Below are 115,343 nucleotides of genomic sequence, written 5' to 3' on the forward strand. Positions count from 1 at the left end.
TTTTTTTAGAACGATGAGTTTACAACAAAATATCATGACGGCTTTAAAAACAGCTATGAAAGCCAAAGATCAAACGGCTTTAACTGCTTTACGTGCGGTTAAATCGGCTATATTATTGGCCAAGACAGAAAGTGGTGCTGGCGATGATTTAACTGAAGATCAAGAGCTTAAGATATTGCAAAAACAGGTAAAGCAACGTAAAGATAGCGCAGCTGTATTTTTAGAGCAGGGTAGAGAGGATCTAGCTGCTCCAGAATTAGCTGAGGCTGAAATAATAAGTCAGTTTTTACCAGAGGCTTTATCTGAAGCCGAAATAGAAAAGACTGTTGTAGCTGTAATTGAGCAAGTAGGTGCAGAGGGTATGAAAGATATGGGTAAGGTCATGGGGATTGTTAGTAAGCAATTGGCTGGACAGGCTGATGGTAAAACCATTTCGGGAATTGTAAAAGCTAAATTAGTTTAAAATAATGGCCACGTAGCTCAGCTGAATAGAGCACTGGATTTCGGCTCCAGCGGTCGGGGGTTTGAATCCCTCCGTGGTCACGAATTAATAGAAAAACTCGGCGTCAAATCAAGCTAGCTTGAATTTGTAAGCCGAGTTTTTTTATTTTCAAAGCGGAGCTTTGAGGGATATCTAATCCCCAACTAATCAGATAAGAGGAATAGTATCAAATAGACTCGCTTGAATTTGTAAGCCGAGTTTTTCTATTTTCAAAGCGGAGCTTTGAGGGATATGTAATCCAAAATATCCATAAAACATTTATTTGTAAATTGAAAATGCTCACCTGAATTTGTGTGCTCATATTTTTAGATGAGAGTATTTTTGAGTTAGAATGTACAGAGGTAGTTTAAACTATTTGTTCATTCTGCCTATGGCGCAACTCACAAAAGATTTTGCTTTTGTTGTGAGCGCGTTTTTATCTCCAACTTCTGGATAGCCCAATTTATTAAGCAAGCTTTTTACAATATCTATTGTTTTTTCATTGTCGTGAGAAAATGAGATGGTGTTGTCCTCGTTATTGACCATGATGTCGTTAACTAATCCTATTTCAGATAATTTTGCGGTAATTGTATTTGCACAACCACCACATTTTAAGTTTTGAATTTCTAGGGTCGTTTTCATTTTTTTATTCTACAGGAGTTAATGCCTATTATTCTGTATAATGGGCAGAAATTAATTAGGCTGGTTACTAATAAAATTATACCTACCGTCATTAAAATGTAAGCAAGAGTCCCTTCAATTATATTATAATAATAGAGTATGGCTACGGCTACAGCTATTAATACTCTTACGCCTTTGTCTAGATTTCCTAAGTTTTTTTTCATATTTATTTAAATTGAGTTGACTATAATTTTGAAGGACATACGTAGTCCGTTTTTGGTAGGTCTGTGTTTTTTAGTGCGGCATATCCTCCAGCAATATCAATCACATCATAACCTCGGGCTTTTAAAATAGATGCAGCTATAACCGACCTGTAACCTCCAGCACAATGAATGTGGTAGCTTTGCTTCTGGTCTATGGTGTTCATATTGTCATTTAGATAATCTAAAGCAAAATGAACTACATTATCGCCTTCTAGGTGTTCCGATCTATATTCGCCATCTTTTCTAACATCAAGTACTGTAATAGTATCGTTTTTAAATCGGTTTGCTAATTCTTCCGCAGATATGGATTCGATAGATTCAATATCTTTACCTACACTTTTCCAAGATTCGATACCGCCTTCTAAATAACCTAAGGTATTATCGTAACCAACCCTTGACAGTCTGGTAACGGTTTCTTGAGCTTTCCCTTCAGGAACAACCAAAAGTATGGGTTGTTGTAAATCGGTGATTAGAGCCCCAACCCAAGGAGCAAAACCACCATGGATACCTATAAATATAGAATTAGGAATATGACCCTTTACGAATTCTTGTTCGGTTCTAACATCCAATACTAAAGCGCCTTCTTGATTAGCAATACGCTCAAAATCTTCAGGGGTTAAAGCGATATTACCTTTTTTAAGAACGGTGTCGAACTCTGTATATCCAAATTTGTTCATTTGGGCATTCTTTGCAAAATATTGAGGTGGGGGAGCAATACCATCAAGTACTTCCTTAATGAATTCAGCTTTGGTCATATCTGCTCTAAGCGCATAATTAGTTCGCTTTTGATCCCCTAAAACACCAACAGTTTCTTTACTTAAATTTTTTCCACAAGCAGAACCAGCTCCATGAGCAGGGTATACTATAACATCATCTGCTAAAGGCATAATCTTATTTCTTAAGGAGTCATAGAGCTTACCAGCTAAATCTTCTTTGGTTAAATCAGATTTGATAGCTAAATCTGGTCTGCCTACGTCGCCCAGAAATAATGTGTCTCCAGAAAAAATAGCATGGTCTTTGCCGTTTTCGTCAATTAAAAGGTATGTAGAAGACTCTAAAGTGTGGCCTGGAGTGTGAAGAACTTTGATAACAATGTCTCCAAGGTTAAATTCTTCACCATCAGTTGCAATATGAGCTTCATAACTGGTTTGCGCTCCTGGTCCAAAAATAATAGACGCCCCGGTTTTCTTTGCTAAATCTACATGGCCTGAAACAAAATCGGCATGAAAATGCGTTTCAAAAATATACTTGATTTTAGCATTTTCATTTTTAGCTTTATCAACATATTGTTGCGTTTCCCGAAGAGGGTCGATAATGGCAACTTCGCCTTTAGATTCTATATAATAAGCGCCGTGAGCAAGACATCCTGTATATATTTGTTCTATTTTCATAATTGTTTTGTTTTTTCAAATTTACCAAACCAAAGCGTGTTTCTTTGTGACCTAGGTAACATAACCAATCATAGGTTTATTTCCCTATAAACAATATAAATCGCCATGATTAAAGTAAAAACTCCGAAGCTCTTTTTTAATTTATTGCCGTCTATAAATTTAGAAAGGTAAACACCAACTAGTATTCCTAAGATAGATATGAAAGAGAAAGAAAGGAGGAATACCCAATCAATATCTATGGTTTGCATGTCGCCTGTAAATCCAATTAATGAATTGATGGTGACTATGATTAATGATGTGCCTACCGCTTTTTTCATAGGAATTTTAGCCCAAAGTACTAAGGCTGGAACGTAAAGGAATCCACCGCCAGCACCTATTATTCCTGTTATAGTTCCTATGATTAAACCCTGAATGAATGTTTTGTAATAAGCTTGCTTATAATCGGGAGCATTGCCATTTTTCTTGTTTTTAATCATGGAGATGGAAGAAATAAGCATGATGATTGAAAAGAAAATCATGATTCCCATTTCTTTGGTGAATGATAAGCTTCCTAAAGTAAGTAATGTGTCTGGTATATTAGGAACTAAATAGCGTCTTGAAAGATAGACCGCAACAAACGAGGGGAACGAAAAGGCTAGCCCTGTTGTTATGTCTAACAGTCCTTTTTTGTATTTCTGGAATGTACCTATTAACGAAGTGATGCCGACAACAAACAACGAATATGCTGTTGCGATAATAGGGTTATAACCTAAAAGGTAAACTAAAAGCGGTACAGTTAAAATAGAACCACCACCACCAATAAGCCCCAGAACTAAGCCAACAACCAGTGCTCCTAAATAGCCTAAGATTTGGGTGTTGTCCATTTAGTGAGGTAGCTTGTTTTTTAAAATACCATATATAAAAGTGCCAATTAATGCTGCAGCGATGACAATTAGCATGCTGTAAACACCAGTGCCCAATAAAATATACATAGGACCTGGACATGCACCTATTAAAGCCCATCCAAATCCAAAAATGGTACCTCCAATAATATATCTTAAAAACCCTTTGTCTTTTTTAGGTACAACGATTTCTTTGCCTTGTATCGTTTTTATATAACCCTTTTTGGATAAGCTCAGGAAAAGAATGCCTGCAGCTATTGCTGTACCTATAATACCATACATGTGAAAGGATTGAAATCTGAACATTTCGTAAATCCTATACCATGAAACGGCTTCAGACTTTACTAAAATGATTCCGAAGATGACGCCAACTAATAAAAACTTTAAAAATTTCAACATAACTAAAAAATTAAGGGTAAAAGGATATTGGTCATAATTAGGCCTCCGATAAAAAAGCCAATTACAGCTATTAAAGAAGGTCTTTGTAAACTGCTTAAACCTGTAATAGCGTGACCTGAAGTACAGCCTCCGGCGTACCTAGTGCCAAATCCAACCAGTAATCCGCCAATAATTAACAACAATAAACCTTTAATAGACATAACGGCTTCTAAGTTGTAAAGTTCGTTTGGAACCAATGTCTTGCCAGCATTTTCAAACCCCATGGATTGAAGTTCTGCAACCGTTATTGGATTCAAAGCTGTAATAGAATCATTGGATAAATAATTAATGGCAATAAAACCACCAAATATAGCACCTGCTACCACGGTAAGATTCCAAATTTGAGCTTTCCAGTCAAACCTAAAGAAATCAGCAAATCTATCGGCACCAAATGCAGAACACATAGTTCTCAAGTTTGATGACATACCAAATGTCTTTCCAAAGAAAAGTAGTAAAGCCATAATCAAGGCTATCAATGGGCCTGACACATACCAAGGCCATGGATTTAAAATTGTTTCCATTTTTAATACGTTTAGAGTGTAAAATTAATTAGTAAAGTGTAAGAAAGGTGTAACCTAGGTTACTTAAAGTTTAAAACTTCAATTTTATTTCTTCCCAGAATAATTCTGTTTTCTTTTTCTAATTGTTTGAGCAGTCTAGATATAACGACTCTACTCGTGTGCAAATCTTCTGCTATTTCTTGATGTTTAATAGAGATTGTGTTAGAATTGTTCAAGATGGTTTTATTAGCTAAATATTTAATCAAGCGTTCATCCATCTTCAAGAAGGCTAAACTATCTATTGCCTCGAGCATTTCGTCAAATCTGGTTTGATAGCTCTCCAAAATAAAATTCCGCCAAGTTTCATTGCTGTGAAACCATTCATGCATTTTTTGGGCAGGAATCATGATTAAGGAGGAGTCCTGCTCTGCAACAGCCCTAATTTTACTTTTTGAAGTGCCCATGCAACACGTTAAAGACATTGTGCAGGTTTCACCAGCTTCAAGGAAATATATAAGCAAGTCATTACCTTCGTTGTCTTCTCTTAAGATTTTGATATTTCCGCTTAAGAGTAATGGGATAAATCTTATGGGCTGATTTATATCAATGATAATATCATCTTTAATAAAAGACTTAAAAACGCCTACAGATAAAATCTCATTAATGATTTTATTGTCTAGTGTATAACCAAATTTTTGCTTTACTATTTCCTCTGTCATGACTCAAAAATACGGATTTATAAAATTGAAATAAATTGTTTGGTATAGTTTTAATAAATAGTATATTTGCACGCACAAAATCGGCCGCGTGGCGCAACTGAATAGCGCACTTGATTACGGCTCAAGAGGTTGCAGGTTTGAATCCTGCCGCGGTCACAAAAAGCAAGTTCTAAATATGAGAGCTTGCTTTTTTTTCTTATTATAAGTTTCTTTTTTAATTAAAACAGTCATTTTTTTTTCATGAACTTGTTTGTTTTAGAACAAGGATAGTGCAGGATAGGTTATTTTCAATATTTCCTTTTATTTGGTAAATTCACGATACATTCTTTGAGAGGTGTTTTTTTAATGTCGTGAGTTTTACTCTTAAAGTTGTTTTTGCATTATATTTAACATGGTCGAGACTCGAATAAAAATTAAGAATTTAAACAATAACGATTCACCTAAATACATTAAAATAGTTAACGCCATTAAGGAAGCTATAGATGTTAATGAATTAAGGATAGGGGACCGTATTCCCTCTATAAACGAATTTAGCAAAGACTACAAGGTTTCTAGAGACACCGTATACAAGGCTTATGTTTTATTGAAGGAGGAAGGCTATGTTAATTCTACACCAAATAAGGGGTATTATATTACGGAGAGCAGAAAAAAAGTACTGTTGTTAATAAGTACATTTAAGGCTTACAAAGAGGTTTTTTACCATTCCTTTATGAGTTGTTTGCCAAACAATGTTATTGTGGATTTACAGTTTCATCACTACAACATCAAGAACTTCAAGTCGATGTTAAATGCGGATAATGGTAAGTACTTTAAGTATATTGTTATGGGATTTGATCATCCCGAAGTTAAATCATCATTATCTAAAATAGACAATAATAAACTGCTTCTTATAGATTGGAAAGCTAACCTGGGAGTTTCAGGAAACTATGTGTTTCAGGACTTTGGTGAGTCATTTTATTCCTGTTTAAAAGACGCCAAAGAAGCCTTTAGTAAGTATACTAAACTTGTTTTTATTTACCCAGAATTCACATATCATCCTTATGAAAGTGTTAGGTATTTCGAGAAGTTTTGTGAATCAAACAATTTTGAATATAGTATTTGCAAGAAATCCTCTAAGCTGAAGGTTGAGAAAGGAACAGCATATATTAGTGTGAACGATCGTATCCTTTACGAGTTGTTAAGTCAATCAAGCACTGCTGGTTTAGAAGTTGGAAAGGAAGTTGGTATATTGTCATATAACGACACCCCGTTAAAGAAATTTACATATAAGGGGATATCGGTAATTTCAATTGATTTTAAGGAATTTGGAGCAGAAGTTGCCGAGTTTATTTCTTCTACACAGCCACTACAAAGATACTTAACAACAAGACTTATTCTCAGAGATTCTTTGTAGTAACTGGGTTGCTGTAAGTTGTTTTTTTAAAAGTTGCCCCTACACATCTTATCAGGACAGAGCAGGACACTTTAGAGGAGTGTGTTATTTAGCTTTGTTAGGACTTCAATCACAGTGTTGGTTTTTTAAAATAGTGAAGTTGAGAGATCAGTAAATCGACCTTTTGAAGTACAATTTAGGTGTGTTTATAGTACAAAGCATCTGTTTTTCTTTGCACCGCCTAAGCTAAATGCATTGTTTTGTAAAGTCGAAGAGTCTTCTTTAGGAAGACTGATTTGAGAAAACTTCGTAAAAACAGGTTTTAAGTAAAAACTAAAAATTAAACAATTATAAGAGAATGAGTAAAACTATTGTAATAACAGGAGCAGGAGGCGTGCTATGTAGTACTTTGGCAGAGGCTTTGGCCAAACAAGGTCATAATATAGCCTTATTGGATTTAAATAAAGAAGCCGCTACAGCAGCAGCTGAAAAAATTAACAAAGAAGGAGGTTCGGCAATTGGTGTCGAAGCTAATGTTTTAGAAAAAGACTCATTAATATCCGCAAAAAAAGAGGTTAATGATGCTTATGGTGAATGTGATATTTTAATTAACGGTGCTGGAGGGAACCATCCTCTAGGGACAACAAGTAATCCTTTTTTAGAAATGGAGGATTTAAAAAATACCACAGAAGGTTTTAAAACGTTTTTTGATTTAGACCCAAAAGGTATCCAATTTGTATTCAACCTAAATTTTATTGGGACCTTATTACCAACTCAAATTTTTGCTGAGGATATGGTTGGAAGAGAAGGATGTAGTATCTTAAACATTTCTTCAATGAATGCATTTACGCCATTGACCAAGATTCCGGCTTATAGTGGAGCTAAGGCAGCTGTTTCCAATTTCACTCAATGGTTAGCAGTTCATTTTTCTAAAGTTGGAATAAGGGTAAATGCGCTTGCGCCTGGATTCTTCTTAACAGAACAAAACAGAACCTTGTTAACTAATCCTGATGGAAGTTTAACACCAAGAGGAAACCAAATTATTGAACAAACACCTATGGGGAAATTTGGAGAGCCAGAGCATTTGGTGGGTACCACCTTATGGTTATGTGGAGAAGGATCCTCATTTGTAACTGGTGTTGTAGTGCCTATCGATGGTGGGTTTAGTGCTTATAGCGGTGTTTAAAATAAAATAGTTAACCGAATGGCCTGATGTATTGATTTCAATAAATACTCTGATCATGCTAATATTAACTGTAGAAAACAAAAAATTAAAATAATAATTATATAAATGGAGCAAACATGGAGATGGTACGGACCAAACGATCCAGTATCTTTATCAGATGTTAAACAAGCAGGAGCTACAGGAGTAGTTTCGGCATTACATCACATTCCTAATGGAGAAGTGTGGACCGTAGAAGAAATACAAAAGCGAAAAGATATTATAGAAAATGCAGGATTGACTTGGAGTGTTGTAGAAAGTATACCTGTTCATGAAAACATAAAAACGCGCTCAGGGAATTTTAAAGCTTATATAGAAACCTATAAGCAAAGCATAGAAAACTTGGCCAAATGCGGAATACATATTGTGTGTTACAACTTTATGCCTGTACTGGATTGGACAAGGACCGATTTAGCGTTTAAGGTAGAAGATGGGTCTGAAGCACTACGTTTTGATGTTACTGCATTTGCAGCTTTCGAATTATATCTCCTTAAACGACCGGGTGCAGAGAGCGCATATACCAAAGCTCAAAAAGAGTCTGCAAAGACTTATCTTGAAGGACTTTCTGAAGATGAAAAGAGTAAACTCGTAAATAATATAATTGCTGGTTTACCAGGTGCAGAAGAAGGATACACCCTTGAGCAATTTCAAGGTATTTTAGATACTTATAAAGATATTGATGCCCAAACTTTGCGGGATAATTTGGTTGAATTTTTAAAAGAGATCATACCAGTGGCCTCTCAAAATAATGTGCTAATGTGTATACATCCAGATGATCCACCGTATCCAATTTTAGGCTTGCCTAGGGTCGTTAGTACAGAGTCCGATTATGCATACCTGTTCGATAATGTTCCAGATAGAGCCAATGGTATAACATTTTGTACAGGTTCACTGGGAGTTAGGGAGGACAACGATCTAGTGAATATATTTAGACGATTTGCGGATCGCGCTCATTTTTTACACTTACGTAGTACAAAGCGAGATGAAGCTGGTAATTTTTATGAGGCTAATCATTTAGATGGCGATGTTGATATGTATGCTGTGGTAAAAGAAATTTTAGTTGAAGAAAAAAGACGTAAAGCAGAGGGTAGAGCAGATGCTGCAATACCAGTTCGACCAGATCACGGACATCAAATGCTAGATGATTTAAATAAAAAAACAAATCCAGGGTATTCGGGGATTGGTAGATTACGAGGTCTTGCGGAATTACGCGGACTAGAATACGGTTTAAAACAAACAATATAAAACAAACATAACTTTTTGCCATGAGCACACATTACGAAACAAGATATGCGTCAAGTCCACAAGCAGTGAAGGCTTACGACACTAAGCAATTAAGAGACGAGTTTTTAATTGATAATCTAATGCAAGAAGATCAATTAATTTTGGTGTACACACACTATGATAGATATATGGCTGGTTCTGCAGTGCCTGTTGCTGGACCTGTTGTTCTTGAAACCATAGATCCATTAAAATCCAGTTATTTCCTAGAAAGAAGAGAGTTGGGAATAATAAATGTAGGGGGAGATGGAACTGTTGAGGTAGATGGAGATGTTTATGAACTAACCTTAAAGGATGCGCTTTATGTTGGTAGTGGAAATGAAAGTGTTGTGTTTAAAAGCAATGATGCCAGTAACCCAGCTAAATTTTACTTAAACTCTGCACCAGCTCACCAAAGCTTCCCAACAAAGAAGGTAAGTAAGGCAGAAGCTAATAAAATTGAGTTAGGGTCTTTAGAAACAGCAAATCACCGCACGGTAAATCAGCAGATTATTGGTGGGATAGTTGAGACATGCCAATTGCAAATGGGAATGACAGAGCTTAAAACAGGAAGTGTTTGGAATACCATGCCTGCTCATGTTCACGATCGTAGAATGGAAATCTATTATTACTTAGACCTTCCTGAAGATCAAGCAGTTTGTCACTTTATGGGGCAGCCACAAGAGACCAGACATATATGGATGCAAAACCACCAAGCTGTGATTTCACCACCATGGTCTATTCACTCTGGTTCGGGAACTTCAAATTATACCTTTATCTGGGGAATGGCAGGTGAGAATTTAGATTACGGCGATATGGATGTTGCTAAAATTACAGAATTGAGATAGGTTATGAGTACTACGTTATTCGATATAAAAGGAAAAATTGCCTTGGTTACGGGTAGTACCCATGGTCTTGGTATGGCTATGGCCAGAGGTTTAGGTTTAGCAGGAGCAACTATAGTTGTTAATGGGAACTCTTCTCAAGAAAAGATAGATAAAGCAGTAGCAGAATACAAAAGCGAAGGCATTAATGCTGTTGGTTATAAGTTTAATGTTACAGATGAAGCTGAAGTAATTTCGGCAATTGCAAAAATTCAAGAAGAAGTAGGGCATATTGATATATTAATCAATAATGCTGGTATCATCAAACGAACACCTCTTATTGAAATGGAAGTGGCCGACTTCAAACAAGTTATAGATGTAGATTTGGTAAGCCCTTTTATTGTGTCAAAACACGTGGTACCGGCAATGATAGAACGAAAAGAAGGCAAGGTTATAAATATATGCTCTATGATGAGTGAATTGGGGCGCAATAGTGTGGGTGCATATGCAGCAGCAAAAGGCGGCTTAAAAATGCTTACGCAAAATATGGCTACAGAGTGGGCAAAACACAATATCCAAGTAAATGGTATAGGACCAGGGTATTTTGCAACATCTCAAACAGCGCCTATTCGTGTAGATGGACATCCTTTTAACGATTTTATTGTAAATAGAACACCTGCAGCCAAATGGGGAGACCCAGACGATTTAGCGGGTGCTGCTATATTCTTATCCTCTAAAGCCAGTGACTTTGTAAACGGTCAAGTGGTTTATGTCGATGGTGGTATTTTAGCAACAATTGGAAAACCTTCAAACGAAGATTAGGTATGAAGACCACTTCAATATTTATCTTGATATCAAGTGTATCTATATTCTTAGGTTGCGGAGGTAAGGCATCACAAATTATTACCGTTAAAAACCCCTTGGATATTTCGAGAAGTCATGAGACAATTGAAATAAATGTAGCTGATATTCTCTTGGAGAAAGATAAGAATATTAACGATGTAGGTGTTATTGATGCCGAAACGGGCAAAGTTTTAATTACACAACTTGTCGATGAAAACCAAGATGGTAAATACGATATTTTATTATTTCAAGCAGAGGTTAATGCAAATTCTGAAAAGCAATACAAATTAACTGTAGTTAATTCTGATGAAAAGAAAACATCTATAGATTATTGTTTTTCTCGATTTGTTCCTGAGAGAACCGATGATTACGCTTGGGAAAATAATAGAGTAGCCTTTAGAACGTTTGGGCCTGTTGCTCAAAAAATGGTAGAAGATGGCGTTAAGGGAGGTACATTATCTAGTGGAATAGATGCTTGGTTAAAACGAGTAGAATTTCCCATAATAGACCTATGGTACAAAAGAAATGACGCTAAGAAAGGTGCTTACCATAAAGACCACGGTGAAGGTTTAGATAATTTTCACGTTGGTATTAGTAGAGGCGTTGGAGGTGTAGCGGTTAAGATAGATACTGCGTTCTATGTGTCTCGAAACTTTACTAAATGGAAAACCATTACTACCGGACCTATTAGAACAAGTTTTGTCCTAGAGTATGCCAATTGGAATGCTGGAGAAAATTCAATTTCAGAAGTAAAACATGTTTCCTTAGATTATGGAAGTAATTTATCTAGATATGAAGTAGAAATAACTGGTACCGATAATATTTATTCAGGGTTAACGCTTCATGAAAAAGATGGGAAAGATAGCCAGAATAAGGAGTTTGGTTATGTTTCTTACTGGGAGCCTCATGGTGATTCCGAATTGGGTACGGGTATAGTTGTGCCAAATGGTAATATGTTGTCTAGCGAATTATTCGATACACCCGTAAAGGACTGGAGTAATTTATATGCTCAAATTAAATTGGATGAAGGTAAGGCGCTGTATTATGCAGGATTTGGTTGGAAGAAATCCAATCAGTTTTCTTCGCAGGAGGAATGGGAGAACTATCTTAAAACATTTTCATTAAAAGTAAACAATCCACTTATTGTTTCAGTTAATTGATTTCGAATATGAAAATTAGTAATTTTATTACAGATAATTTTGTGTTACAGACTGAAGTTGCCCAAACTTTATATCATGATTACGCAAAAGATTTACCAATAATAGATTATCACAACCACTTATCACCTAAAGAGATTGCCGAAAACCAACCCATGAAAAATATCACTGAGGCTTGGTTAAAAGGGGATCATTATAAGTGGAGGGCTATGAGAGCTAACGGTATCGATGAGCTTTATATCACTGGTTCGGCCATATCACACAAAGAGAAATTTTTAAAATGGGCTGAAACGGTTCCGTACACGTTAAGGAACCCTTTATTTCACTGGACACAGTTGGAGCTTAAAAGGTATTTTGACATTGATGTTATTTTACAGCCGGATACAGCTGAGGAAATATATAAAAAAGCCAATGCAATACTCTTCGATAAAACCCCTGCTCAGTTGTTGGAGCACATGAAGGTAGAGGTTGTTTGTACCACAGATGATCCTACCGATAACTTAGCTTATCATAAAGAAATTGCACAGCAAGACTTTTACACAAAGGTATTTCCAACCTTCAGGCCAGATGAACTGTTCTTTATTGGAGAAGATAAATTCTCTAAATATCTAAAAAAATTAGGTTCTAGTGTAGGTTATGAAGTTAATAACTATGAGCACTTAATAAAGGCCATAGACGAACGCATAGAATATTTTCATGATACAGGCTGTCGTTTGTCAGATTACGGTATAAGTGGCGCATTTACATATGTAGAACATACCCAAGACGAAGTAGCGGGTATCTTTAACAATTACCTTAAAGGTAACAGCCTTTCTGAAGATGATATAAAAAAATACCGTTCTAGCTTGCTTCTGCATTTAGGTAAAAAATACCATGAAAAGGGTTGGGCCCAGCAATATCATCTAGGGGTTATTAGAAACAATAACAGCAGACTCAATGAAATGGTAGGAGCAGATGCAGGTTGTGATTCTATTGCAGATTATCCGATTATTGAAGGTCTTTCCAAATTCTTTAATGAACTAAGTAGAACTAACCAATTGGCCAAAACTATTGCTTACAATTTAAATCCTGCACAAAATGAAACCTTTGCAACAATGATGGGGAACTTTCAAAGTTCAGACTGTCCTGGGAAGATGCAGTGGGGTTCTGCTTGGTGGTTCTTAGACCAAAAAGATGGTATGGAAAAGCAAATAAATTGTCTGTCCAATATGGGATTACTTAGCCGATTTGTAGGTATGTTGACCGACAGTAGAAGCTTTTTGTCATTCCCAAGACACGAGTACTTCAGGCGTGTTTTATGTAATATCATTGGAGAGGATGTTAAGCAGGGTTTAATTCCTAACGACATTGAATTTTTAGGTAAGATGGTACAGGATATTTGTTATTACAACGCCAAGAACTATTTCAATTTTGAATAGCCTCGAATCAAAAAAAATTAATAAACACTTAAACTAAAATAAGTATGACTGAAACAAAAAAAATCGGGAATTATCGCTACAGGATATTAGCCTTGCTGATGTTTGCAACCACCATCAACTATTTTGATAGGAGTTTGATGGGGATTATGTCTCCGGATCTCATCGAGTGGTTTGGTTGGACCAAAAAAGACTACGCTTACATAGTTATGATATTCCAGGCCTTTTATGCCATTGGATTAATTTCTATGGGAGGTATAATTGACAAATTGGGAACCAAAAAAGGATATATTCTTGCCATTGGTACTTGGAGTGTTTTCGGTATGCTTCATGCCGCAGTTGGAAGAGGATTCAGTTTTATTGGTTTTGCAATAGCTAGAGCTGGTCTAGGTTTTGGTGAAGCAGGAAACTTTCCTGCTGCGATTAAAACTACAGCAGAATGGTTTCCTAAAAAGGATAGGGCATTTGCTACTGGGCTGTTTAATGCTGCCACAAGTCTTGGTGCCATTGCTGCGCCTTTCGTAATAGGGGGCATTGTGTTTTGGACTGGAGGAGACAAAGGTATGGGAGAACTTAAAAACTGGCAAATTCCTTTTCTTATCACTGGTGGATTAAGTGCTTTATGGGTTTTCCTTTGGTTGAGAACTTACAAAAAACCGGAAAAACATCCCAAACTATCCAAAGAGGAGTTAGAGTATATCAATAGCGATTCTACAGAAGAATCTGACGCTAAGCTTTCTTGGGCTAAAGTATTTCCAAAAAGACAAACTTGGGCCTTTTCTCTTGCTAAGATAACAGATGCGGTTTGGTGGTTTTACCTATTCTGGGGAGCTATATTCCTTTCAGAGAATTTCGGTGTAAAAATTAAAGAAATGGGATTACCATTTTTGGTTATTTACCTTATAGCGGATGCGGGAAGTATTTTTGGAGGTTGGTTGTCGGGTAGCTTTATGAGAAAGGGTTGGCCTGTTAATAAAGCAAGGAAACTAACCTTATTAATCTGTGCTATCATCATATTACCAGTTTGTTTTGTTGCGTTTACAGAGAGTAAATGGGTAGCGATAGTACTAATTTCACTTGGAGCAGCAGGACATCAAGCATGGTCGGCTAATATTTTCACCTTGGTTTCAGATGTATTTCCTAAAAAAGCAACAGCATCGGTTGTGGGTATTGGAGGAATGGTTGGAGCTTTAGCAGGTTTAGTCAGTAACCTAATTTTAGGTTCTGTTCTTGATGAAGCCAGTAAAACAGGTTTTTTCTGGGCTTTCTTGGTGGCAGGGTCACTATACATCATAATACTAGGTTTGGTTCATTTATTGATGCCTAAAATGACACCTATGGATGAAAACCTAAACCTGATTAAAGAGTAAATCTTAATTTTAAAATAATAATTAAAAGCTGCAGTTGTTTAGAACTGCGGCTTTTTCTATTTAAACTTGCTTTTACTTCAGTTTTTAATGTTGCTAGTTTTTCATTTCTCAATGCATTAAATTTATCAACTGTATTCAGTTACTTTTGAGCATTAAAATATTCATCTTGATATTTAATTATTGCTTTTTTTAATCTTAAAGTCCTTATATTTCAGAATGCGGAAGATTTTTATATTCCTTTTAATTTTTTGCTCAGGTTTTGTTGGAAGTGGACAAAATGGCGTTTCCTATCAATTTAATCATTTATCTACAGCTGATGGGCTTTCGCAAAGCTCAGCAATTGCCATTCATCAAGACAGATTAGGACAAATGTGGATTGGAACTCGTGACGGTCTTAATAAATACGACGGTACTAAGTTTTCTATTTACAGAAATCAAGAAAATAATCCATACTCCATAAGCAATAACGATATTTTATCTATTCAAGAAGATGATAGCGGAAACCTGTGGGTTGGTACATATAATGGTTTAAATAGATACAACCCTAAAACAGATCAGTTTGAAAGCTATTTTCACGATGAATTTAACAGTTCCCTATCAAACAACACGGTATGGTCCATAAGAAAACTTTCTAATGGTGCTATTTGGGTTGGTACATGGAGGGGGTTGTCTGTATATGATGAAAAAACGAATAGTTTTCATAATTATTTAGATAACCAAGGCAGGCCTGCAAAGATGAAAGTAATGGCCATTTTAGAAACTAAATCTGGTCGAATTTTTATAGGTACAGGCGCCGGTGTTTTCGAGGCAAATTATGAAGAGGGTAAGCTACTTGGGTTAGAGATTCTTCCCGGAAGTGAAAGTTATCATGTTCAAGATTTAGCTGAAGATGAAAGTGCTAATTTATTGTTAGGTACCAAAGATGACGGGCTTATAAGGTACAGTCTCAAGAGTAAAGCCTACAGTCCTTTTTTTAAAAAAGAGACAACGTTAAAGAGTATAAAAAGTATTAGAAAGCTTCTTTTTGATAATCAAGGCGTACTTTGGATTGGGACTTATGAAGGGCTCATAACAGTTAATAAGAATGGGGCAATCGAGTTGTTACAAGCCGATTTAGATAACAAAAAGGGATTAAGTAAAAATTCGATTAAATCCCTATTTAAGGATAACAAAGGTTCTGTATGGATAGGTACTTATTACGGAGGTGTTAATATTTGGGATACTTCAAATAGTAACTTTGAAAACATCATACAAAATCAAAAGGGCAAAGGGCTGAATTACACTGTGGTAAGTTCTATAGAGTCTTACGGTGATTATGTGTTTTTTGGAACAGAAGGTGGTGGTTTAAATATTTGGAATAAAACAAATAATTCCTATAAATATCTCACAGAGACTAATTCTCGTTTAATAGATAACAATATAAAAGCATTAGAAATATTAGATTCTACCAAACTGTGGATAGGTACCTTTAAAACAGGCTTGCAAATTTATGATGCTGATAAAAGAAGATTTGAGTCTATAACACTGCCAAAAGAACTAGCTGATTTATTAAAAAATGCTGGAGTATATACCATAAAAAAAGATACAGAAAACAATCTATGGATAGGAACTTTTGGTAAGGGTTTGATAAAATATAATCATGGTTTACAGGAATTTAGTCATTTTCAGTCCTCAAATGAAGGAGTAAATGACCTGTCGAACAACCTAATAAGAACAATTCTAATCGACAAAAAAAGTAACGTTTGGGTAGGAACAGAAAATGGATTGAATAAAATTACTGAATCAAGTCAAATTACAAATTTCTTTTACGATAAGACCTTGCAATATGGTGATGATATCCTGTCAATTCACCAGGATTTAAACGAGACTATTTGGGTTGGAACAAAGTCGAAAGGCTTATTTAAATACAATGGAGAAGGATTCGATGCTGTTTCATTCAATTTAGAAGACACTAAAATATCTGCAATTCGAAGTATACAAGAAGATAACCAGAAGCAGCTTTGGATTGGGACCAATCAAGGTATTCTTAAATACAACCCTAAGATAGGAGATGTTAAGATTTATAATGAGACAGACGGCGTTATTAGTAACGAGTTTAACGACAATGCTATTTTAAAGTTGAATGATACCGAGTTTTATTTTGGTGGTCCCAATGGAGTAACACGCCTTAATACGGAAAGAATTACTATAAACGAACATGCGCCACAAGTTATTCTAACCGATTTTCTCATAAGGGAAAGTGATTCTAAAAAAAACAGCTCTATTGATGTGCTAAAATACACATTACCTTTTACAGAGAGTGTAGAGCTCGATTATGATCAAGGAAACTTTAGTATATCGTTTTCTATTCCAAGTTTTGTAAACTCTAGTAACAATAGTTACAGGTATAGATTAAGAGGTTTAGAGAAGGAATGGAATTCTACAAGTAATAATTCGGCATCATACACTATTCAAAATCCTGGCGATTACGTTTTTGAAGTTATGGGTGCTAATAATGATAAAGTATGGAACGGTACCACTACAAGTTTAAGGATATGTGTAGCACCAGCACCTTGGAGAACATGGTGGGCATTCACTATTTATGGCCTATTAATACTGGTATCACTATTTTTTCTATTTCGAATTCTTAAATCGAGAACACGATTACTGCATGAATTGGAATTAGAGCACTTGGAGACAGAAAGAACTAAAGAAGTTAACCAAACCAAATTGGAGTTTTTCACCAATATTTCTCATGAATTTCGAACACCATTGGCCTTGATTTTGGGACCTTTAGGACAAATAATAGAAGATTACCGAGGTAGTAGCAAAATGTACAAAAAGCTCTTGGTCATTGAAAATAGTGCAAATCACCTCTTACAGCTCATAAATAGGTTAATGGATTTTAGAAAGTTTGAAAAGAAGCTTTTCACTCTTGAGGCCGCAGAAGGTAATATTGTCAAGTTTTTAAGGGAAATTTATCTTTCTTTTACCGAGCATGCTAAAACCGGTGGCTATAATTTCAATTTCATCACCGATGAAGATGAAATTTTAGTGTATTACGACAGGAATAAATTAGAACGTGTATTTTATAATCTTATTTCTAATGCATTTAGATATACTCCAAAAGGTGGGGATATTAATATTCGGATTCTTCGTAAAGAACATCAAATTATAATAAACGTAGAGGATAGCGGGGTTGGTATTGCCGAAGAATTTCAAGATAAAATCTTCGAAAGATTTTTTGAGGTAGCTGTTAATAACAAGCCAGACCAAAGTTACAATAAGGGTACGGGTATTGGTCTGTCTATTGCTAAGAATATTGTGGAGTTACATAAAGGGGAAATAGCATTAAATAAAAATGAAAATAATATTGGCTCTGTTTTTTCGGTTATGCTTAAATTAGGGAAGAGCCATTTAACTGAAGACGAAATTTTACAGGACTATAAGTTTAGCGATGATCTTTCTCAATACGTTAAGCAACTAGAGGAATCTCCCGAAGTCGTTCTAAACGATGATTTAGACTCGGTTGATGAGACCGATAAAAGTACAATTCTGTTAGTAGAGGACAACAAGCCCCTTAGAAAGTTCATTAAAAGTACACTGTTGCCTTACTATAAAGTTTTGGAGGCAGAAAATGGAAAAGTTGCGTTCAAGGTAGCTAAAAAAGAATCTCCCGATCTTATAGTTAGTGATGTTATCATGCCCGAAATGACCGGTACAGAGCTTTGTGCCGCTGTAAAAGGCGATTTAAAAACAAGTCATATTCCAATAATACTGTTAACTTCCAGAACGTCTTTAATCTATAAGTTAAATGGTCTAGAAAGTGGAGCTGATGACTACATTAATAAACCGTTCGATGTAAAAGAATTTAAGTTAAGAATTAAAAATATACTTCATAATAGGGAAAAGTTAAAGCAGAAGTTTGCTAACAGCGAAGGTGTATTGCCAGATGAGGTTTTGGTATCATCATTTGACGAGAAACTGTATCAAAAGGCGCTCAACATTGTAAAAGAAAATGTGGGCAATGAAGACTTTGATATAGCTATGTTTTGTTCAGAGCTGGGGGTAAGTAGAACAATGCTATTCACAAAAATAAAAGCTTGGTCTAATTTTACACCAAACGAGTTCATTTTGCATTTTAGGATGAAACGTGCCGCACAGTATTTAGAACAAGGAAAACTTAATATTTCACAAATTTGTTATAAAGTAGGGTATAAAAACCCTAAATACTTCAGTAAAACTTTTCAAAAGAAGTTTGGAGAGACACCATCTCAGTACGCTTCTAAATTTTCAGATTAGCATTTTTTTGTAATGTAAACATCTGTTTACTAGTTGATTGTATTATTTTATACCCTATTCTGTATTTTGGTTTTTATGATTTCATTTAGTTTTAAGCGATGAAAAAAAATAAACCAAAATACGGCTATGTGGAAATTATCCTTGTCTTGATAATACTAGGCTGTAGTTTAATGATTATTTATCTCATCTAAACTTAAATATTTGCTAAAACTAATTTAACAATGAAAAAAATGAAACAATTAAAAGGAACACTTTTTCTGGTTTTTTGCTTTTGTTTTATTCTTGGCGCAAGCGCCCAGGAAAAAACAATTTCAGGAAAAGTAACATCCAGTTCGGATGGCATGACACTACCGGGTGTTAATGTTGTAGTAAAAGGTACCACTACTGGAGCTGCAACAGATTTTGATGGTAATTATTCCATTAATGTACCCGATGCAAATGCTACCCTTGTATTTAGTTACGTAGGGTACGTAACTCAAGAAATTCCGGTAGGTTCTAAATCGGAAATCGATGTGGCTCTTGTTGAGGATGCTGCTAGTCTTGATGAAGTAGTAGTGGTGGGTTACGGTGCTAGGAAAAAGAGTGATATCACCGGTTCGGTATCTTCAGTTAAATCTGAAGAAGTAACCGCCTTTCCTGTTTTAGATGCACAACAAGCTTTACAGGGGCGTGCAGCAGGTGTGGCTGTACAGTCAAATAATGGTGGTGAACCTGGAACACCAATTAATGTAACCATTCGTGGTAATACTTCAATCAATGCAAGTAGTGCTGCTCTAGTAGTAGTCGATGGTTTTGTAGGAGCTACATACCCGCAACCAGGAGATATTGAGTCTGTAGAAGTGTTAAAAGATGCTTCTGCAACCGCTATTTATGGTTCAAGAGGTGCCAATGGTGTTATATTGGTAACCACAAAAAAAGGTAAAAAAGGGAAAATGACCATAGAACTTAACAGCAACTATGCTGTACAAAGTACTTCTAATCGTTTAGATCTTTTAAATGCAGATCAATTTGCCACATATACAAGAGCAATTAATCCTTCTTATACACAAGCAGATGCTAATACAGATTGGCAGGATTTAATTTATACATCAGGACATACAACAAATCACCAATTATCTTTTTCTGGTGGGTCTGATAATATGAATTATTACGTTTCTGGAAACTATTTTGATCAGAAGGGTGTGGTTATTAACTCAGGGTTCGAACGTTTTTCTTTCCTGAGTAATATTGATGCACAAATTAACGATAAATTAAAGTTAGGCTTTAATGCATTTGGTAGCAGAAGTAACAAAGAAGGAGTTTCTACGCAAGCTAACAGTGGAGGTAGAGGTAGTGGAGATGTTATTTCTATTGCTTATCGTTTTGCACCAGACTTAGGTATTTTAGATGCTAATGGGAATAATACATTTAATTCAGTTGGAGATGATATTGATAACCCATTTGCGGTTGCCACAGAGAATGTTGATGAAACAACAGAGGATATCTACAGAGCGAATTTTTATGGTCAATATGAAATCATTGAAGGTTTGAGTTTTAAATCTACATTTGGATTTAGCTCTAGAAATCGAACAAGAGGTCGTTTTACACCATCTACACTCATTACATCAGCAGGTGACCAAGGAGGAATTGCAGGAATATCTAACTTAAAAAATACAAATATTTTAAGTGAGAATTACTTGACCTATACTAAAGAATTAGGTAAAGGAAATTTAACAGTGTTAGCGGGTTATTCTTATCAGAAAGACAGAACTGTAAGCAATGCTTCAGGAGCTGAAGGGTTTGTAACAAACAGTGTGTCCTATTTCAACTTGGGTACAGCTTCAACACCACTGTTCCCATCATCATTTTTAAATGAGTTTGAAATCCAGTCTCAATATGGACGTATTAATTACGATTATGACGATAAATACCTGTTAACATTAACAGCAAGGCGAGATGGAGCTTCAAACTTTGCAAAAAACAACAAGTATGCTTTTTTCCCATCGGGAGCTTTTGGATGGAAAATCTCAAACGAAGATTTTTTACAGGATAATAATACTATCTCAAATTTAAAATTAAGAGTAAGTTATGGTGTTACTGGTAATCCTTCTATAGCACCATACCAGTCGTTAGCTACTTTAGAGTCAATTTATGCAGTAACTGGAGACCAAACCGTAAATGCTGTAGTTTCCGGAAGACCTGCTAACCCAAATTTAAAATGGGAATCTTCTTATCAAACAAACTTTGGTATCGATTTAGGCTTATGGCAGAACAGGGTTTCTCTTAGTTTAGACATTTACAATATTGACACTAAAGATCTAATTGTTGGTAACAGTAACACACCAGAGTATACAGGTTTCTTAAGACCTAATTTCTTGGATAACATTGGGGAGATAAATAACAGAGGTGTTGAGATTACTTTAGCAACACGTAACGTGAGAACAGATAACTTTTCTTGGTCTACAGATATTAACTGGTCTAGAAATAGAAACACTGTAGAAAAACTATTTGGTAGTGATGTTGATTTCTTCTTACCATCCGCAGCACCAGGACATTTTTTACAAGATGAAACTCATATTTTAAGAGAAGGTGAGCCTTTAGGACAGTTTTTCGGTTATGAATACCGAGGAGTGTATCAAGGTGGAGCTTTACCTGCCGGTACTGCCACATTTAGTGGTGCTGTAGCTGGAGATGAATTGTTTACCGATGTTGATGGCAGTGGAGAAATAAACTCTGCAGATAGACAAATTATTGGAGATCCGACACAGGATTGGACCTTTGGTTTCAATAACAGATTCGAATACAAAGATTTCGATTTAGGGATATTCTTCCAAGGTGCTATGGGTGGAGATATTTATAGTTTTACGTTATCTGAATTAGCCTCGGGAGGTTCTAATGCAACTACAGAAGCAGTTAATGCATGGACACCTAGTAACACCGATACAAATGTGCCTTCTCCGGCAACTCGTGAGAAACGTATGAATTCAAGATTTATTTACGATGGTAGTTATGTGCGTCTAAAAAACATAGTGTTAGGATATACATTACCAAGTGATGTAGCAGAAAAATTAGGAATGGATAATGTTAGACTATCCTTAAGTGGACAAAACCTGTTAACAATTACAGATTATCCTGGAACAGACCCAGAGGTGAGCTACCGTGCATCGGGATCTCAAAACGGGAATGTTAATCAAGGGTTCGATTATGGTAACTACCCTAATATAGAATCGGTAACCTTTAGTTTAAACCTTAAGTTCTAAAAAAATAAAATGATGAAAAATTTAAAATATTTATTTCTATTGTTGGTATTACCAATTATAGGCTGTTCTGACCTAGAAGAAGAACCGGTTTCGGTTTTATCTCCTGATGGATTTTTCAAGTCCATAAACGATGTACAAACTGCAATAAATGGTAGTTATGGTAACATGGCTACCGAGGCGTTTTGGGGCAGAAAGTTCTCCCTGCCATTATTGTTAAGAAGTGATATGGTAGGTATAGGTGATCAAGGTACTGCTGGAAGACGTAAAGATCATGACAACTTTGCTGTGGCAGATGATAACGGCATGATTACCGCGTTTTGGCCAAGAGTTTATCAAATCATTGCAGGAGCTAATGAAGCTATTGCTGGTGGAAACGGACTGGGTCTTCCAGAGGAAACATTAAACCCAGTTGTTGCACAAGCACATTTTGTTAGAGCATATACCTACTTTCATATGGTGAGGCTTTTTGGGGATATACCTTATTTTGATAGTCCTGTACAGGATATTGCATCGGCTTCTGAGATATCTAAGACATCTGAAGCTCAGGTATACGCCAATATCATAGCAGATTTAGAGTTTGCTAAGCAATGGTTGCCAGAAACACAGTCTTCTTCGGCATTACCCACTAAAGCTACAGCGGCAGGATATTTGGCCTTAGTGCACTTAACGCTTCAGGATTTTCAAAATGCTTATAACGAAGCCAAATTTGTAATTGATAACGAAGCTACATTTGGTTTAGAACTGGCTGCAGATTTTCAAGATCTTTTCGATGGAACTAAGCAAGGTGGTTTAAAAGAAGCTTTATTTAGCATAGATCATAACGGATTCAGAAACGGTAACTATGGGCAAGATTATATGCCAGCACTTACAGGGATTCGCGGAAACCAGTTTGGAGATATTGGTGGCGGATGGTCTGTTGCCGTACCAAGTATAGAAGTATATAACCGTTGGGATGGTAGAGATTACCGTAAAGCAGTGAGTTTAGATACTACAGGTGTTTTTAACGGCTCTGTCGATAATTTTATGAATTTCCCAACGTATGATGCCAGAAACATTCAAAGTGCTTACATCGCTAAGTATGCGAGGTTTACAGGGCAAACATCAAATGGTAACGGTCGTGGTTCTGAACACAACTATGCACAGTTGCGTTATGCAGAAGTATTGCTAATCGCTGCTGAGGCGCTTAATGAAGTATCTCCTGGAAGTACCGAAGCTGATGGTTATGTAAATAGAGTAAGAGCTCGTGCTAGAAATGGAAATGGTTCTAGTTTTCCTGCAGATGTTACACCAGGAATGTCTCAAGCAGATTTTAGAAACATGGTTATGGAAGAACGTAGATGGGAGTTAGCTTTCGAATTTAAGCGTTGGTACGATATTAAGAGACGTGATTTAGGAGCTACAGCATTTGGTACTGGTGGCTTTGAAGAAAGACCAAACTTCTCAGCTGCAAGAGATTATCTGTATCCGCTACCTAACGATGAGTTACAGAGAAATCCAAACTTAGAACCACAGAATCCAGGATACTAATATTATAGTTTTTATATGATTAGAGTTAGTTTTTTCATTATGGGGTTTACATTGCTTTTTATAGCGTGTAAGCCCGGTGATGAAAAGAAGAAAGATAGTGTTTCAAATGAAGATGAGATAAACAATCTAATTAAAAAGAGGTATTCTAAATTTTTGGATTATGAACTTGATTCCACAGCATTTGCTAGAAGTTACAATCCAAAGACCAATACCATTAAAAAAGTACCCTCAAGTAATTGGACCAGTGGTTTTTTTGCGGGTAATTTTTGGCAGATTTATAGGCTTACTGGTGATGACTCTTTCAAGGAAAGCGCCAAAGCATGGACTGCCTTTGTTGAAAGAGAGAAGTACAATGACAGAACACATGATATGGGATTCAAGATATTCTGTAGTTATGGTAATGGTTTAAAAGTTGAAGCTAACAAAGCGTACGAAGATATCATAGTTAAAAGCGCTAAAACTTTAGCAACTCGATTCGATGAGAATATAGGTAGTATTCGATCTTGGGATTGGAATGAAGATGTTTGGCAATTTCCTGTCATTATCGACAATATGATGAACTTAGAGTTGTTGTTTGAAGCTACTAAAATATCAGGAGACAGTACCTTTCATAAAATAGCAGAACGACATGCCGTTACAACATTAAAAAATCATTTTAGAGAGGATGGAAGCACGTGGCACGTATTGGATTATGATACTATCTCAGGAAATGTTAGAGCACGAGTAACCCATCAGGGCATTCATGATGATTCTGCTTGGGCTAGAGGACAGGCTTGGGCCATAAACGGCTTTACAACAACGTACAGATATACAAAGGATAAGAGATTTTTAAATCGTGCAGTAGCTACGGCAAATTACTTTATAAATCATAAGAATTTACCAGAAGATGGTATTCCATATTGGGATTTTGATCATCCAGATATTCCAAACACCTCAAGAGATGTTTCGGCTGCTGCCATAGTTGCTTCAGGATTAACTGAGCTCTATCAATATACTAAAGATGATACTTTTATAAATTACAGTAAAAAAGTAGCTGAAAGTCTAAAATCAACAGGCTATATATTGCCTGAAGATTTGGATGTACCTTTTATTTTGGATCACAGCTTTGGAGATTGGTCACATAAGGTAGAGATGGATGAACCTATAGTTTATGGAGACTATTATTTTCTAGAGCTCCTTATTAGGTTGAAAGCGTTGGGTTTTTAACAGGACGGAGCAGGACATTTAGCCTTGCGCACTTTAATACATTTACAACTAAGATTAACAATTAAAGGTTTCCAGAAAATCAGTTTTGGAACCCTTTGGTTGTTTCAATAATAGAACACTTTAAAATGAGGTTAATAAAATCAGTTTATCAGTTTATTACTGCTATTGCTATTGTTTTGGTAACGTCGTGTGTCTCAAATTCTAATGAGCAGGCGGTACGAAGTAAAACTAACATCAATGATAATTGGTTTTATTTAGAGAATAATACGGAGTCTATAAACGATGCGCTTAAGTATGAAAATTGGGAAACTATTAATTTGCCTCATAGCTGGAATGCATTAGATGCCACTGATGTAACACCTGGTTACAGAAGAAGTGCAAGTTGGTACAAAAAAGAATTAGAGCTATCAAGCATAGTTTCAGGGCAGTTGTATGAATTGTATTTTGAAGGTGTAAATATTGAAAGTGAGGTTTATGTAAACGGCACAAAAGTAGGAGGACACACCGGAGGATATATCGGTTTCCATGTTGATATAACTGATGCGATTTCTTCAGGAAAAAATGAAATATTAGTTAGGGTAGATAATAGTTTCAATCCCGAGGTTATACCTTCACAAAAAAGTGACTTTGTTATTTTTGGAGGCATTACTAGAGATGTATGGTTGGAAACGGTTCCAAAAAAGCACTTATATGATTTAAAAATCACAACACCCAATCTTTCAGAAGACCAAGCTAATCTAATAGCTACTTTTAACATAAACAACGTTGGTGCCAATAGCAAAGTTAAGGCTACACTATTAAGTAAGGAGGGTGAAGAGATAAAAACCCAAACTATAAATGCGTCAGATTCAGAACTTGCTTTCAGTTTCAATGCGCTAAAGGATATAAAGTTGTGGGATACCGAAAATCCAAACCTATATACATTTAATTTACAGCTTTTAGAAAACGGGGAAATTCAGGATGAAATATCAGAACAGATAGGTTTTAGATGGTTCGAATTTAAAGATCACGGGGCCTTCTATTTAAATGGTAAACGCTTGTTATTAAGAGGTACGCACCGTCACGAAGAACACGCAGGTGTTGGAGCTGCAATGAGTAATGCCCAACATCGAGCCGATATGGAGCTTATTAAAGATATGGGAGCCAACTTCGTGAGATTAGCTCATTATCCTCAAGACCCTGAAATCTATAAAACTTGTAATGAACTAGGCTTACTGGTTTGGGACGAGTTGCCCTGGTGTAGAGGTGGTTTAGGAAACGATGCATGGCAAAAGAATACCAAAACCATGCTAAAGGAAATTATCGAACAAAATTACAACCACCCAAGTATTATATTATGGTCGTTAGGTAATGAGATATATTGGTTACCAGATTTTGAAAATGGTGATGATACTTCAAAAATTAATCAGTTCTTAAAAGAGCTACATGTTTACGCACATGAATTAGATCCTTCAAGAAAGACAGCCATTAGAAAATATTACGAAGGCGCAGATATTGTAGATGTGTTCTCCCCGTCAATATGGTCTGGATGGTATTCGGGGAGCTATAAAAGCTATCAAAAAGCAATAGATCAGTACAAGGCACAATATCCGCATTTCCTTCATGCAGAGTATGGTGGTTCTAGTCATGTGGGAAGACACACCGAGAACCCTATAACTGGAGAAGGCAAAATACAATCAGACGGATGGGAAGAGGCTATTGTGCAAACAGATGTTGCCAATATAGCCCAAATAGGAGATTGGAGTGAAAATTATATAGTTGATTTATTCGATTGGCATTTAAGGATTTCAGAAAACGATTCCACTTTTGTAGGGAACATTCAGTGGGCGTTCAAAGATTTTGCTACGCCTCTGAGACCAGAAAATGCCATACCTTATATGAATCAAAAAGGATTAGTTGACCGAACCGGTAACCCTAAAGATGCGTTTTATGTATTTAAGAGTTATTGGGGCGATAAACCTTTTACATATATAGAGTCTCATACCTGGACCGAAAGACAGGGACCTAAAGGAAAATCAAGAACAGTAAGTGTCTATAGTAATTGTCCTGAGGTAGAACTGTTCCTAAATGGTAAAAGTCTTGGGGTAAAGAAAAGGAATACCCTAGAATTTCCGGCGTCTGGTTTAAATTGGGAGTTGAATTTTTCTGAAGGTGAAAATAAATTGGTTTCTAAAGGAAAGTCTAAGTTAGGAAAAGAAGTTCAGGACGAACTAACTGTAAACTATAGATTTGAAAAGAATAAAAAGGCAAGGTCTTTAAAATTAAACTACACAAAACTCGATAATGGAAATTATCTGGTTACTGCAACTGCACTAGATAAAAAAGGGCTTCGCTGTTTGGATTACGAGGAGTGTGTCTATTTTCAATGTTTAAATGGAGGAAAGGCACTTGTAAGTCAAGGTACACCTACTGGTAGTGAAATCATTGAGATGGCCAACGGAAGCGCATCCATAGAAGTCATTAAACACTCAGAAAACTCACCTCTAGAGGTTATGGTACTTAATCAAAGTTTTAAAGGGACTTATTTAACTATAGAGTAATTACAAAAGAACTCATTACTCTTACCAAAAACCACCTAGAGTAGAAAATCATAAATAATAAATCTACAAGGTTTTACAGAGTGAACTGAATAATAGTTTGCCCAGGAGATTAAAATATAATTAGATTAGTTTTTTAGTTGTGATAAAAAGGGTTAGTTCAAAACTCAAAGTTTATCTCCGAGGTTACACTTGTATTCTGAGAAATAAGCTCTGTTTGCCTTTCTATTTTGCAATATCTATTATTGCCAATTAAATATTTTGTCCTAACATTATTTTCTGTCCATATTCAACTGAGTAAACAATTTCTTCATAATTGTCCTCTTCCATAATATACTTATCATAAGTCTAATTGGTTGAAAAATCAATTTTTCAACGACATTAACTAGCTTAAAAAAGATTTTATACTTCTAAAAAAACTGATTTAATTATCATTGAGTTTATAATAGTAATGGATTTCAAGGTATTATAAAAAAAGAAATAGCTTTTTTGTTAAAACAGGACAGTCGACAGGATAGAGCAGGATACGAACTTTAACAGTTATTAGTAAAATTGTTACTTAATTATTATGTCATTAAGTTAAACTTACGTTAAATTGGGCTTACTTAATGCATTCTAAACTAAGTAAAACTATAATTTATGTTAAAACTAAAACTCAAAATGAAACAAAATTTAACAAGAAAATTTCCTGTTTCTTTCTTGACGTTGCTATTGGTATTGATACTTTGCGGTTTCTCTACGGGTAGCCTACAGGCTCAAGAAAAAGTCTCTGGTGTTGTAAAAGATGTTAGTGGGGTCCCATTGCCGGGTGTAAGTGTTCTGCAAAAAGGAACCACTCGAGGAGCTTCTACAGATTTTGACGGGAACTATTCGCTTGAATTAACCTCGGGCGAAAAAACTTTAGTGTTTTCTTACCTTGGATTTCAAAATGTGGAAATCAAAGTAAATGGTAGAACAACCATCAATGTAACTTTAGAAGAAGACGTTGAGAGTCTCGATGAAGTGGTTATTGTTGGTTATGGTACTCAGAAGAAAGAAAGTGTAGTTGGGGCGATTTCCCAAATTAAGGGTGATGAATTACAAGAGTTAAACTCAGGTATTACTAACGTAGAGCAAGCCTTACAAGGTAATTTACCAGGTGTGGTTGCTATACAAGGTAGTGGTGTTCCTGGTAGAAATGATATGCAGATCTTTATTCGTGGTCAAGCATCATGGAATGGTTCAGGGCAGCCTTTAATACTTGTTGATGGTGCGCCAAGGGATATTGATAATATCGATTTTAACGATATTGAAAACCTATCTGTACTTAAAGATGCCTCTGCTACAGCGGTTTATGGTGTTCAGGGTGCTAATGGTGTTATTTTAATTACTACTAAAAGAGGACAAAAAGGAAAGGCACAACTGTCCTTACAGACCAACCTTACTACAAAATTTGTTTCTAAGTTACCAGAAAAACTAGATGTTTTCGATGCTATTATGGAAGCGAATTCATCTATCCTGCGTGAGCTTCCTCATAGTGAAGATTCTTGGAATAATTACCGACCTATAGCCATTGCAGATAGATTTCGTAATCCGGCAAGTCCAGAAGAAGCTTTGGTTTTTCCTAATGTAGATTGGCGTGATGTACTTGTAAAAGATTTTGCTCAAGACTATCGTGTTAATTTATCTGTACGTGGTGGTGGAAACAACGCTAGGTATTTTGGAAGTTTAGCTTACCAAAAGGTGTCCGATATTTTTGATGGTAATAGTTATGATACAGGTAAAAGCTATGAGAGTGGTTTTGCTTATGATAGATTTAACTACCGAAGTAATATTGACTTTGATATCACTAAAACGACTCAGTTTTCTGTAAGACTTGGTGGGTTTTATGGTATTCAAAAAACGCCTGGAAATATAAACTTGGTAACCAATTCGATTTACGAGTTGGCTCCAAATGCTTACACACCGCTTTTTCCTGATGGTGCATTTGGTAGAGACGACAGAGATATTTTTGCAAATTCTAACCCTTTAGTTGTTTTAACAAATACAGGATACACTACTACCAATACCTTTAGTATAAATACAGACTTTGTTTTAAAACAGAAATTAGACTTTATAACTAAGGGCTTATCGTTTCAAGGACGTCTTTCTTTAGATAACCAATCTCAAAGTAGACAGGTTTTGAGTGATCCAGGAGGAGATGGTCAAGAAAATGTTAGGTATCGTGTATATAACGAAGATTTTGAAGAGCGTATTGAATCGCCAAATGGTGTGAATGATTTTGGTTTTGTACCATTTCCATGGACATTGGGCGCTACAAACATTCAAGATGGTACTATTAGACGTAACTTACTATACGATTTTTCATTTAACTATAACAAAACCTTTGCAGATAAACATGCTGTAACAGGATTGGTTTTATTAAGACGTCAACAACGTGCTACTGGTAATGGTTTCCCTGTTTTTCGTGAAGACTGGGTTAGTAGGGTAACTTACGATTACGATAAAAGATATTTCTTAGATATTAGTGGTGCTTACAACGGGTCTGAAAAATATGGTCCAGGCTTCCGTTTTGAGCTCTTCCCTGCCGTAGCTGCTGGTTGGACAGTATCTAATGAGGCATTCATGGAAGACGTAGATTGGATAAATCTATTAAAATTTAGAGGGTCTTATGGTTTAATTGGTGATGATAGTGGTGGAGGTAGATTTGAATACCAAAAAACTTGGAACATTGGTGGTGGAGCTTTTATAAATCCAAATGCTTCCAACACACGTTCAGATTATGAGTTTTATAGAGAAGCTAATGTTGGTAACCCTAACCTACAATGGGAAACAGCTGTAAAATATAACATTGCTGCAGAGCTAGGGTTATTTAATAACGCAATAAAAGCAGAAGTAGACTTTTTTGGTGAAGATCGTAGTGATATCTTAATACCAAGTAGTCAAAGAGCTGTTCCAGAATGGTTTGGAGCTAACCCACCTGCATTTAATAGAGGTAAAGTTGAAGTGCGTGGTTATGAAATTGTGTTAAGAGCTAACCATACCTTTGCTAATGGACTTAACATTTTTAGTAATTTTAACTTCACACAAGCCAAAGATGTAGTAATCGACAGAGAAGATCCAGAATTACGTCCGTTTTACCAAAAAGCGGCAGGCTATCCTATTGGTCAGCAAAGAGGCGCTATTCCTGGAGAGATTTTGGGAAGTTTAGATGATTTATATAGTTCAACGCCTTTAGTAAATGGGCAAGAATTTCTTCGTACAGGGTATTATAACGTAGTTGATTATGATGGAGATGGTGTATACAATGGGGCTTTCGATAATGTGCCATTTGGTTTTCCAACGCGTCCACAAAGAACTTGGGCTGCTACTGTTGGGGCGAAATACAAAGGATTGAGTCTTACGTTACAATTCTATGGTACACAAAATGCTAGTAGACAATATACTAGTAGAACGTTCTCAAATCGAATAGATACATTTTTTGAGCACGAAAGAAATTATTGGACAAAAGATAATCCTACGGCAACAAGAACACAACCGCAGTTTGCTTTTGGTCAAGGAGCAAACGATCCAAGAGAGCAGTGGTTTGACGGTTCTTTAACAAGATTAAGAGCTATAGCATTAAACTACAGAGTTCCAAAAAAGACTTGTGAAAAATTAGGAGTTAAAGCACTAAGTATCTTTGCTAATGGTAATAACTTGTTCTTATGGACAGATTTACCAGACGATAGGGAGTTTAACAGTAGTCAAACTCAAGATTCGAGATTTAGAGGAGATTATCCTACTATGGCACAATTTAATGTCGGTTTTAATTTAGATTTTTAAAAAAAGAGATATGAAAAATTTTAAGATAAAAATAGTATTGCTTCTAGGTTTGCTTTTTGCATTTTCCTGTGAAGAATATTTAGATATCGCACCGGAAGCAGAGATAGATATAACAGATGTATTTGCGACTTTCCGTACCTCTCAAGGTTTTGTAGAGGAGATGTACAACTTGGTAGTGGAGTACGGTACTTCCGGACATTCATTCCAGGACTATACCTTTGGTGATGACACCTTCAGGACTGGCCAGTTCAGTGGTGCCGTGGACCGTGGACAGCTCAACAATTGGGTAACCCAGCGATTTGCTTATTTTGGTAAGAATACGCACCAAAACAGACCTGGAGATTCCAATAACAACCAGGCCAGACGTAGACCAAGGATATGGAGAGGTAGTATGACAGGTATCCGTAAGGCCAATATCGTGCTTGCCAACCAAGATTTAATGGAAGGCCTTAGCACCGAGGAAAAGAACGTAATATTAGGACAGGCCTACTTTTTCAGGGCTTTCTTCCACAACGAGATCATGAAGTTCTGGGGGCGTTTCCCACACATCACAGAAGTATTCGAGGGTGCGATCACCATACAACGTCCGGAGACCTATAAAGAGGTTGCATTATCCGTTAACGAGGATTACAAAAAGGCCATCGAGCTATTGCCCGTAAACTGGGACAACGAGACTTACGGACAGGCAACATTGGGCAACAATGCCGGTAGGGTGACAAAAGGAGCTGCTTACGCATTTCAGGGGAAGAACCTGTTATGGGCTGCCAGCCCGCTGATGTTCTTTAACAACCAGCCGGGAATCGACACCTATACCTATGATACGGAACTGGCCTCAATGGCCGCCGAGGCTTTTGCAGAAGTGCTCAAGTTGGCACAGGCCGGCGAATATTCACTGGCACAGAACATGGAAGATTACAAGAAAGTATTATGGGAAGTACCGAGAAACAGGTGGCCCGGTCTTGCTCCAGAAGCTAGGGAGCTTATCTTTGCAGGTTCGGGAGGTTCATCCGTTGGGCAGACGATAGCCTTCATGGCAGCCGGTATCCCAAGACCTATCGGTCAATCTGCATCAGGGAACGATGCGGCCACGCATAATTTTATATACAACAATTTTGGAATGGCCAATGGGCTATCCATAGAGGACGATTTGAGCGGTGCCTATGGCCCTACGCTATACGACCCGACCAAGCCGTTCGATAACCGTGACCCACGTTTCGATGCATGGATTTTTTCCGATAGGGACGTTATCTCTACCAGAGGGGGCGTACAACCACAGAATAGAGTTGCCCAGTTATGGGACGACGGAAGCGGTAATTCCGGTTCACACCGTGGTGCTGGTAATGTATCACGAACAGGGTATATGTTCAAGAAGTTCTATCCGGAGATCAATGGCCAGTACCATGTACAGCGCGGGAACAATATCATTAGAAGGTTTACGGGAATGCGCATCCACATGAGGTTGACCGATGTTTACCTAATGTATGCAGAGGCCCTTCATGTAGCCAAGGGAGCAACTACACCGTCCAATGGTTTTGCATTGACTGCGGAACAGGCGATAAACACGCTAAGGGACAGAGCGGGGATACCCAATGTACACCCTGCAATTGTTGCAGACAACATCAAGTTCATGGACGAGCTGAGACGAGAGAGAGCAGTAGAGCTGTCTTATGAGGCACACAGATGGATGGATATCCGTCGTTGGGGAGTTGCCCATGAGGACAAGTACAAAATGAAGACGGGATTAAACTTTGATAAGGACTGGACATTCTTTGAAGAATTCCTGCTTGTAGAGAGAGTTTGTGAGTATCCAAAACATTACTGGTTACCGTTCGAAGCTAACCAAACACAGTTTTATGAAGGTTTCCCTCAAAATCCGGGTTGGTAATAAATTTGTACAAACTAAATACTAAAATACTAAAGAAAATAAAATGAAGATAAATAAAATATATAGGTTGTTTGCCCTCGTATGCTTCACCATGTTGAGCTTTGGTGGTATTGCCACTGCTCAATCGGCGGGCGTAGAAATATCGGCAACCGTGGTTGATGAACAAGGGAATCCTTTAGGTGATGTCAACGTTTACGGTCCCAACGGTATTAAAACGTCTACCGATGCCAACGGGGTATTCAGTATAGCATTACCTAATGACGAAACTGTTGTTATACAGAAAAAAGGTTATGAATCAGAGCTTGTTAGCTTAACTACTATAGCTGGTAAGGTAACTCTAGAAAAATCTGATTTCCTTGCTTCAGAAGACGATGAGGTTAATATGGGAGTTGTTAAAAAAGACAGACGCGAGATAGTTGGTTCTGTAACGTCAATTAATACTAAGGATCGTTTAACATACGATAATACCCAGTTTGTTAGAGATTACATAGCTGGTTTAGTGGTAGGTGTTAGAGCTACTAATAATACAGGTCTTGGTGTATCATCCAACATTAGAGGTATTGGAAATGCACTTTTTGTAATTGATGGAGTTTTTGGTCGTGACCCCAATGTATTGAACATGGAAGAGGTAGAGCAAATAACGGTATTAAAAGATGCCAATGCTGTGGCCTTATATGGTAGCCAAGGTAGAAATGGTGTTATAATAATAAACACAAAGCGCGGTAAAATAAATAAAAAAGAAGTCAATGTTAACGTACGTTCAGGTATTAGATCACCTTTAGCTTTGCCTAATTATTTAGATGCTGCTACTTTTATGGAAATGCGTAACGAGGCTTTTGCAAATGATGGTCAAGATGTTTCAGTTGTTGGATTTCCGCAAGAACAAATTCAAAACACACGAAGTGGTTTAAACCCAATTGAGTATCCAGATGCTAATTTATTGGATTTCATGCAGCCATTTATTTCTACTCATAATGTTATTGCTGAATTTTCAGGAGGTAATGATAAATCGCAGTATTACGTAAATACTGGTTGGCTTTATAATGAAGATTGGATCAATATAAATGAAGATGTTAACGCTGGTACTAACCGCTTTAATGTTAGAGGGAATATTGATTTTAAGGTAAACGACTGGATTACAAGTAGTATTGATGGTGTGGCAATTATAAGTAGCGATAAAAGTTCTAGATCAAACTTACTTAATGCCTCTACTACATTCATACCATTTGATTATGCACCTTTAATTCCTGTAAGTGCCTTAGATACAGAAAATAACCCAGATTTAGCTACGCTATTATCTGGAGCTAATATTTTTGAGGGTAATTTACTTGGTACGGCTCAGCAAATCGGAGTTAATGCTCCTGTTGCACGAGCTATTGCTGGTGGTTATCAAAATAGGGTGTTTCGTGTAACGCAGTTGAATAATGCTATTAATTTTGATTTGTCTAAGGTTACAGATGGACTATCAGCTAAAACCTATATAAGTTTCGATTTCTTTGATACTTATACCACTTCTATAGCGAATCAGTATAGAACGTATGCTATTACTGGCTGGGAAGATGGAAAAATAACAGGTTTACAAGATTTTGGTCAAGATAGAAGAGATTTATCTGAGAATGTAGCTTCTAATGGATTTGTTACTAGAATAGGTATGTATGCATTAGTTAATTATGACAAAACTTTTGCTACAGACCACTCAATAAACACAACGATATTGGGGTATTACAATTCGCAAAGGAGAGACGGAGCCAGACAAACTGATAGAGATTCTCATTTAGGGTTCCAGTTAACTTACGATTTCAAGAAAAAATTATTTGTTGATTTTTCTGGAGCTTATGCGCACTCAATTAAATTACCTGAAGGTAACAGAGGTGGGTTTTCACCAACAGTTGGTTTAGGCTATATCGTAAGTGAGGAATCATTTTTAAAGGATAGTGATTTTGTGAATTACTTGAAATTAAAAGCTTCTGGAGGAATCATTAGTTCAGATACTGGAATTAATGGGTACTACTTGTACGATGAGAATTATACAGATGGAGCTTCTTTTGGATGGGCAGATGGTTTATTTTCTAATAGAAGACAGAACATTACTCAAGGGGCTAATCCCAATTTAGGATATGAAGAGCGTATAGATTTAAACGTTGGTTTTGAAGCGTATTTAATGAACTCACTTTGGATTGAAGGTAATTATTTCAGAACAGAGTTAGATAAACAATTAGTATTCTTAGCCGATCAATATCCTTCTTATTATGGAACCTTTAGACCAAGAGATAATTTCAACGCCAATTTATATACAGGTTTTGACTTAGGAATTAATTTTAATAAAACATTTAATGACTTTTCAATAGGGTTAGGAGCGAATGTTTTATACAGCCAAACTGAAGCTTCAAAAAGATCTGAAACGAATGAGTTTGAATATCAGAACAGACAAGGCCTAGAGTTGTCAGAAGTTTTTGGTTTTGAAGATTTAGGATTCTATACACCAGCAGACTTTACTACAGATAACGAAGGTAACTTAGTTTTAAATGGTAATTTACCTGTGCCTGACTTCGGAGCAGTACAACCAGGAGATTTAAGATATGCCGATCAAAATGGTGATGGTATTATCGATCAAGACGACCGGGTTGCAATTGGTCAGACGGCTAGTCCATGGACTTATGGTGTTAACCTTAACTTAAAATACAAGAGATTTAATTTATTTGTTTTAGGTACCGGTCAAACAGGAGGTCAAGATAGTAGATTAAACAACAGGTTTAATAATTATTATGCTCCTGATGGTACGGATAAATACTCTGAGGAAGTGTTAGGTCGTTGGACTCCACAAACAGCGAATACGGCTACTTTTCCTAGGTTATCAGCTCAGGAAAATCAAAATAACTTCAGAACATCAACGTTCTGGTTATATGATAATGCATTCTTTAGAATTAATAGAGCTCAGTTAACTTATGAGTTTACTGATACCTTGTGTGATAAAATTGGTGTTGAAGATTTCAGTTTAAATTTCCAAGGAACCAATATATTCGAAGTAGCTGAAAATAAAGATATTAGACAGCTTAATATAGGTAGTGGACCTCAGTCTAGTACATATACGCTTGGTGTAAGAGTGTCATTTTAATAAAATAAAAATTAGATATATAAAATGAAAAATTTAACAAAATATATAATAATTATATCTGTCTTTACAGCTATAGTTAGTTGTGATACCATCTTCGAGCCTATTGATGAAAATAGATTGGACTTTGAGTTTGTTAGTACCGATCCAGCATCTGCAGAAGGTATATTATTAAATGGGTACTCCCGTTTAGTAGACCAGTTTGGTTTTACTGAAGTAGCAACAGATGATGCTGTTCACAACCAATTAAATAATGACTTAAAAAATATAGCTCAAGGAGGTTTAAACGCTCAGTCTAATCCTGCTGCTACTTCACGTTGGAATAATTTTGAAAGTATATTGTGGATAAATAAATTTTTAGAAATTATCAACGCTGGTGAGATTGCATGGTCTCCTAACGAAGAAATAAACGAAATGTTTTACATGCGTATGGAAGGTGAAGCCCTAGCGTTAAGAGCGTTGCATCACTATTACATATTACAGGCTCATGCAGGTATTGGTACTTCAGGACAATTATTGGGAGTTCCTTATTTAACTGAGTTTATTGAGTCTTCCGGTAATTTTAACACACCACGTTTATCTTTTGAGGCCACTGTTCAAGCAATCATGGCTGATTTTGATGCAGCGTTAGCGTTATTACCAACCGATTATTCTGATGACCCAGGAGCTGTTGATCCAGTATACCAACAGTATGATTTTGATAACTATCAGGTAGTTAACGGTTCTTTTTACAACCTAAGAATTTCTGGTAGAATAGTAAGAGCATTAAAAGCGCGTGTAGCGCTTTTCGCAGCCAGCCCATCATTTTTAAATGATCAAGGGTATTACAATATGGCGGCAACTGATGCCAGTGAATTATTAAATACTATAGGAGGTGTTTCTGGTTTAGTTGCTAATGGTGCAGAATATTACAAAACCTATAATGAAGATGATGATGCAGAAATGATTTGGAGAGGTAACATACAAGGTAGCCCAAGTTCAGCTGTAGAGAGACGTCAATTCCCTCCCTCTGTAAATGGTGATGGTGATGTTAATCCTACACAGAATTTCGTAGATGCTTTCCCAATGCAAAGCGGATTCCCTGCAACTACAGCTAATGGTTACGATCCACAAGACCCTTACAGTAATAGAGATCCTAGACTGACTGAATATGTGGTAGTAAATGGAAGCTCTTATGGAGGAGGAACTATCAACACTGGTGTTGGTGGAGGAATTGATAGATTAGATTCTATTCCTGAATTTTCTACAACAACAGGGTATTACCTTAAAAAGACATTACACCCTGGTGTAAGGTTAAATGATGATGGTTCTAGTGTTGGTCAAAGACATTATGATGTTTATTTTAGATATACAGAATTATTCTTGATATTTGCTGAAGCTGCTAATGAAGTTGGTGGACCAGATCAGGCCATTAATGGGATGTCTGCTCGTGATGTTATAGCTGCTATAAGAGAAAGAGCAGGTCTTGACCAGCCAGATAGTTATTTAGCATCTATTACAACAAAAGAGGCAATGCGTGAATTAATTAGAAATGAGCGTAGATTAGAGCTTAGTTTTGAAGGACATAGATTCTGGGATTTAAGACGTTGGGGGGTATCTTTAAATGAAACTGCCTCTGGTTATTTCTTTAATGGAACCGAATACATAGATATACCATCTGTGGAGTCCAGAAGTTTTCCAACATTGTATATGCCAATTCCTAATAATGAGGTTTTGAGATTTGACATAGAACAAAATGCAGGCTATTAAGGCTAAATTTTAAAAGAATTAAAACATATTTAAACATGAAAATAAAATTAATTATAATTTTCGCAGTGCTTCTAAGTATCATGGCTTGTGAAAATCAAGATAATATAGTTGCAGATTTCGGCTCAACTTCAGTCTTTTTTCCATTCCAAAGACCTGCTAGAACTTTAGTTCAAGGTAACTACGATCTGGGATTTAATGACAACGATAACAATGGTAGATTTGAAATTGGTGTTGTAATGTCTGGAGTTGTTGAAAATGGTATGGACAGAAGAGTGTTTTTTGAACTGGCTCCAGACTTAATAGATGCAAATACATTGGGAGTAGATTCTGTTAATGTGCAATTATTACCAGCTTCTTACTATACTATAGAACAGTCAAGTCCAGTTACTATTCCTGCAGGTTCTATAAATGGACGTATTCCTGTTCAGTTAGAAGATGCATTCTTTGATGACCCTTTAGCTTTTGCAGCAGAAAATGAAACACATTATGTAATTCCTTTAAGAATAACTGATTTTGAAGGACTAGACTCTTTATTAACAGGAGTTCCTCTTGTAGACAACCCTGTTAAAGTAGTAGATGAAGATTGGAATCCTGCTCCAAAAGATTACACGCTTTTTGGTATAAAGTTCATGAACAAATACCAAGGTATATATTTACGTCGTGGAGCTGATGTTATGACAAATGGTCTTGGCGAGGTAACTACCTCTGAATATAGAGCTGAGTTTGTTGTAGACGATGAGTTGACCGATTTAATGACTAGTGGAAGGTCTAGTGTAAATTACGATAATCGTGTACGTAGAGGAGAACTTACAAGTCCAGGAAATGTTAATATCCAATTACTATTCAATAGTGATGAAACATGTACTATAACTAGTGCTGAAGACGATCCTTATAATGTATCTGGATCTGGAAGATTTGTTGAAGATGGTGATGCTTTTGGAGGAGAACAACGTGATGTTATTTATTTAGATTATTCTTATACCGATGCAGTAAATAATGAAACGCATGCAGTAAAGGATACTCTTGTTATTAGAAACAGAAATGTGAAATTTGAGCAGTTTGTTTTAGAACTTACTGAATCTGATGATTAATAGTTTCAGTTTCTCTAACAAAATCCGTTAGATATATAAAAAAGCGAGACATTTAAGTCTCGCTTTTTTTATTGAATTTTAGGTTTTGTTTAATATTCAGGATACAACAGGATAGATAATATTTTTTATCATAATATATTAGAACAATATTCAAGTTTTTAGTTTAGAGTAAGTTATAATTATTTGAGTTAGTCACTACTCTCCATTGTATGTGTTGTTTACGATGGAGAGTTTTTTTATGTGATATGCATAAAATATTCAGGACAGTGCAGGATAAAGTAAGGCAATAAATAAGTTAGTTTTATACACTATTATAATATTTAACAGTTAACTAAACTTTAATGTCTAAAATCAAAATTTTATTCGGACTTACATTGGCAATTGGATGTTTCAATTTCGCAATTGCTCAGGAAAAGCCAAATATCATTTTCATTCTAACAGATGACCAACGTTTCGATGCGATTGGGTATGCTGGTAATGAATTTGTTGAAACACCAGAAATGGATAATTTGGCTAAATCAGGAACTTATTTCAATACAGCAATTGTTACAACGCCCATATGTGCGGCAAGTAGAGCTAGTATTTTTACTGGATTACACGAACGTGCACATAACTACAACTTTCAAACAGGTAATGTTAGAGATGAGTACATGGAGAATTCTTATCCAACACTTTTAAAAAACAATGGGTATTATACAGGGTTCTTTGGTAAATATGGTGTACGCTACAATCATCTAAATAAACAATTTGATGAATACGACTCTTACGATAGAAATAATCGTTTTAAAGATAAAAGAGGTTACTATTACAAAACTATCGACAAGGATACAGTCCATCTAACAAGATATACAGGGCAACAAGCATTAGATTTTATTGATAAAAATGCAACTAATAATAAGCCGTTTTGTTTATCATTAAGTTTTAGTGCTCCCCATGCACACGATGGTGCGCTAGAACAATATTTCTGGCAAGATACTACAGATAACCTTTTACAGGATACAACCATTCCAGAACCAGCTTTAGGAGATGATAAGTACTTCATGGCTCAGCCAAAAATAGTTAGAGATGGTTTCAATAGATTACGTTGGACATGGCGTTATGATACCCCAGAAAAGTATCAGCATAGTCTTAAAGGGTATTACAGAATGATTTCTGGAATAGATTTAGAAATCAAGAAAATCCGTGAAAAACTTAAAGAGAAAGGCATTGATAAAAATACCGTTATCATACTCATGGGTGATAATGGGTATTTCCTAGGTGAGCGTCAATTTGCAGGCAAATGGCTTATGTATGATAACTCGGTTAGAGTGCCACTAATCATTTTTGATCCAAGAGAAGGTAAACATCAAGATATTGATGAAATGGTATTGAATATTGACGTACCACAAACCATAGCTGATATTGCAGGTGTAAAGGCTCCAGAAACTTGGCAGGGAAAAAGTTTGTTACCTATAGTAAAGCAGGAATCAAGTAGTATTGAAAGAGATACCATTTTAATAGAACATATTTGGAATTTTAGTGAAATACCACCAAGTGAAGGTGTTAGGACTAAAAAATGGAAATATTTTAGATATGTAAACGATCAAACCATAGAGGAACTATATAATCTTGAAAAAGATCCTTTAGAAACTAAAAACCTTATTGGTAAGAAAAAATATAGAGAAACGGCCAATAAGTTAAGAGCTAAGCTAAATGAGTTAATTAAGAAGAACAGCAATGCATATCGTGCTGCTCCAACTGATCTAACAGTAGAACTCATTAGAGAACCACAAACTGAAGTTGAAATATTCGATTTAAAACCAGAATTCGGTTGGACCGTGCCTTTAGGTTCTAAATTCCAAAGTGCATATCAAGTCTTGGTTGCTTCTAGTAAAGCAATTATAGATGCTAATAATGGAGATGTATGGGACAGTGGTAGAGTAGCATCATTACAATCTACTGATGTTGAGTATATGGGAGACGCGCTAGAACTCAACAAAACGTATTACTGGAAAGTTAGAATTTGGGATGAAGAAAATAGATTGGTAGATTATTCTGAAGCTCAAAAGTTTACTACTGGAAAAAGCGATAGCTATATTATTTCAACAGAGAATAAATACCTTATAGATAAAGTAAAACCTGTAAAATTTGAAAATAGAGGCGATTTCTATTTCATGGATTTTGGTAAGGCTGCTTTTGCAACCATTGATTTTAATTATGAAGCTAAAGAACCACATACATTAACCGTAAGAATTGGTGAAATGGTGGATGATAATGGTAATGTGAATAGAACACCGCCTGCAAGAAGTAACATTCGCTATCAAGAAATTAAAGTTAATGTAACCCCAGGAAAGACTAAATATCAGATAGAGATTGATCCAGTTCCAGACAAACGTATGAAGGGGCCTAGTAAAGCTATTCCATTACAAGAAGGATGGCCTGTTTTACAACCGTTTAGATATGCTGAAGTTGAAGGCGCCAAAACAACTTTAAAAGCTGAAGATTTTGAACAATTACGATATACTAGTTATTGGGATGATGAAGCGAGCAGCTTTAAAAGTAATAACGATATTTTAAATCAAGTTTGGGATTTTTGTAAATACTCTATTAAAGCAACCACTTTTGCTGGTTTATATGTTGATGGAGACAGAGAGCGTATTCCTTACGAGGCAGACGCTTATCTAAATCAATTAAGTCATTATACTACAGATAGAGAGTATGCCATAGCGAGACGTACTATAGAGTACTTTATGCAAAATCCTACATGGCCAACCGAATGGCAACAGCACGTAGCATTATTGATTTATGCGGATTACATGTACACAGGTAACACCGAATTAATTGAGCGTTATTATGAACAATTAAAGTACAAGACGCTTTACGATTTATCTAACGAAGATGGGTTAATAACCTCTACAAAAGTTACTCAAGACTTTATGTATAAGCTCGGATTTGAAAAGGGTTATAAAAAACTGTTAACTGATATTGTAGACTGGCCAGGAGCTAATTTCGCTAGAAGTAAGACAAAAGGAGAACGTGATGGTTTTGTTTTTCAGCCTTACAATACGGTAATTAACTCTTTCTTCTATGAGAACATGAAAATCATGGCGGAGTTCGCTGGAATTTTAGGTAAAACTCAAGAGGCATTAGATTTTGAATATAGAGCTGCCAAAGCTAAGAAAGCTGTAAATGAGCAGATGTTCGATAAAGAACGTGGTGTTTATGTAGACGGTATTGGTACAGACCATGCTTCTTTACACGCCAACATGATGCCTTTAGCATTTGGTTTGGTACCAGAAGAGCATTTCCAATCTGTTGTTGATTATGTGAAGTCTAGAGGGTTAGCTTGTAGCGTTTACGGCGCACAGTTTTTAATGGATGGTTTGTATAATGCTGGTGAGGCAGATTATGCTTTAGAATTACTGGCAAGTAAGGCCAAAAGAAGCTGGTATAACATGATAAGAGTCGGCTCTACAATTAGTTTGGAAGCATGGGATTACGAATACAAAATTAATTTAGACTGGAACCACGCTTGGGGAGCTGCGCCTGCGAATGTAATTCCAAGAGGACTTTGGGGTATAAAGCCAAAGACACCAGGTTTTGGTATTGCAACAATAAAACCCCAAATGGGTAAGCTTAGGTCTAGTGAAATTACGGTGCCAACTGTAAGAGGCCCAATTAAAGCTAAGTATACATACAAAGGAGCCCGTTTACAGGAGTATGAAATTGAGATTCCTGGAAATATGGTTGCCGAATTTTCATTAAATGACTTAGATGGTAAAGATTTAAGGCATAACGGTGATAAAGTACCATCTGCTTTTAATTACATAAGATTATCTCCAGGTAAACATACCATTCAATTAAAAATAAATTCTTTTTAACGAACGTTGAAGAGTTAGTACAAAAAAAGGAACTTGAATACAAGTTCCTTTTTTTGTCTAAAATATCTTTTTTCTATAAATAGTGTAGTATATTACCGAATCAACTAACTAAATTAAATACATTCATCATGTTCAAGACAATTTATATTTTTTTAGCACTCATACTTTTTATATCATGTTCTCAACAAAAGGAAGTTAAAATTGAAGGTGAACTAAAAAAGTGGCATAAGGTCACTTTAAACTTTGAGGGACCAGAAACTTCGGAGTTAGCAGAAGAGAATCCATTTCTTGATTACAGATTAGATGTTGTTTTTAGTAATAGTGAAGAAAGTTTTAAAATCCCTGGCTTTTTTGCGGCGGATGGTAATGCTGCAGATACGAGCAGTGATTCAGGTAATATTTGGCAAGTAAGATTTACGCCAAATACTACCGGAGAATGGACTTATACGGTTTCTTTTAAAGAAGGTGATAACGTAGCCATTGCTGAAGATATTACAAGTGCCTCAAGCGCTGGTTTTATGGATGGGCAAACAGGAACTTTCGTGATTACAGAATCAGATAAAACAGGTATTGATAATAGAGCTAAAGGTAAGTTGGAATATATAGGCGAATCGTATTTGAAATTTGCAGATAGCCAAAAGTATTTTATAAAATTAGGAGTGGACGCTCCAGAGAATTTATTGGCTTACACTGATATAGATGTGTCTACAAATGCGCTCGGATTTCAAAAAACCTGGGGACCACATGAAAAGGATTTTGATGAAAGTGCAGCACCTTATCTATGGCAAGAAACAAAAGGTAAGAACCTTTTGGGAGCTATTAATTACTTAGCTAGCGAAGAATTAAACGTATTTTCATTCCTGACCTTTAATGTAGATGGAGATGATAGAAATATTTTTCCTCATCTTTTAAAGGTGCCTGTTGAAGAATATGAAACTTATGCCAGCGTGAAGAAAAATAAAGAGGCCTGGGAAACTATGTTTCATAAAACACGTTTTGATGTATCGAAATTAGATCAATGGGAGCGTATTTTTGAATATGGCGAAACCAAAGGCATGTTTTTACACTTTAAAACCCACGAAACCGAAACAGATCATTTAATGGACAAGAGTGTTTTTGGTACAGAGGGTAAATTATACTATCGTGAACTTATTGCGCGTTTCGGACATCATTTATCTATGAACTGGAATTTAGGTGAAGAAAATAATCAGCCCACAGAAGAGGTGTTAAAAGTAGCTGATTATGTTTCAAAATTAGATGCGTATAAGAGTCATTTGGTATTGCATACGTTTCCGAATAAAGATGATAGATACCACGATTTTGTTGGAGATAAATCTCCTTTAACTGGTGCATCATTACAATTGAGTCATCCAGATTTTAACGATGTGCACCCAAGGGTTTTAAAATGGAGAAAAATATCAGATGCCACTGGAAAAGAATGGGCATTGGCTGTTGATGAGCCAGGGAAAGCAAATATTGCGTTATTACCAGACGATGAAGACCCAGAACATAATTATGCCAGAGGTAGAGCTATGTATGGTACTTTATTTGCTGGAGGATTTGGTGTTGAGTGGTATTTTGGTTATGCCAGTCCAAATTCAGATTTAACCTGTCAGGATTTTAGAAGTCGGGATTTATTTTGGGATCAAAACCGTTATGCCTTGAATTTTTTTAATAACCATATCCCATTTTGGGAGATGGAACCTCAAGATGCGTTAGTAGCTTCAGAAGACATAGCTTATTGTTTAGCCAAAGAAGGAGAGGTTTACGCAATTTATGTAGAAGCTAATGCGGATAAAATAAAGTTGGATTTAGGAGATTCAGGAAAGGTGTTTAATGTAAAATGGTTTGATCCAAGGAATGGAGGTAGCCTTCAGGATGGAGAAACTACTTTAGTTAAAGCCAATGGAATTGTGGGATTAGGTACTCCTCCATCTTCATACAAGAAAGATTGGATTATTCTTTTAAAGAACAATTCGTTATAGTTTCAATACTATTTTTTTAATACGGTAGTTTATTCAAATCACTTTTATTACTTAGATTTTTACCGCACAGTACAGGACAGGTCTAATCATTACATAATTTATATTTATGCACCAGAAAATCGCTGGTTTTCTATTGGTGATAAAATAAATCATTCGACAAATTATGCATAAAAAAAAGATAAAGTTTTTTAGGATTACGTTATCTATTATAATGATAAGTTTTTTATTTATCTCATGTTCCAATTCTAGTGAAAGCGATCCCATAGAAGAGGAAATCCAGGTAGAAGAAGAAAAAGAGGAGACTACACCAAGTGGTAATACCTGTTCCTCTAGTGAATTGTTCGTTGAAAAAGATGGATTTGTTCGTGTAGATATCAAAAACCCTAGCAAGACTTCAAACGGATGGTCAACTGCCAAAAATTTATCTGGTTTTGAAGGTGAAGACTATATTATTTGGACAGGCTCAGATAATTTTAATAATCCAGGCCAAGGGGTAATGAAGTTCACCATTAAAATAAGCAATGCGGGAACCTATCAATTTGTATGGCGGTCTAGAATTGGTAAGGGTACCAGTAAGTCTGAACATAATGACTCCTGGTTAAGAATTAATGGTGATGATTTTTTTGGAGAAAAACAATCAACTGGTCACAGAGTATATCCTAAGGGTTCAGGAAAAACACCTAACCCAGAAGGTTCAAGTAAAGATGGTTGGCTTAAAGTGTATATGAATAGAGTGGGTGAATGGTTTTGGAAATCTAATACAAATGATAAAGACGCCTATGATGTTTTTGTAACGTTTGACAAAGCTGGGACTTACGATGTTGAAATTTCTGGAAGATCAAATTCTCACGCCATTGACCAGTTTGTATTGTTCAAAACAGATAAAACCCTATCTCAGGCACAAAATGCCGCGTTAAGTGAGGTTAAATGTAAGTAAGATAAAACAGGTATGAGTTCAAATATTATAAATTGGGGAATTTTAGGATGTGGTGATGTTGCAGAAGTGAAGAGTGGTCCTGCATTTCAAAAAGTAAAACAGTCTTCATTAATATCCGTTATGCGTAGAAATGAAGATAAGGTAAAAGATTTTGCAAAAAGGCATGATGTGGCGCATTGGACAACTAGTGCCTCCGAATTATTAAATGATGAAAAAGTGAACGCTGTTTATATTGCAACACCACCTTCTTCGCATTTAAGCTACACACTAGAAGCTATCAAGGCTGGAAAAAATGTATACTTGGAAAAGCCAATGGTATTAAACAGTAAAGAGGCAAATACTTTAGTGGAGGCAGTAAATAATAGCAGTGCCAAAGTAACAGTTGCGCATTACAGAAGAAGTTTGCCTTTATTTGTAAAAGTAAAGGAGTTGTTAGATGCCAATGTAATTGGTAAAGTGCTTTCTGCAGAAATTGATATTGCACAGTCTCAAAATGCAAATTTAATAGCTAAAACAGATGAGAACTGGCGATTAAATCCTGAAATTTCCGGAGGCGGTTATTTTCATGACATTGCGCCACATCAAATAGACTTAATGTACCATTATTTTGGAACTGTATCTAAAATAGCTAAAGGAAATGTTCCAGAAGGAGTGAACCTAGCGGATTGGGTTAAAGGTGAAATAATATTTGAAAATGGTGTGCATTTTAAAGGAAGTTGGAATTTTGCAGCTTCTGAAGATAGTGATGTATGCACTATTAAAGGTGAAAAAGGTACTTTAACATTTTCGTTCTACAGTGACGAAATAAAAGTTGAAACTACCGATAAAACGGAAACTTTTAAGTTTGAAAATCCTAAACATGTTCAGCAACCAATGATAGAGCAAGTGGTGAGTTATTTTTTAGGAGATAGTCATCAAAATCCATGTTCTGTTGAAGAAGCTGCTATTGTAACCAAAATTATGGATACCTTTTGTGAGATCGACTAGAGTATGATAAACAGTTTTAAAATAAGACATGGAATTTTAGGTATAATGATATTGGCTGTAACATCTGCCTTTACTCAAAATCCTATGGTTTCAAATGTAGGATTGAACGATCCGCATATTCATATTTTTAACGACACTGCTTACGTCTATGCATCACACGACAAGTCCATCGATAATGATAAATTTATTATGGAAGATTGGTGGGTGTGGTCTTCACCTGATTTAGTAAACTGGACAAAGCGTAGTGTTTTAAAACCTAAAGACACATATATAGGTACAGAATTTTCAAGATGTTGGGCTACAGATGCGGCCTTTAGAAATGGAAAGTATTACTTCTATTTTTCCGAAGGAAACGAACAAACCGGTGTGGTAGTAGGGGATACACCTGTTGGCCCATGGAAAGACGTTTTAGAAAAACCATTGTTGACTTCAAATTTAACTGATACTCACGAATATGATATGGCCGTTTTTGAAGATAACGGTGAACACTATATCATATTTGGTGTTTGGGACTATTATATAGCCAAACTAAATGATGACATGATGAGTTTAGCCGAGCGACCAAAGAAAATTCAAATTAATAATCCAAGAGGTCCTTATAATCTAGATGGTAATAATAAAAAAATGCCAACAGACGATAAACCTTTTCTTCACAAACATAATAATAAGTTCTATTTGTCATGGGGTTGCTTTTATGCCATGTCTGATAATATTTACGGGCCTTACGATTATAAAGATTCTATAATTAAAGAAGAGAGTTTTGCTGAAGGTTTCGATGCTCCTACCTGGCCGAACGGGTTTTTACAAGGTCGGCATGGTAGTTTTTTTGAATGGCATAATCAATGGTATTATGTATATTGCGATATCAGTCAAACAGGGAATCGTTATTTCAGAGATAGTTTTATAAGTTACGTGCATTATAAAGCAAATGGAGAAATGGCAACGATACATGTAGATGGCGTTGGCGTTGGGAACTATGATGCTAATGGTTTTATTGAAGCCGAAAACTACTTCAAGGCTAATGGCATTGTAAAGGTAGAAAATAATAAAGGCGGTTTTTCTGTTGAACCTATTAAAGATTCAAGTTATTTAATCTTTCCTAATGTGAAAAGCCTAATAGGGAAAAATACCTTAGAATTGGAAGTAATTGCCAAAGAACCTATAGAATTAGAAGTGCGTGAGGGACATCCACTAGGTGAGTTGCTGTTTACTTGTAAAGTCCCCAAAAATGATATTTACGCATTTCAAAGAAGAAATTTTATAACTAAAAACCTTAAAGATAAGCAATCACTTTGTTTCGTTTTTAAAGGTTCTAATGTGTCATCATTCAAATTAAATAGATTTAAATTCAAAAACTAAATAACAATTAAAAAGGACTAATGAAGAAATTACTTTTTTTGGCATTACTTGTAACCCTAGCTTCCTGTAAAAATGAAGATTCAAGTTCGAAAGATTATAAAGACGCTTCACTTTCAATAGAGGAGCGCGTAGAGGCTTTACTACCAAAACTTTCTCTAGAAGAAAAAGTAGCACAAATGAGAATCTTTCATGCCAATATAGGTGTGAAACACGATGAAAACGGAAAACTAAAACTTTCTAAAAGAGTAGTTGAGAAGCTTAAGCTAGGTATTGCAGGTATTAAAAATCCGGGTGAGCATATAGATGCCGTGTCTGCCGCAAAATTAAACAATGAGCTTCAAAAATATATTATTGAGAATAATCGTTGGGGTATTCCGGCATTATTTGTAACCGAGTCTTATAACGGAGTAGATGCAGAGGGATGTACTAAGTTTGGTCGCCCTATGACTTCGGCAGCATCATTTAACCCAGAGCTAGTTCAAAGACAATGGGATGTTGTTGGTCGTGAAGCACGTTTGCGTGGTATGCACATGTGTCACTCTCCTGAAGCAGACCTAGTACGTGATCCACGTTTTGGACGAATGAGTGAAGCCTTTGGAGAAGATACCTATCTCACAACTCAAATGGTTAAAAATGCTGTAATAGGTGTTCAAGGTAATTATGAAGGTCTTGGAAATGGTACACACATTGGGGCTGTATCTAAACATTTTGCTGGGTATGGTCAAGTGTTGGGAGGTTCGAATTTTGCTGCAATTGAAATTTCAGAAAGAACTTTAATAGATGAGATTTATCCACCGTTTGAAGCCGCTGTAAAGGAAGCCAAAACGCTTGGTATTATGGCATCACATGGTGATTTAAATGGAATTGCAAGTCACGGAAACCCAGAATTATTAACTGGTGTGTTAAGAGATCAATGGGGATTTGAAGGTTATGTAGTGTCAGACTCAAATGATATTGCGCGCTTACACTATTTCATGAATGTTGCAGAAACTCCTGAGGATGCGGCTCGCATGGGACTTGAAGCCGGTATTGATATCGATTTGTATGCTGAAGATTCTTATGCTTATCTCCCAGAGATGGTTAAGGAAAATCCAGAATTGGAAAAGTTAATTGATAGGTCTGTTCGTAGAGTACTTCGTACTAAATTTATTCTCGGATTGTTTGATAATCCTTATATCGATATCGAGTCGGTAAAAGTTGGAAATAGATCAGCAGCTTCTCTAGAATTGGCAAAAGAGTCAGATTTAGAATCTGTTATTCTCCTTAAAAACGAAAATAATGCATTACCACTTAACCCTAAAAAGTCAGCTAAAATAGCGCTTCTAGGACCACTTGTAAAAGAAGATACTCAAGCTATGTTTGAGTCTGTTGTTGGGAGCAATATCAAATTTGTAGCAGAAAAAGGGTTTCATCTAACCGATGAGAAAAAGGGAGTGCCTAATTTATTAGAGAGAGATCCTGCAGCTATTGCTAAACTGGTTAATATAGCAAGACAATCTGATGTGGTTGTGTTGTTTTTAGGAGGGGATGAATTTACTTCTAAAGAAGCCTTTTTTAATAACGCTCTAGGAGACAGAGCAACAATCGATCCGGTTGGTCCACAGGACGAACTTGTTGAAAAGGTAAAAGCACTCGGTAAACCTGTAATAGTTGTGCTTAAGCATAGAAGAACACTCTCAATAAATACCATTGCAGAACAAGCAGATGCCATTTTAGATACATGGGATTTAAGCGAATTTGGTGACGAGTCTACAGCTAGAATAATATTTGGTGAAGTGTCACCTTCTGGTAAGTCGCCAGTTACCATTCCTAGGTCTATTGGTCAAATTCCTTTCCATTATAGTATGAAGGAGATTAACTATAAGAAAGAATATCTATTTATTGGCGAAGGACCACTATATCCATTTGGTCATGGCTTAAGTTATGCAAATTTTGAATATTCAGATATTAAAATTTCAAATTCTGAAATAACTCCTGAGACTGAGTTAGAAGTAAGTGTTACTGTAACTAACAATAGCGATGTAAAAGCTAAGGAAGTAATACAAATGTATATTAAAGATGAGATAGGCTCTGTTACAAGACCAGATAAAGAGCTTAAAGGATTTCAAAAGATAACCTTCGAAGCAGGAGAAAGTAAAACAGTAACATTTAAAATAACGCCAAAAATGTTGGAGTTTACCGGAATTACTATGGAGAAAGTATTAGAGCCTGGAGATTACACGGTTATGTTAGGAACATCTTCAAAAAACTATTTAGAAACAACATTCAAGCTAAAAAAATAACATAATGAATAAGACAATTTTAACCCTTTTTGCAGTTGTACTGCTTTTTAATTGCTCTACAGCACAAAAAGCAACAGAAGTAAAGCCTATAGATAAGGCAAGTGTAAAATCAGCCATGATTAAAGCTTTAGAATGGCAAGAAACACATCCAATATTTGCTATTTCACCAACAGATTGGACAGCTGGAGCCTATTATGTTGGAGTAACAAGAGCTCACAAAGCAACCAATGATATGATGTATATGGCGGCTTTAAAAAATCAAGGGTATTGGAACAATTGGCAAACCTATAAGCGTTTACACCATGCAGATGATGTAGCTATTTCATACAGTTACATATACATAGACATGAAAGGGGGCAGGAGAAATTTCGTTGATTTAGAACCAACCAAAAAGTTTTTAGATGCGCATCTTTATGATGATGACAATTGGAAGGCAGGAACAGACAAAAGTAAAATGGGTAAAACCATTTTGTGGTGGTGGTGCGATGCGTTATTCATGGCGCCTCCTGTTTTGAATTTGTACGCAAAACATACCAAACAGCCTAAGTATCTAGATGAAATGCACAAGTTTTATATGCAAACCTACAACCAGTTATATGATGAAGAAGAGCAGCTTTTTGCTAGGGACATGCGTTTTGTATGGCAAGGTAACGAAGATGATACAAAAGAGCCTAATGGAAAAAAAGTGTTTTGGTCTAGAGGTAACGGATGGGTTATTGCAGGATTAGCATTGATTTTAGATGATATGCCTACAGATTATGAACACAGACCGTTCTATGAAAAATTATATAAGGAAATGGCTGAAAAAATGTTAGAAATTCAACCGGAAGATGGTTTATGGCGTACAAGTTTGTTGTGCCCAGAATCTTATGACCACGGAGAGGTTAGTGGTAGTGGATTCCATACATTTGCTTTGGCTTGGGGAATAAACAATGGTTTAGTTGATAAGAAACATATTCCTGCAGTAGAAAAAGCATGGCATGCTTTAAAAGCTTGTCAGCATGAAGATGGTCGTGTAGGTTGGGTACAAAATATTGGAGCGTTTCCAGAACCTGCATCTGCAGATAGCTGGCAGAATTTTGGTACAGGTGCCTTTTTAATGGCTGGAAGTGAGATTTTGAAATTAAAGTAAAATAAAATTACTATCAATAAAAAAGGTTAGGTGATTATAATTGCCTAACCTTTTTTGTTTGAATAATTAGGTTTAACTTCTATGCCAGTAATCGTATACTATTTCAATAAATATTCATGGTATGTTAAACAAGAACAAAGTTTTTTACACGTTACTTCATAGTTGTTTTTTTGTAATTGCTTTTACTTGGGGGCAAGAACCTAATCAAAACCTACTTTTTACAAATAACGAAATAACTGTTATTGACAGGACAAATACATCAGATGGTGATATTAATGCTGTAGCTTTCGGAAAAAGGGAGTTTTTCAAGGCACTAAGGAAAACAGGGGTTCAAATCTCAAATATCAAAAACTGGTCTCATTTAACAAACAGGAAGTTGTTAGTGCTCGGTTCGTCACAAGACAGCCTTGTAAAACATTTATTGGGTAACAAACTAAATCGTTTAAAGGGTAAAGCTGAAGGCGTATTTTATCAACAAGCCAATTTAAATTCAAATACAGCAATCGTAATTGGGGGTACAGATGCTAAAGGTACAATGTATGCCCTTTATGAAATGGCTGAAAAAGTATATGATAAAGGAATATCTGCTTTAGCTAATTTGGAAAACAATATGGAATTCCCAGATAATAAAGTGCGAGGTATTGATCGCTTTATTAAGGATGAAAATGATGACCAATGGTTTTTTTCACAGGAATTTTGGGAGTATTACATTTCACAACTGGCAAGAAATCGTTTTAACAGGTTAACACTCATTACAGGCTATAATGACGGAAAAAGTGAAGACTTCATGATACCGGTATATCCTTATTTTTTTCAAGTTCCCGGTTTCAAAAAAACTACAATTAAAAAAGATTTAAATAAAACTCCTGAAGCCTACACGAATCAATTAAAAAGAATAGGCAAGATGTGTAGTGATTATGGTGTTGAGTTTGTTTTTGGTATTTGGGGACACGGTAGAAGTAATAGTTTAATTGATGGACTGCCAGAAGATGCTCAGGAATATACCAGATATTGTTCTACAGGGATATATGAATTGTTGAAACGAGTTCCAGAAATAGATGGTATTCAGTTAAGGGTTAATTACGAGTCTGGAATTGGTGGTTTTGGCAATACAGCAGATCAGTTTTGGAAAGAAATAATTTCAGCAATTGCTAAGGCTAAAGAAGATGAAGGAAGGGATTTGTTTTTGGATATTAGGGCCAAAGGCTTAACTTCTAAAATACGAGATTGGGCCAGTAAAACAAGTATTGATTTTTCTGTAACCAGTAAGTATACTTGGGAAGGTATGGGGCTTCCATACCACCCCCTACAAATGCGTAAAGGTGAACTTGATTTGATAGATAACGAAGATAAACGACAACGTTATGGTTACGCCGATTTTTTATCCGAATCCAGGGATTTTGATTTTATCTATCGTTTATGGGGAATAGGAACTTCAAGAATATTTACTTGGGCCGATCCAGATTATGCGAGGCGATTTTCGTATTCCACAAGATTTGGCGATGCCAAAGGGTTTCAAGTAACACCTCCAATGGCCAGAAAGCAAAATACTTGGGAGCTTATGAAAGATAAAAGTATGGCGTATTATAAGTGGGAAGATCAACGTTATTGGGCATGGTACCTTTTGTTTGGTAGATTGGGGTATTCCACAAAAACAAAACCCGAAGTATGGCAAAGAGCTTTCAAAGCGCATTATGGCTCTGCTTATCAAAATATTTTAAATGCTTATTCAGTTGCGAGCAATATATTGCCATTAATTACATCGTCTCATCTTACTAACCATCCTGCAAATTATAATTGGGCTGAAATGGATAGTGGAGGAGCTCTTTTTAACGCCAATAATTCAAATCCAATACATAAACAAAAAAACCGTACATACCAATCGGCAGAGCCGGGTGACCCAGGGATGTTTTATAGTATTAATGATTATGTCAACGATGTCATAAAAGGAAGAGTTCAACCAAAGATTACGCCCATACAATTGTCAGATTACCATAAAAAATTATCTGATGAAATATTAGGGCATATAAACCAAGTTAATGAAGCAGATATTCCAAAGCTATTTCAAAAAGAATACAAAACAAATATGTCAGATTTAAATATTTTGTCTGCGCTTTCAAGTTATCACGCTTATAAAATTATAGCTACAGTAAACTATGTGTATTATAAAGAAACTAAAAATGATGAGTATTTGCATTTAAGTATTAATCATCTCGAAAAAGCGAAATCGAGTTGGGAGATAGTGGTCGATAAAGCAACTGAAACGTATTATCCATATCCAATGTTCTTGCATGATAATGGTACATGGAAAGATCGACTGTTTGAAATAGAAAAGGATATTGATAGTTTACACCAAATAAAAGATCACTTACAGCTTACTCCAATGACTCTCAAAGATCATGAGTTCGGAAAAACAAATTTTTCGTTCAATACTAATTTCAGTACTAATGTTCCAAGTTCCGTTACGTTAGGGGATACACTTCAGGTTGTTTTAAAAAGTGCAAAGTTTACTGAAGAAAATCAAGTGCCACATGTGCATTATAGATTGGCTGATATGACACTAGGAAAGTTTAGTGTCCAGGAAATGATTTGGGATGGACATGCTTATTTAGCAAAAATACCTACCAGCGATTTGAATCCAGATTATGATTTGCTTGTTTACTTTACAAGTGTAAAAGATAATACTGAAGTTGTTGTGTTTCCCGGTTTATATAATGAAACACATAATTCGCCATACTACACAATTGAACTAGAAAAGTAAAATCAGACACTACAAAAACTTTGGTAAAAACAATATGACCTTTTCAAATATTGTGATTATTTGATATTTTAAGTGTATTAAATTTAAATTAGGCTCTCATATTGCCTTAATTAATTATATTTAGATTTTAGCCTACATTGTTTTTAAAATGTTTAAATCGTTAGTTTCATTCCTTTTTATTTTGTTTTGTCATTTTGGGATTACTCAAAATGATGTATACAGATTTACACATGTAACAGATACAGATGGATTGTCGCAAAATTCTATTATGGCAATTCATCAAGATGATTTGGGGCAAATTTGGATTGGTACTAAAGACGGATTAAATAAGTTTGATGGTACAGAATTCAAAGTATATCGTCACGAAAAAGACAATCCAAATTCCATAAGTAATAATGGTATAGAGTGCATTGAGCAAGATAGTTCTGGAGTATTATGGATAGGTACAGCTTTTGGGTTAAATAGGTTTAACCCTAAAACCAATACATTTAGCCCCTATTTTTTAAACAATAACCAATCCGGTCTTGGTAATAATATGATTAAAGCTGTTAAGGAGCTTTCTAATCAGGAAATTTGGGTATGTCATTTTGGTGGAGTTTCAGTTTATGATGCATCAAAAGATGTTTTTAAAAAGATTAGTGACATAAACGTGCCGTCATCAATTATAGAAACTAAAGGTGGTGATATTTTCATTGGAAGTTCAAACGGATTATATCGCTGTATATCTAAAAATGATGGTTCATTTCTGTTTGAACTTTTAGATAAAACAACAGGTTTAGATATAAACGACCTCTTAGAGTCAGAAAATGGAAATTTACTTGTAGCGACCAAAGACAATAGTATTATTGAATACAATATTCAAACTAAAACGTTTCACCCTTTTTTTTTGGAGGCCGAATTAATCGGGAAAAGTAAAAATGCAAGAAAATTAGTTTATGACGATTTTGGGTTCTTATGGGTGGCTACTTATAACGGCATTCATGTTGTAGACAAACAAAGAACAATTAACGTGCTACTTAGCGATGATAAAGATCCAAAATCTTTAAATGATAATTTTATCAAGACCTTGTTTAAGGATAATGTTGGCACTATGTGGGTTGGGTCATATTATGGAGGTTTAAATCTATACAATAATTTTAACAATAATTTTGTTAATATTTCCCAAAACTCCTTTCAAAAAGGCTTAAGTTTTAGGGTAGTAAGCTCAATAGTAAACTACAAAAATCTACTTTTATTTGGAACGGAAGGTGGAGGAGTTTCTATCTTAAATCAAGATACAAACATAACGGAACATATAACAACAAAAAACAATTCAGAGTTAAGAAGTGATAACATAAAATCGTTATGTGTGAGTAGCGATGACAATTTATGGATTGGTACTTTCGATAAAGGTGTATTTGTTTATAACCTTAAAACCAAGCGTTTTATAAAAAATGCTTTACCGGATAATTTAAGAAAGTTTTTAAATGATGCTGGTGTATTGAAAATTGTTCAATTCTCGGATGACACCATTTTGATTGGGACAAATGGCAAAGGCTTGGTTAAATTTAATTTTAAGAAAAAACATTTCTTTATTTATAATGCCAAATCTCAACCTGTAGGGCTTACAAATAGTAACATAAAAACAATATTGATTGACACTTCTAAGAATATTTGGTTGGGCACTTTACGTGGCTTAAACTGTATAACACCTAAAAATGAAGTTAAAAAGTTTGTAATTAGTAACTATTCCAATTTTAAATTTGAGATAAATACTATTTATGAAGACGTTCATGAAGATCTTTGGATTGGAACCTTTGAGGATGGTCTTTTTAAATTAACCAATGGAAATTTAGAACAAGTAGCACTTAATGTTGGTAATGACCCTGTAAATGGTATTCGGTGTATTATTGAAGCCGATGATAACAGTTTTTGGATAAGTACCTTTACTCAAGGAATTTTAAAATATGACTTTAAAGCCAAAACCATTGAAATGCATTTCACAAAAAAAGAAGGCTTGCCAAGTAATGAATTTAATAGAGATGCAGGCTTTCGTTTAGGGGATGATTATTATTTTGGAGGTACTTCGGGGGTAACCGTGTTTAATGAAAATAATTTTGTTAAAAACAACTATGTGCCACAAGTTGTACTAACAGATTTTAAAATAAAAAATCAGTCAGTTTCAGTTAATGATACTCAAAATATACTTGAGAAGACTATTAGTTTTACCAAAGAGGTTGAGTTGTTACACAATCAAGGAAATTTTACTTTATCATTTTCAATTCCAAGTTTTATAAACTCAAGAAGCAACAGTTATAAATACCGACTTAAAGGCTTAGAAACAGATTGGGTTGAAACTTCAATTAATTCTGCATCTTATACCATTCAAAAACCAGGAGAATATACTTTTGAAGTTAAAGGTGTAAATAGTGACGGTGTAACAAATGAAATACCAACTACATTAAACATTAGAGTAAAACCAGCACCTTGGTTTACTTGGTGGGCTTATTTGATATATGTTTTAATTATTGGTTCGATAATTTACTATGTGTTTAGGGTTTCGAAATCCAGAACTGCATTAAAGCATGCTCTGGACTTAGAGCACCTAGAGGCAGAACAAATAAAAAATCTCAATACGGCTAAACTGGAATTTTTCACCAATATTTCGCATGAGTTTAGAACGCCTTTGACATTAATCTTAGGACCGCTACAACAAATTATGAATAACTATAAGGGCAGTAGTGCCATGTATAAAAAACTTAAGGTTATTCAAAATAATGGTAACCATTTGTTGCAGCTTATTAATAGGTTGATGGATTTCAGGAAATATGAAAGTAATCAAATGGCCTTGAAGGTGGCTAATCATAATATTGTTGAATCTTTAGAGGAAGTGTATCAGTCTTTTTCAGATTATGCCAATAGCCAAGGGTATCAGTATAGTTTTGAGTCACCTTCAAAAGAAATATTACTTTATTTTGATAAGAAAAAATTAGAACGTGTTTTTTTTAATTTGATTTCTAATGCGTTCAAATATTCTGCAAATTCTGGTGATATTGTTGTTAGAATTATCGATGAAAATGAAAAAGTAATACTTCAAGTTGAAGATAATGGTGTGGGTATTCCTGAGGCTTATAGAGATAAGGTTTTTGAACGGTTTTTTGAATTATCTGTTCTAGATAACAAAGGTGAAGACTCTAAAAAAGGAACAGGGATTGGTTTGGCTATTGCAAAAAACATAGTGGAGCTCCATCAAGGAAAAATAAGTGTAACACCTAATATTGAGGAGCAAGGTTCTATTTTCAAAGTTGAACTACTAAAAGGAAAGTCCCACTTCAAAGCACACGAGTTTTCTCAGGATAAGTCACCAAAAGAATATATGGTTTATCACAAGAACCAATTAGAATTGTCTAATATTGAAATTGAACCTAACTTTTCCTCTAAAATTCGTTCCGATAAAAAAATGTCAATTCTATTGGTAGAAGATAACGAGGAGCTTAGAACGTTTATGCGTACTGTTTTAATTGAAGAGTACAATGTTTTTGAGGCAGAAAATGGTAAAATAGGGTTTATAAAGGCAATACAAGAACCAATAGATTTAATTGTGAGCGATGTCGTAATGCCAATTACCACGGGAACCGAGCTGTGTAGTTTGATTAAGAATGATATTAGAACAAGCCATATTCCGGTTATTTTATTAACAGCAAAATCAGATGTAATACATAAAATAGAAGGATTAGAAAGTGGTGCCAACGACTACATTAGTAAACCGTTTGATATTCAGGAATTAAAGTTGCGTATTAACAATTCCTTGATGTTTATAAAAAATCTAAAATCCAAACTAAATACACACGAGGTATTTAGTGCCGAGGACGTAAAAATGTCATCTCTTGATGAAACCCTGTACAAAAAAGCACTAGATATAATAGAAAGTAATATTGGTAATTATGATTTTGATATTCCGTTCTTTTGTGAAGAATTGGGAGTAAGTAAATCAGTATTATTTACAAAAGTTAAAGCATGGACAGATTTTACACCCAAACAATTTATTCAGCATATTAGACTATCACATGCATCCCAATTTCTAGAGCAAGGTAAAATGAGTATTGGGCAAATAAGTACAAAGGTGGGGTTTAGAGATCAAAAATATTTTTCTCGTTTATTTAAAAATAAATTTGGAAAAACGCCAAGTGAGTATGCGCAGTCCTTTTTAGAGAATTAAGTCTGGGGGGTCTAATACATGTGATACAAGGGCTTTTAGAGGTTAAAAAGGATTTTTTTCCACATCTTTAGGAATTTTTCATTCCGGTTTTATGCTATGTTTGTTGTTGATTATGACTTTACTAAATTAAGGCAAAATCCAATTAACAATTAAAATTTATACTAACTAAAAATCGTAATTCATGAAAAATTTTACTTTTAAATTTACACTATTAATTCTTTTTGCAGCTGTTTTTCAGATACAAGCTCAGATTCAAGATGGTAATTATACTATAAAAAATAAAGAAACTGGTAAATACCTCTCCACAGGAGGTGCTGACTTGGCAGCCAGTACGGGAACTGCCGAAGGTTGGCGGTATGAAACTAGTTCAAGTTTAAATGGGGATAAGACTACATTTGCATTTACAGCTTTAGATCAAAATGGTACGTTCGAAGTATTAGGGTCAAGAGGTTTAATGAAAATTTTTATATCGGGTGGTAATACGGGGGCTCTTGGACAAGTTAGTGGCTCTACTCCTGCTAATGATAGAAGAGCAATTTTTGTTCAAGTTAGCGGTAATGATTATCGTTTTCATCTTAATAACATTTATGTTCGCGAGAATGAAACTGATCAAACTATAAATTCAAATAATGTAGGTACTATCACGGCTGTTGCACTTGATTCAAATGACGACAGACAAATTTGGACTATAGAAGCTGCAGTGTTAAGTAACGATGACTTTAATTTAAGTTCTGTATTTATTTCTAATCCAATAAATAATCTTATTCAAATTAAAGGTCTTTCTGCTGATATTAGCAAAGTAGAGGTTTTCAATTTAGTAGGTAAATCCCTTATCACTATGGAAACTCAAGGACGTTCCTCTTTAGAATTAGATGCTACAGCACTTTCAAGTGGTGTTTATCTAGTAAAACTATATGGGGCACAATCCTTTGGTACCAAAAAGATTGTAAAGAGATAAGGAATCAAAGCGCTGAGTGTAGTCTTTTTGTGTTGACATTAAAGGCCTCTCGCATTCATAATGTTGAAAAAGTCTGATTTTTTTAATCAGACTTTTTTTTATTCTTTTTAATATATTTTCAGGACAAGGCAGGACAGTAATTTATAGGAATACAGCTAATTTTAACACATTAAAATAAGCAAATGAAAACTATAAAATTAACCATTGCTTCGCTATGCTTTTTTGTGTTAAGTTGTGGTAAAATTACTAATAATAGCCCTACTTCAGAAACTGTAAAAACTTCACAAAACCTTCCTGAACGCCCAAACATTCTCTGGTTAGTTACCGAAGATATGGGAGCGTATATTGCGCCATTTGGAGATACTACAGTGGCAACACCAAATTTAAGCAGGTTAGCAGACGAGGGCGTGATTTATCCAAATTTATATTCAACTTCAGGTGTTTGTGCGCCAAGTAGAGCAGCCATTGCTACTGGTATGTATCCTTCAAGTATAGGTGCAAACCATATGCGCACTAATTCCTATACAGAAGTTACAGGCTTGCCAAAATATGAAGCAGTACCACCTTCTGAAGTAAAAATGATTAGTGAGTTGCTCAGAAAAGAAGGCTATTATTGTACTAATAACCTAAAAACAGATTATCAATTTAAGCACCCTGTTACGGCTTGGGATGAAAGTAGTCCTTATGCGCATTGGCGTAATAGAGCTGAAGGCCAACCCTTCTTTGCTGTTTTTAATTTTACCGAAACACACGAGTCGGGTTTGTTTGAGCCTTATGGGTTTAGAGCTGTCGAGACAAGGCATTATCATGCAGGAGACAGGGACTATAAATGGAAAAATTTTGGAGGTTCTCAATCTAAAAATAGACTAACCGAGGATGAAATTCCTGTATATCTACCAAAGGATACTAAATTTAATATTCCACCTTATTTGCCTGATACGGAATTGACACGAAGGGATATGTGGAAGCTCTATAATAATATAGGTGAAATGGACAACCAAGTTGGAGCAATCTTAAAACAATTGGAAGAAGATGGACTCTTAGATAATACCATTGTTTTCTTTTATGGCGACCACGGCGGCCCCTTACCAAGAGAAAAGCGATTAATCTACGATTCAGGGTTGAATACACCAATGATTATTAGGTTTCCAAAAAAACTACAAGCAGGAAGCAAAGACAATCAATTAATTAGTTTTATAGATTTTGCACCAACATTACTGTCTCTAATAGGTAAAGATGCTGAATCTTATATGCAAGGTCAAGCATTTTTAGGAAAATACAAGTCTGATAAAGAAAGAATACATATACACGCTGCCGCCGATAGGTTTGATGGTTTTACAGATGCGATTAGAGCAGTACGTGATAAAAAGTTTAAATATATTAGAAATTATAGGCCAGAGCAAGGATATTATTTACCTGTAGCATATAGGGAAAAAATACCAACAATGCAGGAATTACTAAGATTAAGAGATGAAGGGAAATTAAATGAAGTGCAAATGCAATGGTTTAGAAAAAATAAACCAAAAGAGGAGTTGTTTGATTGCGAAGCAGATCCGCATGAACTTGTTAATCTTGCCGATAAGCCAGAGTGTCAAGCAAAGCTTAAAGCCTTAAGCGCAGAGATGGATAGGTGGTTAAAAGCAATAGGTGATAACCCATCACTCCCCGAAGCAGATCTTGTTAAAAAACTTTGGGCCAATAGTGATATACAGCCTGTAACACTAAAACCAGAGATAGCCAAAGTAGACGGAAAAATAAGTTTAAGTTGTAAAACTGAAGGCGCTTCCATAGGTTATAAAGTTATAGATGAGCAGGGGGAAATACCAATGTCTTGGGAAGTATATCGATTACCTGTGGAGCTACCCGAAGCATCAAAATTATTAGTCAAGGCACACCGTATTGGTTTTGTGCCTAGTGAAATCGTAGAATGTAAATAAGTTTAAACACCATAAATAAACTAAAGTCAATGAAACAATTACTATCGTTATTATTAATAATAACTTCTATTTCACAATATGCACAACAAGTAAGACATATTGAAACTACTAATGAAGCATGGGTATTTCATAAAGGTAGTTTAGAAAAGCCTTTTGATAATAACGAACATATTACTTGGGAAAACGTCACTATTCCACACTCTTGGAATACAGCGGATATTTTAGATGATGAGAATGGGTATTACAGAGGAGAGGCTTGGTATAAAAAAACAATTACTGTTCCTCAGATTTACGAAAATCAGCAAGTATTTTTATTGTTTGAGGCTGCAAATCAAGTTGCTTCACTTTTTGTTAATGGAGAGGCCGTAGGTGAAGATCACATTGGTGGATACACAACATTTGCAAGAGATATTACCTCAGCCCTGAAAATAGGAAAAAATGAAATAGTGGTTAGAGTAGATAATGCACATGATGATGAGATTGTTCCACAATCTGCAGATTTTTCGTTTTATGGCGGTATTTATAGAGATGTTCAACTAATAATTACCAAACCAGTACATTTTGAAGTTGCTAATCTAGGAGCCAATGCCATTTTTATAAGGACTCCAGAGGTTTCTGAAACTTCAGCTAAATTAACTGTACAATCAAAATTAGTAAGACCTAAAAAAGGAGCTTATTATGTAAGGCAATCGTTGTTTGATGCAGATAATAACCAGGTGAAACAAGTAAAAAGTAGAGCTATATTTGGAAAAGATGTACGGAGTGAATTTTCGGTTACAAACCCTAATTTATGGTCTCCAAAAACCCCTTATTTGTACAAATTAGTTTCAGAAATCGTTGATAAAAAAGGAAATATTTACGACAGGATTGAGAACGTTGTTGGCTTTAGGTGGTTTAGTTTCGATGCCAATAAAGGTTTTTTCATTAATGGTAAACCAACAAAATTAATAGGTACTTGTCGTCATCAAGATTTTTTAGGAAAAGCCAACGCGGTGAGTGACGAAATACATCGTAATGACATGAGGCTGTTAAAGGAAATGGGGTCCAATTTTTTACGTATTGCCCATTACCCACAGGATCCAGCAATTTTAGAAATGTGTAACAAATTAGGTTTAGTAGCCACATTAGAAATTCCTTTTGTAAACAAAGCTGCAGCTAATGAAACGGGTAAGCAAAATACCATTAAAATGTTAAAAGAGGCAATTCGTTTCAATTATAATCACCCCGCTATTGTTGCTTGGAATTTAGGAAACGAAACGACCATGAAAGCGCCTAACTCATTTGGGGAAGAGTATACCAAACATTTTGTAAGCACTCACGAAGCACTCGCTAAAACCATAAAAGAAGAAGATAAAACCCGTTATTCTTACTCTGTATTTTTTAGAGAACCAGCATATCAAGACAGATTAGGTATCCGTTTTACAGATTTGGTTGGCTATAACAAATATTACGGTTGGTATGTTGAAGAGTTAGAGGACATTGATAAAAACTTAAGGAACTTGGTAGCCCGATCATTAGAATTGAATCCCGATAAGCCTTTTATTTTAAGTGAGTATGGCGGAGGTGCTGATCCAAGATTACGTTCTTATAATCCCACACGATTTGATTTTAGTGTAGATTATCAGTTTTTGTTGCACAAATACTATATGAAAACCATTTTGGAAATGCCTGAAATTTCGGGTGCTAACGTATGGAATTATGCAGATTTTCAGGTAGAACATCGCAAAGATGCTGTGCCGCACATAAACAATAAAGGTTTGGTTTCAGCTACCAGAAAGAAAAAAGACGTCTATTATTTGTACCAAGCCATATTGAAAGAAACACCATTTTTAGCCATAGCATCTAAATCTTGGAATAAAAGATCTGGTATTGCAGATGTTAAAGGCGGAGCTTATGCCACACAGCCATTAACCATAGTTGGTAATGGGAATGATGTTGAATTATTTTTAAACGGGATATCGTTAGGAAAAAAAGTTTTTGAATTTTCAACAGTAACTTTTGATGTGCCTTTTATTGATGGACAAAATTTAATTGAAGTAATCAGTAAAAAAGATGGCAAACTTTTAAAGGATATTGTGTTTATAGATTTTAACCTAATACCTAGAGATTTAAAGAGTAATATAAATAAGTTTGAAGAAGTAGCTGTTAATGTAGGTTCTCATTGTTACTTTATAGAAACAGACAATATGGATTATTTGTGGATGCCAGACAAAGTATACGAAAAAGGAGGTTTTGGTTACATTGGGGGAGATTTTTTAAAACACCCAAGTGAAAGAAGAAATGCTATTGGTACAGATGTTAGTGTTAAAGGAACTGAAAACGATCCTATATACCAAACCCAGCGTATAGGGATTGAGGGTTATAAATTTGATGTCCCTAATGGCACATATGAGTTAACTTTATTATTAGCAGAACTAAAAACAAAGGATTTAAATGTAATGGATGTTAAAGCAAATGGGAAATTAATTTGGAAAGACATCAATCTAAAAAAATCTTATGGAAATGACAGAGGTGTAGCCAAACGTTTTTTAATATCTGTTGAAGATGATAAAGGAATAACGATAGAATTTGAAGCCAAAAAGGGAACAACTAGGCTGAGTGGGATAAAACTCAGAAAAGTAAATTAAATTTAAATGAGCAAGAACTTTTTATTTTTTTTTGTTGTTATAACCAGTTTATCTGGTTTTACACAAATAAAACCCTATGATTTAAAATTAGAATATAGATTTAATCCTGAGGGCGTAGATGTTAAAAAGCCACGTTTTTTCTGGAAATTAAAATCTGGAGAGTCTGGTCAATATCAAAAGTATTACCAAGTGATTGTGGCTGCTTCCAAAGAAAATATCGAAAAAAATATTGGAGACATATACAATTCAAAAAAAGTAAAAAGTTCTCAAACTACCCAAATAGTATATAGGGGCAAACCTTTACAGCCAGCAACACAGTATTATTGGAAAGTAAAGGTTTGGGATAAAAATAATACGCCAAGTTGGAGTAAAACTGCAACATTTTCTACAGGTTTATTTCAAAAGGACGATTGGAAAAACGCCCAATGGATTGCATGGAAACCTCAAGAGCAATGGAATAAAGAATGGTGGGAACGAAAAGATATCGAATCTAAAGCGTTACAATTTCAATTGCCAAGCCTTTTTGGTTCTAGCATGAGTATGTTTGAGCGGTACCACTTTCATCATCAAAATCCTTACGATGCTGCGCCATTATTAAGAAAACCTTTTACAGTAAATAAAAAGGTTAAACAGGCAAAAGCTTACATAAGTGGACTGGGCTATTACGAATTATTTATCAATGGAAAACGTATAGGAACTCAGGTTTTAGACCCAGGTTGGACGGATTATAGAAAAACAGTTCTATATGCCACACACGATATTACAAAACAAATTCAAAATGGAGAGAATTTAGCAGGTGTAATGTTGGGTAGAGGGTTTTATGGGCAATTGGCTTATGACCATTGGGGGTTTTATAAAAAAGATGGTTATGTTGGTCAGCCGAAATTGTTATGTTTAATTAAAGTATTGTATGAAGATGGTACAGAAGAAAATGTAGTTAGCGATTTATCTTGGAAAGTTACAGGAGGCCCTATTGTTTATGACGGTCCTCACATGGGCGAAATTTATGATGCCCGAAAAGAAATTGAAAATTGGAATATAGCCAGTTTTGATGATACCTCCTGGGATAATGTAAATTCGGCACCACATCCAGGAGGAGAAGTTGTCTCGCAAATGTGCCAACCCATTCGTGTAACCAAAACATTTCAACCTGTAAATATTAAACGCAAGGGTAGTTATGGGCAATGGATTGATACCGGAACAAACAGTGCTGGCTGGATACGTTTACGATTAAAAAATCTAGAAAAAGGACAACAGGTTACCATTTATTATGGTGAACATTTAGACCCTACCTCAAGTGGGCAACCAGGACGTTTACAGCAAATGGCGTATATAGGTAAAGGGGAAGCAGAAGAATTTGCCGAATGTCGTTTTTCGTATAAAGGGTACCGTTATGTACAAGTAAAAGGATACAAAACAAAAATCACTAAAGAGGATGTGGAGGTAAAGTTTGTACATTCAGACGTACCACAGGTGGGTTCATTTGAATCTTCAGACAAAACGGTAGATGCTGTGCACCACATTTGCCGTAAATCGTTAATTTTTAACTTGCATAGTATTGTTACAGATTGTCCAAACCGTGAAAAAAACGGTTGGTTGGGAGATGCTGTAACTGGTGTAGAGTTTGGTATGGCCAATTACGATTTGGCTGCATTAATGACCAAATTTACACGAGATATTTTTGATACGCAAACTACAGAAGGTGCTTTAAGCCCTATTGCACCTGCCAATAATTATAGAAAAGGTAAATCGACCTTATGGTCGTCTGCAGGGGTACACATTCCTTGGTATATGTATCAATATTACGGAGATACAAGGTTGTTTGAGAATTACTGGGAAAATATGATGCATTGGGTAGCGTATTCATGGAAAAACAACAATTCTAAAACAAAAGACGGCATGTTTGCCGAAATCTATAATGATTGGGTGCCACCTTACGATGCTACCTATAGAGGTGGAGGAAAACCAGGGGGTAATGAGGTTATCGGTTCTATGAACTTTTATTTGGTGTTAAAGCGATTGACTTACATGGCAGATAAACTAGCAAAAACCAAAGATAAAAAGCGTCTAGAAAAACAACTCAAACGTATACATGAGGGCATCCAGAAATATGCATTTGATACAGAAAAAGTAGAATATACAGGATTAAAACCATTTACGGAGTTTTTACCAGTAGTAAATATTTTGGCGCTAGATTATGGTATTGTTCCAAAAGAATATAGAGAACAATTAGAAAAGCGTGTAGTAGAAAATATTGTTAAAGAAAAAGACTATCACTTATGGGGTGGCATATTTTCGATACATTCGGCCTTTGAGTATCTGCCTAAAAACGGATATGCAGATATGATGCATAAAGTAGTTGTTAATGAAGAATGGCCTTCATTTGGTTGGATGATTAAAGAAGGTGCTACTACATTGCCAGAGGGGTACAAGTTTACCTCTTCTGATATGCATCATTTTATGGGTGCAGTAGATAACTTTTTCTATCGCCATTTAGTAGGGATTAATGTGGACGCCTCTAAACCCGGTTTTCAAAATATTATTTTAAAACCTAATTTTATCAAATCTATGGGCTTTGCAAAAGCAAGCTATAACTCCATTCACGGAGAAATAAAGGCTGCCTGGAAGAAAATTAATGAGCATACTTATGAATACTATGGTGTGGTTCCAGTAAATTGTAAAGCTAAAATAGTTTTACCAAACAAAACTGTAAGTGTAAAATCTGGCAATTTCAATTATGTGGTAAATCTTTAACAGTTAAGGAATGTCATTATATCTTTTAACTGACTAAGAAATATAAATTAACAAGTCTAAAGCTATTTAATTAACCCTTTAAAGATTTTCTGTAATCTCTGGGGGAACTTCCAATAATTTTGCTGAAAATTCTAGAAAAATAATAAGGGTCATGGTATCCCGTTTTCAGGGCAATATCCTTTATCTTTAAGTTCGTGTTATCTAATAAGTGACATGCATTTTGAATGCGTAGCTGTATCATATAATCTAATGGTGACTTACCGGTTTTTCGTTTAAATAGCAAGGAAAATTGTGAGGTAGATAAATTTGCGCCTTTTGCTAGCTCCTGTAAAGTAATAGATTCTGTAATGTTACTTTTCATGTAACGAATAGATTTCAAAATACTATCCGATTCATCTTGTTTTCGTATTTGCCTGTATTGGTCTAAAAACTTAAATGAAGCTAAAAAATGGATTAAGCATATATTTGCATATTGTATATTTTCTGTCGAGAACCCCATTTCTAAATTTTGAAACATTTCTTCAAACAACTCAATTCTATTGTCTATACGGTCTATATAAGATGGAAATATGGTTAGCGGATTTTGCGTTAGAAAGGCGTAATCTTCAGATAGTGTCCCTAAAAAGTGAATCCAGTATATACTCCATGGATTTTGCTTATTGCTCCCATAGCTATGAGGAGTGTTCTTGGGAATAATAAAATATTGGTTTTTAGTAACGCCAAATTTTTTACCGTTTACAGATATCCAGCCACTACCTTCTGTGCAGTAAATTAGAATATGCTGCGACGCACCATTTTTTCTTTTTCTATAATGACTCTGGGCTTCGGCATAGTAGCCAATATTGGTTATGTAAAGCATTGTGTTAGTGCCATGCACCTTGGTTTTTTGTATTTCCTGCTCCGGAATGGAAACACTACGCTTTAATTCCAAATGATGTGTTTTTATTAATTCTGTTAAATTTTAAAATTAATAAAATAATCCATCTTTTTAAAAAATAATCTATTTTTTTATCATGTGTAACCTTTTATATTGCAAAACCTTAAGGTCTAAATTTGTACACAGCATAATAAATGACAGAACACACCCAAATAAATATAAAATACATATCCATGGTATCCATGGTATCAGCTCTTGGAGGTCTTTTATTTGGCTACGACTGGGTGGTAATTGGTGGTGCTAAACCTTTTTACGAAGCTTTTTTTCAAATCGCAGATAATCCCAGTTTACAAGGTTGGGCAATGAGCAGTGCACTTATTGGTTGTTTGTTGGGAGCAGCATTATCTGGACTATTAAGTGATAAATATGGCCGAAAACGATTGCTTGTTTTTTCAGCATTTTTATTTACGCTGTCTGCAGCTGGTACAGGAGCAACATCTCATTATACCTTATTTATTATTTATAGAATTATTGGAGGAATAGGCATTGGCTTAGCATCTAATTTATCTCCAATGTATATAGCCGAAATTGCGCCATCTCATTTAAGAGGAAGATTCGTCTCACTAAATCAACTTACTATTGTTATTGGTATCTTACTCGCACAATTGGTAAACTGGCAGATTGCTGAAGCTGTACCTACAGGATTTAGTACTGAGAATATCTTATCGTCTTGGAATGGACAAAACGGTTGGCGTTATATGTTTTGGGCAGAAATTATACCTGCTGGGTTATTTTTAATACTAATCTTTTTTATACCGGAAAGTCCGCGTTGGCTAGCAAAAAATAGCAGTAGGACAAAAGTAGAAGCTATTCTCAAAAAAATAGGTGGTAGCGGTTATGCCACTTCCGAATACCAAACTATTTTAGATTCTATCAACAATAGCGACAAGATCGTACCGCTTTCGCAACTAAAATCACCTAAACTAAAACCTATTTTAGTATTGGGTATTGTACTGGCAATTTTTCAACAATGGTGTGGTATTAATGTTATTTTTAACTATGCCGAAGATATTTTTAAAGCTGCTGGATTTGGCGTGTCAGATATTTTATTCAATATCGTCATAACTGGAATTATAAACCTCGTGTTTACTTTTATAGCCATTTATACAGTAGATAAATTAGGGCGAAGAAAATTACTTTTACTGGGCTCTTTAAGTCTTTGTTTAATCTACGTTTGTATTGGCGCAGCATATTATTTTAATATTTCCGGCACTATTTTATTAGTTCTTGTGCTATTAGCAATAGCAACCTATGCAATGTCTCTAGCTCCCGTAGTTTGGGTGGTCATTTCTGAAATATTCCCCAACAGAATTAGAGGTGTGGCCATGGCAGTAGCGACACTATCGCTATGGGGTGCCTGCTTTGCATTAACCTATACATTCCCATTATTAAATGCCGCTTTAGGTGCTTCTGGTACCTTCTGGCTTTATGGAGGTGTTTGTTTCTTTGGATGGCTATTCATCTATAGAAAGCTCCCCGAAACCAAAGAGAAATCTTTAGAAGAGATAGAACAAGAAATTATCAAATAGCAATATTGTTTACAAAATGACACATCCTGTAAAAGCTTGGAAAGAAGATGTTGTAATACCAACTTATGAGATTGGTACGCCCGAAAAGAATCCAATTTTTTTAGAAAAAAGGGTGTACCAGGGCAGTAGTGGTTCTGTATACCCTCATCCTGTCATCGAAAAAATAAGTGATGAGAAAATCGATAAAGTATGGCATGCTATTTTTATTGAGAATGCCTACATAAAAATCATGCTACTGCCTGAGCTTGGAGGTCGTGTACAAATGGCATACGATAAAGTAAAACAACGTCACTTTGTGTATTACAATCATGTTATAAAACCTGCTTTGGTAGGTTTAACAGGGCCTTGGATTTCTGGAGGTATAGAATTCAACTGGCCGCAACATCACCGCCCTTCTACGTACGACCCTGTAGATGCTTTAATTGAAGAGAATAATGATGGTAGTATCACCGTTTGGTGTAGCGAGGTAGAACGTATGTTTCGTACTAAAGGCATGGCTGGTTTTACATTATACCCAGACAAAGCATATCTGGAAATTAAGGTAAAACTATACAACAGAACACCGCACCCACAAACCTTTTTATGGTGGGCAAATCCTGCAGTTGCTGTTAACGATGATTACCAATCTGTCTTTCCACCAGATGTGAATGCAGTTTTCGACCATGGTAAACGCGATGTATCCGATTTTCCCATAGCTACTGGCGAATATTATAAAGTGGATTATGCCCCGGGTACAGACATCTCTAGATATAAAAACATTCCAGTGCCTACATCGTATATGGCCATAAAGTCGGAATACAATTTTGTTGGTGGTTACGAAAACGACACCAAGGGTGGTTTACTACATGTGGCAGATCATCACCAGTCGCCAGGAAAAAAACAATGGACCTGGGGCAATGGTGATTTTGGATATGCCTGGGATAGAAATCTAACAGATAATGATGGTCCATACATAGAACTCATGTGTGGAGTTTATACAGACAATCAACCTGATTTTAGTTGGTTACAACCTTATGAAGAAAAGAGTTTTAAGCAGTATTTTATGCCCTATCGTGATTTGGGTGTCGTTAAAAATGCGACTAAAGAAGCCATGCTAAATCTGGAAGAGGAAAACGGTAATTATAAGCTCAAGGCTTATACCACTGCTGTTTATAAAAACGCAACAATTACTCTTGTATCTGAAGGCAAAATTATTATTGAAGAGACTTTAGGTTTTTCACCAGAAATGAGCTTCGAAAAGGAAGTTTTGGATGCAATCAATACAAATGATTTATACATTAAGTTAGAAGATAATGCTGGTGTTATTTTAGTTGATTGGCATAGTGAAAAGGACGAACAAAAACCCATTCCCGAAGCTGCTAAACCTGCAAAAGACCCCAGAGACATAAGCTCCACAGAACAACTTTATCTAAGAGGTTTACATTTAGAGCAATACAGGCATGCCACATATTCGCCCACAGATTATTACCTAGAAGCTTTAAGAAGAGAGCCCACTGATGTTCGCAATAATAACGCCATGGGTTTATGGTACATGAAACGTGGACAATTAACTAAAGCCGAGCCTCGTTTTAGGCAAGCTATAGAAACCTTAACAGAGCGAAACCCTAACCCTTATGATGGTGAACCTTTATTTAATTTAGGTTTATGCCTCCAATTTCAAAATAAAACAAAAGAGGCCTACGATTACTTTTTTAAATCAACATGGAATGGCGCATGGCAGGATAGCGGTTTTTTTCATTGCGCGCAATTAGATGCCTTACGTAAAGACTACCGTAGAGCGCTTGAAATTATAGACCGTTCTCTGTACCGAAACTGGCATAACCAAAAAGGGCGCCATTTAAAAGTAATTTTATTACGCAAAACAAATGCTATTGAAGCTGCTAAAAAACTAGCAGAGGATTCTTTAGAACTAGACCGTTTTAATTTTGGAATACTTTTCGAACAGTATCTTTTAATAAAAGATACCAAAATTTTACAACAGCTAAAAGCCTTAATGCGAGGTTACGAGCATAACTTTATAGAGTTTTCTTTAGATTATGCTGCTGCTGGTTTTTACCAGGAAGCCCTAGAGTTTATAAATTTGTATGTAAATACTGCTGAAAATGTGTATCCAATGGCACAGTATTTTAAAGCCTATTACACATTACAATTAGGTGATAAAAATACAGCAGCCTCATTATTTAAAACTGCAGCAAAATTAGCGCCAGATTATTGTTTTCCGCATCGTATTGAAGAATTAATTGTGCTTCAAACAGCAACTGCTATTAACCCAGAAGACGCCAGAGCTTGGTATTATTTAGGTAACTTTTGGTATGGTGCAAGACAACATGAAGACGCTATGGCATGTTGGGAAAAATCAAGAGATATAGACGATACATTTCCAACCGTACATAGAAATTTGGCATTGGGTTATTACAACAAGCAGAATAATCCCCAAAAAGCCAAAACTGCTTTAGAAAAGGCTTATGCACTTAATACAACTGATGCTCGTGTGCTTATGGAATTAGATCAGTTATATAAAAAGTTAAATATCGATATATCAACTCGTTTAGATATTCTAGAAAAAGCACCCGAACAGGTTGATTTTAGAGATGATTTATATTTAGAATACATTACGTTATTAAACCTTTCAGGTAAAGAAGAGAAAGCTTTACGTTTAATCAATGCCCGCAAATTCCACCCATGGGAAGGAGGCGAAGGTAAGGTGCCGGCACAGTATTTATACAGCCATGTTGCCTTAGCTAAAAAAGCCCTTTTTAGAGGAGATTATAAAAATGCTATTACACATTTAAACGAAACATTTCATTACCCGCATCATCTAGGTGAAGGTAAAATATATGGTGCTCAAGAAAACGACTTCAATTATTGGTTAGGCTGTGCCTACGAAGGTCTAGGAGATACCGATAAAGCTAGATTATATTGGGAAAAAGCATCTCAAGGTCTGTCTACACCAGCTGCTGCTATGTATTATAACGATCAACAACCCGACAAGATTTTTTATCAAGGATTGGCACTGAAAAAGTTGGGATGTCATTCTGAGGCAACTGAGCGTTTTGAAAAGTTACTACGTTTTGGTGAAAAGCAATTACAAGTGCCTTTTAAAATGGATTATTTTGCGGTGTCGCTTCCAGACTTGTTAATTTTTGAGGACGATTTACAGATACGCCACGAACACTATTGCTACTATTTAATAGGCTTGGGATGCTTAGGTTTAGATAAGTTTGAAGCAGCCCAGAATGCCCTTGAGCTTATCTTAAAGCAAAATAACTATCATATAGGTGCTCGTATACACCTAGAATACAGTAAACAATACCACACCATTTGATAAATAATATTTTTTAATCCATAACAAAAAATAACATGACGACAAGAGTATTAATTTTCTTTTTCTTTTTCTTTTGTTTAAACTTAACGGCACAAACACTAGATGTAAAAGATTTAAAATGCGAAACCCAAATCAATCCCGAAGGTATAACTAAAGCTAGACCAAGTTTTAGTTGGACATTTGTTGGTGATAGTATAAGTACTAAACAGGGTGGTTTTCGTATTATGATGGCTACAACTATTGAAAAATTGAAGTATCCAGATTTATGGGATACTGGGCCAACAAGTAAATCGGAAACAGGACCATATCAATACCTTGGAGAACCTTTAAAATCTGGACAAAAAGTCTATTGGCGAGTAACCGTTTGGGGTAATAATAGAGGAGTAAAGCATAGCGAACCTGCTTGGTTTACTATGGGCGACATAAAAAATCCTGAAAAAACTTTTGAACCACCTGTATTAAAGAGAGAAGGTGGTATTGTAAAAATTAATATCAATAAAAATGATACAGGTCGTGTTTTTGAGGGTATTGGAGGTGTAAGTGCAGGTGCTTCTACAGATTTACTCTACGATTACAAAGACCCCTATCGTAGTCAAATTTTAGATATTTTATTCAAACCAAAGTTTGGTGCGGCATTCCAACATCTAAAGGTGGAATTAGGTGGAGGTGAAAACTCGACATGTGGGTCTGAGCCCTCGCATGCCATTACTAGAGAAGAACTAAAAAATCCAGTGTCAAGAGGATATGAATTTTGGTTTATGAAAGAAGCTAAAAACAGAAATCCTGATGTGATATTAGAATATTTACCATGGAGTTTTCCTGGGTATTTAAAAGAAAATATTTACACAAAAGAATCTGCCGAATACTTTGTATCGTTTTTAGATGTTGCTAAAAGAGATTGGGATTTAGATTTGGATTGGGTAGCCGCTGCCGAAAACGAAAATTATACAGATAGAGATTGGTTGGTAAATAACGTTCGTCCTTTACTAGATGCCAGAGGATATAAAGATGTCAAAATTCAGGGACCAGATGATAATAGTGGCGATTGGCAAATATTCGAAGAACTTGAAAAAGACCCAGAGTTTAATACTATAATTAAAGCTGTGGGTTATCATTATGTAACTGGTCGTGAGTTTAACGAGAATATGGTGGACGGGCGAGGCAGGCCTACAACAGCCAAAGCTAAAGCCTCTGGTACACCACTTTGGGCCAGTGAAGATTGGAGCTGGACAGGTAAAGACTGGGGTGGTGCAGGGGCACTAAATTTAGCACGTCTTTATAATAAATTTTACATTCGAGATAAAATTACCAAAACATTAATTTGGGCACCTATTGGTTCTATTTATAAATCGGTTACATGGGATAAAGCCGGCGCAATGAAAGCCAACAGTCCTTGGAGTGGCTATTATGAAGTATGGCCAACAATTTGGGCTACAGCGCACACCACGCAATTTGCTCAACCCCTAGATTGGCAGTATTTAGATACCGCATGCGGTTTGTTTGATACATCAACTTATAAAGGAAGTGTTGTTACCTTAAAAGACAAAAATAGCACTAATTGGAGCATGATTATCTGTACAGAAAAATCAGAAACAGTAGAAGTTAACATAGAAAAAGGATTGTGCAAAAAAACAGTTTACGTATGGAAATCTGATGCCAACAATCAATTTATACAGCAGGAGGCGATTAAACCCAAAAAAGGTGTATTTACTATAAAATTAGACCCAAAGTGTATTTACTCGCTAACCACTACAACAGGGCAACAAAAGGGAAGTTACAATATTCCAGAAGAAACCGCTTTTCCTTTTCCTTACTCAGAAGATTATGAGGGTGGTAAAGAAAACGATTTGCCTAAATACCATTCCGATCAAACAGGAAGTTTTGTTATTACAAAAAAGGAAGATGGTACAAATTGCTTAATGCAGTTAAATCCAGAACAAGGCTATGATTGGATGCGTGTATACAGGCGTTCTAACATAAAACCCAATACCCTTATCGGTGATGTGAATTGGAAAAATTATACCTGTAGTGTAGATGTTTTTATAGAGAACGGTGACGTAGAATTAGGAGGGCGTGTAACAAGCAGCTATATAAAAGGGTATCGTTTTATGTTGATGAAAAGCGGTGATTGGAAATTGCTATTTCATAAAACAGTGTTGCAAGAGGGAACTATTAAAAACTTCGAGGGTAATATGTGGCATAATATTAAGCTGAAATTTAATAATGAGACCATTGAAGCTTTTGTGGATCAAGTCTCAATAACTAAGCTAGAGAGTAAAGAAAAAAATGGATATGTCATGCTGGGTAGCTCCTACAATAACAACCTGTTTGATAATCTTAAAATAAATCCATAAAATACATGATAATGCAGGATGATTGTAGCCTGTAAATTTATGTAACTTGCAAATTGTAAGTTTTAAAGATTATAAAAGTGAGTGTACATAAACCTAGTATATTAGTTGTAGTTATTTTACAAATATTTTGTTTTGGTTGTATTTCTTCAAATGAAGAAACAGCACAAGATGAGAGCTTGAGTTTAGCTGAATTATCAGAGAATTTTAAATCACCCTCATTGCAATACCGCCCAGAAACGTGGTTTCATTTAATGGGTAATAATATTAGTAAAGAAGGATTAACTCTAGATTTAGAAGCCATAAAAGCAGCAGGTTTACAAGGAATACACTTGTTTAACAAGGCAGGAAAACTCTATCCTAATGTAGAGCCTATTAAAATTTTATCTCCCGAATGGGAAGATATGATTCGTCATGCCGCAGATGAGTGTCAACGTTTAGGGTTAAAATTTACCATGCAAAACTGCCCAGGCTGGTCCATGACTGGTGGCCCTTGGGTGCCAGTAGAAGAAGCACAACGCGAAGTTGTAGAAACCACCTATCATATTTCTGGTGGTAAGAACTTCAATGAAGTTTTAGAAATTGATGCCTTGTATCATACGCCAGATTACGATTATAAAGATATTGAAGTATTAGCTTTTCCAAAGGTTGAAGGCGATGATTTAGAAGCTTTAAGCCCATCAAAAATTGAAACTAACAACATCATAGTACCTTGGGAGGATATTTTTAATCCAGATTCAAAAATTATTGTTACACGCAAAACTACGCGCTTAGATAAGCCTCTTAATGAGTATCGTGCTAATGGTATTTCAAAAGTAAATAATGAAGATACTTGGGTGAAAACAAGTTTTTATACGTCTATTACCTTAAGAACCATAACATTTCCTCAAATACGTCATATAATTATGGGTACAGAGTACCCCGTTATTGATGTAAATCTTAAGGTAGAAGCATTGGTAAATAATAAATTGGTAGAAATAACAACGCTTAATCTACCAGATGCTAATTGGAATGATAGACGTAAACATCTTACGTTAACTATTCCAGAAACAACATCAAATGAATTTGTCTTTACATTTGAAGGGAAACATTCAATAGCTCCTGAGTTTATCCGATTAAGTTCAAAACCAAGGCTACATAATCACGAAGCAAAGGCAGCTAAAGTGTTAAGGCGTCTTGAAAAAGATGTTGATATTAATTATGCTGAAAATACAATTGTAGATAGTAAGTCTATTATTAATCTCACAGATAAAATGTCGACTGAAGGCAAACTAACTTGGGATGTCCCGGAAGGTAGGTGGACCGTCGTTCGTTTTGGTCATGTAAACATGAGACTTACAAATAAACCTGCAGTTCCAGAAGCCACAGGTTGGGAATCTAGTAAATTGGATAAAATCGCTATTGAAAACCATTTACGAAACGGAATGATTGGTAATTTGATAAAAGATGGAGGGCCCATTGGAGATGGAAAACTGCATGGCTTGTTAATTGATAGTTGGGAAAGTCATGTACCAACATGGACGATGAATTCCGAAGATTTGTTTAAAGAATTTGAAACGCGACGAGGCTATAGTATGAAAACCTATTTGCCTGCTACTATGGGTTATGTTTTGGATGACAAAGAGACGACTACCAAGTTTTTAAGAGATTTGCGTCATACTATGGACGAGGTGTTTATCGATAATTTCTTTAAACATTTCGCAACTGTGGCTCACGATATGGGAGCAGAGGTATACACCGAAGGTGCAGGAGGAGAAGTGCTTCCTGTAGACCCCATGCGTTATTATGGGGTTAGTGATATTCCAATGACGGAGTTTTGGTATCCCTCAGCGCCATCGGCTCAGAACGAATATGCTAAACCTATTTTCAATGCCGCATCTGCAACGCATCTGTATAATAAACCAGTCTTAGCTGCAGAGGCCTGTACGCAAGTTGGTGTAAAATGGAATGAGCATCCGTTTTCTGTTAAATATTTAATCGATTATAATTTTGCCAAAGGCGTAAATCATTTGGTGTTTCATACGTTTTCGCATACACCGCAAACCGATGTATATCCTGGCTCTAGTTTTGGAGGACGCATAGGGTTTCCTTTAGTACGTCAGCAAACCTGGTGGCAATATATGCCAGATTGGATTGACTATTTAACACGGAATCAGTTTGTTTTACAACAAGGAGAATACGTAGCTGATGTCTTGAGATATTATGGCGACCATTATGAGCGTCCGCCGTTTGATTTGGATGAATTCCCCCAAGGATACCGATTTGATTACTTAAATTCAGAGATATTACAGGAAAAAACAAGCATTAAGGATGGTAAGATTCATGTGGAAAATGGAGGGGATTATAGAATTATTACTTTAAGAGATTCTGAAAAAATACTTTTGTCAACCCTGAAAAAGTTAAAAGAATTAGTGTTAAATGGTGCGGTTGTTTTAGGTGATAAGCCTACAGATTCTCCAAGTTTAATGGACGATGCCAGTGATGTGAAAGCACTACAAGCCATTGCGAATGAGCTTTGGGGAACAACTGAAAGTGGAATGAAACAAGTTGGGAAAGGGCGTGTGTATTGGGGTAAAACTATTAAAGAAGTATTAGATAGCGAGAACATTGAAAAAGATGTTATAGTTCCAAATGAATTGGAAATACATTGGATCCACAGAGAGACAAAAGATGCAGACATCTACTTTGTAGCTTCAAAAGAAGAAAACCCAGTAGATGTAGCTTTAAGCTTTAGAATTTCAGATGGAGCGCCTCAAATTTGGAATGCTTTCACAGGACATCAGCAAAATGCCAAAATTTGGAAAAAAGAAAATGATAGAACTAATATAGCTTTGTCCTTACCTGCAAATGGAAGTGCCATTGTTGTGTTTTCAAAAGGTGAAAGTGAACCTTATGCATCGGAAGTTTTATTAGGAAATACAACACTTTTAGATACTAGAACAGGATGGTTTGTAACTCATGAAAATGATGATTATCCAAAATTAAACTGGACAGATAACGAATTTTCAGCTTCAATTCCTGGAGAATATAGTTTTGTTCAAGGAGAAAATATAATAAAAGAAACCATAAAAATCACTGAACAATCCTTGCAAAGTGACTGGGAGTTAACCTTTGATAAAGGTTGGGACACTCCTGATGTTTTTAAAGTTGAATCACTGAAGCCTTTAACCGAATTACAAAATGAAGGTGTAAAGCACTTTTCAGGAACAACTACTTACACAAAAACCTTTGAAGTCAATAAAACAGGAAAATCTGCAATTTTAGATTTAGGAAAAGTAGCGAACATTGCTGAGGTTTGGTGTAACGGAAAAAAAGTGGGTGTAAAATGGGCGCCACCTTTTACTTTTGATGTGTCAAGCCTAATTAAAACAGGAAAAAATACGCTTACAATAAAAGTGACAAATACATGGCGCAATCAATTAATTTTTGATAATCAACGCCCTCAAGGAAGTAAAAAAACCTGGACAACTGCAGGGCCAAGGCCAAATGAAACGGAATTGGATGATTCTGGGTTAATCGGTCCTGTTTTATTAAGAAGTATTCCATAACCAGTTTTTACATAATCGATAAATACTACTTCTAAAGATTCTGTTGTTTTTAGTAGCCAGCACAGAGCAGGATAGTCTTTGTGGTTGTATTTGAGAGCTTTACGGTGTTTTATTGTTTGAAATAACATGAATATCAAAGCTGCTATGAAAAAAATCATTCCTAAATTTTTATTGTCAATTGTTTTTTTATTTTTTTCACTCTGTTTAATGGCTCAAGGAACGGCACCGGATGAGGATACAAATCTAGATATTTCTTGCCCAGCTTCTGGTGAATTTGAAAACAATAGTACCAGAGATGTGGATATACCAAACCCTGTGAATGTGGGAACTGTTGATGATAGAAGTTGCTACTCCGATTATTCTGAAAGTGATGTCTATGGAAAAACATGGGGCGTGTATAATATCACCGATGGGTCTAACCACTGGGATGCACCGAACACTTTACAACCAAGAATAGAGCGCTCATTACCAAGATCACAAGAAACAGGTGTTGGTAGTTTTGCCAGATTTACAGGAACTTTCAGAATTCTTGAAGCTGGTGATGTGTCTGGGAATGGTAGTGGCGGTCAAGATGGTAGCTATATTGCTCAAGCTAAAGGAAAACATACAGGTGGTGGTGGTCCTCCAGATCCTGCAATTTGTCTGTATTTAGCAAAACCGGTATATGGTACAGGAGCCAACGCAGGTAAGCAAGTGGCGTTTAAAATATTTGCTGAGCGTATCTTAGTCCGTGGTGGGTCAGGAAGTGGTAGGGAAGTCGTTGAGCTAATTCAGGTAAACAAAGATGCCGAAATAAGTTTTGAGCTAGAAATTGGTTTTAGAGAAGATTCTAGCGATGCCACTAAAAAAGTTCATTATTGTGATGTAGTAATTGATGGTGTGTCTTTTCCTTGGAGCATTCCAGATCCAGAAAGAGGAACGGAATCGGGTATAAGGTATGGTGCCTACAGAGTTAAAGGTGGTAGGGCTCAAATTAGATGGGCAAATACAGCATATCAGAAGGCGGAAGTTGAAGATACTGGTAGTCCAGGACCATCCAATGATATTTACAGGTTGCGAAATGTAGCAACGGGTAAGTTTTTAACTGCAGTTGGTAATAGTGCGTCACCAATAACAATGACGGATTCTGGAGAGGATTTAAATACACATTGGACTTTTGTAGAAAGTGGTTCTTATTTTAATATAGATAATCAACAATCTAATTATGATGCTTTACGTGCTGTAAACGCCGACCCTTACCTTGTGGTAGGTACAGGGAAGGATACACCAACAACAGATACCGATAAGTCTTGGACAATTCATTATGATAGTTCCAGCGATACATATAAGTTCGAATCGAGATTTAGTGGTAGAACTTTATATCACGAAACTGATGGAAGTGTATATCATAAACTAAACGTTTCACCAACAGACGACAGAGGTAATTGGGAAGCTATACCAACTAGTGTATCTTTAAGTGTTAATGATGTTGCGCTTAATATTAATGCTTTAAAGGTATATCCTAATCCAGCAAAGGAACGTTTTACATTATCTATTAAAGGTTATGTAAATGCAAATGTGAAAATCTACGACTTATTAGGTAAACAAGTATATCAAAATATAGTTGAAGATAGTACATTAGAGGTGCAAAATAATGGTAGCTTACAAAAAGGTATTTATTTAGTGAAAGCTATTACCCAGGAAAATAAAGTATATCGTACTAAACTTGTGATAGAGTAATATAAAATTTTACAACACCGAACATAAAACGCCAGAATTTAAAATTCTGGCGTTTTTTATTTGAGGCGCAGGACAAAACAGGATGGAATAGCTTTTAACTTATAGTATTTTTAAACCATTATTTATTTTTACAAAATGCAAAGACGCGACTTTATACAATTATCAACATTAGCAGGGGTAGGACTTTCACTCCCAATTTCAGGACTTTTAAATTCATGTGAAAACCATCCAGAACATTCATTGGAATTTAAAAATCTGGTTTCTAGTTTATTAGAGGAATGGTGTGAGGGTATGTTGAAGCAACAAATATTTGAGCCATCTAATTTAGAACTGCATGGCGCCTTAGATTGTCCTTCTTGTGAGCATATACACGGGCGCTGTATGGACGCCGTATACCCATTTTTGTATATGGCAGATAAAACTGGAGATGAAAAGTATATCAAAGGAGCAAAACTAGTCATGTTATGGGCAGAAAATAACGTGTCTCAAGAAAATGGGGCGTGGACGGTTATTAGAAACCCTAAATCATGGAAGGGCATTACCGTTTTTGGAGCCATTGCTTTGGCTGAAGCATTGCATTATCATGGTCATGTGTTAGATAAAGAAACGCATGCCGCTTGGATGACTCGTTTAGAAGCTGCTGGTCAATACATTTACGATACATTCACAATTGACTTTACAAATATTAACTATCCCGGAACGGCAGTTTATGGTTTAGATTTAATAGGCGATGTTGTAAAAAGAGATGATTTTAAAGCTAAGAGTAAAACCTTGGCTTTAGAAGTAAAATCGTATTTCACAGCTAATGAGGGCTTGTTGTTTGGAGAGTGCAAAAAGAGTTCAAGTAAACTCAGCGAGAAAGGATTGCACGGTGTGGATTTAGGGTATAACGTTGAAGAGACACTGAATAGTTTGGTAATGTACGCGCTTAAACATAAAGACGAAGAATTACTTCAAATTTTAACCAAATCATTAAACAGTCATTTAGAGTTTATGATGCCAGATGGAGGTTGGGATAACAGTTGGGGTAACCGTATGTATAAATGGACCTATTGGGGCAGTAGAACTTGCGATGGCAGTCAACCAGCTTTTGGTATGATGGCACACATCAACCCAGCTTTTGGAACAGCAGCTGTAAAAAACACAGGTCTTTTAAAACAATGTACCTCAGATGGTTTAATTCATGGTGGACCACATTACGTGTCGGCAGGTATTTTACCGTGCATACATCATACATTTACCCATGCAAAACCTTTAACAGCGCTTTTAGACCATTGGGAACATCTTCCAGAAATAAATACAAATGCAGAGTTGCCAAGAGCCGCGGCAGACGGTGTAACACATTTTAAAGATTTGGATGTCTACTTATTTGCCAGAGGTGATTGGAGAGGAACTGTTAGTGCTTACGATGCCGAATACCATTATAAGGAAGATTTTAGGCAAGCCTCAGGTGGTGCTTTAGGTATTTTGTATCACAATAAAGTTGGTTTAATCTGTGCCGCAAGTATGGCAAAATATGAAATGGTTGAAAAGAATAACCAACAAGTACAACCAGGAAAGGACATTTGTTTAACGCCTCGTGTAGAAACTTTTAAAGATGAGGTTTGGTATACCAATTTATACGATTTACCTGCTACGGTAGCTACAAAAGATACTGATGGTGTTGTAGATTTAGTTGCCGATGTAAAATTGAAAAATGGTGAACGAGAATTAGTAGAAGGAACAGCAAACGATTTTGATATTACCTATAGATGCAGCCCCAATGGAACAACTATTTTAGCTAAAACGAATCAAGAAATTACAAGTCCTACAGCATTTGTATTGCCAATTGTTTCACCAAATAATGAAGAAGTCACAACGTTGAGTGATACTGAAATTAACATACAAAAACCTGAAGGCTTGGTTACGATTAAAGCAAACGCACCAATTAAAATGAAAGCTCTTGAAGGTAAAAGAACTTTTAATATGGTGCCTGGTGTAGAGGCTTTGCCTTTTGAAATCTTTTTTGGGGATAGTAAAGTATTAGAAATAACGATATCGGTTAGTTAGTATATATTATGAAAAACCTAATCTTCATATCAATGTTTATTTGTGCTTTTGTAAATGGACAAAATATTAAGCAACTTTACATTGAAAAATTTGCAAGCGACTGGAAAGTATGAGAAGATGAAAATTATGTAAAAAAGCATTTTGATACAACGATTGATTATAATTTTAAAAACGGAAGAAGTTTAGGGCAAGAAGCAGTTTACCAGTCGAAAAAGAAGTTGAATATCGATGCGGAAAGAATATCAAGAATTTTTAGCGCATTAAATATTAACTTATCTGAATTAGATTCTTTAATTTTTATTCACCAGCGTTCAAAAAGAATACCTTTTGATGATATTTACATGAATAAAGGAGTAATTATAGCGAATAATAATATTAACGGATTTATTTATGATTATAGAAAAGGAAATGTCAAAATAGAGAGCTATGATTACTTTGATAGTTCAAAAAATGACACGATTGCTCATGCAAAAAAAATAATCAAAAACTTAATTTTATCAGGGAAAATAGATTACCTAGACTCAATTGCAAAAGTAGATAAGAAAATGTTTGATTCTTCGAGAAAGTTAAACTCGGGTACGGAATTCGAGATTCTTATTTATAACAAAAAGAAAGAAAAGGAATTAAGGCGCATTTATTTGCAAGAAACATTTGTTAGGGTAATAAACAAGAATTAAAGTTCGCTTGCACCGTGTAAAAATAACTGCTCGATTCTTTCCATTTTAGCACTTTATTCAACGAACCGCGTTGTAATCGTTTAACGAACTGTTAACGCTAAGTCGTTTTATTCTTAAATTTACCAGGGGCTAAACCTGTTTTACGTTTAAACAGTCGGTTAAAATAATAATCTGATTCAAAACCCAATTCAAAAGCTATTTCCTTTTGAGATTTATCAGTCTGTAAAAGAAGTTCCTTGGCTTTTTCAATTTTCAATAATAGAAAGTATTGCAAAGGCGAAGTTCCTGTTTGCTTTTTAAAATCTATTCTAAATTTTGAGTAGCTAATACCTAGATTGGAAGCCAACGCCACCAAATCTATAGTTGAATTTATGTTGTTATACATCACTTGTTTAGCTCTAGATACAATAGAGCTTAGGTATTCGGCATTGTTACCTCCAGTTTTAATATTAAAGAGTTCAGCCATAAGTTGCAGGCAAATGCCCGATGCTACTCTTTGATAGCCGTAGGGCTCTTCATCAAATAGCTTAAAAAGTGTGTTAAAGTGATTTAAAACAGAGGGTCTGTTACATTTCGAAATTATTGGGGCTTGGCTATTAAAAAAACCATTCAAAAGAAATTGAGAAGCTATTTCTCCAGAAAAGCCAACCCATCTTTCCGTCCATCCAGTGCTTTTTTTTGGCTTATAACTATGCCAAATACCAGGGAATAATAAAAACACATCACCATCATTAACATTTATTTCTCCTGTAGCTTTACTTTGAAAAACACCCTGGCCTTTTGTTATGAGTACTAAATGAAATTCATTTAAAACCCGACCTTCTTTCCAAGTGAAATTATATTGGTCTGGATGGTCTTTTGATGGGTATTCAGTGTTTTTTTGAATAACATTTCGTCCTAAGTTGTTTATGTAAAACCCCCAATAATCATCATTTTTTGTGGTTATTAGATATTTTTTATAACTATTTTTCATATCATTTTGTGCAACTAATATATCAATTTGTTAATTGTAAATCAGCGTAAATTATAGGAATTTTACAAAAAAGTGATAAATCTATAAAAAGGACTTACAGGTAATTGCATGATGCAGTTTTCGAGGCTTTTTCTTTTATTTATCATTTATATACTAACTAAATATAAATACCCTTATTAAGATGGCACTTTTACGTAACACCACTGCGTATCTCAATTTCTGTTACATTGTTTTTTTAGTTTTTAGCTTGTTTTTTGTGTCTTGTGAACAAGTTGCTACGGTTTCTGTTACAGAACTTAAATGCGAGTATAAAACCAACCCTTTAGGTGTTGATAACACATTGCCAAGATTTAGTTGGAATATGCTAGATATCAATGGTATAAGAGGGCAAAAACAAACAGCCTATCAAGTTTTAGTGGCTAACAGTCTAGGGGTTCTAAACAATAACGAAGGTAATGTTTGGGATTCTGGCAAAGTGTTAACCAATGCATCCGTTAATAATGTGTTTTCAGGAAATACTTTAGAATCAGGAAAGCAGTACTTCTGGAAGGTAAAAGTTTGGGACGCCAATGGTTTGGAGTCTGAGTGGAGCAAGATTGCTAATTTTTCAATGGGATTATTAGGGTCTAATGATTGGAAAGGCGATTGGATATACAAAAAAGACCAGAACAAAAAAGACCACAATTGGTATAGAAAGAACGTGTCTTTAGATAAAACACCACAATCTGCCTTTATTCATGTAGCCTCTTTTGGATATCATGAATTGTATGTGAACGGGAAAAAAGTTGGTGATGAAGTGATGAATCCTGTCAACTCATTCCTTAAAAAGCGCTTACCCTATCTCACTTATGATATTAAGGATTATTTAAAGGAAGGTGATAACGTCATCGGAATTTGGCATGCGGCAGGTTGGGCAAGATGGGGACGTGTAAAAGATTATTTCGACCCGCCTTTTGTATTTAAAGCTCAAGCTAATATTGATTTAGGTGAAGACAGGATGACCATAGTTTCAGATGCCTCATGGAAATGCAAAAAAAGTTACAGTTCTTACAATAGTTCCTGGGATATATTAGATTTTGGTGGTGAAATTATTGATGAACGTTTACGTGAAGACGATTGGAATACTGCTGAATACGATGATAGTAATTGGGCAAATGCCGTTGTTTTTGAGGATGCAGAAATGCAAGAAGTTACTATGGCTGATGTTAACTTAGGGCCAAAAGGCGCAATAAGAGCACCGAGTACAGATGCTAATCCGCCAACAAGTAAAATTACAGCGACCTTAAGTGCACAAATGGTAGAACCTCAAGTGAAGTTTAAGGAAGTAACGCCTATTGGTATCACTAAAAATGAAGACGGCCATTATGTGATTGATATGGGCGAAAACTACACCGGTTATTTCCAAATGAACCTGTATAATGGTAAAGCGGGAGATACCGTTACTTTTGAAATTGCCGACCATAAAGAGGTATCCACTTCTTGGGAACAGCGCAGCAAATACATTTATGATGAAACTGGCAAAGGCCATTTTACCAATCGATTCAATTTGGCAGGAGGGCGCTTTGTAACCATTTATGGTATTAATTATAAACCCGAATTAAAAGATATTAAAGGTTACGTTATTACCAATAATCGTAAACAAATAAGTCAGTTTGAAAGCTCAAGCGAGTTATTGAATAAGATATACCAAGTGAATTTGAATACCTACATCGCCAATACAATAGATGGTATTTTGGTAGATTGTCCACATCGCGAACGTAGAGGTTGGGGAGAAGTTACCGTGGCCGCTATGTACGGAGATGCACTGCCTAATTTTGAAAGTGGCGCCTACATGATGCAATATGCGCAATTTATGCAAGATGCTCAGGCCGATGATGGTAAAATGCGAGCCGTAATTAATGGAGACGATTTTGAGTTTTTAATGTGGATGGCAAACAGCCCAATAACCATTTGGGAAACTTACCGTATGTTAGGAGATAAACAGTTGTTAGAAAATCACTATCCAACATTAAAAAAGTGGATGCATTGGTTGTATGAACATTCCAACTATGAAACTCAAGATGCTTTAAGAATTGGTGAACGAGGCACTCTAGAATTCCCGGGATTGGGCGATTGGTGTACGCCACGAGGTAATTTTTGGACGTCGAGTAATTCACCAGAATCCGAGCATTTTAATAATTGCGTATATGCTTTTATGCTAGAATCGGCTTTAGAAATTGCAAAAACCCTCAATAAAAAGGACGATGTAAAACTATTTTCGGACCGTTTGGAAGTACAGCGAAAGGCAACACATCAAAAGATATATGATGCCCAAACTGGAAAATATGGTGAAGGGCATCAAGTAAATCAGGCTTTTGCTTTACTTTCAGGCGTTACTCCTGAGTCAGAACAACAAAAGGTTTACGATAATTTAGTGGATCAAGTATTGTATAAATTCCCGTATTACGATACCGGTAGTTCGGGTCAGGCCCTTTACACCCGCTATTTTATAGAGCATGGGGAGCGTATGGATTTAATTTATGAACTATTAAAAGACAAACGTCACCCAAGCTATGGCTACTTTTTGGAGCAAGGTAAAACCGTGTGGCCAGAGCGCTGGTCGGCTATTGGGAACAGTCAAATTCACACCTGTTACACGGGTATTGGTGGTTATTTTATTAAAGGTTTTGCGGGAATTAGATCAGACCCAGAGCAACCAGGAATGCAACAATTTATCGTGAAACCAGCTCCTGTAGGTGATTTAACTTTTGTAAATGCAAGTTATCAATCCCCTTATGGCGAGGTAATTTCAAATTGGAAAATTACTGATGATACTGCAACGTTTCACGTTGAAATCCCTGTAAATACTTCAGCTAAAATTTATATTCCAGCAAATGAAATCGACTCAATTTTTGAAGGTGGAACGAGTATTGAAAAATCAGAGGATATTAAATATATCGGTTCTGAGAACAGCGATGCAGTAGGTAATTATATCATTTTTGAAGTGGCTTCTGGTGTGTATGATTTTGAAGTATCTGAATTGCCAAAAGTAAGTTATCCTGGGCCTTTAACTAAACCAGAGAATTTAGCATTAATCGGACGTATGAATGCCTCTTCTATGACTATAGATTCTGAAAAATTACCACTTTTTGAAGCATTTAGAGCAAATGATGAAAAGTTAGAAACACATTGGAAAGCGAGTTCAAAATCGAACGAATGGCTGGAAGTTGAATGGTTTAAACCACAGACCTTTAACAAAATTATTGTTAATGAAAATGGTAATAATATTACAAACCATAAGTTACAATTTTGGGATGGTTCGCAATGGAAAGATATTGCTATTGGTAACTCATGTGGAGTAAATAAAGTATATGAGTTTGAAGAGGTAACATCTCATAAATGCCGACTTTTCCTAAAGCAAGCTAAAGCTAAAGTGGAGATTACAGAAATTCAGATTTTCAACACAATGAAATAATCTATAGAGATGATGAGTTTAAAATACAGATTGATAATAACGCTTTTCACATTAGTTGGTTTAGTAAGTTGTAAAAAGGAAGAAACGGTAAAACAACCAAATATTATATATGTGTGCGCCGACCAATGGCGTGCATCTTCAGTTGGTTTTGGTGGAGATAAAACAGTAAAGACACCAAATATCGACAAGTTAGCCGATGCTGGGCTTAATTTTACCAATTGTGTTTCAGTAGACCCAGTTTGTACACCTTATAGAGCGGCTTTAATGACAGGAAAATATCCAACATCTACTGGTATGTTTTTAAACGATTTGTATTTGCCATCAGATGAATTGTGTATGGGAGAAATCTATCAACAAGCAGGCTATAATACAGCTTATATTGGTAAATGGCATTTAGATGGTCATGGTCGCAAAGGTTATATTCCACCTGAGCGTCGTCAAGGTTGGGAGTATTGGAAAGGTGCAGAATGCGACCATCATAACCCCCGTTCGCATTACTATACAGGGAATTCAAACGAAATACAATATTGGGAGAGCTTTGATGTATTTGCACAAACAGCAGATGCGCAAAATTACATTCAAGAACATGCAAGTGATGACAACCCTTTTGTTTTAATGCTGTCTTACGGGCCTCCACATCCTGCTTCTCCACCGGCACCAAAAGAATACAGAGACATGTATCCATTAGATGATATTGAGTTATTACCCAATGTGCCTGAGGAATATCATGATGAAGCACGTGCAGCATTGCAAAATTATTATGCACTTGGTTCGGCTGTAGACAGTAGTGTGGGAGAATTAATCCAAACTATAAAGGCAGCAGGTATAGAAGATAACACTATTCTGGTATTTACCTCAGACCATGGTGGAATGATTCGCTCTCATAGTTTACCAGTAGTTTGGAAACAAGTACATTGGGATGAATCTGCCAGAGTACCTTTTTTAATGTATTATCCAGGTTTGAAAGAGCATACATCAAGACAAGTAAAAACACCTATTAATACCTCTGATATTTTACCAACTCTACTGGGGCTTTCTGGTATAAGCATTCCAGAAACCATCGAAGGAGAAGATGTTTCCGCTATGCTTAAAGAAGGTAATGAAATTGAAGGACGCTCTTCTCTTTACATGTCCGTGGCGCCAATTGTAGGACAAGGAGACGCCTATCGTGCCATTAGAACTGACCGTTATTCATATACACGTTTGGTAGATGGCACACGTTTGCTTTTTGATATTATAGACGACCCTTATGAAATGAATAACCTTATCGGTAATATAGAATTTGAAGACATAAGCAATACATTAGAAAAGAAATTGCAAGAGCATTTGAATAAGATTGGAGATACTTTTGAAGCCCCGGCACACTATATCGAAAAATGGGGTTATGTACTGGGAGACAAAGATGAAATACCATACAAAGGAGAAACTATTGTTCAGTCTCCAAAGCCAATAAATTAATAATTAAACTCATATTGTTTAGTTAAACTATGATGCAACATAAAAAGAAAGTAATACTACTGTTTTTAGCGTTTACCGTGTTTTTCCTTTGCGTAAACGCTAACAAAAATATATTCAGAAGTGATTCTACCGAGAAAGGGAACATAATTACCGATACTATAAATTGGGACAGCGCCAAATGGATTGGCTTCACCAAAGACCATCGCCCCGAAAAGTGGGCAACGAGAGATTTGGTACGTAACCAACCACCCATGAATATTAATACTTGGAAACCTACGGAGGAAGATTTGAAAGTAACTCGACGCAAAACCCATCCTTCTGTGCTTCTAAGAAATTCATTTTCAATAACTAAAGAAGTGAAATCAGCAGAAGTGGCTATTTGTGGATTAGGACTTTATGAATTGTATTTAAATGGTAAAAAAGTAGGCGACCGTGTACTTGATCCCGCCCAAACCTCATACAACAAGCGGGCTTTTTATGTACGTCATAATGTAACCGAAGCGATTCGTAAAAACAACAGTTTGGGAGTAATGTTGGGTAATGGGTTTTACGGACAAAATATGGCTTTTGCTCCTGGGCTTTCTTATGGAAAACCGAGAGCAACCATGGTGTTAAATATTATTTACAAAGACGGAACTAAAGAACAAATTGTTACCGATGAAAGTTGGAAAGCGCACAGTAGTCCTATCCTTTTCGATAATATTTATCATGGAGAAACTTACGATGCACGTGAAGCGATAACTGGTTGGAGTAGCTATAAGTTTGATGATACCTCTTGGGAAACTGTTGAGATAATGAAAGCACCAACACAAAATGTATTGGAGCAAGATTTAGAACCCATGCGAAAGATTAGAACAGTTACGCCTATAGCAATTTGGAAAGCAGAACAGGGTTGGATATTGGATATGGGGCAAAACATGACGGGTTGGTTAGCCATTTCTGTAAAAGAAAAAGAAGGTACTGTTGTAAAAATGCGTTTTTCAGAACACCTCATGCCCGATAAACAAAGTATAGACCCCGCATCTACTGGAATTCACGTGACTGGAAATACCCAAACCGATATATATATCTGTAAAGGCGATGGTATTGAAACTTGGGAGCCACGCTTTACCTATCACGCCTTTCGCTATGTTCAAATTGAAGGTTTAAGTACAGAACCAGATTTGAGTCAATTTACAGGTTGGTTGGTTCGCACTGATGCAGGACTTATAGGAACTTTTAAAAGTTCTGACCCACTAATAAATAAGTTTTATGATGTGTCTATGTGGACTATCGAAGACAATATTCAAGGGTTGTTGAGTGATTGTCCGCACCGCGAGCGCTGTGCGTGGATGGGAGATGCTTATGTGGTAGCTGAAGCGGCTAGTTTTAATTTCGATTTAAAACGTTTGTGGCAAAAAACATCTGCCGACATGGAAACGGTTTTAGGGGTGTCTAAGGCACATTTTAAAGACCCTTTTCCTTACGATTTGCGCGCGCCGTCTAATATTTCCGTTGGAAAACGGCTCTGTTTACAAGCGCGACCAGATTGGGGAGCCGCCACTATTATGGTACCGTGGTTTTCGTATGTGTATTATGGCGATACCGCCATCATTGAAGGCGCTTGGGATATGATGGAAGGCTGGATGGCTTACCTAGATGAAAAGGTACAAGAAGATGGTATCATAAACGGTGGATTTGGCGATTGGTGCCCACCGGGAGGTAATCCAGAAATGGATACGCCGCCGGCGTTAACGTCAACAGCTTTGTATTATCAGTCTTTAATATCTATGGAAAAAATGGCATTAGTGTTGGATAAAAAAGAAGCTGCCAATAGTTATGCCGACAAAGCGAAATTGGTCAAGACCGCTTTTAATCAAACCTTTTTTAATGCAGAAACGAAGTCCTATGGTTCTCAAACTGGTAATGCCTTTGCGTTGTATTCAGGTTTGGTTCCTGACGGTTTAGAGCAGATGGTTGCTGATAATTTAGCCAACTTTATCATGAAAGATAAAAATGGGCATTACAGTACGGGAATTTTTGGGCATCGTCCGTTATATACCGTATTAAATGATTACGGACACGATGAAGTGACAAAGCACTTATGGAGTATTACCGATTATCCTAGTTTAGGATTTATGACCGAGGAGCACGATTTAACCGTATGGCCAGAAGGTGTTAGCAATTGGGATAAGAAGGAGAGGTATTATCGACATTCATTTAACCACCCTATGCAAAGTGGTTTTGCGGCTTCGTTTCATGAAAGTTTGGGAGGTATAAGGCCTAACGAAGATTTTCCGGGATTTAAAAAATTCTATTTAAAGCCAACGTTTCTTAAAGGTGTAGATTGGGTCGAGGCAACGCACAAATCGCCACAGGGTACCATTGGAAGTTCATGGAAAAAAGAGGATTCAGATATTATTTGGTCTATTGTTGTTCCTGATAATTCCGAAGCTATTATTCAGCTACCACATTATCAAAAAGAACAAATCACATTAAACAATACACCGGCAAATGCCAACGCATTTAGTGTGTCTTCAGGTGAACACACTATACGGATATCAAATTTAAAATAAATAAAGGAAAAAATATTAGGATGAAATATCTAAGGAATTTTGGAACATATCTAATCATTGTATTGGTTATAAATCTGTTTAGTAGTTGTAATACTAAACCTTCCGAAGTGAAGGTTACGGAGCTGAAATGTGAATATAAATCGAACCCTTTGGGAATTGATAATACAGCACCAAGGTTAAGTTGGAAATTGCTAGAGGATTTAAAAACAAGAGGACAAAAACAAACTGCTTATCAAATATTAGTGTCAAGTACTTTAGAACATTTGGAAAGCAATAATGGCGATGTTTGGGATTCTGATAAAATTGAAACCAACCAATCGGTAAATGTCAATTATCAAGGAAAAACATTAGAATCGGCGAAACAATACTTCTGGAAAGTAAAAATTTGGGATAAAGATGAAGTCGCTTCAAGCTGGAGCGAGCCCGCTTCATTTTCTATGGGCTTGTTAAGCCAATCTGACTGGAATGGCGAATGGATTATGAAATCAGACCAAGAAAAGACAGACCATAACTGGTATAGAAAGAATTTTGAATTAAAAGAAAATCCGTCTTCCGCATTTGTATTCGTTGGCTCTTTCGGTTATCACGAATTGTATGTTAATGGAGAAAAAATTACAGATAACGTACTAAACCCAGTGTCTTCATATATGAAAAAACGGATTCCTTACCTCACTTATGATGTTTCGGATAAATTGAAGGAAGGTGATAATGTGATTGCCATTTGGCATGCTGCGGGTTGGTCTCGATGGCGACGTATTAGAGAGTACAGGAATATTCCTTTTGTGTTTAAAGCCCAGGCAGAAATTGCAGTTGGCGATGAAGAAATAACTTTAAAATCTGATACTTCATGGAAAACCAAAAAAAGCCATTCTGAATATTACGGCGATTGGGACATTTTACGTTTTGGCGGTGAAACCATTGATGACAGAAAAAAGGAAGACGATTGGTGTAATGCCGATTATGACGATAGCGATTGGATAAATGCTACTGTGTATAACCACGAAGCATTAAACGCACAAATACCCGAGGGGAATAATATCAGTATCGCATTGAATAGCAAAAAAGATAGAGCGTTTAGGGCTTTATATGGACCCATAAAGGCAGAATTAAGTTCACAAATGGTGGAGCCTCAGGTAAAATTTGAGGCATTTAGAGCTAAGGCCATTAGAAACAACAGAGATGGTACCTTTCGTATAGATATGGGGCGCAATTATACAGGTTTCTTCGAAATGAAGTTACAAAATGGAGTGGAAGGCGATTCTGTACTTTTTGAAATAAGCGACCAAAAAGAAGTAGTGATGAATTGGAAGCAAAAAAGTAAATACATTTTTGGGAAGTCGGGAAAAGGCACATTTACCAATCGTTTTAACGTAGCAGGCGGTCGTTATATTACGGTTTATGGTTTAAAGTATGAACCAAGGGTATATGACGCAAAAGGTTACGTAGTGACCAACGATAGAAAACAAATTAGTCAATTTAAATCTTCCGATTCATTGTTGAATAAAATTTACGAAGTAAATCTTGATACTTATTTAGCGAACACTATGGATGGTATTTTGGTTGATTGTCCACACCGTGAACGTCGTGGTTGGGGTGAAGTTACAGTTGCCGCAATGTACGGTGATGCTTTACCTAACTTTGAAAGTGGTGCTTACATGGACCAATATTTACAATATACCAGAGATGCCCAATTTGGGGATGGAAAAATACGTGCTGTAATTAATGAAGAAGACCGTCCGTTTTTAATGTGGAAGGCAAATAGCCCTTTAACCGTTTGGGAAACCTACCGCATGTTAGGTGATAAAAAGGTGTTGGAAGATAATTATGAATCCATGCAAAAATGGATGAATTGGTTATACAAGAATTCCAATTTTAGTCAAGGAGGAGCTCTAAAAATTGGCGAGCGTGGTAAACGCGAAATGCCTGGGTTAGGCGATTGGTGCACGCCACGTGGTAATTTTTGGACAAGTAGTAATTCTCCTGGAGCAGCCCACTTTAATAATTGTTTATATGCCTATATGTTACAATGTGCTAAGGGAATAGCTAAGGCTTTGGGTAAAACGGAAGATGAAAAGGAATATGCAAAGCGATTAGAAGTACAACAAAAAGCTACACATAGGTTGTCCTATAATACTGATACTGGAAAGTATTTAGATGGTATTCAGGTGAATCAAGCGTTTGCACTACTTGCGGGAGTAACGCCTGAAGAATCTCAGGATAAAGTAACAGCACAACTTGTAAATAATGTGCTATATGATTTTCCGTACTATGACACAGGGAGTTCTGGGCAAGCACTTTACACACGTTATTTCATTGAATCTGGAGAGCGTATGGATTTGGTTTATGAGTTGTTAAAAGATAAACATCACCCAAGCTATGGTTACTTTTTAGAGCAAGGACATACCACATGGCCAGAGCGTTGGTCTGCGGTTGGTAATAGTCAAATTCACACCTGTTACACTGGTATCGGTGGTTATTTTATCAAAGGTTTTGGTGGTATTCGTCCCAATCCAGAACACCTGGGTATGCAAGAGATGTTGATTAAACCTGCGCTTGTGGGCGATTTAAAATTTGCAAATACCGAATACAAATCCATGTACGGTACTATCGTTGTCAATTGGGAAAAACAGGATGATGGTGCTTTGTTTCATATTGAAATTCCAGCAAACACTTCGGCAAGGGTGTATTTACCAGCAAATGATAAAAATAATGTTTATGAAGGTGAACAATTAGCTGAAACATCTGAAGGTATTGAATATGTTGGTTCAGAAAAAAATGAAGCGGTTGGTAATTACATAATATACAATGTAGCCTCAGGTATTTATGATTTTAAAGTGAATGCATTACCGAAAACAGAATTTCCAGACCCGACACATTCATCCAGCAACTTAGCATCAATTGCAAGAATGAATGCATCATCCATGTTTATTGAAACCGAAAAACTACCGGGATTTGAGGCCTTCAAGGCTAATGATGACAATCAAGAAACTAGATGGCTTGCCAACGGTAATACGAATCAATATTTAGAGGTAGAATGGGTAAAGCCTCAAATATTTAGCAAAGTGCGTATTGATGAATACGGACAAAATATTTCAAAATATACCATTGAATATTTTCAAAATGATGAGTGGGTTATTTTGACTAACGGCTCTAAATGTGGAGCTAATAAAGAACATGTTTTTAATGCAGTAACCTCTAATAAGTGTAGGGTATTCATTGAAGCAGCAGATAAAGCCCCCTCAATCAAAGAAATTAAAATTTTTAAATAAATAGTAGCAGATGAAAGTAGGATTATTTGGTATCGGTTTAGATACGTATTGGCCCCAGTTCGAAGGTTTATTAGAACGATTGGAAGGCTATCAGCAACAAATTGCAGATAAAATGGAAGGCTTTGGTGCCGAGGTGATAAATGTTGGTTTGGTAGATGCGCCTCAAGTGGCTCGAGATAAAGCTGAAATTCTAAAAAAGGAAGATGTTGATATCTTGTTTTTATATGTGTCTACGTATGCATTATCCTCAACTGTGTTGCCCGTAGTTCAAAAGTTAAAATGTCCAACTATTATTTTGAATATTCAACCTGTGGCTGCGATTGATTACGAGAGTTTTAATAAACTTGGAGACCGAGGCACCATGACAGGTGAATGGCTTGCGCATTGTCAGGCGTGTTCGGTACCGGAGTTGGCTAATGTGTTTAACCGCTCGGGAATAGATTATGAATTTGTTACGGGATATTTAGACGAGCAAGCGGTTTGGGACGACATTCAAGATTGGATTGATGCTGCCAAAGTTGCTAAAGTTATGGCGAATAATCGCTTGGGTGTTTTAGGGCATTATTACTGTGGCATGTTAGATGTTTACGCAGATTTAACTAAACAATCGGCTGCTTTTGGTACCCACATTGAAATTGTAGAAATGTGTGAAGTTAAAAAATACCGCGATGCTGTTACCGAGCAAGAGATTGAAGAAAAAATCACTGAATTTAGAAGTGCCTTCGAAGTCATTGATGCCTGTGAACAATCTGAATTAGTGCGTGCCGCAAAAACCTCCATAGCTCTAGATAAATTGGTTGAAAACCATAAACTGGGTTCTATGGCTTATTACTATGAAGGCGAAACGGCTAACGACTACGAAAATATAGTTACTTCTGTCATCGCAGGTAACACGCTTCTAACAGGAAAAAATGTTCCTGTGGCTGGTGAGTATGAAGTTAAAAATGCTCAAGCTATGAAAATCATGGATGCCTTTGGCGTTGGTGGGTCGTTCTCAGAATTTTATGCAATGGATTTTAATGATGATATTGTGATGCTTGGACACGATGGTCCAGCGCATTTTGCCATTGCCGAAGGTAGAGTACAGTTAGTACCATTACCCGTGTATCACGGCAAACCTGGAAAAGGCTTGTCTATCCAAATGACGGTGCAACATGGCCCAGTGACCTTATTGTCAGTTGTAGAAGGTAAAGACGATGTGTTTTTGTTAGTTGCAGAGGGTGAATCGGTTGAAGGGCCAGTGCTTCATATTGGTAATACTAACAGCCGTTACCGTTTTTCTATTGGTGCACGAGCTTTTATGAACGAATGGTCTAAACAAGGCCCATCGCATCATTGTGCTATTGGTGTGGGGCATATTGCAAATAAGATTGAGAAATTAGGAAACTTGTTAAATTTACGAGTAGTTCGTATTTGTTAATAGAGACCCTTATTCTGGGTTAAATCATATCAAATGAGCTCCCGAAGTATTAAAGCAATTTCAATTTTAAGTTGAAAGAAATTAAAAATAAAATGAAACAAAAACTTTTTACCATAAGCTACTTACTGCTGTTGTTTTCAACACTAAGTATAGCGCAGACAAATTCTAAAATTTACAAAGAAGGGTGGAATGATTTGAACAAAAATGGGAAAATGGATGTCTACGAAAATCCGAATGCACCTATAGATAAACGTGTAGAAGACTTATTGTCTCAAATGACATTAGATGAAAAAACCTGTCAGTTCGGAACTATTTATGGGTACAAAAGAGTCATTAAAGACATACATCCTACAGAAGATTGGAAAAAACGTATTTGGAAAGATGGTGCAGGTAACTTAGACGAGCACATGAATGGACGAGGAGGCATAAAGCCTTATCTCGGTTTTAAAGAACACGCTGAGTTAATGAATGAAATTCAAGCGTGGTTTTTAGAAGAAACACGGTTGGGGATTCCAGTTGATTTTACCTGTGAAGGTATTCGTGGTGTCGGGTATATCAATGCATCTAATTTCCCAAATCAAACGGGAATTGGTGCCACTTGGGATTTGGATTTGGTAAGACGAGTGGGCGAGGTAACAGGAAAAGAAGGTAAAGCTGTAGGGTATACCAATGTGTATTCTCCAATACTAGATGTAAGTAGAGACCCAAGATGGGGACGCGCTGTAGAGTGCTATGGAGAAGATCCCTTTTTAGTGGGCGAGATGGGAAAAGCCCAAGTGAATGGTATTCAGTCGGCAGGAATGGCTGCAACAGCAAAGCACTTTGCGGCTTATAGCGCACCTGCTGGTGGGCGTGATGGTCGCTGCCGTACCGATCCACAAGTGCCTTTTCGTGACATGCACGAATTGTTGCTCGCCCCTTTCCGCAAGGTGTTCACTGAAACCGATATAATGGGAACCATGAGCTCATTGAATAGTTATGATGGAGTTCCGGTTACAGGAAGTCATTATTTTTTAACCGAACTGTTGAGAAATCAATACGGCTTTAAAGGGTATGTCGTATCCGATAGTGGAGCTGATTTCTGGATGTTCACCCGACATAAAACATCACCATCGGTGGTCGATGCTATTGCAACGGCCTACAATGCAGGACTTAATGTACGTACTGATTTTAAATCTATGGAAGATTTGGTACAACCCTTGCGTGATGCTTTAGAACAAGGTAAAGTAACAGAAGAGACTTTGAATTCCAGAGTCTCAGACGTTTTAAGAGTAAAATTTAAACTCGGCCTTTTTGATACCCCTTTTGTGGATGCCGATAAAGCTAACGCAATCGTGCATAATGAAGAACACGAGGGGATAACCCTAGAAGCGGCTAGAAAAGCGATTGTTCTTGTTAAGAACGAAGACAAGGCTTTACCCTTGGATGCAAAACAAATAAAAACATTATTGGTTACCGGGCCAAATGCCAATCATAAAGGGCCAATGATTAGTAAATATGGACCAGGCCAATCTAAAGTAATCACTCCTTTTAGAGGAATTAAGGCCTTTTTAGGAGATCAGGTAAATGTGTTGTATGCCGAAGGCTGTAAGCATATCGATGCGATGTTTCCCAAATCGGATGTAATGCCTACGGAGCCTAATGAAGAGGAATGGGCACAACTGAATGAAGCTAAAGAAAAAGCCAAGCAAGCCGATGCTATTGTAGTGGTGGTGGGCGATGATCATTTTACAACTGGCGAAGCGCACTCAAGAACGTCGCTTAATTTACCTGGGCATCAACGCTTATTGATTCAGGAAATGGTAAAATCAGGTAAGCCTGTTACTGTAGTTCTTATGATTGGTCGAGCGGCTTCTATAAACTGGACCGATGAAAATGTTCCCGGAATAATTGTAAGTTGGTTTGGTGGCGAGAAAGTGGGACAGGCTGTTGTCGAAACCTTATTTGGTGATTATAACCCAGGAGGAAAATTACCTGTTACTTTTCCCCGCACCGTGGGACAATTACCTATGGCATTTCCTTACCGCGTTTTAGCTTGGGGCGGACAAAGTAGAAAAAATGATCCTAACGGATGGGGACAAACGCGCTTAGTTGATCCGCTTTATCATTTTGGGCACGGCTTGAGTTATACCTCTTTTGAATATGATGATTTGAACATAAGTCCTGAAAACCCTTCTGTTACTGATACCATAACCATTAGTTGTACTGTAAAAAACACAGGAAATCGTGATGGCGATGAGGTAGTACAGTTATATCTTAGAGACCAAATTGCATCTGTGTCTCCGTTTGACCAATTGCTACGTGGTTTTGAACGCTTATCATTGAAAAAAGGAGCGTCTCGTAAGGTTACATTTACTATCAATCCTAAGCGCGATTTAGAAATGTTAGGATTAGATAATACTTGGATTGTTGAACCGGGAGTATTCAATGTTCATGTAGGGACTTCTTCCGCAGATATTAAACTCAAGGGAGCGTTTACCTTACGTTAAAGTATTCTATACAAATGATTATAGTTGTTACTATGTCTTGATTGCAACTAGAATATTTGTGAATTAAATAAAGGCAAGAGCTTCATGGCGCAATAGACATAGTAATATTTAAAAAAAAATAAAACATAACATAATGAAAATTAAAAAAAACATACCATTTTTTTGTGCGCTGTTTTCCTTGTTCCTAATAACAGGATGTCAAAAAAAACAAGTTAACCAAAAACCTAATGTGCTGCTCATTTGTGTGGATGACCTGCGTCCTGAATTGAAAAGCTTTGGAGCAGATTATATTCACTCGCCAAATATTGATGCTTTAGCCGCAGTAGGTGTTGCATTTCAAAATCATTATGTTAATGCTCCAAGTTGCGGGCCATCACGATATACTTTATTGACAGGTCATTACGGACCAGCTGGTAATAATGCACTTTTTCTTCGGGCAAAAAAAATGAATGAAGGCGCTGAAGAAATTGATAAAAGCATGCCCGAGTGGTTTAAAAGTAATGGTTACACGACGGTTTCTGTAGGTAAAGTATCACACCATCCTGGAGGTCGAGGAGGCAAAAATTGGAATGACAGCACAAAAATTGAAATGCCAAATGCTTGGGATAAACACCTAATGCCGGTAGCCGAATGGGAACATCCTCGTGGCATGATGCACGGATTAGCCCATGGCGAGATTCGGGAGAAAGCAGGTAATATGGACGTTTTTCAATCCGTGGAAGGCGATGATTATACCTATCCAGATGGCGCAATTGCCGATGAAGCTTTAAAACAATTACGAGAGCTTACTAGTACAAACGAGAAACCGTTTTTTCTTGCCGTTGGTATTATCAAACCGCACCTGCCTTTTGGGGCGCCAAAATCTTACTATGATAATTATGAAGGTGTTGCGTTGCCAGAAATAAGCCATCCTGAAAGACCACATGGAAAAACCACATGGCACGGGTCTGGCGAGTTCAAGAAATACAATAGCTGGGGTAAAAATCCTAATAAAGATGCTGCTTTTGCTGACGATGTACGCCGTCATTATGCGGCATGTGTGAGTTATGCCGATGCCCAAGTAGGCAAAGTACTGGCAGAATTAATACGGACAGGAGCAGATAAGAATACGATTGTTATGTTGTGGGGAGACCACGGGTGGCACCTAGGAGAACATGCTATTTGGGGAAAACATAGTCTGTTCGAGGAGTCCTTACATGCACCTCTTATAATACATTATCCTGGCATGAAGAATAAAGGTGCTAACACCAATGCCATTGTTGAAACAGTTGATATTTTTCCAACCTTATGTGATTTAGCGGGTATTGAAACGCCTAATTATGCGAAAGGGGAATCAGTTAAAGAGATTTTAGTAGATCCTGATATGATTGGCCACACTGCGGTAGCATACACTAGTAAAGCTTCAACCATCAGAACATCAACGCACAGGATGACACTTCATAAAGATGGATTTGTGGAATTATATGATCATACCTCTGCAGAAAAAGAAACCAAGAATATTGCTGATGAAAACCCAGAATTAGTTGAGGAGTTAAAGAAAAAGTTAAATAACAAAATGTATTGATTTTGTAAATAAACTTTTTACAAAGTATAGCATAGTAATTTATAACCTCTAGGAAATATTTTACTAAACTAAAGCTAGTGAATATCAATGTCAATAAAGAAGTATCTATGAATTCTTTAAATAAAGCTATAATATTCCTAATTATTTTAATAATACCCTGCGCTCTATTTTCGCAAATTATTCCTTACGATTTAAAATTGGAGTAAAGAGAAAATCCAGAAGGCTTAGATGTCAAAAAAACCGCGTTTTTTCTGGAAATTAAAATCAAACGAAGCTGGGCAGTATCAAAAAAGTTACCAATTGATTGTATCTACTTCAAAAGAATATATTAAAAAAAATATTGGTGATGTTTACAATTCTAAAAAAGTAAGAAGTGACGAAACTACACAAATAGTCTACAAGGGCAAGCCTTTGCAACCAGCAAGCGAGTATTACTGGAAAGTAAGGGTTTGGGATAAAAATAATATCCCAAGTTGGAGTAAAACCGTAACATTTTCAACGGGTTTATTTTCGGTAACCGAATTTCAACTGCCAAGTTATTTTGGCGCACATTTAAACATGTTTGAACAGTACCATTTTTTTGATGACAAAAAACACGATCCTGCACCACTTTTACGTAAAGGTTTCGATGTACAAAAAAGGTAAAACGTGCCAAGGCATACATAAGTGGTATTGGGTATTAAGAGTTTTACATCAATAGTAAAAAGATAGGGAATTCCGTTTTAGATCCGGGTTGGACAGATTATAGAAAAACCATTTTATACGCCACACACTAATTACCAACGACGTAAAAAATGGCGCTAACGTAGCAGGAGTGATGTTAGGGCGTGGCTTTTACGGTATGATGGCTTACGACCACAGGGGATATTATAAAAAAATGGATGGATTGATTGGTCAGCCAAAATTAATGTGTCGTATAAAGGTAGACTATGAAGATGGCACTTCAAAAGACATTTAAGTGATTTAAGTTGGAAAGTTACAGGAGGGCCTGTGGTGTACGATGGTCCAGCACATTTCGCTATTGCCGAAGGCAGAGTACAGCTAGTGCATTTACCCGTATATCACGGCAAACCAGGAAAAGGTTTATCCATCCAAATGACCGTACAACATGGTCCAGTGACGTTGTTATCGGTAGTAGAAGGTAAAGACGATGTATTTTTATTAGTCGCAGAAGGCGAATCGGTTGAAGGGCCAGTGCTTCATATTGGTAATACTAACAGTCGTTACCGTTTTTCTATTGGCGCACGAGCTTTTATGAACGAATGGTCTAAACAAGGTCCATCGCATCATTGTGCTATTGGTGTGGGGCATATTGCAAATAAGCTTGAGTAAACCTAAGAGTAGTCAAAATTTGCTAAATTTTTTTACGGTTACTCATGACATTACAGGACAATTAAAATGCAAACTTTGGTTAATTTTCCGTCTTAAACCGAAAAAAAGCATTTAATACAGATAATCAGTAATGTCAACAAAATCTAAATCAATTCAATTGCTACAAAATGCAGTAGTTTTTTTATTCGTAATTCTAAGTAATTCAGCTTTTGCCACCAACCCTAATTGGAAAAACGCCCAATGGATTTGGCAAGAAGATGATAGTCCTGCTAATACTTGGATGAGTTTTAGAAAAACAATAGAACTCAATGAAATACCAGAAGAAGTTGAAGCTTACATCTCAGTAGATAGTAAATTTTGGCTTTGGGTTAATGGCGAAATGGTAATTTTCGAAGGTGGTTTATCCAGAGGGCCAAGTCAAGCTGGAGCGTGGAATCGTAAAGAAAAAATTACACCAGCCAACTCTTGGTATGAAACGTTAAACATTCAACCTTATTTAAAAAAAGGAAAAAACACCATAGCTATTTTGGTGTGGTTTTGGGGGCGTGAAACCCACAAAGGCACTCACATTGACAGTGGAAAAGGCGGTTTGTTATTCTCTTCAGAAATAGGAAATCAACACTTAGTTTCTGATAGCAGCTGGAAAGTATTACAACATACAGGTTATGACAATACCATAGCGCCAGCAAGTAAGTCTTTAGTGCAATATTCTGTAAAATTTGATGCTAGAGAAGCTTTAAATGATTGGACAGATAAAGCTTGGTATAGTAAAAATTTTAACGATGCTAATTGGGCAAACGCTTCAGAAAAAGGTCAATTAGGTGTTGCACCTTGGTATAATATTGAAAAGAATATTGTACCTCATTTAATCAATCATGGTTTACAGAATTATGCAAATCATGAGGAATTGAAATTCCCGTTTGTTAGTGAAGGCACAACCATCATAGCGAGATTGCCGTTCAATAAGCAAGTAACACCATATCTGGAAATTGAAGCAAAAGCAGGCGATAGTATTTTTATTACTACAGATAACAATAGAAATAAAATCAACGCTATTTATATTGCCAAAGACGGACTTCAAAAGTTTGAAAGTTACTCATGGTTTAATGGTCATGAAGTGCAATATACCATTCCTGCAGGCGTAAAAATAAAGGCGTTAAAATACAGATGGATGAGTGTTGGCGAAATGGCGGGTAGTTTTAAGATAGACGATCCATTTTACAACCGTTTGTGGGATATGGGTAATAATACGCTTTTTGTTTGTGCTCGCGATAATTTTATGGATTGTCCAGATCGAGAACGTGCTTTGTGGATTGGCGATGTTGCAGACCAAACTGGTTATTTGTTTTATGCCATGGACGATGCTGGACGTCAGCTCTTAAAAAAAGCTATTTTACAGACGGTATATTTTAGTCAGGATGATGTTATTGGCGCTTTAGGCCCATTGCGTGTTCGTGAGTTGGTTTGCCAGAGTTTACAATTTATTTCGCAAGTGGTTTGGCCTTATTATTTGAATACAGGAGATAAAGAAACCCTTGAAATTGCGTATCCCTATTTATTTAGGTATTTGGATTTATTTCCTATGAAGGAAAACGGATTTCCAGAATACAGAAAAGGTAAAAGTCCAGATTCTTGGAACTGGCTCGATTGGGGTGTAAAAGGTACCATAGACCAAGAACCAATACAAATGGCATTTTACTACCTAGCGTTAAGAGAAGCAAAAAAAATGGCAGAAATTTTAGGGAAAGAAGACCATATACAATGGTACGATAAACGCATGACTTCCATGAAATCGGCTTACGAAAATGAGTTTTGGAAAGACGGTTTTTACAGTACAAATCCAGAAAAATTTAAAGATGATAGGGCCAATGCTATAGCCATTGTTTCTGGTATTGCTAGTCCAGAATATTACAATCAGATTGTTGATAATGTGTTGTTGCCAAATCGTTTTTCTAGTCCACATTTTGAATGGATGGCAGAGGAGGCCATGTTTATAGCAGGTAGACCAAAAGCTTCTTTACAACGTATGAAGGAAATGTACCAAAGCCAAGTAGATAAAACTTCAATTTCAACACTTTATGAAAAATTCGGAAATAAAGGTAGTTACAATCATGCTTGGAACGGTTCTAACACCATTTTATCAAAATATGTAGCAGGTGTCAAACCTACTAAAGTAGCTTGGAGTGAATTTCAAATTATGCCAACATTGGTACATTTCAAAAATATTGAAAAAACCATTCCAACTGTTAAAGGTGATATTGATATTGAAATAAATAAAACAGATAAGTCATATCAGTTAAATTTGGAATCGCCTAAAGAGACTATGGCAATTATTGGGGTTCCAAAATCTGAAAAACAAGTTGTTTCTGTTAAAATAAATGGTAAATCTATTTGGGAGAACGGAAAGTCAAAAAAGAAAATTCCAGGATTAAGTTATGTAGGTGAAGATGATCAATTTTTGAAATTTAAAGTGTCATCTGGTGCATGGCATTTGAATGCCGAATACAAATAATTACAACAACTTAACAAAGTATATAATGCAAACCGTTGCATGTAATCACAATAATTTTTAAATATGACAAAGTATATCGCTTTTATATTAGTGGCGCTGTCATGCCTCCTTGTACAGGCACAAAAAATGACGCCTACCGATTTGAATGCATGGACTTTCTGGGGCCAAGGCAGCAAACAAGTCATGAAAAACAATATGTTTTTTATGAAAGAAGACCCATTAAAAAGTAGTGGTGTCATGATTGTAAGTCCGAAAAGTTACTCCAATAAAGTAACCATAAAATACGATGTTATGACGCTTACACCAGCGTCTGTTTTAGTTGCAATGATGTCAGTTTCAGATATGGGTGATTCCAATAATATTTCCCTACCTCACGATTATGACGGCGCTATGGGGCTTTGGATACATGATAAAGAAAGTTATTTCTATGCGTTTAGAAATGCACCTCATAACAAGACGCCGTTCATTAGAAAATATCCAGCAATTAAAGGTGAATCACCAGATTTAGTGTCACTAGATAAAAATATCATGCACCCTGGAATTTTTTATAGTATAGAAATTGGGCAAGATGAAAATCAAATTTGGTTAAAGGTTGATGGCGAAACTATTTTAAAAACAACAGACAAGAATGCATTAACTGGAGGGCATGTTGCTTTTCGTATAAGAGGAACAGCTGGAGAATACGCAGCTTGTTTAATTCGTAACCTTGAAATACAAGAGTAAAATAGTCTTTAAACTATTTAATAAATCGATGAAATTTTATTATTCAATTTTTCTACTGCTATTTATCATAAATCATGTGTCTTGTCAATCAGAACAAGAACATGTAGATTATTTAGCGAACAATGCCTTTGGTAATCCTATAGTTGGTAATGCTGGGGAGTATTATAAAGGAATAACTTATATCACGTATCAAGGCGAAAAAGAAGACCCTTATGTGGCTGCTTATGACCATAAAAGCAAGAAGTGGATGGGACCTTACAAAGCAGGAACAAGCGTCTTAGGTAAAACTAATTCAAAAAAGATTGATAACCATGGGAGACCAACTTTAGTTGTTGATAATGAAGGCTATATTCACGTGGCTTTTGGTGGTCATGGGGGTACTAGGGCATTAGGTGAAAATACATTAGGTAACTATAATGGTGGTAAACAGATTCATGTAAAGTCTAAAAAACCAATGGATATCAGTGGTTGGGAGGAGGTAGACAATGTTTCGCCTTTTGGAACTTACAGCCAATTTTTAAAAATGGCAAATGGAGATATCTATTTGTTTTATCGTCATGGAGCGCATCGTAGTAATTGGGTATATCAGGTATCTAAAGATAATGGTCTTACATTTTCTCCAGAGGTTTCATTTTTAAAAGCGAAACCAGTTTTAGATGATTCAAAGACACCCAATGCATGGGATTCTTGGTATGTCGATTTAAAGGTAGGAACCGATAATGAAATTCTAGTATCATACAATTATCATTTATGTAGAAATATAAATAATGTACACATTGGTGAAAGACATCATTGTTATTATATGGTGTTTGATACAGTTAAAAATGAATGGAGGAACGTAAAAGGAAACATCCTAAAAATCCCTTTAACAAAAGAATACGCTGATAATATGACCTTAGCCGTAAACACTGGCGATAGATGGAATCATTTAGGTAAAGTTGGTTTAAAACACTATGGATATCCACATATTAGCTGGTATGAAGGTGATGATAATGGTTCAAGACATGGAGGGCCTAAGCAATTAACAAGCTACCAATGGAATGGTGAAAAATGGATTGGTGGTAACACAAATTTACCTGAAGAGGCTCGTGGAGAAATGCAGATTGATAAAAATAATATTGTAAACTATTTGTTAAGTTCTAATGATAAAACTATGGGCGAAATTGCGTGGTGGAAAAGTGATACTAGTTTACGTGATTTTAAGAAAACCGATTTGTTTTATACTAAAGAAGGAAGCAAATTTTTGTTATCAAAATTTATAAGAAATGCACATAAAGATGCGAGCATTATTGCCACCCAAAAAATAAAAGGTACCAATTATTCTAAAGTTTATCTTTTGGGAGAAAATGGCCCTGTTACCAGAATAAAAAACGAGGCAGAAATTTTAATGTTAGATTAATTCTAACCTAAAATCTAAAGAAAATAGATGTTAAAAAAGATATTGACGATTATTAAAGCTGAATTTAAAAAAAGTATCATCATTTTGGTATTGATTTTACTCACTTCAATTTCTGCAGCTGCAAATTCAAATAGCTGGGGTAAAGCCCAATGGATTTGGCAAGAAGAAGCAGGCCCCGCCAATACTTGGGTGGCCTTTAGAAAAGAATTCAACCTTAAAGACATTCCTGAAAACGCATTGGCAAATATTGCTGTAGATACTAAATACTGGCTTTGGGTTAATGGGGAGATGGTCCTTTTTGAAGGCGGTTTAGCTCGAGGAGCTGCACCAGATACCAATTATTATGATGAGGTCAATTTAAAATCATATCTAAAGGAAGGCAAAAATACCATTGCTATTTTAGTATGGTATTGGGGTAGAACGCGAAAAGTACATGACGATAGTGGTAAAGGCGGTTTGTTATTTTATGCCGATTTAGGAAAACAAGTTTTAGAATCTAATACAACTTGGAAAATGAAAGTACACCCTGCTTACGATTCTAAAAGTGGCGGTGGCGGCGGTAGTGCCAATCGTGTTAATGCTTACAATGTAAAGTTTGATGCCAGAAAAGCTTTGGGAGATTGGTCTAACCAAGCTTGGTACACGAGTAATTATGATGATAAGGATTGGAACAAACCCATCGTAAAGGGTATTGCAAATAGTAAACCTTGGGGAACTTTAGTAAAAAGAGCCATTCCACAGTGGAATAATAGAGGTTTGGTAGACTACGTGTCTCTCACACTAAAATCGAATAAAGAGAAGGTTGATTTACCTTTTAAGAACACAACAGATTCTTTACTAATAATTCGTGCCAAATTACCTTTCAACCAGCAAATAACGCCCTATTCAAAAGTGAATAGTAACGCTGGTAAAACTATTGTAGCAGATATGGACAATCACTTCAACATGCTAAAGGGAACTTACATTACTAAAGATGGTGTACAGGAATTTGAAAGTTATTCTTGGATTAATGGTCATTTTGTGGAATATTCAATTCCTGCAGGAGTAGAGGTGCTAGAACTAAAATACAGATGGACTGGAGTGGGTGAAATGACTGGTCATTTTGAATGTAGTGACCCTTATTTTTCCAGACTTTGGTGGATGGCAAGAAATACACTTTACGTTTGTGCGAGAGATGGTTTTATGGACTGTCCAGATAGGGAACGTGGCTTATGGATTGGTGATGTGGCAGACCAAACAGGAGCTATTTTTTATTCACTTGATGATGCAGGAAGACTACTCTTAAAAAAAGGAATTGACAATACCATTTCCTACAGAAAAGGAGACACTATTCAAGGGTTAGCGCCTGGCTTTGGTGCTTACCGTGGAAAAAGTAGTGAACTAACAGGACAAAGTTTACAATACATAGATCAAGGGATTTGGCAGTACTACTACAATACAGGAGATAAAGCCACGCTTGAAAATGCTTATCCAGCCGTTTTCAATTATTTAAAGTTATGGGATATGCAAGAAAATGGTTTGCCAAAACACAGAAAAGGCTATGCAAATTGGGTAGATTGGGGTATCGATACAGACCCAGTAGCAACAAATGTGGTGTTGTATTTTATGGCCTTAAAGTCAGCTAAAAAAATGGCAATAGCACTTGGGAAAACTAAAGATCTTGCTTGGTATGATACACGCATTACAAGCATCAAAGCCAATTTTGAAAAAGAATATTGGCAAGGTAATCGTTATGGGTCTAAAAATAAAGTCATAGAAGAACGTGTAAGTGCCTTAGCAATTCTAAGTGGATTGGCTAAACAAGAGCATTACAATACTTTAGTTGATAGTGTTTTAGTACCAATCAGAAAATCGAGTCCGCATATGGAGTGGATAGCAGAAGAAGCCATAATGTTAACTGGTCAATATGACAAGGGTTTAGAACGCATGAAAGTGCGTTATAAAGAACAGGTTAATAAGGAATGGTTAACCACTTTGTATGAAAAATACCTTCCTAAACTGAGAGGAACATACAATCATGCTTGGAATGCGCCAAATTATGTATTGTCTAGATACATTGCAGGTATAAAAGCAACAAGTGTTGCTTGGGAAACCTTTGAGGTAAACCCCAACTTTGCACACTTAACAACAGTTAAACAAATTGTTCCTTCTGTGAAAGGAGATATCATTTTAGAGGCTAAAAAAACAGAACAGAAATATCAAGTAAGTTTCAACACGCCAGCAAACACCAGAGCCACAGTTTACATTCCTAAAGAAGACAAAGTAATTTCAAAAATTTTGGTAAATGGTAAAGAAATCTGGAAAAAAGGAAAATTTAAAAAGAAATTAAAAGATATTGAACTAGCAAGTGAAGATGACAATTTTATTTGCTTTAAAGTTGAAGCTGGAAACTGGAATTTTAATACAGAATATCAATAAAACAAAAACAAAATGCAAAATACACTAAAACACCAATTTTTCTTACTTGTATTCGTATTCATCTGCATACAATCAATAGGGCAGTCTAAAGAAGGATACCTTACCAAAGATGGTGCTTGGTGTTGGTTTTCAGATCCAAGAGCAATTCTAGTAGATAATACAATTTATACAGGATGGGTTAAAACGAATGGTACAGTAGAAGCTGGAGTTTTCGACTTGAACACAAAAAAAATACAATTAAGCGACTTGTATTATAAACTTGAAAGAGACGATCATAATAATCCCGCTTTTACGGTTACAAATTCTGGTGATATTATTGCTGTGTACACAAGACATGCAAAGAGAGATTTTTTTATCAACAGGTTAAAAGATTATAGGAGTAATACTATTTTTTCAGGTGCTAATTTACTGTATCCAGTAAGCAACGAAGAGCTTAATAAATATCCTTTAAATCATGTTACTTATGCCAATCCTTATCGTTTGAAAAATGAAAACAATAGAATTTATTGTTTTGGACGATGGACAGGTTATAAGCCCAATGTAATGTGGTCTGATGATGATGGGCATAATTGGACAAAAAGTAAGGTTTTTATCACTAATTTTCCTTTTGATAAAGATAATAGACCGTATGTAAAATACCATTCAGATGGAGAATCTAAAATTCATATTATGTTTACAGATGGGCATCCTAGAAACGAACCTACCAATTCAGTGTATTACGCATATTATGAAAATGGGGCATTTTACAAAGCCAATGGAGAACAGATTTGTTCCTTAAAAGATATTCCATTTGAGCCAAAAGATGCTTCTAAAGTATATACTTCTAATCAAAAAGAAGGTCGTGCTTGGATTGCAGATATTGCTCAAGATGGAAATGGAAATCCAGTATTGTTGTATACCAAAAGCCCTACTGAAGAAAATCATGAATATTGGTATGCAAAATACACAGAAGAAGGTTGGATAAATAAAAAAATGTGTGATTCAGGAAAATGGTTTCCCAAGACGGAAGCAGGAAAAGTAGAAAAAGAACCCCATTATTTTGGTGGTTTATCATTGCACCCAGATAACACAAATGTTGTGTACCTTTCTAGACAAATAAAAGGTGTTTTTGAAATTGAACGTTGGGAAACCAATAACAATGGTAAAAGTTGGGAAAAAGAAGCGATAACAAAAAACTCTACCTTAGATAATGTTCGCCCATATCTTCCTAGAGGTTTATCAAAAAGTGCTCCTGAAGTGGTTTTATGGATGGAAAATCAAAATTATATCTTTTACAGAAACTACAAAGCATCTATAAAATATTGGATTAAAGAAAATTAAATAATTTTTTATGAGAACAAAACAACAATTTTTCATTCTGTTCAGTACTATTTTAATTAGTTTGGGAACTCTAGCACAGAACAATCAAAATAATAAAAAACAGCTGCTAAATACCGATAAAGAGCCAAAACTGAAAGGTAGAAAATTCAAATCTTTGTTTGATGGAAAAACCTTGAATGGTTGGTCAACCCAACAAGGTACTATGAAATTTGAGGTCATTAATGGAGAAATTGTTGGGACTTGTAGTGCAGGGCCAAGTACTTTTTTATGTACTGATAAAGAGTATACTGATTTTATTTTTACTTGTGAAATGAAATGGGAAGTTGATGGAAATTCGGGTGTTCAAATTCGTTCTCGAATCCGAAAAGACCCTAATAGAAATACTGTAATTGGTCCACAAGCAGAAATGGAAGATTTGGCAAAAAAAGGACGTGGTTGGTCAGGCGGTATCTACGGTCAAAATTGTGGAGGTTGGTTTTATCCACTTAAAGCGCCTGAACATAAACCGTTAAAGGATACTATTGATAGAAGTGGCTGGAACAGATTGACCATTAAAGTAGAAGGGAATGTTTTTAAAACATGGGTAAACGGAATTCCTGCTGCACATTGGATTGATGAAGAGAATGAGTTCCCCACCGGTTTTATTGGACTGCAAGTTCATGGAGGAAAACAAGGCGTTATCCATTGGAGAAACTTAAAAATCAGAGAACTTTAAAATGAATCTAAGTTGTTCTACAGGAAATAAACAAATGTTTTTAGGTGAAAAGACTAAAGCTAAATCAATGAATACATCATTGATTTTGTTGTTTTTAATATTTTTTTCAATTCATTACTCTACATCAGCACAACGTAATTTTTTAGCAACATCTTATACTCAAGAGGAGCTTAAAGAAATGCTGGTTATGAATCAAAAGTGGGTAGAGTATCCAGATTATAACAATCGAGAAGCCTGGAACAATTTGTTAGGAAATCATAAAGTAAGTTTGATTGAAAAGGGAGAAGAATACCTAGATTACGAATGGCAAGTAGTTAAAGCAACCGATTACCTAGATTACTCCAGAACGGGCAATCGTCAAACCATGCAAGACCCCTATTTTGATAATCAAGATGCGATTGGCACTTTAATTTTAGCCGAATTAGCAGAAGGGAAAGGACGTTTTTTAGACCAAATTATCGATGGTGTTTTTATGAATTGCGAGATGACCTCTTGGGTGTTATCGGCACATTTTAAAATTTCAGCCAAGGAAGTTAAAAACCATTTCCCCGATATAAACGAAAACTTAATTGGATTGTATTCTTCGCAAACCGGAGCTTTGTTATCTTGGGCACATTATTTTTTTAAAAATGAATTTGATAAGGTCAATCCACTTATTGCAGAGCGTATTCAATTTGAAGTAAAAAAGCGCATTTTAGAGCCTTACATGGATATGAACTATTGGTGGACAGCACTTCCTCCTTATGCCAAAAACAAACCAAAAGTAAACAACTGGAATCCTTGGTGTAATGCCAATGTGCTACAATGTTTTATGTTGATGGAAAACGATAAAGAGAAATTGGCTGAAGCCGTATATCGTTCCATGCAGTCTATAGACATGTTTATCAACGAAGATAAAGATGGAGCTTGCGACGAGGGTCCTGGGTATTGGGGTGTTGCCGCAGGAAAAATGTTCGATTATTTGGATTTGTTGGAAAAATTGACCTCTGGGAAGGTTTCTATTTTTGACAAACCCGAACTAAAAGCAATGGCAGAATATGTTTATCGCGCCAATGTTGGTAAAGGTTGGGTAGTTAATTTTTCAGATGCGTCAGCAAAAGCAAAAGGAAATCCGTATTTTATTTATGCTTTTGGAAAAGCAGTTGCAAGTCAAGATATGATGAATTTTGCAGCTTACCTAAAGAAACAAAACCCAGAAACGACGATAGCTTACAAAAGAGATATAGATAGGGCCTTGAGAAGTGCAACCATTTCCAAAGCATTAGAAAGTATAACACCTGTTTTTAAAGTCCCTGAGTATTCTTGGTATCCGAAAACAGAATACTGTTTTATGAGTAATAAAGAAGAAGGGCTTTTTATAGCAGCTAAAGGCGGGTACAATCTCGAAAATCATAACCACAATGATGTTGGGTCATTTATGTTTTATGTAAATGCAACCCCTATGTTTATAGATACAGGAGTTGGTCCTTATACTGCCAAAACCTTTGGGCCAGACCGCTATTCCATTTGGACCATGCAAAGTAACTACCACAATGTGCCATTAATCAATGGAGTTGCACAAAGTCCAGGAGCAATTTTCAAAGCCACCAACACACATTTTAATAAAAACAAAAAGACATTTACTACCGATATTTCTAAAGCATATCCAGAAAGTGCTGAGGTTACGTCATGGATACGTAACTATCAACTAAAAAAAGATGGGCTAACTATAAATGATAAATTTTCATTATCGGAAACACTAGCTCCAAATCAATTAAACTTCATGACATGGGGTAAAGTTAACATAGATAATCCTGGTAAAGTTTCAATTCAAATTGATGAAGAAAAAGTAGAGTTATTTTATGATGAACAAGAATTCTCTGTAGCTTTAGAACCGATTGCTCTAAATGAAAAAAAGTTGAGTGGTGTTTGGGGAGCAACCATTTACAGGCTTTCTTTTACTGCAAAGTCATTACAAAAAGAAGGCGAATATACGTTTCAAATTAAAAAGACCAAATGAAAAAAATAATAGCTGTTTTAGTATTGAGTTTCATGTTTATTGTTGTTAAAGCACAAGAAACTGACAACAAAAAAATGAATGTGGTGTTTATTTTAGCCGATGATTTAGGTTGGGCAGATGTAACACTATATGGCAAAACAAAACTATACGAAACACCAAATTTAGAACGATTGGCTGCTCGTGGCATAATGTTTACTCGTGCATATGCTGCTAGTCCCTTATGTTCGCCAACAAGAGCCAGTATTTTAACTGGGCAAACACCCGCCAGAACAGGAATTACCTCACCTGCGGCACATCAACCTAAAGTAGAATTAAAAGCATCAGTACCTTCAAAAGCCGCTCCAGATTCTAAATCAGTTGCTTGCAAACCAGTAACACGATTGGATACCATTATTCCAACGCTTGGTAAATTACTAAAGGCTGATGGTTACAATACTGCTCATTTTGGGAAATGGCATTTGGGTAGAGAGCCCTACACACCTCTTCAGCATGGATTCCATGTAGATATCCCACATTGGCCAGGACCAGGTCCTGCTGGTAGTTTTGTTGCGCCTTGGAAATACCCAAATTTTAAGGCCAATTATGAAAATGAACATATTGAAGATAGAATGGCAGATGAAGCTATTAACTGGTTACGTTCTATAGATTTAAATGAGCCATTTTTCATGAATTATTGGCAATTTTCAGTACATGCCCCTTTTGATGCTAAAGAAAGTTTGATAAAATATTACCAAACTAAAATCGATTTCACAGACTTACAACATTCGCCAACCTACGCAGCTATGGTGCATTCTTTAGACCAAGCAGTTGGGCGACTTTTAGATGAAATAGACAGGTTAGGTATTAGTGATAGAACCGCCATAGTTTTCTTTAGTGATAATGGAGGAAACATGTATAATGGAATCCGAGAAACAACACAATCAGGAGAAGAATTTATTACAGAACCCACAAGCAATCGTCCTTTGCGAGGAGGTAAAGCCACTATTTATGAAGGAGGAACAAGAGTGCCTTGTATTGTGGCATGGCCAAAAATTACAGAAGCAGGAACAACATCAGATGTGATGATTCAATCAACGGATTTTTACCCAACAATATTGAATCAACTAGGAATCCAATTCCCTAAAAAACACAAAATTGATGGTGTAGATATTACAAAAGCATTACAGGGAGAAAACCAAGATAGAGGACCAATCATTACCTATTTTCCGCATCAACCAAAAATACCAAATTGGTTACCGCCATCAGTTTCTGTACATCAAGGCGATTGGAAACTCATTAGAGTATTTTATAACGGAAAAGATTTTGCACACCAATACTTCTTATATAACTTAAAACAAGATATCGGAGAGTTGCATAACCTTGCAGAAAAGCATCCAGAAAAAGTAAAACAACTAGATGCCATAATTGAAGCGCATCTACAAGATGCTAATGCTGTTTTACCCATTATAAATCCTACATTCGACCAAGAAAAATATCATCCTGAAACCGTAGGTATTCAAAAAGGTGGTTTACGGGTAGCTAAAAGAATTGATAGAACTAAAAATTAGGAAATGCGTATACTATTTTGTTTTGTGTTAGTGGTGGTTTTTGGTTTGGGTTTTATTACATGTAATGCCCAATCCAATCGAGATACGATTTACCCAATCTTTCAATTCCCACAACACAAAATGCCTCGAATAGATGGCGATTTTTCCGATTGGAATCTGGTTCCAGAAACCTATGCCATTGGCTTAGGCCAAATGAAGGAAGCTATCAATGGCAATGGCTTTAATCTGGATAAAAACGATTTAGATATTTCAGTTAAAGTAGGATGGGTAAAAAATTTGAACCGATTATATTTTTATGTTGAAGTTTTTGATGATTTCTGGGAATTTGAACAGCTTGATATTAGACAAGATATTTTTGAATTAGTAGTAGATGCCGATGTTTCTGGAGGCAATTTTATTAAAAAATGGAATGCCAACAAAAAACATATTCCTATTGAAGAATTACACTTTAGAGGTCATGGTGCACACGCACAAAACTACCACGTTTTTATACCTGCTGTAAATAAAGATTGGGCCATGGTTTGGGGTAATACGCCTTGGATTAAAGACTTTCCTTATGCCAACGCAGCCTATCTACATAATTTAAAACAGGGTAAATCAGGTACACTCAAAATGGAATTTTGGATTACACCATTCGATTATGCTGCTATTGAGGGTATCCATCGTTCCGCTGTTTCAACGCTCAAGGAAAATGAAATTATTGCTATGTCTTGGAGTATTATCGATTATGATAATGATAATAAAGAAAGAAAGGATTTTACAAGTCTTTCGCATAATATTAATATGATTCATGATGGCGATTTTATGAATGCGTTTAGATTAATGCCATTGATTGAGGAATTAGCACCAGGGCTTCAAGCCAATTGGTCTTTTGTTGAAGTGGATAGAGATAGACGTGTTTTCGCTTTTAAAGATGAATCTGTCGGTGATGTTAAAAAATGGACTTGGGATTTTGGGGATGGAACAACTTCCAATGAACAAAATCCGGTGCATCAATATAGTTCTGCCGACCATTGGACGGTGGTGCTTGCTGTTGAAAACAAAGATGGTAAATCTATACGCTCTAAAGTTTGGGATGTAGTTACAAAATAGATAG

68 protein-coding genes and 2 tRNA genes are annotated in these 115,343 nt (G+C 36.0%); 61 read left to right on the forward strand and 9 right to left on the reverse strand.

Annotated elements, in window-relative coordinates; all coding sequences use genetic code 11:
- The first annotated feature begins 13 nt into the window (after window positions 1–13).
- Window positions 14–463: a GatB/YqeY domain-containing protein gene (locus M0214_RS09670; protein ID WP_248722363.1), complete on the forward strand. Its 450-nt coding sequence runs from the start codon at window positions 14–16 to the stop codon at window positions 461–463.
- A gap of 6 nt (window positions 464–469) precedes the next feature.
- A tRNA-Arg gene (locus tag M0214_RS09675) sits at window positions 470–543 on the forward strand.
- Window positions 544–853: 310 nt separating this feature from the next.
- Here M0214_RS09675 and M0214_RS09680 read toward each other — a convergent pair.
- The 7 genes from M0214_RS09680 to M0214_RS09710 all read right to left on the reverse strand — a co-directional run bounded on the left by M0214_RS09680 (window position 854) and on the right by M0214_RS09710 (window position 5,294).
- The gene (locus tag M0214_RS09680; protein ID WP_248722364.1) at window positions 854–1,123 is read right to left on the reverse strand and encodes a heavy-metal-associated domain-containing protein; all 270 of its coding nucleotides are present in this window, start codon (window positions 1,121–1,123) and stop codon (window positions 854–856) included.
- Window positions 1,120–1,326 carry a DUF2892 domain-containing protein gene (locus tag M0214_RS09685; protein ID WP_248722365.1) on the reverse strand — a complete coding sequence of 69 codons (207 nt, stop codon included), beginning with the start codon at window positions 1,324–1,326 and terminating at the stop codon, window positions 1,120–1,122. The genes M0214_RS09680 and M0214_RS09685 overlap by 4 nt, the downstream gene beginning before the upstream one ends.
- A 20-nt stretch (window positions 1,327–1,346) precedes the next feature.
- Window positions 1,347–2,756, reverse strand: a complete 1,410-nt coding sequence (locus M0214_RS09690; RefSeq protein WP_248722366.1) for a rhodanese-like domain-containing protein — start codon at window positions 2,754–2,756, stop codon at window positions 1,347–1,349.
- A 68-nt stretch (window positions 2,757–2,824) separates the two neighbouring features.
- The gene (locus tag M0214_RS09695) at window positions 2,825–3,619 is read right to left on the reverse strand and encodes a sulfite exporter TauE/SafE family protein (protein ID WP_248722367.1); all 795 of its coding nucleotides are present in this window, start codon (window positions 3,617–3,619) and stop codon (window positions 2,825–2,827) included.
- Entirely contained in the window at window positions 3,620–4,033 is a 414-nt protein-coding gene (locus M0214_RS09700; protein ID WP_248724950.1) for a DUF6691 family protein, read from the reverse strand.
- A gap of 5 nt (window positions 4,034–4,038) precedes the next feature.
- Window positions 4,039–4,596, reverse strand: coding sequence for a YeeE/YedE family protein (locus M0214_RS09705; RefSeq protein ID WP_248722368.1), 558 nt, complete (start codon window positions 4,594–4,596; stop codon window positions 4,039–4,041).
- 59 nt (window positions 4,597–4,655) lie between these two features.
- Window positions 4,656–5,294: a Crp/Fnr family transcriptional regulator gene (locus M0214_RS09710; protein WP_248722369.1), complete on the reverse strand. Its 639-nt coding sequence runs from the start codon at window positions 5,292–5,294 to the stop codon at window positions 4,656–4,658.
- Window positions 5,295–5,376: 82 nt separating this feature from the next.
- On the opposite strand from M0214_RS09710, the gene M0214_RS09715 reads away from it, so the two are divergent.
- The 32 genes from M0214_RS09715 to M0214_RS09870 all read left to right on the forward strand — a co-directional run bounded on the left by M0214_RS09715 (window position 5,377) and on the right by M0214_RS09870 (window position 66,965).
- Window positions 5,377–5,450: transfer RNA gene (locus M0214_RS09715), tRNA-Arg, on the forward strand.
- A 235-nt stretch (window positions 5,451–5,685) separates the two neighbouring features.
- The gene (locus M0214_RS09720) at window positions 5,686–6,687 is read left to right on the forward strand and encodes a GntR family transcriptional regulator (RefSeq protein WP_248722370.1); all 1,002 of its coding nucleotides are present in this window, start codon (window positions 5,686–5,688) and stop codon (window positions 6,685–6,687) included.
- A gap of 337 nt (window positions 6,688–7,024) precedes the next feature.
- The gene (locus M0214_RS09725) at window positions 7,025–7,852 is read left to right on the forward strand and encodes an SDR family oxidoreductase (protein ID WP_248722371.1); all 828 of its coding nucleotides are present in this window, start codon (window positions 7,025–7,027) and stop codon (window positions 7,850–7,852) included.
- A gap of 105 nt (window positions 7,853–7,957) precedes the next feature.
- Window positions 7,958–9,133, forward strand: coding sequence for a mannonate dehydratase (uxuA, locus tag M0214_RS09730; RefSeq protein WP_248722372.1), 1,176 nt, complete (start codon window positions 7,958–7,960; stop codon window positions 9,131–9,133).
- Between the two features lie 20 nt (window positions 9,134–9,153).
- Window positions 9,154–9,996, forward strand: coding sequence for a 5-dehydro-4-deoxy-D-glucuronate isomerase (gene kduI / locus M0214_RS09735; RefSeq protein WP_248722373.1), 843 nt, complete (start codon window positions 9,154–9,156; stop codon window positions 9,994–9,996).
- 3 nt (window positions 9,997–9,999) lie between these two features.
- Window positions 10,000–10,794 (forward strand): gluconate 5-dehydrogenase, encoded by a 795-nt coding sequence (locus tag M0214_RS09740; protein ID WP_248722374.1) that lies wholly within the window; start codon window positions 10,000–10,002, stop codon window positions 10,792–10,794.
- Between the two features lie 2 nt (window positions 10,795–10,796).
- Window positions 10,797–11,975, forward strand: a complete 1,179-nt coding sequence (locus tag M0214_RS09745) for a DUF4861 family protein (protein WP_248722375.1) — start codon at window positions 10,797–10,799, stop codon at window positions 11,973–11,975.
- Window positions 11,976–11,983: 8 nt separating this feature from the next.
- Window positions 11,984–13,390, forward strand: coding sequence for a glucuronate isomerase (uxaC, locus tag M0214_RS09750; RefSeq protein ID WP_248722376.1), 1,407 nt, complete (start codon window positions 11,984–11,986; stop codon window positions 13,388–13,390).
- Between the two features lie 44 nt (window positions 13,391–13,434).
- Window positions 13,435–14,757: an MFS transporter gene (locus tag M0214_RS09755; protein WP_248722377.1), complete on the forward strand. Its 1,323-nt coding sequence runs from the start codon at window positions 13,435–13,437 to the stop codon at window positions 14,755–14,757.
- 216 nt (window positions 14,758–14,973) lie between these two features.
- A complete protein-coding gene (locus tag M0214_RS09760; RefSeq protein WP_248722378.1) occupies window positions 14,974–19,038 on the forward strand; it encodes a two-component regulator propeller domain-containing protein in 4,065 nt (1,354 codons plus the stop codon).
- A gap of 230 nt (window positions 19,039–19,268) precedes the next feature.
- Window positions 19,269–22,277, forward strand: coding sequence for a TonB-dependent receptor (locus M0214_RS09765; protein ID WP_248722379.1), 3,009 nt, complete (start codon window positions 19,269–19,271; stop codon window positions 22,275–22,277).
- 9 nt (window positions 22,278–22,286) lie between these two features.
- A complete protein-coding gene (locus M0214_RS09770) occupies window positions 22,287–23,804 on the forward strand; it encodes a RagB/SusD family nutrient uptake outer membrane protein (protein ID WP_248722380.1) in 1,518 nt (505 codons plus the stop codon).
- Between the two features lie 15 nt (window positions 23,805–23,819).
- Window positions 23,820–25,010 carry a glycoside hydrolase family 88 protein gene (locus M0214_RS09775; RefSeq protein WP_248722381.1) on the forward strand — a complete coding sequence of 397 codons (1,191 nt, stop codon included), beginning with the start codon at window positions 23,820–23,822 and terminating at the stop codon, window positions 25,008–25,010.
- A 125-nt stretch (window positions 25,011–25,135) separates the two neighbouring features.
- Window positions 25,136–27,550: a glycoside hydrolase family 2 protein gene (locus M0214_RS09780; RefSeq protein ID WP_248722382.1), complete on the forward strand. Its 2,415-nt coding sequence runs from the start codon at window positions 25,136–25,138 to the stop codon at window positions 27,548–27,550.
- A gap of 657 nt (window positions 27,551–28,207) precedes the next feature.
- A complete protein-coding gene (locus tag M0214_RS09785; protein ID WP_248722383.1) occupies window positions 28,208–31,351 on the forward strand; it encodes a TonB-dependent receptor in 3,144 nt (1,047 codons plus the stop codon).
- Between the two features lie 10 nt (window positions 31,352–31,361).
- A complete protein-coding gene (locus M0214_RS09790) occupies window positions 31,362–33,236 on the forward strand; it encodes a RagB/SusD family nutrient uptake outer membrane protein (protein WP_248722384.1) in 1,875 nt (624 codons plus the stop codon).
- Between the two features lie 43 nt (window positions 33,237–33,279).
- Complete coding sequence (locus tag M0214_RS09795) at window positions 33,280–36,351, forward strand: SusC/RagA family TonB-linked outer membrane protein (protein ID WP_248722385.1); 3,072 nt, start codon at window positions 33,280–33,282, stop codon at window positions 36,349–36,351.
- 24 nt (window positions 36,352–36,375) lie between these two features.
- Complete coding sequence (locus M0214_RS09800) at window positions 36,376–38,097, forward strand: RagB/SusD family nutrient uptake outer membrane protein (protein WP_248722386.1); 1,722 nt, start codon at window positions 36,376–36,378, stop codon at window positions 38,095–38,097.
- A gap of 35 nt (window positions 38,098–38,132) precedes the next feature.
- A complete protein-coding gene (locus tag M0214_RS09805; RefSeq protein WP_248722387.1) occupies window positions 38,133–39,188 on the forward strand; it encodes a DUF5627 domain-containing protein in 1,056 nt (351 codons plus the stop codon).
- Window positions 39,189–39,529: 341 nt separating this feature from the next.
- A complete protein-coding gene (locus M0214_RS09810; protein WP_248722388.1) occupies window positions 39,530–43,048 on the forward strand; it encodes a sulfatase-like hydrolase/transferase in 3,519 nt (1,172 codons plus the stop codon).
- Between the two features lie 128 nt (window positions 43,049–43,176).
- A complete protein-coding gene (locus tag M0214_RS09815) occupies window positions 43,177–45,033 on the forward strand; it encodes a DUF5060 domain-containing protein (RefSeq protein WP_248722389.1) in 1,857 nt (618 codons plus the stop codon).
- Window positions 45,034–45,196: 163 nt separating this feature from the next.
- Entirely contained in the window at window positions 45,197–45,970 is a 774-nt protein-coding gene (locus M0214_RS09820; RefSeq protein ID WP_248722390.1) for a hypothetical protein, read from the forward strand.
- Window positions 45,971–45,982: 12 nt separating this feature from the next.
- The gene (locus tag M0214_RS09825; RefSeq protein ID WP_248722391.1) at window positions 45,983–46,957 is read left to right on the forward strand and encodes a Gfo/Idh/MocA family protein; all 975 of its coding nucleotides are present in this window, start codon (window positions 45,983–45,985) and stop codon (window positions 46,955–46,957) included.
- 3 nt (window positions 46,958–46,960) lie between these two features.
- A complete protein-coding gene (locus M0214_RS09830) occupies window positions 46,961–48,316 on the forward strand; it encodes a family 43 glycosylhydrolase (RefSeq protein ID WP_248722392.1) in 1,356 nt (451 codons plus the stop codon).
- Between the two features lie 20 nt (window positions 48,317–48,336).
- Complete coding sequence (locus tag M0214_RS09835; protein WP_248722393.1) at window positions 48,337–50,598, forward strand: glycoside hydrolase family 3 N-terminal domain-containing protein; 2,262 nt, start codon at window positions 48,337–48,339, stop codon at window positions 50,596–50,598.
- Window positions 50,599–50,602: 4 nt separating this feature from the next.
- Window positions 50,603–51,730, forward strand: a complete 1,128-nt coding sequence (locus M0214_RS09840) for a glycoside hydrolase family 105 protein (RefSeq protein ID WP_248722394.1) — start codon at window positions 50,603–50,605, stop codon at window positions 51,728–51,730.
- 121 nt (window positions 51,731–51,851) lie between these two features.
- The gene (locus tag M0214_RS09845) at window positions 51,852–54,491 is read left to right on the forward strand and encodes a hypothetical protein (protein WP_248722395.1); all 2,640 of its coding nucleotides are present in this window, start codon (window positions 51,852–51,854) and stop codon (window positions 54,489–54,491) included.
- Between the two features lie 148 nt (window positions 54,492–54,639).
- Window positions 54,640–58,689: a hybrid sensor histidine kinase/response regulator transcription factor gene (locus tag M0214_RS09850; RefSeq protein ID WP_248722396.1), complete on the forward strand. Its 4,050-nt coding sequence runs from the start codon at window positions 54,640–54,642 to the stop codon at window positions 58,687–58,689.
- Between the two features lie 181 nt (window positions 58,690–58,870).
- On the forward strand, window positions 58,871–59,647 hold the full coding sequence (locus tag M0214_RS09855) for a T9SS type A sorting domain-containing protein (protein ID WP_248722397.1): 777 nt from the start codon (window positions 58,871–58,873) through the stop codon (window positions 59,645–59,647).
- Window positions 59,648–59,829: 182 nt separating this feature from the next.
- Window positions 59,830–61,584: a sulfatase gene (locus tag M0214_RS09860; RefSeq protein ID WP_248722398.1), complete on the forward strand. Its 1,755-nt coding sequence runs from the start codon at window positions 59,830–59,832 to the stop codon at window positions 61,582–61,584.
- A 29-nt stretch (window positions 61,585–61,613) separates the two neighbouring features.
- The gene (locus M0214_RS09865) at window positions 61,614–64,211 is read left to right on the forward strand and encodes a glycoside hydrolase family 2 TIM barrel-domain containing protein (RefSeq protein ID WP_248722399.1); all 2,598 of its coding nucleotides are present in this window, start codon (window positions 61,614–61,616) and stop codon (window positions 64,209–64,211) included.
- 6 nt (window positions 64,212–64,217) lie between these two features.
- On the forward strand, window positions 64,218–66,965 hold the full coding sequence (locus M0214_RS09870) for a family 78 glycoside hydrolase catalytic domain (protein ID WP_248722400.1): 2,748 nt from the start codon (window positions 64,218–64,220) through the stop codon (window positions 66,963–66,965).
- Between the two features lie 70 nt (window positions 66,966–67,035).
- On the opposite strand, the gene M0214_RS09875 is transcribed toward M0214_RS09870, so the two are convergent.
- Window positions 67,036–67,896, reverse strand: a complete 861-nt coding sequence (locus M0214_RS09875) for an AraC family transcriptional regulator (RefSeq protein ID WP_248722401.1) — start codon at window positions 67,894–67,896, stop codon at window positions 67,036–67,038.
- Window positions 67,897–68,036: 140 nt separating this feature from the next.
- Between M0214_RS09875 and M0214_RS09880 the strand changes: the two genes are divergently transcribed.
- The 7 genes from M0214_RS09880 (at window position 68,037) to M0214_RS09910 (ending at window position 83,100) form a co-directional block, all read left to right on the forward strand.
- On the forward strand, window positions 68,037–69,431 hold the full coding sequence (locus M0214_RS09880; RefSeq protein ID WP_248722402.1) for a sugar porter family MFS transporter: 1,395 nt from the start codon (window positions 68,037–68,039) through the stop codon (window positions 69,429–69,431).
- Between the two features lie 16 nt (window positions 69,432–69,447).
- On the forward strand, window positions 69,448–72,756 hold the full coding sequence (locus M0214_RS09885) for a DUF5107 domain-containing protein (protein ID WP_248722403.1): 3,309 nt from the start codon (window positions 69,448–69,450) through the stop codon (window positions 72,754–72,756).
- 35 nt (window positions 72,757–72,791) lie between these two features.
- Window positions 72,792–75,110 (forward strand): hypothetical protein, encoded by a 2,319-nt coding sequence (locus M0214_RS09890; RefSeq protein WP_248722404.1) that lies wholly within the window; start codon window positions 72,792–72,794, stop codon window positions 75,108–75,110.
- A gap of 77 nt (window positions 75,111–75,187) precedes the next feature.
- Window positions 75,188–78,655 (forward strand): glycosyl hydrolase, encoded by a 3,468-nt coding sequence (locus tag M0214_RS09895; RefSeq protein WP_248722405.1) that lies wholly within the window; start codon window positions 75,188–75,190, stop codon window positions 78,653–78,655.
- Window positions 78,656–78,862: 207 nt separating this feature from the next.
- Window positions 78,863–80,374 (forward strand): T9SS type A sorting domain-containing protein, encoded by a 1,512-nt coding sequence (locus tag M0214_RS09900; protein WP_248722406.1) that lies wholly within the window; start codon window positions 78,863–78,865, stop codon window positions 80,372–80,374.
- Between the two features lie 135 nt (window positions 80,375–80,509).
- Window positions 80,510–82,423 (forward strand): hypothetical protein, encoded by a 1,914-nt coding sequence (locus M0214_RS09905; protein ID WP_248722407.1) that lies wholly within the window; start codon window positions 80,510–80,512, stop codon window positions 82,421–82,423.
- A 218-nt stretch (window positions 82,424–82,641) separates the two neighbouring features.
- Window positions 82,642–83,100 (forward strand): hypothetical protein, encoded by a 459-nt coding sequence (locus tag M0214_RS09910; RefSeq protein ID WP_248722408.1) that lies wholly within the window; start codon window positions 82,642–82,644, stop codon window positions 83,098–83,100.
- A 97-nt stretch (window positions 83,101–83,197) separates the two neighbouring features.
- Here the strand turns inward: M0214_RS09910 and M0214_RS09915 are convergent, their stop codons facing one another.
- A complete protein-coding gene (locus M0214_RS09915; protein WP_248722409.1) occupies window positions 83,198–84,073 on the reverse strand; it encodes an AraC family transcriptional regulator in 876 nt (291 codons plus the stop codon).
- Between the two features lie 181 nt (window positions 84,074–84,254).
- Here M0214_RS09915 and M0214_RS09920 point away from each other — a divergent pair, with 181 nt between their 5' ends.
- The 20 genes from M0214_RS09920 (at window position 84,255) to M0214_RS10010 (ending at window position 115,339) form a co-directional block, all read left to right on the forward strand.
- Window positions 84,255–87,527 carry a family 78 glycoside hydrolase catalytic domain gene (locus tag M0214_RS09920; RefSeq protein ID WP_248722410.1) on the forward strand — a complete coding sequence of 1,091 codons (3,273 nt, stop codon included), beginning with the start codon at window positions 84,255–84,257 and terminating at the stop codon, window positions 87,525–87,527.
- A 9-nt stretch (window positions 87,528–87,536) separates the two neighbouring features.
- The gene (locus tag M0214_RS09925; RefSeq protein ID WP_248722411.1) at window positions 87,537–88,985 is read left to right on the forward strand and encodes a sulfatase; all 1,449 of its coding nucleotides are present in this window, start codon (window positions 87,537–87,539) and stop codon (window positions 88,983–88,985) included.
- 29 nt (window positions 88,986–89,014) lie between these two features.
- A complete protein-coding gene (locus M0214_RS09930; RefSeq protein ID WP_248722412.1) occupies window positions 89,015–91,540 on the forward strand; it encodes a family 78 glycoside hydrolase catalytic domain in 2,526 nt (841 codons plus the stop codon).
- 20 nt (window positions 91,541–91,560) lie between these two features.
- Complete coding sequence (locus M0214_RS09935) at window positions 91,561–94,809, forward strand: family 78 glycoside hydrolase catalytic domain (RefSeq protein ID WP_248722413.1); 3,249 nt, start codon at window positions 91,561–91,563, stop codon at window positions 94,807–94,809.
- Between the two features lie 10 nt (window positions 94,810–94,819).
- Entirely contained in the window at window positions 94,820–96,229 is a 1,410-nt protein-coding gene (locus tag M0214_RS09940; protein WP_248722414.1) for an L-fucose/L-arabinose isomerase family protein, read from the forward strand.
- Between the two features lie 92 nt (window positions 96,230–96,321).
- A complete protein-coding gene (locus tag M0214_RS09945) occupies window positions 96,322–98,718 on the forward strand; it encodes a glycoside hydrolase family 3 N-terminal domain-containing protein (protein WP_248722415.1) in 2,397 nt (798 codons plus the stop codon).
- Between the two features lie 133 nt (window positions 98,719–98,851).
- Window positions 98,852–100,282, forward strand: coding sequence for a sulfatase (locus M0214_RS09950; RefSeq protein ID WP_248722416.1), 1,431 nt, complete (start codon window positions 98,852–98,854; stop codon window positions 100,280–100,282).
- Window positions 100,283–100,510: 228 nt separating this feature from the next.
- Complete coding sequence (locus M0214_RS09955) at window positions 100,511–100,927, forward strand: hypothetical protein (RefSeq protein WP_248722417.1); 417 nt, start codon at window positions 100,511–100,513, stop codon at window positions 100,925–100,927.
- A gap of 47 nt (window positions 100,928–100,974) precedes the next feature.
- The gene (locus tag M0214_RS15335) at window positions 100,975–101,058 is read left to right on the forward strand and encodes an alpha-L-rhamnosidase N-terminal domain-containing protein (RefSeq protein WP_371873557.1); all 84 of its coding nucleotides are present in this window, start codon (window positions 100,975–100,977) and stop codon (window positions 101,056–101,058) included.
- Window positions 101,058–101,240 (forward strand): alpha-L-rhamnosidase N-terminal domain-containing protein, encoded by a 183-nt coding sequence (locus tag M0214_RS15290; RefSeq protein ID WP_256467964.1) that lies wholly within the window; start codon window positions 101,058–101,060, stop codon window positions 101,238–101,240. Before M0214_RS15335 ends, M0214_RS15290 begins: the two co-directional genes overlap by 1 nt.
- Before the next feature lie 32 nt (window positions 101,241–101,272).
- Window positions 101,273–101,614, forward strand: a complete 342-nt coding sequence (locus tag M0214_RS09965; RefSeq protein WP_248722418.1) for a hypothetical protein — start codon at window positions 101,273–101,275, stop codon at window positions 101,612–101,614.
- Between the two features lie 130 nt (window positions 101,615–101,744).
- Window positions 101,745–104,126: an alpha-L-rhamnosidase C-terminal domain-containing protein gene (locus tag M0214_RS09970; protein WP_248722419.1), complete on the forward strand. Its 2,382-nt coding sequence runs from the start codon at window positions 101,745–101,747 to the stop codon at window positions 104,124–104,126.
- A 63-nt stretch (window positions 104,127–104,189) separates the two neighbouring features.
- Entirely contained in the window at window positions 104,190–104,849 is a 660-nt protein-coding gene (locus tag M0214_RS09975; RefSeq protein WP_248722420.1) for a hypothetical protein, read from the forward strand.
- Between the two features lie 28 nt (window positions 104,850–104,877).
- On the forward strand, window positions 104,878–106,248 hold the full coding sequence (locus tag M0214_RS09980) for a BNR-4 repeat-containing protein (RefSeq protein ID WP_248722421.1): 1,371 nt from the start codon (window positions 104,878–104,880) through the stop codon (window positions 106,246–106,248).
- 27 nt (window positions 106,249–106,275) lie between these two features.
- Window positions 106,276–108,666, forward strand: coding sequence for an alpha-L-rhamnosidase C-terminal domain-containing protein (locus tag M0214_RS09985; protein ID WP_248722422.1), 2,391 nt, complete (start codon window positions 106,276–106,278; stop codon window positions 108,664–108,666).
- Between the two features lie 12 nt (window positions 108,667–108,678).
- Entirely contained in the window at window positions 108,679–109,986 is a 1,308-nt protein-coding gene (locus M0214_RS09990; protein ID WP_248722423.1) for a BNR-4 repeat-containing protein, read from the forward strand.
- Window positions 109,987–109,996: 10 nt separating this feature from the next.
- Window positions 109,997–110,701 carry a DUF1080 domain-containing protein gene (locus M0214_RS09995; RefSeq protein ID WP_248722424.1) on the forward strand — a complete coding sequence of 235 codons (705 nt, stop codon included), beginning with the start codon at window positions 109,997–109,999 and terminating at the stop codon, window positions 110,699–110,701.
- Between the two features lies 1 nt (window position 110,702).
- Complete coding sequence (locus M0214_RS10000) at window positions 110,703–112,700, forward strand: heparinase II/III family protein (protein ID WP_248722425.1); 1,998 nt, start codon at window positions 110,703–110,705, stop codon at window positions 112,698–112,700.
- Window positions 112,697–114,247 carry a sulfatase gene (locus M0214_RS10005; protein ID WP_248722426.1) on the forward strand — a complete coding sequence of 517 codons (1,551 nt, stop codon included), beginning with the start codon at window positions 112,697–112,699 and terminating at the stop codon, window positions 114,245–114,247. The genes M0214_RS10000 and M0214_RS10005 overlap by 4 nt, the downstream gene beginning before the upstream one ends.
- Before the next feature lie 3 nt (window positions 114,248–114,250).
- On the forward strand, window positions 114,251–115,339 hold the full coding sequence (locus M0214_RS10010) for a PKD domain-containing protein (RefSeq protein WP_248722427.1): 1,089 nt from the start codon (window positions 114,251–114,253) through the stop codon (window positions 115,337–115,339).
- The last annotated feature ends 4 nt before the right edge of the window (window positions 115,340–115,343 follow it).

It is taken from the genome of Seonamhaeicola sp. ML3 (assembly GCF_023273855.1).
Classification (GTDB): Bacteria; Bacteroidota; Bacteroidia; order Flavobacteriales; family Flavobacteriaceae; genus Seonamhaeicola.

What these genes read in the sequence shown, in the direction of transcription:
- M0214_RS09790 (WP_248722384.1), top strand. Translation starts at nt 31,362, where the DNA reads ATGAAAAATTTTAAGATAAAAATAGTATTGCTTCTAGGTTTGCTTTTT.
- M0214_RS09760 (WP_248722378.1), top strand. Translation starts at nt 14,974, where the DNA reads ATGCGGAAGATTTTTATATTCCTTTTAATTTTTTGCTCAGGTTTTGTT.
- M0214_RS09740 (WP_248722374.1), top strand. Translation starts at nt 10,000, where the DNA reads ATGAGTACTACGTTATTCGATATAAAAGGAAAAATTGCCTTGGTTACG.
- M0214_RS09980 (WP_248722421.1), top strand. Translation starts at nt 104,878, where the DNA reads ATGAAATTTTATTATTCAATTTTTCTACTGCTATTTATCATAAATCAT.
- M0214_RS09765 (WP_248722379.1), top strand. Translation starts at nt 19,269, where the DNA reads ATGAAACAATTAAAAGGAACACTTTTTCTGGTTTTTTGCTTTTGTTTT.
- M0214_RS09720 (WP_248722370.1), top strand. Translation starts at nt 5,686, where the DNA reads ATGGTCGAGACTCGAATAAAAATTAAGAATTTAAACAATAACGATTCA.
- uxuA (WP_248722372.1), top strand. Translation starts at nt 7,958, where the DNA reads ATGGAGCAAACATGGAGATGGTACGGACCAAACGATCCAGTATCTTTA.
- M0214_RS09755 (WP_248722377.1), top strand. Translation starts at nt 13,435, where the DNA reads ATGACTGAAACAAAAAAAATCGGGAATTATCGCTACAGGATATTAGCC.
- M0214_RS09780 (WP_248722382.1), top strand. Translation starts at nt 25,136, where the DNA reads ATGAGGTTAATAAAATCAGTTTATCAGTTTATTACTGCTATTGCTATT.
- M0214_RS09770 (WP_248722380.1), top strand. Translation starts at nt 22,287, where the DNA reads ATGATGAAAAATTTAAAATATTTATTTCTATTGTTGGTATTACCAATT.
- M0214_RS09920 (WP_248722410.1), top strand. Translation starts at nt 84,255, where the DNA reads ATGGCACTTTTACGTAACACCACTGCGTATCTCAATTTCTGTTACATT.
- M0214_RS09870 (WP_248722400.1), top strand. Translation starts at nt 64,218, where the DNA reads ATGAGCAAGAACTTTTTATTTTTTTTTGTTGTTATAACCAGTTTATCT.
- M0214_RS09695 (WP_248722367.1), bottom strand. Translation starts at nt 3,619, where the DNA reads ATGGACAACACCCAAATCTTAGGCTATTTAGGAGCACTGGTTGTTGGC.
- M0214_RS10000 (WP_248722425.1), top strand. Translation starts at nt 110,703, where the DNA reads ATGAATCTAAGTTGTTCTACAGGAAATAAACAAATGTTTTTAGGTGAA.
- uxaC (WP_248722376.1), top strand. Translation starts at nt 11,984, where the DNA reads ATGAAAATTAGTAATTTTATTACAGATAATTTTGTGTTACAGACTGAA.
- M0214_RS09930 (WP_248722412.1), top strand. Translation starts at nt 89,015, where the DNA reads ATGATGCAACATAAAAAGAAAGTAATACTACTGTTTTTAGCGTTTACC.
- M0214_RS09840 (WP_248722394.1), top strand. Translation starts at nt 50,603, where the DNA reads ATGAATAAGACAATTTTAACCCTTTTTGCAGTTGTACTGCTTTTTAAT.
- M0214_RS09985 (WP_248722422.1), top strand. Translation starts at nt 106,276, where the DNA reads ATGTTAAAAAAGATATTGACGATTATTAAAGCTGAATTTAAAAAAAGT.
- M0214_RS09975 (WP_248722420.1), top strand. Translation starts at nt 104,190, where the DNA reads ATGACAAAGTATATCGCTTTTATATTAGTGGCGCTGTCATGCCTCCTT.
- M0214_RS09845 (WP_248722395.1), top strand. Translation starts at nt 51,852, where the DNA reads ATGTTAAACAAGAACAAAGTTTTTTACACGTTACTTCATAGTTGTTTT.
- M0214_RS09940 (WP_248722414.1), top strand. Translation starts at nt 94,820, where the DNA reads ATGAAAGTAGGATTATTTGGTATCGGTTTAGATACGTATTGGCCCCAG.
- M0214_RS09850 (WP_248722396.1), top strand. Translation starts at nt 54,640, where the DNA reads ATGTTTAAATCGTTAGTTTCATTCCTTTTTATTTTGTTTTGTCATTTT.
- M0214_RS09925 (WP_248722411.1), top strand. Translation starts at nt 87,537, where the DNA reads ATGATGAGTTTAAAATACAGATTGATAATAACGCTTTTCACATTAGTT.
- M0214_RS09775 (WP_248722381.1), top strand. Translation starts at nt 23,820, where the DNA reads ATGATTAGAGTTAGTTTTTTCATTATGGGGTTTACATTGCTTTTTATA.
- M0214_RS09905 (WP_248722407.1), top strand. Translation starts at nt 80,510, where the DNA reads ATGCAAAGACGCGACTTTATACAATTATCAACATTAGCAGGGGTAGGA.
- M0214_RS09820 (WP_248722390.1), top strand. Translation starts at nt 45,197, where the DNA reads ATGCATAAAAAAAAGATAAAGTTTTTTAGGATTACGTTATCTATTATA.
- M0214_RS09815 (WP_248722389.1), top strand. Translation starts at nt 43,177, where the DNA reads ATGTTCAAGACAATTTATATTTTTTTAGCACTCATACTTTTTATATCA.
- M0214_RS09805 (WP_248722387.1), top strand. Translation starts at nt 38,133, where the DNA reads ATGAAAATAAAATTAATTATAATTTTCGCAGTGCTTCTAAGTATCATG.
- M0214_RS09830 (WP_248722392.1), top strand. Translation starts at nt 46,961, where the DNA reads ATGATAAACAGTTTTAAAATAAGACATGGAATTTTAGGTATAATGATA.
- M0214_RS09710 (WP_248722369.1), bottom strand. Translation starts at nt 5,294, where the DNA reads ATGACAGAGGAAATAGTAAAGCAAAAATTTGGTTATACACTAGACAAT.
- M0214_RS09945 (WP_248722415.1), top strand. Translation starts at nt 96,322, where the DNA reads ATGAAACAAAAACTTTTTACCATAAGCTACTTACTGCTGTTGTTTTCA.
- kduI (WP_248722373.1), top strand. Translation starts at nt 9,154, where the DNA reads ATGAGCACACATTACGAAACAAGATATGCGTCAAGTCCACAAGCAGTG.
- M0214_RS09705 (WP_248722368.1), bottom strand. Translation starts at nt 4,596, where the DNA reads ATGGAAACAATTTTAAATCCATGGCCTTGGTATGTGTCAGGCCCATTG.
- M0214_RS09915 (WP_248722409.1), bottom strand. Translation starts at nt 84,073, where the DNA reads ATGAAAAATAGTTATAAAAAATATCTAATAACCACAAAAAATGATGAT.
- M0214_RS09860 (WP_248722398.1), top strand. Translation starts at nt 59,830, where the DNA reads ATGAAAACTATAAAATTAACCATTGCTTCGCTATGCTTTTTTGTGTTA.
- M0214_RS10010 (WP_248722427.1), top strand. Translation starts at nt 114,251, where the DNA reads ATGCGTATACTATTTTGTTTTGTGTTAGTGGTGGTTTTTGGTTTGGGT.
- M0214_RS09950 (WP_248722416.1), top strand. Translation starts at nt 98,852, where the DNA reads ATGAAAATTAAAAAAAACATACCATTTTTTTGTGCGCTGTTTTCCTTG.
- M0214_RS09795 (WP_248722385.1), top strand. Translation starts at nt 33,280, where the DNA reads ATGAAGATAAATAAAATATATAGGTTGTTTGCCCTCGTATGCTTCACC.
- M0214_RS09990 (WP_248722423.1), top strand. Translation starts at nt 108,679, where the DNA reads ATGCAAAATACACTAAAACACCAATTTTTCTTACTTGTATTCGTATTC.
- M0214_RS09935 (WP_248722413.1), top strand. Translation starts at nt 91,561, where the DNA reads ATGAAATATCTAAGGAATTTTGGAACATATCTAATCATTGTATTGGTT.
- M0214_RS09825 (WP_248722391.1), top strand. Translation starts at nt 45,983, where the DNA reads ATGAGTTCAAATATTATAAATTGGGGAATTTTAGGATGTGGTGATGTT.
- M0214_RS09885 (WP_248722403.1), top strand. Translation starts at nt 69,448, where the DNA reads ATGACACATCCTGTAAAAGCTTGGAAAGAAGATGTTGTAATACCAACT.
- M0214_RS09680 (WP_248722364.1), bottom strand. Translation starts at nt 1,123, where the DNA reads ATGAAAACGACCCTAGAAATTCAAAACTTAAAATGTGGTGGTTGTGCA.
- M0214_RS09890 (WP_248722404.1), top strand. Translation starts at nt 72,792, where the DNA reads ATGACGACAAGAGTATTAATTTTCTTTTTCTTTTTCTTTTGTTTAAAC.
- M0214_RS09955 (WP_248722417.1), top strand. Translation starts at nt 100,511, where the DNA reads ATGTCAAAAAAACCGCGTTTTTTCTGGAAATTAAAATCAAACGAAGCT.
- M0214_RS09855 (WP_248722397.1), top strand. Translation starts at nt 58,871, where the DNA reads ATGAAAAATTTTACTTTTAAATTTACACTATTAATTCTTTTTGCAGCT.
- M0214_RS09970 (WP_248722419.1), top strand. Translation starts at nt 101,745, where the DNA reads ATGTCAACAAAATCTAAATCAATTCAATTGCTACAAAATGCAGTAGTT.
- M0214_RS09835 (WP_248722393.1), top strand. Translation starts at nt 48,337, where the DNA reads ATGAAGAAATTACTTTTTTTGGCATTACTTGTAACCCTAGCTTCCTGT.
- M0214_RS09865 (WP_248722399.1), top strand. Translation starts at nt 61,614, where the DNA reads ATGAAACAATTACTATCGTTATTATTAATAATAACTTCTATTTCACAA.
- M0214_RS09880 (WP_248722402.1), top strand. Translation starts at nt 68,037, where the DNA reads ATGACAGAACACACCCAAATAAATATAAAATACATATCCATGGTATCC.
- M0214_RS09670 (WP_248722363.1), top strand. Translation starts at nt 14, where the DNA reads ATGAGTTTACAACAAAATATCATGACGGCTTTAAAAACAGCTATGAAA.
- M0214_RS09800 (WP_248722386.1), top strand. Translation starts at nt 36,376, where the DNA reads ATGAAAAATTTAACAAAATATATAATAATTATATCTGTCTTTACAGCT.
- M0214_RS09745 (WP_248722375.1), top strand. Translation starts at nt 10,797, where the DNA reads ATGAAGACCACTTCAATATTTATCTTGATATCAAGTGTATCTATATTC.
- M0214_RS09785 (WP_248722383.1), top strand. Translation starts at nt 28,208, where the DNA reads ATGAAACAAAATTTAACAAGAAAATTTCCTGTTTCTTTCTTGACGTTG.
- M0214_RS09685 (WP_248722365.1), bottom strand. Translation starts at nt 1,326, where the DNA reads ATGAAAAAAAACTTAGGAAATCTAGACAAAGGCGTAAGAGTATTAATA.
- M0214_RS09900 (WP_248722406.1), top strand. Translation starts at nt 78,863, where the DNA reads ATGGCTCAAGGAACGGCACCGGATGAGGATACAAATCTAGATATTTCT.
- M0214_RS09810 (WP_248722388.1), top strand. Translation starts at nt 39,530, where the DNA reads ATGTCTAAAATCAAAATTTTATTCGGACTTACATTGGCAATTGGATGT.
- M0214_RS09995 (WP_248722424.1), top strand. Translation starts at nt 109,997, where the DNA reads ATGAGAACAAAACAACAATTTTTCATTCTGTTCAGTACTATTTTAATT.
- M0214_RS10005 (WP_248722426.1), top strand. Translation starts at nt 112,697, where the DNA reads ATGAAAAAAATAATAGCTGTTTTAGTATTGAGTTTCATGTTTATTGTT.
- M0214_RS09690 (WP_248722366.1), bottom strand. Translation starts at nt 2,756, where the DNA reads ATGAAAATAGAACAAATATATACAGGATGTCTTGCTCACGGCGCTTAT.
- M0214_RS09725 (WP_248722371.1), top strand. Translation starts at nt 7,025, where the DNA reads ATGAGTAAAACTATTGTAATAACAGGAGCAGGAGGCGTGCTATGTAGT.